The 115343-nt window shown below is 33.4% G+C and carries 105 protein-coding genes, 1 tRNA gene and 1 riboswitch (1 of these 107 running past the window's edge); of the genes, 47 read left to right on the forward strand and 59 right to left on the reverse strand.

Annotation, left to right across the window (positions count from 1 at the left end):
* The 8 genes from RM538_RS00005 to RM538_RS00040 form a co-directional block, all read left to right on the forward strand.
* The coding region (locus RM538_RS00005; RefSeq protein WP_311331333.1) for a DUF7507 domain-containing protein at positions 1-1540 on the forward strand (1540 nt) is incomplete at its 5' end.
* Between the two features lie 57 nt (positions 1541-1597).
* Positions 1598-2551, forward strand: a complete 954-nt coding sequence (locus tag RM538_RS00010) for a PorP/SprF family type IX secretion system membrane protein (protein WP_311331334.1) — start codon at positions 1598-1600, stop codon at positions 2549-2551.
* Positions 2552-2580: 29 nt separating this feature from the next.
* A complete protein-coding gene (locus RM538_RS00015) occupies positions 2581-4521 on the forward strand; it encodes an OmpA family protein (protein ID WP_311331335.1) in 1941 nt (646 codons plus the stop codon).
* Positions 4522-4620: 99 nt separating this feature from the next.
* Positions 4621-5139: an isopentenyl-diphosphate Delta-isomerase gene (gene idi, locus RM538_RS00020; RefSeq protein ID WP_311331336.1), complete on the forward strand. Its 519-nt coding sequence runs from the start codon at positions 4621-4623 to the stop codon at positions 5137-5139.
* On the forward strand, positions 5136-5543 hold the full coding sequence (locus tag RM538_RS00025) for a 6-pyruvoyl trahydropterin synthase family protein (protein ID WP_311331337.1): 408 nt from the start codon (positions 5136-5138) through the stop codon (positions 5541-5543). The genes idi and RM538_RS00025 overlap by 4 nt, the downstream gene beginning before the upstream one ends.
* A gap of 2 nt (positions 5544-5545) precedes the next feature.
* Positions 5546-6001 (forward strand): peroxiredoxin, encoded by a 456-nt coding sequence (locus RM538_RS00030; protein WP_311331338.1) that lies wholly within the window; start codon positions 5546-5548, stop codon positions 5999-6001.
* The gene (locus RM538_RS00035; RefSeq protein ID WP_311331339.1) at positions 5998-6972 is read left to right on the forward strand and encodes a type I phosphomannose isomerase catalytic subunit; all 975 of its coding nucleotides are present in this window, start codon (positions 5998-6000) and stop codon (positions 6970-6972) included. Before RM538_RS00030 ends, RM538_RS00035 begins: the two co-directional genes overlap by 4 nt.
* A gap of 30 nt (positions 6973-7002) precedes the next feature.
* Positions 7003-7272, forward strand: coding sequence for a hypothetical protein (locus RM538_RS00040; protein WP_311331340.1), 270 nt, complete (start codon positions 7003-7005; stop codon positions 7270-7272).
* Here RM538_RS00040 and RM538_RS00045 read toward each other — a convergent pair.
* From RM538_RS00045 to RM538_RS00055, 3 genes are all read right to left on the reverse strand, one after another.
* The gene (locus RM538_RS00045; RefSeq protein WP_311331341.1) at positions 7269-7979 is read right to left on the reverse strand and encodes a DUF4369 domain-containing protein; all 711 of its coding nucleotides are present in this window, start codon (positions 7977-7979) and stop codon (positions 7269-7271) included. The genes RM538_RS00040 and RM538_RS00045 overlap by 4 nt on opposite strands.
* A gap of 53 nt (positions 7980-8032) precedes the next feature.
* A complete protein-coding gene (locus RM538_RS00050; protein WP_311331342.1) occupies positions 8033-9367 on the reverse strand; it encodes a DUF819 family protein in 1335 nt (444 codons plus the stop codon).
* A 61-nt stretch (positions 9368-9428) separates the two neighbouring features.
* The gene (locus RM538_RS00055; protein ID WP_311331343.1) at positions 9429-10358 is read right to left on the reverse strand and encodes an alpha/beta hydrolase; all 930 of its coding nucleotides are present in this window, start codon (positions 10356-10358) and stop codon (positions 9429-9431) included.
* 125 nt (positions 10359-10483) lie between these two features.
* Between RM538_RS00055 and RM538_RS00060 the strand changes: the two genes are divergently transcribed.
* Positions 10484-11263, forward strand: coding sequence for a S1/P1 nuclease (locus RM538_RS00060; RefSeq protein ID WP_311331344.1), 780 nt, complete (start codon positions 10484-10486; stop codon positions 11261-11263).
* Position 11264: 1 nt separating this feature from the next.
* Here the strand turns inward: RM538_RS00060 and RM538_RS00065 are convergent, their stop codons facing one another.
* The 7 genes from RM538_RS00065 to RM538_RS00095 form a co-directional block, all read right to left on the reverse strand.
* Positions 11265-11552: a TIGR03643 family protein gene (locus RM538_RS00065; RefSeq protein ID WP_311331345.1), complete on the reverse strand. Its 288-nt coding sequence runs from the start codon at positions 11550-11552 to the stop codon at positions 11265-11267.
* Positions 11553-11572: 20 nt separating this feature from the next.
* Positions 11573-12184, reverse strand: coding sequence for an alpha-ketoglutarate-dependent dioxygenase AlkB family protein (locus tag RM538_RS00070; protein WP_311331346.1), 612 nt, complete (start codon positions 12182-12184; stop codon positions 11573-11575).
* Positions 12185-12186: 2 nt separating this feature from the next.
* Complete coding sequence (locus tag RM538_RS00075) at positions 12187-12537, reverse strand: DoxX family protein (protein ID WP_311331347.1); 351 nt, start codon at positions 12535-12537, stop codon at positions 12187-12189.
* Between the two features lie 88 nt (positions 12538-12625).
* On the reverse strand, positions 12626-18370 hold the full coding sequence (locus RM538_RS00080; protein WP_311331348.1) for a T9SS type A sorting domain-containing protein: 5745 nt from the start codon (positions 18368-18370) through the stop codon (positions 12626-12628).
* Positions 18371-18461: 91 nt separating this feature from the next.
* Entirely contained in the window at positions 18462-19100 is a 639-nt protein-coding gene (locus tag RM538_RS00085; protein ID WP_311331349.1) for a response regulator, read from the reverse strand.
* Entirely contained in the window at positions 19100-22075 is a 2976-nt protein-coding gene (locus RM538_RS00090; protein ID WP_311331350.1) for a sensor histidine kinase, read from the reverse strand. Before RM538_RS00090 ends, RM538_RS00085 begins: the two co-directional genes overlap by 1 nt.
* Positions 22076-22167: 92 nt before the next feature.
* The gene (locus RM538_RS00095) at positions 22168-28602 is read right to left on the reverse strand and encodes an HYR domain-containing protein (protein ID WP_311331351.1); all 6435 of its coding nucleotides are present in this window, start codon (positions 28600-28602) and stop codon (positions 22168-22170) included.
* A 145-nt stretch (positions 28603-28747) separates the two neighbouring features.
* Between RM538_RS00095 and RM538_RS00100 the strand changes: the two genes are divergently transcribed.
* Entirely contained in the window at positions 28748-29752 is a 1005-nt protein-coding gene (locus RM538_RS00100; RefSeq protein WP_311331352.1) for an SAM-dependent methyltransferase, read from the forward strand.
* Positions 29753-29760: 8 nt separating this feature from the next.
* Here the strand turns inward: RM538_RS00100 and RM538_RS00105 are convergent, their stop codons facing one another.
* A complete protein-coding gene (locus RM538_RS00105) occupies positions 29761-30294 on the reverse strand; it encodes a phage tail protein (protein WP_311331353.1) in 534 nt (177 codons plus the stop codon).
* Between the two features lie 18 nt (positions 30295-30312).
* Positions 30313-30873: a hypothetical protein gene (locus tag RM538_RS00110; RefSeq protein WP_311331354.1), complete on the reverse strand. Its 561-nt coding sequence runs from the start codon at positions 30871-30873 to the stop codon at positions 30313-30315.
* A 154-nt stretch (positions 30874-31027) separates the two neighbouring features.
* Here RM538_RS00110 and RM538_RS00115 point away from each other — a divergent pair, with 154 nt between their 5' ends.
* Entirely contained in the window at positions 31028-32056 is a 1029-nt protein-coding gene (locus RM538_RS00115) for an SAM-dependent methyltransferase (protein WP_311331355.1), read from the forward strand.
* A 61-nt stretch (positions 32057-32117) separates the two neighbouring features.
* Here the strand turns inward: RM538_RS00115 and htpG are convergent, their stop codons facing one another.
* Positions 32118-34010: a molecular chaperone HtpG gene (gene htpG, locus RM538_RS00120; RefSeq protein WP_311331356.1), complete on the reverse strand. Its 1893-nt coding sequence runs from the start codon at positions 34008-34010 to the stop codon at positions 32118-32120.
* A gap of 212 nt (positions 34011-34222) precedes the next feature.
* Between htpG and RM538_RS00125 the strand changes: the two genes are divergently transcribed.
* From RM538_RS00125 to RM538_RS00135, 3 genes are all read left to right on the forward strand, one after another.
* Positions 34223-34891 carry a TetR family transcriptional regulator C-terminal domain-containing protein gene (locus tag RM538_RS00125; RefSeq protein WP_311331357.1) on the forward strand — a complete coding sequence of 223 codons (669 nt, stop codon included), beginning with the start codon at positions 34223-34225 and terminating at the stop codon, positions 34889-34891.
* A gap of 13 nt (positions 34892-34904) precedes the next feature.
* Entirely contained in the window at positions 34905-36215 is a 1311-nt protein-coding gene (locus tag RM538_RS00130; RefSeq protein WP_311331358.1) for an ABC1 kinase family protein, read from the forward strand.
* A 252-nt stretch (positions 36216-36467) separates the two neighbouring features.
* The gene (locus RM538_RS00135; protein WP_311331359.1) at positions 36468-37472 is read left to right on the forward strand and encodes a 3-oxoacyl-ACP synthase III family protein; all 1005 of its coding nucleotides are present in this window, start codon (positions 36468-36470) and stop codon (positions 37470-37472) included.
* A 305-nt stretch (positions 37473-37777) separates the two neighbouring features.
* Here the strand turns inward: RM538_RS00135 and RM538_RS00140 are convergent, their stop codons facing one another.
* From RM538_RS00140 to RM538_RS00150, 3 genes are all read right to left on the reverse strand, one after another.
* Positions 37778-40318, reverse strand: coding sequence for a TonB-dependent receptor (locus RM538_RS00140; protein ID WP_311331360.1), 2541 nt, complete (start codon positions 40316-40318; stop codon positions 37778-37780).
* A 298-nt stretch (positions 40319-40616) separates the two neighbouring features.
* The gene (locus RM538_RS00145; protein WP_311331361.1) at positions 40617-41201 is read right to left on the reverse strand and encodes a tRNA (guanine-N1)-methyltransferase; all 585 of its coding nucleotides are present in this window, start codon (positions 41199-41201) and stop codon (positions 40617-40619) included.
* A gap of 94 nt (positions 41202-41295) precedes the next feature.
* Positions 41296-41529 carry a (4Fe-4S)-binding protein gene (locus RM538_RS00150; protein WP_311331362.1) on the reverse strand — a complete coding sequence of 78 codons (234 nt, stop codon included), beginning with the start codon at positions 41527-41529 and terminating at the stop codon, positions 41296-41298.
* A 202-nt stretch (positions 41530-41731) separates the two neighbouring features.
* Here RM538_RS00150 and RM538_RS00155 point away from each other — a divergent pair, with 202 nt between their 5' ends.
* Positions 41732-42541: a hypothetical protein gene (locus RM538_RS00155; RefSeq protein WP_311331363.1), complete on the forward strand. Its 810-nt coding sequence runs from the start codon at positions 41732-41734 to the stop codon at positions 42539-42541.
* Positions 42542-42593: 52 nt separating this feature from the next.
* On the opposite strand, the gene RM538_RS00160 is transcribed toward RM538_RS00155, so the two are convergent.
* Together RM538_RS00160 and uvrA are read right to left on the reverse strand one after the other, a co-directional pair.
* Positions 42594-43184, reverse strand: a complete 591-nt coding sequence (locus RM538_RS00160; protein WP_311331364.1) for a hypothetical protein — start codon at positions 43182-43184, stop codon at positions 42594-42596.
* Between the two features lie 111 nt (positions 43185-43295).
* Entirely contained in the window at positions 43296-46079 is a 2784-nt protein-coding gene (gene uvrA / locus RM538_RS00165; protein ID WP_311331365.1) for an excinuclease ABC subunit UvrA, read from the reverse strand.
* A gap of 254 nt (positions 46080-46333) precedes the next feature.
* On the opposite strand from uvrA, the gene RM538_RS00170 reads away from it, so the two are divergent.
* A complete protein-coding gene (locus tag RM538_RS00170; protein ID WP_311331366.1) occupies positions 46334-46921 on the forward strand; it encodes an RNA polymerase sigma factor in 588 nt (195 codons plus the stop codon).
* Between the two features lie 58 nt (positions 46922-46979).
* Positions 46980-47132, forward strand: coding sequence for a hypothetical protein (locus tag RM538_RS00175; protein WP_311331367.1), 153 nt, complete (start codon positions 46980-46982; stop codon positions 47130-47132).
* Between the two features lie 40 nt (positions 47133-47172).
* Here RM538_RS00175 and RM538_RS00180 read toward each other — a convergent pair whose 3' ends face one another.
* Positions 47173-48780 (reverse strand): ABC transporter substrate-binding protein, encoded by a 1608-nt coding sequence (locus RM538_RS00180; protein WP_311331368.1) that lies wholly within the window; start codon positions 48778-48780, stop codon positions 47173-47175.
* 129 nt (positions 48781-48909) lie between these two features.
* On the opposite strand from RM538_RS00180, the gene mtaB reads away from it, so the two are divergent.
* Positions 48910-50259 carry a tRNA (N(6)-L-threonylcarbamoyladenosine(37)-C(2))-methylthiotransferase MtaB gene (gene mtaB / locus RM538_RS00185; protein WP_311331369.1) on the forward strand — a complete coding sequence of 450 codons (1350 nt, stop codon included), beginning with the start codon at positions 48910-48912 and terminating at the stop codon, positions 50257-50259.
* On the opposite strand, the gene RM538_RS00190 is transcribed toward mtaB, so the two are convergent.
* Together RM538_RS00190 and RM538_RS00195 are read right to left on the reverse strand one after the other, a co-directional pair.
* A complete protein-coding gene (locus RM538_RS00190) occupies positions 50256-50555 on the reverse strand; it encodes a GNAT family N-acetyltransferase (RefSeq protein WP_311331370.1) in 300 nt (99 codons plus the stop codon). The two genes, mtaB and RM538_RS00190, sit on opposite strands and share 4 nt — an antisense overlap.
* 12 nt (positions 50556-50567) lie before the next feature.
* Complete coding sequence (locus RM538_RS00195) at positions 50568-51284, reverse strand: pirin family protein (protein WP_311331371.1); 717 nt, start codon at positions 51282-51284, stop codon at positions 50568-50570.
* Between the two features lie 92 nt (positions 51285-51376).
* Between RM538_RS00195 and RM538_RS00200 the strand changes: the two genes are divergently transcribed.
* Genes RM538_RS00200 through RM538_RS00210 form a run of 3 tightly spaced genes read left to right on the forward strand, consistent with a single transcriptional unit; the run spans position 51377 to position 53408 of the window.
* Positions 51377-52042 (forward strand): alpha/beta hydrolase, encoded by a 666-nt coding sequence (locus RM538_RS00200; RefSeq protein ID WP_311331372.1) that lies wholly within the window; start codon positions 51377-51379, stop codon positions 52040-52042.
* 58 nt (positions 52043-52100) lie between these two features.
* Entirely contained in the window at positions 52101-53033 is a 933-nt protein-coding gene (locus tag RM538_RS00205; RefSeq protein ID WP_311331373.1) for a lytic transglycosylase domain-containing protein, read from the forward strand.
* 3 nt (positions 53034-53036) lie between these two features.
* Complete coding sequence (locus RM538_RS00210) at positions 53037-53408, forward strand: sulfite exporter TauE/SafE family protein (RefSeq protein WP_311331374.1); 372 nt, start codon at positions 53037-53039, stop codon at positions 53406-53408.
* Here RM538_RS00210 and RM538_RS00215 read toward each other — a convergent pair whose 3' ends face one another.
* Together RM538_RS00215 and RM538_RS00220 are read right to left on the reverse strand one after the other, a co-directional pair.
* Complete coding sequence (locus RM538_RS00215; RefSeq protein ID WP_311331375.1) at positions 53409-53984, reverse strand: DUF2892 domain-containing protein; 576 nt, start codon at positions 53982-53984, stop codon at positions 53409-53411. It lies immediately after the preceding gene.
* 3 nt (positions 53985-53987) lie between these two features.
* Positions 53988-54872 carry a DUF6263 family protein gene (locus RM538_RS00220; RefSeq protein WP_311331376.1) on the reverse strand — a complete coding sequence of 295 codons (885 nt, stop codon included), beginning with the start codon at positions 54870-54872 and terminating at the stop codon, positions 53988-53990.
* A 171-nt stretch (positions 54873-55043) separates the two neighbouring features.
* On the opposite strand from RM538_RS00220, the gene rpmH reads away from it, so the two are divergent.
* The 3 genes from rpmH (at position 55044) to RM538_RS00235 (ending at position 58815) form a co-directional block, all read left to right on the forward strand.
* The gene (rpmH, locus tag RM538_RS00225) at positions 55044-55205 is read left to right on the forward strand and encodes a 50S ribosomal protein L34 (protein WP_311331377.1); all 162 of its coding nucleotides are present in this window, start codon (positions 55044-55046) and stop codon (positions 55203-55205) included.
* A gap of 100 nt (positions 55206-55305) precedes the next feature.
* Entirely contained in the window at positions 55306-58158 is a 2853-nt protein-coding gene (carB, locus tag RM538_RS00230; protein ID WP_311331378.1) for a carbamoyl-phosphate synthase large subunit, read from the forward strand.
* Between the two features lie 75 nt (positions 58159-58233).
* On the forward strand, positions 58234-58815 hold the full coding sequence (locus RM538_RS00235; protein WP_311331379.1) for a T9SS type A sorting domain-containing protein: 582 nt from the start codon (positions 58234-58236) through the stop codon (positions 58813-58815).
* A 67-nt stretch (positions 58816-58882) separates the two neighbouring features.
* Here RM538_RS00235 and RM538_RS00240 read toward each other — a convergent pair whose 3' ends face one another.
* The 6 genes from RM538_RS00240 to RM538_RS00265 are packed head-to-tail and all read right to left on the reverse strand — an operon-like array spanning position 58883 to position 63813.
* Entirely contained in the window at positions 58883-59248 is a 366-nt protein-coding gene (locus tag RM538_RS00240) for a VOC family protein (RefSeq protein ID WP_311331380.1), read from the reverse strand.
* Positions 59248-59484: a hypothetical protein gene (locus tag RM538_RS00245; RefSeq protein WP_311331381.1), complete on the reverse strand. Its 237-nt coding sequence runs from the start codon at positions 59482-59484 to the stop codon at positions 59248-59250. Before RM538_RS00245 ends, RM538_RS00240 begins: the two co-directional genes overlap by 1 nt.
* Entirely contained in the window at positions 59471-60799 is a 1329-nt protein-coding gene (locus RM538_RS00250; RefSeq protein ID WP_311331382.1) for a DNA recombination protein RmuC, read from the reverse strand. Before RM538_RS00250 ends, RM538_RS00245 begins: the two co-directional genes overlap by 14 nt.
* Before the next feature lie 58 nt (positions 60800-60857).
* Positions 60858-61652 (reverse strand): ABC transporter ATP-binding protein, encoded by a 795-nt coding sequence (locus RM538_RS00255; protein ID WP_311331383.1) that lies wholly within the window; start codon positions 61650-61652, stop codon positions 60858-60860.
* Positions 61652-62683, reverse strand: coding sequence for a FecCD family ABC transporter permease (locus tag RM538_RS00260; RefSeq protein WP_311331384.1), 1032 nt, complete (start codon positions 62681-62683; stop codon positions 61652-61654). The genes RM538_RS00255 and RM538_RS00260 overlap by 1 nt, the downstream gene beginning before the upstream one ends.
* Positions 62683-63813: an ABC transporter substrate-binding protein gene (locus RM538_RS00265; protein WP_311331385.1), complete on the reverse strand. Its 1131-nt coding sequence runs from the start codon at positions 63811-63813 to the stop codon at positions 62683-62685. Before RM538_RS00265 ends, RM538_RS00260 begins: the two co-directional genes overlap by 1 nt.
* Positions 63814-63859: 46 nt before the next feature.
* Positions 63860-64110, forward strand: a riboswitch (cobalamin riboswitch).
* A 115-nt stretch (positions 64111-64225) separates the two neighbouring features.
* On the opposite strand from RM538_RS00265, the gene RM538_RS00270 reads away from it, so the two are divergent.
* Positions 64226-66148 (forward strand): TonB-dependent receptor plug domain-containing protein, encoded by a 1923-nt coding sequence (locus tag RM538_RS00270; protein ID WP_311331386.1) that lies wholly within the window; start codon positions 64226-64228, stop codon positions 66146-66148.
* A gap of 36 nt (positions 66149-66184) precedes the next feature.
* Positions 66185-67042 carry a bile acid:sodium symporter family protein gene (locus tag RM538_RS00275; protein ID WP_311331387.1) on the forward strand — a complete coding sequence of 286 codons (858 nt, stop codon included), beginning with the start codon at positions 66185-66187 and terminating at the stop codon, positions 67040-67042.
* A gap of 60 nt (positions 67043-67102) precedes the next feature.
* On the opposite strand, the gene RM538_RS00280 is transcribed toward RM538_RS00275, so the two are convergent.
* Positions 67103-67819: a leucine-rich repeat domain-containing protein gene (locus tag RM538_RS00280; RefSeq protein WP_311331388.1), complete on the reverse strand. Its 717-nt coding sequence runs from the start codon at positions 67817-67819 to the stop codon at positions 67103-67105.
* A gap of 230 nt (positions 67820-68049) precedes the next feature.
* On the opposite strand from RM538_RS00280, the gene RM538_RS00285 reads away from it, so the two are divergent.
* From RM538_RS00285 to RM538_RS00320, 8 genes are all read left to right on the forward strand, one after another.
* Positions 68050-68463, forward strand: a complete 414-nt coding sequence (locus RM538_RS00285; protein ID WP_311331389.1) for a DUF2141 domain-containing protein — start codon at positions 68050-68052, stop codon at positions 68461-68463.
* Positions 68464-68530: 67 nt separating this feature from the next.
* On the forward strand, positions 68531-69160 hold the full coding sequence (locus RM538_RS00290; RefSeq protein ID WP_311331390.1) for a hypothetical protein: 630 nt from the start codon (positions 68531-68533) through the stop codon (positions 69158-69160).
* A complete protein-coding gene (locus tag RM538_RS00295) occupies positions 69160-70497 on the forward strand; it encodes a 2TM domain-containing protein (protein WP_311331391.1) in 1338 nt (445 codons plus the stop codon). Before RM538_RS00290 ends, RM538_RS00295 begins: the two co-directional genes overlap by 1 nt.
* 100 nt (positions 70498-70597) lie before the next feature.
* Entirely contained in the window at positions 70598-70891 is a 294-nt protein-coding gene (locus RM538_RS00300) for a 2TM domain-containing protein (RefSeq protein WP_311331392.1), read from the forward strand.
* Positions 70892-70908: 17 nt separating this feature from the next.
* Complete coding sequence (locus RM538_RS00305) at positions 70909-71229, forward strand: 2TM domain-containing protein (RefSeq protein WP_311331393.1); 321 nt, start codon at positions 70909-70911, stop codon at positions 71227-71229.
* Entirely contained in the window at positions 71220-71570 is a 351-nt protein-coding gene (locus RM538_RS00310) for a 2TM domain-containing protein (protein ID WP_311331394.1), read from the forward strand. Before RM538_RS00305 ends, RM538_RS00310 begins: the two co-directional genes overlap by 10 nt.
* A complete protein-coding gene (locus tag RM538_RS00315; RefSeq protein ID WP_311331395.1) occupies positions 71561-71920 on the forward strand; it encodes a 2TM domain-containing protein in 360 nt (119 codons plus the stop codon). The genes RM538_RS00310 and RM538_RS00315 overlap by 10 nt, the downstream gene beginning before the upstream one ends.
* A gap of 2 nt (positions 71921-71922) precedes the next feature.
* Positions 71923-72678 carry a LytR/AlgR family response regulator transcription factor gene (locus RM538_RS00320; RefSeq protein WP_311331396.1) on the forward strand — a complete coding sequence of 252 codons (756 nt, stop codon included), beginning with the start codon at positions 71923-71925 and terminating at the stop codon, positions 72676-72678.
* Between the two features lie 21 nt (positions 72679-72699).
* On the opposite strand, the gene RM538_RS00325 is transcribed toward RM538_RS00320, so the two are convergent.
* From RM538_RS00325 to hutI, 4 genes are read right to left on the reverse strand one after another with little or no spacing between them, the layout of a single operon-like run.
* Positions 72700-73494: an MBL fold metallo-hydrolase gene (locus RM538_RS00325; RefSeq protein WP_311331397.1), complete on the reverse strand. Its 795-nt coding sequence runs from the start codon at positions 73492-73494 to the stop codon at positions 72700-72702.
* 36 nt (positions 73495-73530) lie between these two features.
* Positions 73531-73989 (reverse strand): GNAT family N-acetyltransferase, encoded by a 459-nt coding sequence (locus tag RM538_RS00330; RefSeq protein WP_311331398.1) that lies wholly within the window; start codon positions 73987-73989, stop codon positions 73531-73533.
* Between the two features lie 9 nt (positions 73990-73998).
* Positions 73999-75006 (reverse strand): formimidoylglutamase, encoded by a 1008-nt coding sequence (locus tag RM538_RS00335; RefSeq protein ID WP_311331399.1) that lies wholly within the window; start codon positions 75004-75006, stop codon positions 73999-74001.
* On the reverse strand, positions 75003-76241 hold the full coding sequence (hutI, locus tag RM538_RS00340) for an imidazolonepropionase (RefSeq protein ID WP_311331400.1): 1239 nt from the start codon (positions 76239-76241) through the stop codon (positions 75003-75005). The genes RM538_RS00335 and hutI overlap by 4 nt, the downstream gene beginning before the upstream one ends.
* Before the next feature lie 94 nt (positions 76242-76335).
* Between hutI and RM538_RS00345 the strand changes: the two genes are divergently transcribed.
* From RM538_RS00345 to RM538_RS00360, 4 genes are all read left to right on the forward strand, one after another.
* Positions 76336-77502 (forward strand): trans-sulfuration enzyme family protein, encoded by a 1167-nt coding sequence (locus tag RM538_RS00345; protein ID WP_311331401.1) that lies wholly within the window; start codon positions 76336-76338, stop codon positions 77500-77502.
* Positions 77499-78215: a bacillithiol biosynthesis deacetylase BshB1 gene (gene bshB1, locus RM538_RS00350; protein ID WP_311331402.1), complete on the forward strand. Its 717-nt coding sequence runs from the start codon at positions 77499-77501 to the stop codon at positions 78213-78215. The genes RM538_RS00345 and bshB1 overlap by 4 nt, the downstream gene beginning before the upstream one ends.
* Positions 78216-78292: 77 nt before the next feature.
* Positions 78293-78368 (forward strand) — tRNA-His (locus tag RM538_RS00355).
* 51 nt (positions 78369-78419) lie between these two features.
* Entirely contained in the window at positions 78420-78701 is a 282-nt protein-coding gene (locus RM538_RS00360) for a hypothetical protein (protein ID WP_311331403.1), read from the forward strand.
* A gap of 91 nt (positions 78702-78792) precedes the next feature.
* On the opposite strand, the gene RM538_RS00365 is transcribed toward RM538_RS00360, so the two are convergent.
* From RM538_RS00365 to RM538_RS00380, 4 genes are read right to left on the reverse strand one after another with little or no spacing between them, the layout of a single operon-like run.
* Entirely contained in the window at positions 78793-80592 is a 1800-nt protein-coding gene (locus RM538_RS00365) for an acyl-CoA dehydrogenase FadE (RefSeq protein ID WP_311331404.1), read from the reverse strand.
* Positions 80593-80611: 19 nt separating this feature from the next.
* The gene (locus RM538_RS00370) at positions 80612-81802 is read right to left on the reverse strand and encodes an acetyl-CoA C-acyltransferase (protein WP_311331405.1); all 1191 of its coding nucleotides are present in this window, start codon (positions 81800-81802) and stop codon (positions 80612-80614) included.
* 26 nt (positions 81803-81828) lie between these two features.
* The gene (locus RM538_RS00375) at positions 81829-84237 is read right to left on the reverse strand and encodes a 3-hydroxyacyl-CoA dehydrogenase/enoyl-CoA hydratase family protein (protein ID WP_311331406.1); all 2409 of its coding nucleotides are present in this window, start codon (positions 84235-84237) and stop codon (positions 81829-81831) included.
* Positions 84238-84240: 3 nt separating this feature from the next.
* Positions 84241-84690, reverse strand: a complete 450-nt coding sequence (locus RM538_RS00380; RefSeq protein WP_311331407.1) for a MarR family winged helix-turn-helix transcriptional regulator — start codon at positions 84688-84690, stop codon at positions 84241-84243.
* 158 nt (positions 84691-84848) lie between these two features.
* Between RM538_RS00380 and RM538_RS00385 the strand changes: the two genes are divergently transcribed.
* Genes RM538_RS00385 through RM538_RS00400 form a run of 4 tightly spaced genes read left to right on the forward strand, consistent with a single transcriptional unit; the run spans position 84849 to position 89947 of the window.
* Complete coding sequence (locus RM538_RS00385; protein ID WP_311331408.1) at positions 84849-85520, forward strand: TetR/AcrR family transcriptional regulator; 672 nt, start codon at positions 84849-84851, stop codon at positions 85518-85520.
* 3 nt (positions 85521-85523) lie between these two features.
* Positions 85524-87182, forward strand: a complete 1659-nt coding sequence (locus RM538_RS00390; RefSeq protein WP_311331409.1) for a peptidase domain-containing ABC transporter — start codon at positions 85524-85526, stop codon at positions 87180-87182.
* A gap of 11 nt (positions 87183-87193) precedes the next feature.
* A complete protein-coding gene (locus tag RM538_RS00395; protein WP_311331410.1) occupies positions 87194-88546 on the forward strand; it encodes an HlyD family secretion protein in 1353 nt (450 codons plus the stop codon).
* A 3-nt stretch (positions 88547-88549) separates the two neighbouring features.
* The gene (locus tag RM538_RS00400) at positions 88550-89947 is read left to right on the forward strand and encodes a TolC family protein (RefSeq protein WP_311331411.1); all 1398 of its coding nucleotides are present in this window, start codon (positions 88550-88552) and stop codon (positions 89945-89947) included.
* A 4-nt stretch (positions 89948-89951) separates the two neighbouring features.
* On the opposite strand, the gene RM538_RS00405 is transcribed toward RM538_RS00400, so the two are convergent.
* Entirely contained in the window at positions 89952-90368 is a 417-nt protein-coding gene (locus RM538_RS00405) for a lipocalin family protein (RefSeq protein ID WP_311331412.1), read from the reverse strand.
* 159 nt (positions 90369-90527) lie between these two features.
* Here RM538_RS00405 and RM538_RS00410 point away from each other — a divergent pair, with 159 nt between their 5' ends.
* Genes RM538_RS00410 through RM538_RS00430 form a run of 5 tightly spaced genes read left to right on the forward strand, consistent with a single transcriptional unit; the run spans position 90528 to position 95346 of the window.
* Positions 90528-90815 carry a riboflavin synthase subunit beta gene (locus RM538_RS00410; RefSeq protein WP_311331413.1) on the forward strand — a complete coding sequence of 96 codons (288 nt, stop codon included), beginning with the start codon at positions 90528-90530 and terminating at the stop codon, positions 90813-90815.
* Positions 90815-92641 carry a DNA mismatch repair endonuclease MutL gene (gene mutL / locus RM538_RS00415; RefSeq protein ID WP_311331414.1) on the forward strand — a complete coding sequence of 609 codons (1827 nt, stop codon included), beginning with the start codon at positions 90815-90817 and terminating at the stop codon, positions 92639-92641. The genes RM538_RS00410 and mutL overlap by 1 nt, the downstream gene beginning before the upstream one ends.
* A 2-nt stretch (positions 92642-92643) precedes the next feature.
* Entirely contained in the window at positions 92644-93420 is a 777-nt protein-coding gene (locus RM538_RS00420) for a rhomboid family intramembrane serine protease (RefSeq protein WP_311331415.1), read from the forward strand.
* A 1-nt stretch (position 93421) separates the two neighbouring features.
* On the forward strand, positions 93422-94300 hold the full coding sequence (locus tag RM538_RS00425) for a rhomboid family intramembrane serine protease (RefSeq protein WP_311331416.1): 879 nt from the start codon (positions 93422-93424) through the stop codon (positions 94298-94300).
* Positions 94301-94329: 29 nt separating this feature from the next.
* Positions 94330-95346 (forward strand): endonuclease/exonuclease/phosphatase family protein, encoded by a 1017-nt coding sequence (locus RM538_RS00430; RefSeq protein ID WP_311331417.1) that lies wholly within the window; start codon positions 94330-94332, stop codon positions 95344-95346.
* A 1-nt stretch (position 95347) separates the two neighbouring features.
* Here RM538_RS00430 and RM538_RS00435 read toward each other — a convergent pair whose 3' ends face one another.
* The 20 genes from RM538_RS00435 to RM538_RS00530 all read right to left on the reverse strand — a co-directional run.
* Entirely contained in the window at positions 95348-95968 is a 621-nt protein-coding gene (locus RM538_RS00435; RefSeq protein ID WP_311331418.1) for a WbqC family protein, read from the reverse strand.
* Positions 95969-95970: 2 nt separating this feature from the next.
* Positions 95971-97554, reverse strand: coding sequence for a signal peptidase I (gene lepB / locus RM538_RS00440; protein ID WP_311331419.1), 1584 nt, complete (start codon positions 97552-97554; stop codon positions 95971-95973).
* A gap of 23 nt (positions 97555-97577) precedes the next feature.
* Positions 97578-98276 carry a 4-hydroxy-tetrahydrodipicolinate reductase gene (dapB, locus tag RM538_RS00445; RefSeq protein WP_311331420.1) on the reverse strand — a complete coding sequence of 233 codons (699 nt, stop codon included), beginning with the start codon at positions 98274-98276 and terminating at the stop codon, positions 97578-97580.
* Positions 98273-98866 (reverse strand): DUF5683 domain-containing protein, encoded by a 594-nt coding sequence (locus RM538_RS00450; protein WP_311331421.1) that lies wholly within the window; start codon positions 98864-98866, stop codon positions 98273-98275. Before RM538_RS00450 ends, dapB begins: the two co-directional genes overlap by 4 nt.
* Complete coding sequence (locus RM538_RS00455; RefSeq protein ID WP_311331422.1) at positions 98856-99755, reverse strand: ParB/RepB/Spo0J family partition protein; 900 nt, start codon at positions 99753-99755, stop codon at positions 98856-98858. Before RM538_RS00455 ends, RM538_RS00450 begins: the two co-directional genes overlap by 11 nt.
* 6 nt (positions 99756-99761) lie before the next feature.
* Positions 99762-100523: a ParA family protein gene (locus RM538_RS00460; protein ID WP_311331423.1), complete on the reverse strand. Its 762-nt coding sequence runs from the start codon at positions 100521-100523 to the stop codon at positions 99762-99764.
* A gap of 298 nt (positions 100524-100821) precedes the next feature.
* The gene (scpA, locus tag RM538_RS00465) at positions 100822-102951 is read right to left on the reverse strand and encodes a methylmalonyl-CoA mutase (RefSeq protein WP_311331424.1); all 2130 of its coding nucleotides are present in this window, start codon (positions 102949-102951) and stop codon (positions 100822-100824) included.
* Positions 102952-102955: 4 nt separating this feature from the next.
* Complete coding sequence (locus RM538_RS00470) at positions 102956-103555, reverse strand: hypothetical protein (RefSeq protein ID WP_311331425.1); 600 nt, start codon at positions 103553-103555, stop codon at positions 102956-102958.
* Positions 103545-104912 (reverse strand): methylmalonyl-CoA mutase subunit beta, encoded by a 1368-nt coding sequence (locus RM538_RS00475; RefSeq protein WP_311331426.1) that lies wholly within the window; start codon positions 104910-104912, stop codon positions 103545-103547. The genes RM538_RS00470 and RM538_RS00475 overlap by 11 nt, the downstream gene beginning before the upstream one ends.
* On the reverse strand, positions 104905-105240 hold the full coding sequence (locus tag RM538_RS00480; RefSeq protein WP_311331427.1) for an FtsB family cell division protein: 336 nt from the start codon (positions 105238-105240) through the stop codon (positions 104905-104907). Before RM538_RS00480 ends, RM538_RS00475 begins: the two co-directional genes overlap by 8 nt.
* 1 nt (position 105241) lies before the next feature.
* Positions 105242-105865, reverse strand: coding sequence for a uridine kinase (gene udk, locus RM538_RS00485; protein ID WP_311331428.1), 624 nt, complete (start codon positions 105863-105865; stop codon positions 105242-105244).
* Between the two features lie 78 nt (positions 105866-105943).
* Positions 105944-106399: a c-type cytochrome gene (locus tag RM538_RS00490; protein WP_311331429.1), complete on the reverse strand. Its 456-nt coding sequence runs from the start codon at positions 106397-106399 to the stop codon at positions 105944-105946.
* Between the two features lie 7 nt (positions 106400-106406).
* Positions 106407-107522, reverse strand: a complete 1116-nt coding sequence (locus tag RM538_RS00495) for a PQQ-dependent sugar dehydrogenase (RefSeq protein WP_311331430.1) — start codon at positions 107520-107522, stop codon at positions 106407-106409.
* Between the two features lie 220 nt (positions 107523-107742).
* Positions 107743-108303: a hypothetical protein gene (locus tag RM538_RS00500; RefSeq protein WP_311331431.1), complete on the reverse strand. Its 561-nt coding sequence runs from the start codon at positions 108301-108303 to the stop codon at positions 107743-107745.
* A 115-nt stretch (positions 108304-108418) separates the two neighbouring features.
* Positions 108419-108718: a type II toxin-antitoxin system RelE/ParE family toxin gene (locus tag RM538_RS00505; protein WP_311331432.1), complete on the reverse strand. Its 300-nt coding sequence runs from the start codon at positions 108716-108718 to the stop codon at positions 108419-108421.
* Entirely contained in the window at positions 108711-108959 is a 249-nt protein-coding gene (locus tag RM538_RS00510; protein ID WP_311331433.1) for a type II toxin-antitoxin system ParD family antitoxin, read from the reverse strand. Before RM538_RS00510 ends, RM538_RS00505 begins: the two co-directional genes overlap by 8 nt.
* Positions 108960-109203: 244 nt before the next feature.
* Entirely contained in the window at positions 109204-109638 is a 435-nt protein-coding gene (locus RM538_RS00515) for a hypothetical protein (protein WP_311331434.1), read from the reverse strand.
* A 162-nt stretch (positions 109639-109800) separates the two neighbouring features.
* On the reverse strand, positions 109801-110346 hold the full coding sequence (locus RM538_RS00520; protein ID WP_311331435.1) for a dihydrofolate reductase family protein: 546 nt from the start codon (positions 110344-110346) through the stop codon (positions 109801-109803).
* Between the two features lie 1139 nt (positions 110347-111485).
* Positions 111486-112787, reverse strand: coding sequence for an amidohydrolase family protein (locus RM538_RS00525; RefSeq protein ID WP_311331436.1), 1302 nt, complete (start codon positions 112785-112787; stop codon positions 111486-111488).
* Positions 112788-112792: 5 nt separating this feature from the next.
* Positions 112793-115343, reverse strand: partial view of an amidohydrolase family protein gene (locus tag RM538_RS00530; RefSeq protein WP_311331437.1) — the 3' portion only. 401 nt of this gene lie beyond the right edge of the window; only the last 2551 of its 2952 coding nucleotides appear in the window; its start codon lies beyond the right edge, outside the window — the gene reads right to left on this strand; it ends in the stop codon at positions 112793-112795.

The following is a 115343-nucleotide window of genomic DNA, read 5'->3' on the forward strand; positions in this document are numbered from 1 at the left end:
AGATCTGTCTGACGATAATAGTGAATTAGAAGACGACCCAACAGTTACAACATTATGTCAAAACTCTAGTCTTGCTTTAATTAAAACTGGAACTGTAAATGACGAAAACGGAGATGGTTGTAGTGATGTAAAAGAAACTATTACATATAACTTCACGGTTATTAATAATGGTAACACTACAATTACTAATATAGATATTGATGACATTCTAGTAAATGTACAAGGAGGACCAATAACATTAGCTCCTGGAACAACAGACGCTACAACGTTTACTGCAACTTATTTAATAACTCAAGCAGATATTAATACTGGTTCAGTAACCAATCAAGCAGAAGTAACAGGTTTAGATCCTAATGGCGGTATTGTTTCAGATTTATCTGATGATAATAGTGATGTGGAAGATGATCCTACCGTAACTGCACTATGTAACAATGCAATCATTGCTTTAATCAAAACAGGAACACCAACTGATGAAAATGGAAATGGTTGTGTAGACTTAGGAGAGACTATTGTTTATGACTTTGTTGTTACAAACCTTGGAAATGTTACACTAACTAATGTAATTGTTACAGATCCACTTGTAACAGTAGTGGGAGGTCCTGTAGATTTAGCTGCTGGAGATTCTGATACTGAAACATTTAGTGCAATCTACACAGTAACTCAAGATGATGTTAACGCTGGTAGTGTTACAAATCAAGCAACTGCTGAAGGTTTAGACCCACTAGGAAATATAGTGAGTGACCTATCTGATAACAACAGTAACTTTGAGGATGACTCAACAATAACTGTACTTTGTCAAATGCCAATGATTTCATTAGAGAAATCAGGTATATTCAATGATGAAAATGGAGATGGTAGTACACAAGTAGGTGAAACTATTTCATACTTCTTTACTGTAACTAATACAGGTACAGTAACAGTATTTAATATTACACTTGATGACCCATTACCAGGAATTGAGATTGAAGGTGGACCTATTGCAGTATTAGAGCCAGGTGAAGTTGATAGCACAACGTTTACGGCAACATATACAGTAACTGAAGCTGACATTGCTAACCAAGAGGTAGTAAATCAAGCAACAGCAACTGGTGAAGATAGTAACGGAAATGAAGTGAGTGATACTTCTGATGATCCAATTAATACAACAAACGCTGATCCAGATGGTGATGGTGATCCAGATGATCCAACAATAACTATTTTACCAGATGTATTAGGTCAACAGTTTGAAATCTATAATGGAGTAACACCAAATGGTGATGGAGCACACGATTACTTCCAGATTTTAGGAATAGAAGACTTCCCTGTGAATAACGTTAAGATTTATAACAGATGGGGTGTACTAGTCTTTGAAACTGATGGCTATGGTGGTGCAACAGGTGCAGAGAATGTATTTACTGGAAGATCTAATGGACGCTCTACGATTAGAGAAGAAAAAGAGTTGCCAACAGGAACATACTTCTATATATTAACTTTCCCTTCTGACCCAAGTCAGAATCCAGAGAAAGACAATTATACAGGATACTTATATTTAAATAGATAATAGAAAATTATAGATAAATCCCAAGAGGCTTGTCCTCTTGGGTTAAAATATACAACTATGAAGAACAGTTATTTTGCAATCATAATTTTGATGTTACTTGGAGGAGTTTTTACAAGTAATGCGCAACAGGATCCACAATATACTCAGTATATGTACAATACACAGGTGGTAAACCCTGCTTATGCTGGCTCACGTGACGCACTAAGCTTTGGAGCTTTATATCGTACACAATGGGTTGGTTTTGAAGGAGCCCCTAAAACAGGTACATTTACAGTAAATTCGCCAATAGGTGCATTAGAAAATATGGGTCTTGGTTTATCTATTGTTAGAGATGAGATTGGACCTGCAATAGAATCTAATGTAAACATAGATTACTCGTATACAATTAACACTTCAGATACTGGACAATTATCATTTGGTTTAAAAGCAGGTTTAGATTTACTAGATGTAGATTTTAACAAGTTAAACTTAAATCCAAATACTCCAGATCCTGGTTTTGAAAATAATGTAGATAATAGATTACAACCGCAGATTGGGGCTGGGGTGTACTATAACACAGAAAAGTTTTATTTAGGACTTTCTGTACCTAACTTCTTAACAACAAAGCACTTTGACGAGTCAACACTTGCAGATGGTAATTTTGACGGAGAAGTTAGTCCTGCAGAAAGGTTACACTACTTTTTAATTGCAGGTTATGTTTTTGATATTAGTGATAACTTAAAATTTAAGCCTGCAACTTTAGTAAAAGCTGTAAGTGGATCACCATTGCAATGGGATGTTTCTGCAAACTTCTTAATTAATGAAAAATTTACATTAGGAGCAGCCTATAGATGGAGTGCTGCAATGAGTGCACTAGTTGGTTTTCAAGCATCTGAAGGAATATTTATTGGTTTTGGATACGATTACCAAACTACAGATATAGAACAATATAGTGATGGATCTTATGAAATTATGCTTCGCTTTGATATCTTTAAGAAACCAGAGCGTGTATTAACACCAAGATTCTTCTAAAAACAATAACAAAATTAATTATTGGGGCAATGAATAAACAACTAAAAAATACATTTATCTTAACACTAGTGCTCCTATGTACTAGTGTTTCTTTTTCTCAAAAAAACCAAATTGAGAAAGCAAATAAAGAATTTGATAAGTACTCATATATAGATGCCAGAGAAACCTACCTTAAAGTGGTAGAGAATGGGTATGAGTCTGCAGAGATTTTAAAAAAATTAGGAGATACATACTATTGGAATAGTGATTATGATAACGCTGCAAAGTGGTATCAACAAGCTATAGCAAAGTTCCCTACAGAAATCGAATCTGAATATTATTACAGAGCAGCTCAATCACTTAAAAGTGTGAAGAAGTATGATGAGTCTGATAGACTTATGGAACTTTATTCTGCGATTGCTGGAGATAGTTTAGTTATTAAAAACTTTAAAAATGACCCTAATTATTTAGAAAGTATTGCATTTGAATCTAAAGGGTATATTGTTGAGAAAGTGTCTGTTAATACAGAATTTTCAGATTTTGGACCTTCCTATTTTGGTGATAAACTTGTTTTTGCCTCAGCAAGTAGAGCCACAGAAGGGCAAAAAGTCTATAGTTGGACAGACCAACCATTTTTAGATCTGTATACAGCAGATATGGATGCTGAAGGGAAACTATCAAATGTTGAACCTATAGGTGGTGAGGTAAATACTCCTTATCACGAGTCTTCTGCAGCATTTACAAAAGATGGGTCTACAGTTTACTTTACTAGAAACAATTATACAGACGGGAAAAAAGGAAAAGATAAAACAAAAACAGTTCGATTAAAGCTATATAAAGCTACTATTAGCGGTGAAAACTATTGGACAAATATTGTTGAGCTACCATTTAACAGTAAAAAACATTCTGTAGCTCACCCAGCATTAAGTAATGACGAAAAAAGATTATATTTTTCTTCAGACATGGAGGGAACTTTAGGGATGTCAGATTTATGGTATGTAGATATTACTGGAGAAAATAGTTACAGCGAACCAGTAAACTTAGGACCATCTATTAATACAGAAACTAGAGAATCCTTCCCTTTTATTAGTGAAGAAAATAATTTATACTATTCTACAGACGGAAGAGCTGGTTTAGGTGGTTTTGATATCTATGTAACCCCACTTGATGCAAATGGACTACCAGGAAAAATTACAAATCTTGGAGAACCAGCAAATAGTAACCAAGACGATTTTGGATTTATAATAAAAGAAGAAAAGAGAATAGGTTATTTATCCTCAAATAGAGATGGACAAAATGGAAGTATTGGAGATGATATATACAGAGTTCAAGAAAAATGTGAAATCACCATTGTTGGAGTTGTAACAGACGTTGACTCTGGAGCATTGCTGCCAGGTGCAGAAGTTTCTCTGCTTGATGCCAATAATAACGAGGTTGTTGAAAAAGTAATAGTTGGCGATGATGCTAGCTATAGCTTTACCGCAGCTTGTGAGTCACAATATTTAGTAAGAGGAACAAAAGAAGGTTATAGGCCTGAGGAAAAAGTAGTAGAAACTCCAGATGTAACAGGAACTATTGAAGTGCCTTTAGCACTTAAATGGCTTGACCCTTGTCCTCCTAATGATTTAGGTTGTAGATTAAACTTACAACCAATATACTTTGATTTTGACAGGTATAACATTAGACCTGATGCTGCAATAGAATTAGAGAAAATAGCTGCTGCAATGCGTCTATACCCAGAGTTAATTATCAAGATTGAATCTCATACAGATTCTAGAGGAAATGACGCCTATAACGAAGCACTTTCAGACAAACGCGCTAAGTCTACACTAGATTACCTAGTAAATAATAGAGGTATTGATAGAAGTAGATTTACTGAAGCTACAGGATATGGTGAATATCAATTAGTAAATCAATGCTCTAATGGAGTTGAGTGTACTGAAGAAGAGCACCAATTAAACAGAAGGTCCATGTTCTTAATAATGAACTAAGTTATCTACCATAAATACTTTTTTTAAAAGCACCCGATATGGGTGCTTTTTGTTTTTAATACCCTAGCTATTTCGTATTTTTGAGAAAAAGGAAATTGGATGAATAAAGAACTTGTAATTCTTGTTAATGAACAAGATGAACAAATTGGTCTCATGGAAAAAATAGAGGCGCATGAAAAAGCCTTATTGCATAGAGCTTTTTCAGTTTTTATATTTAATAATAAAAACGAATTAATGCTTCAACAGCGTGCCTTGCATAAATACCATTCGCCAGGGCTTTGGACTAATACATGTTGTAGTCATCAACGTGAAGGAGAAACAAATTTACAAGCAGGAAAAAGACGCTTACAAGAAGAGATGGGCTTTAAAACAGACCTTAAAGAAACAACATCTTTTATTTATAAAGCTCCTTTTGATAATGGTCTTACAGAACATGAATATGATCATATACTTGTAGGTGCTTATGAAGATGAGCCAGTAATAAATACAGATGAAGTTGCAGATTGGAAATGGATGCCATTAGAAGATGTGAAAAAGGATATTAAAAACCAACCTGAACTATATACAGAGTGGTTTAAAATAATTTTTGACAAGTTTTACAAACACTTAAAGACATGAGTTTAACAATTTATAGAAAAGCTCATTTTAACGCAGCACACAGACTGTTTCGTGAAGATTGGTCTAACGAGAAGAATCTTGAAGTTTTTGGAAAATGTAGCAATCCAAACTATCATGGACATAACTATGAGCTTGAAGTGGGTTTAACCGGAAGTATAGATAAAGAAACAGGGTATTTAATAGATTTAAAAATATTAAAAGATATTATTAAATCTGAAGTTGAAGATTCTTTCGATCATAAAAATTTGAATGTTGAAGTACCAGAATTTAAAAACTTAAACCCAACTGTAGAGAATATAGCAATTGTAATCTGGAATAAGCTACGTGCAAAACTAGATACTAAATACGCAATAACTATAAAGTTATATGAAACTCCTCGCAATTTTGTAGTTTATACCGGCTAATTATGAGTTTAACTATAGGAGATACAGTACCAGAATTTAAATTGAATGATCAATTTGGTAATACATTTAATAGTAAAGAATTCTCTGGGAAGCAACCCCTTGTAATTTACTTTTATCCTAAAAACTTTACACCCGGATGTACCAAAGAAGCTTGTAGCTTTAGGGATAAATATGAAGACTTTGAAAAGTTTAATGCAAAAGTAGTTGGTATAAGTAAAGACTCTGAAGCTTCACATAAAAAATTTGCAAATAAATATAAATTGCCATTTACTTTACTTGCAGATCCAAAGGGAGACGTGAAAAAGTTATTTGGTGTTAAAAATAATTTTCTTGGATTATTGCCAGGAAGAGTTACCTATGTTTTTGACGAAAACGGAAAACTAAGATATACTTTTGATTCTGTTAATGCTACACCACATATTGAAAAATCACTTAAATATCTTCAAAAATTAGTATGAGTTTTTCAGCATTATACCCTCTTAAATTTAAACCTATCCTTAAAGAAAAAGTTTGGGGTGGTTCAAAATTAAAAACACTTTACAACAAAGAGGGTGGTGAAACCTTAGGAGAAAGTTGGGAACTTTCTGGTGTAACAGGAAATATTTCAGAGGTAAATAACGGAAAATTAAAAGGAAAAAAATTAAATGAATTAATAGAACACTACACCGCAGATTTGCTTGGTAACAAAGTGTATAAAGCTTACGGCACTAATTTTCCTTTATTATTCAAGTTTATTGATGCAAAACAAGACCTTTCAGTTCAATTACATCCTAATGATACCTTAGCGAAAGAGCGCCACAATTCTTTTGGAAAAACTGAAATGTGGTATATCATGAACGCTGAAGAAAATTCTCGCCTTATTTTAGGATTCAATAGAGAGATGGATCAATCAACTTATGAAGAGTATCTTCAGAATAATAATATTATGGAAATATTACATTCAGAGAATGTAAAAAAAGGAGATAGTTTTTTTATAGCTCCTGGAACTGTTCATGCTATTGGTGCGGGAGTTGTTTTAGCTGAGATTCAACAAACAAGCGATATTACTTATAGAATTTATGACTGGGATAGACCAGGCACAGATGGGAATATGCGAGAATTACATACGCAAGAGGCAATAGCCGCTATAGATTACAATCAACCCGATGCAAAGTTAGCCTACCAACATATAACTAACGAAGCTGTTTTATTGAAAAAATCTGCTTATTTTGAAACAAACAGACTATCTCTCACAAAACAATTTAAGAGAGATTTGAGTATAATAGACTCTTTCGTAGTTTATATGTGCGTTGCTGGGAACGGAACTATTGAAGTTGATGATTTTTCAGAAACAATTTCTACTGGAGAAACAGTACTTATACCTGCAAACTTTAAAGAGCTAACAATAAAAACTCAAAATGCTACAGTATTAGAAGTTTATATTCCATAATTTTGCAACAAATTATAAACTAATATTGTTATGGCAAGTGTAAGAGAATTAAAAAAAGATATTAATTACGTTTTAGGAGATATTATTGAAGCTGTTTATATCTGGGAGCTTACAAACCCTAAGAAAGATGATAAAAAAGCAGAGGCTATTATTGATGATGCAATTAATGTTTTTGATGAGCTAATTACCAAAGTAAACACTAAAGATGTTGAAAATAAAAAGGAACACTTTAAAGCGGTTAATGCAGAACTCGAAACAAAAGGAAGAGCACTTATTGATAGAATAAATAAACTTTCTTAGTCTTCTAAGCTTTTACGATTTTTAATCAAGGACTCTAAATCTTTACCGTATTTAGAGTCTTTTATTTTTGGAGCTAAGCTGTTGTATATGGTGTCTAAGTATTTAATATTAATGTCTGGGGTTTCGTTAATAAGTAAGTAAGGAGATAGCTCAATATCTGGATTGTTTCTTGCAAAATTTATAGTTGCTAAATAAGAGCTTCTTTGTAATGCATTTTGTTGTTTTCGTAATGCATTTGCAGCGGAGTCTTTTCCATCTTTTCTTGCTATAAATTCATTTTCAATAAGCTCAAGGTTCCTATCTCTATAGCGTTGCATCAATTTGTTGTACTCTTTACTCTTATCTTGATTTAATGATCCCGTAATTTCTGCATCAATTGCAAAAGATTTTAAAGAAGTAGTAATATTAATTTCTGAAGGTTCAGCAAAAAATGGAATGCGCTCGTCTAATAAAGACCCATCTTTAAGTCGTAAATACAAGTAATACACTTCTGGACTAGTTATTTCATCTTTAAAAGTGAAAGTTGGATCACCGTTTATAGTAACACTATCTATTGAAAGTAATAGTGTGTCTTCAATTTTTTGTAGTAAAACAGTACCTTTTTTGAGTCCTTCTATATTACCAGTAAGTATCATTGTGTTTTCTGAAGAACTCTCACAACTACTTAAAATAATAGCAAATACTAATAATGAGACTAGGTATTTCATGTGTTTTATTTAGGCTGGCAAATATGATAAATTTTAAACTGTGAACAAAGTTTTTATCCTGCCGAAACTACTTGCATCATAAATGTACAAAGCACAGCACCCAAAGTACCAATTGCATACCCAAAAACAGCTAACAATACACCTACTGTTGCTAGTGATGGATGAAACGCAGACGCTACAATAGGAGCAGAAGCGGCCCCACCTACATTAGCTTGACTACCTACTGCCATAAAGAAGTAAGGGGCTCTTATTAATTTTGCAATTAATATAAGTAGTCCAGCATGGATACTCATCCATAAGAATCCAATAGCCAGTAAACCAGGGTTGTCAAAAATTTGTGTGATATCTATTTTCATTCCAATACTTGCGACTAAAATGTAAATAAAAATACTTCCAATCTTACTTGCTCCAGCACCTTCAAAGTTTTTAGCTTTTGTATATGATAATAAAATACCAATGATTGTAGTTATGGATACCATCCAGAAAAAGCTAGAAGACAAAAAGGTAAGCGAGTTTTTTGCAAGTCCTTTTTCCATTCCTCCAATTACTCCATCAAAAGCTGCACTAATATAACCAGCACCAAAATGTGCTAAACTTACTGTTCCAAAAGTTATCCCAGCTAATACCATATAATCTGTAAGAGTTGGATTTCGCTCCATTTTTTTGGAATAGGTAGAAACTTTTTCTTTTAAGGCCTCAATAGCAGAGGTGTCAGACTTCAGCCATTTGTCAATTTTTGTAGCTTTTCCAATTCCAATTAATAATATAGCCATCCATACATTGGCTACTACAATATCTACAAACACCATTTTCCCATATGATTGAGGATTATACTCATAAATTTCTAACATAGCAGCTTGATTTGCGCCTCCTCCAATCCAACTTCCTGAAAGTGTAGAAAGTCCTCTCCAAACAGCATCTGCACCTTCACCACCTACTGTTTCTGGAGAAATTAAACCAATTAACAAAACAGCAATGGGCCCCCCTAGAATAATTCCTACAGTTCCTGTAAAAAACATAATTAATGCTTTAGGCCCTAAATTAAAGACAGCCTTTAAGTCCATACTTAGGGTCATTAGTACTAATGCTGCGGGTAGTAAGTACCTACTTGCCATATAATAGAGACTTGTACTACCTTCGGTAACAGAGCCATCTTCGTTAATAGTTGTCCATTCTGGCGCTATAAGACCAATAGAAGTTAAAATAGCAGGTAAAAAATACGCTAAAAATAAAGCAGGAATTATTTTATAAAACTTATGCCAAAACCCATCTTTTTTAGACGAAGTATAAAATATAATAGCGAGTACCGCCATTAATACACCAAAAACAATGGTATCATTAGTTAAAAAAGGGGTGGTGTCTTTAAGTACTTGAGTAGTATCCTGCATAATAAACTATTTATTGCAAAATACAATTATTTAGTAAAAATTAAACAACTTAAGAAGCTGTTTAATTTTTAATAAAACTACTTATTGTTTCAATTAACTCAGGCATTACAGGTAAGTTTGGGTCTCCATACGATTTTTGATTTTCAAGATCATTTCCCTCAATTTTTTTGAATAGATGATTCATATTTTCAATAATCTTATATAAAGCATCTGGTTTTGCTTCTTTAAGTAAAGCTGCTTCTGTCTCTTTGGTTTGAAGGTCTTTAGTACCATTAATAATTAACACAGGGATATCTAACTTTTTAATTTCTTCAGCAGGGTTAAATTGCATCCATTGAAGCATAAATGGTTGTATTTGAGGCCCAAGAATAGACGCTAGCGCTGGATCGTAATTTGTAGTACTACCACGTTCTCTTAGCTCCTTAAAAGCAGTTGCTGCGCTTTTATCTAGTCCAGGTTGTTGTATTGCTATTTGTGTTATAATTACATCATCTATTGGTTGTCCTGTGCCTGCTAATGAGGTAAAGCTACTAGCTGAACCTTTTGCTATTAACATACCTATTAAAGAACCTTGGCTATGACCTACAACATGTATTTCTGAAAACTGTTCACTTCTTTTAAAGTAATTTATCACTTCTTCAGCATCAGTAATAAAATCATTAAACTGAATATTAGCCATATTTGGATCTCTATTTTTGAGCATTTTTACAGACCGTTTGTCATATCTAAAAACAGCTAGACCATTATTTACTAGCCCTTCAGCTAAAAATTTTAAAGAGTTATTTCTAGACATACTTGAATTTCCATTTCTGTCTGTGGGTCCTGAGCCTGCAATAATAATTACTAGTTTAGGGTTTTCTGTAGAAGGTAATAAGAGAGTACCGTCAATGTATTTTGAAACGCTTAATTCTTTTTCGGTATATTTTTTTTCTTGAGCTAACGCATTAGAAAAAACAAAAAGTACAAGTAATGGGAATAGGAACTTTTTCATTAGTATGGTTTAAAACTATTTTTGAAACGTTAAAGTAGTATTTTAAATTGTTGTAAGATACTATAACCAAATTTAATGCCAGTAAAACCTATGGAATAGTATCTTTGTAGTAAACTCTTAAAACAATGAAAAAGACCTATTTATTATTCTTTGCTTTTATATTAATTTCTAGTACTTCTTTAGCTATTGATGATTGGGGTAAAACTGGGCACAGAGTGACGGGAGAAATTGCTGAAAAGTATTTGTCAAAAAATGCCAAAAAAGCTATTGAATCTTTATTGAATGGAGAATCACTTGCTTTTGTTTCTACTTATGGAGATGAAATTAAAAGTGATGATGCTTATAGAAAATATGGACCCTGGCATTATGTAAACTTCCCGTTTGATAGTGCCTACGAAACACACCCTAAAAGTGATAGAGGCGATATCATAGTAGCAATTAATACCTGTATCAAAGTATTGAAAAGTAAAACTGAAAGTAATGAGAATAAAGCGTTTCATTTACGCCTATTAGTACACTTTATAGGTGATCTGCATCAACCATTACATATTGGTTTAGCTGAAGATAAAGGTGGAAATGATTTTCAAGTACGCTGGTTTAATGAGGGGACAAATTTACATACCGTTTGGGATACTAAGATGATAGAACATTACAATATGTCTTATAAAGAATTGGCTAGTAATACAAGAAAACTTTCAAAACAGGAGCTCTCTACTATTAAGTCTGGTTCTGTTTTAGATTGGATGAATGAAAGTAGAGCTATTTGTAAAGATGTTTATGAAAATACTGAAGTAGGAGAGAAGTTAGGCTATCGTTATATGCATGATTATTTTACAACAGTACGGTCACAGTTACAAAAAGGAGGCATCCGTCTTGCAACTATACTTAATGAAATTTTCGAGTAGATTACCTCTTTGAAATCTTATTGTGAGTAATATGCTTTTGTCTGGTAGATTTGAATGTTTTTGTGTTGCTATCGCGTAATTTACTGTGTTTTGTCTTTCTACCTTGTACTCTTTCACGCCACATTTTAAAACTTGAGGGCTTCATTTCTCTTCGCATGATTTCAATAGTCTCTTGCTCGCTTATTCCAAATTGAAAGGTAATAGCATCAAAAGGGGTACGGTCTTCCCAAGCCATTTCAATAATGCGGTCTAACTCTCTATCAGTAAATTTTTTAGTTTCATCTTTCATACTACAAAATTACAGATTTACTATTTTATTATTCTAAAAGTTAGGTTAATCCTTGGGTTTACTACTTTTCTGGTTTTGGGGATTTGATGCTTCCAGTAATGCTGTGTTGTCCCACTCATGATTAATAGACTGCCATGTGTAAGGGCAATTTTTTCTTTTAAGGCTTTATCTTTTTTGTGCTGTAATTTAAACTGTCTTGTTGCTCCAAAACTTACAGAAGCAATAATTGGATTTTTACCTAGTTCTTTTTCATCATCACTATGCCAACCATTGCTATCATTTCCATCGCGGTAAAGATTTAGTAATACGGTTGTAAAATTCACATCGATTACGGTTTCTATTTTGCTTTTAATTTTTATAAGCTCTTGAGTAAAAGGTTTAGGATGCATTGTAATGCCAGAATAGGAGTAGGGCTTTTTGTTTAATGCATATAAAGCAGTTAATCTTGGTTGCTTATAGGTCTTTCCAAAAACTGTTATAGTATCTTCTTGCCAATCTGTTTCATTTGAAAAATGTGAGTAGAAAGAATTGGCTTCTTTTTCTGAAAAAAAAGAATCATAATAATTTATAGCTGCATCTTTAAGTTGATAATTTTTTATTGAAGTTTCTATTTCTGAAGAAAATAAATCCATCTCTACACATATTGATACGCCCAATACATCAACCCAAACTGAAGCGGAATCCTAATAACCAAAACCCATTTAGGCAGTTTTAATGCTGCTTTTTCATTTTGAAGCATATAAATATGCACAGGAATAAACAGCAGTAACATTATTATGATACTCCATGCTGCTATAGCTTGAGTTTCTGGATTTAAAAGCATAAAACCAGCAATCATTTCTGCTATTCCAGAAAGAAGCACAATAGTATCATGTGCTGGGATATACGGCGGTAGGATACGCTTATATATTTTTGGAGTTCTAAAATGATTTGCGCCAGCTAACACAAATAATAAACCTAATAAATATTGATGCCATGGTAACATAGAACAAAGGTAACGTAATAAAACAAAAACCCCAGCATTAATAAATAACTGGGGTTAATAGAGATAGTGGTTAGTTAGCCCTCTTTGCTTATTCTATAATCAACTGTTTTGTTGTTATACCTTGTTTTCCTTTAATCACAATCAAGTAGGTTGCACTTTGCAGTAGCGATACATCGATGTTTCTTTCAGTACCCATATCCATAAGTTTGATAGTGTTTACTAATCGTCCCATAAGATCATAGATAGCTACTTCCTGTAATTCTAAATTATTAGGATTACTTAAAGTTACCATATCACTTGCAGGGTTAGGATATAAACTTAAACTAGTAAAGTTAGTATCCTCCACACCCAAGATAGGGTTAACAGTAAGCTCAAAGATATAATCTGTTTCATTGCCTAAATCATCCATAGCCGTTAAAGTAATATCGTACACTCCAACTCCTAATGGAGTACCCGGAGCTGGATCTTGTGCAATAACAATAGGTAATAAAGGATCACTACAGTTGTCTGATGCTGCTACACCTACTGTAAAGTCTTCTAAGGTATAAATACCATTAGGCTCTGGATCTCTAGAAGTATCTTCTGGAAGTGTTCCTTGGTCAAATACAGGACCAAGACTATCCTCAATAGTAAGTGTTGTTTCACAAGACGCTATATTACCATTTGCATCCACAGCAAATACAGTAACAGTTATCGTACTACCAACATCACTACAGTCTAAAGTACCCGCATTGGTAGCTAAACTATCAATAGTACAGTTGTCTAAAGGATTGGTTTGGTCTAATAGTATTAACGGATCTACCGTAGCCGTTCCATCAGGTCCTATAGTAATAGTCGCTGGCTGACATACTAAAGTAGGTGCAATAGTGTCTTCTACAGTTACTGTAGCAGTACATGTACTACTATTTCCATTGACATCAGTTACAGTAAGTACCACATCGTTAGCACCCACATTAGAACAGTCAAAAGTGTCAATATCTACAGTAAGTGTATCAATACCACAAGCATCACTACTTCCACCATCTACATCACTAGGCACAATACTAACCATCCCATTAGCATCAAGTTGAACGGTGATGTTTTGACAAATAGCTAGAGGAGCAGTTGTATCTTCTACCGTTACAACGGCAGTACAGGTGTTTACATTTCCATTGACATCAGTTACAGTAAGCACCACATTATTAGGTCCTACATTAGAACAATCAAAAGTATCAATGTCAATCGATAAGGTATCTATTGCACAGTTGTCTGTACTTCCACCATCTACATCACTAGCCATAATACTAGCAGCACCAAACTCATCTAAAGCAACTGTGATGTCTTGACATACCGCAGCAGGTAGTTCATCATCAGTAACAGTTACATTAAAGGTACACACCGTACTATTTCCACCAGCATCAGTAGCTGTAAAGGCAACAACCGTAGTTCCTACAGGGAAGCTAGTTCCACTTAGAGGGCCATCGGTTTGCGTAACAGTAACATTACAGTTATCAAGAGCTACCGCAGGTCCAAAGCTTACAGTTGCATCACACATTCCTGCATCTGCACTTACAGTAATATCTGCAGGACATGAAATTGTAGGAGGAGTATCATCAACTACCGTTACAATAGCTCCACAAACATTAGCATTTCCATTAGCATCGGTTACAGTTAGAGTTACATTGTTAGTTCCTATATCATCACAAGTAAAAGTATCTGGAAATACAAACAGGCTAGGAGCAGGGTCACAATTGTCTGTACTACCTCCATCAATTTCAGAAGGGTTTAAGACATACATTCCGTTTTCATCTAAAGAAACAGTAATGTCCATACATACAGGAGTAGGGGGTGTAGTGTCTACAACCTCAATAACTTGGTCACAACTAGAAGCGTTTCCGTTGGCATCTGTAGCCGTCCATGTTCTTGTAATAGTTGAATTACTTCCAACACCTGCTACTACAACATCAGTAAAGGTGATTACAGGAGCAGTATCACAATTGTCTGTTGCAGTTGCCATTCCTGTATTAGCTGGGCTAGGGTCATCGTCACATTCAATAGTAAGATCTGCTGGGCAGATAATTACTGGTGGAGTTGAATCTATAATGGTTACGGTTGCTAAACATGTAGATGTATTGCCATTTTCATCAGTTGTTGTTAGTGTAACAATGTTGGTTCCTATATCATCACAATTAAAATTATTTTGACTAATGTTAAAGGTTATATCACCACAATTATCGAAGGATTCATTATCTATATTTTCAGGAATAATACTAGCATTACCATTTTCATCTAATTGAACTGTAATATCTTGACATATAGATACTGGTGGTGTAGTGTCTACTACTTCTATGGTTTGAACACAAGAAGTTTGGTTTCCGCCAATATCAGTTGCAGTCCATGTTCTTAAAATTGTTTCGTTGCTTCCTATTCCTGGAACTACTACATCATTAAAAGATACTGTTGCACTACAATTATCGGTCGTGGTGGCAACACCTGTCGCTATTGGGCTGTTATCTTCATCACACTCAACCGTTACATCTGCTGGACAAATAATTTGCGGTGCTATACTGTCTTCTACAGTTACTATAGCTGTACAAGTTGCACTATTGCCATTTACATCATTAACAGTTAAGGTAACTGTGTTTTCTCCAAGATTTGAACAAGTGAAATTTTGAATATCAATACTTGTTGAATCTACAGCACAATTATCATAGCTACCGTCATTTATAGCTTCGGCTGTAATGGCTATTTGTCCCGTTGAATCTAATTGAACGGTAATATCTTTACAAACTGGTGTTGGGGGTAATACATCCTGTACGGTAACTAATGAAGTACATTCCGAAGTATTTCCATTATTATCTACTAGTACAAGAACTACATCTTGAAAACCAATATCATCACAATCAAACTGAGTTGGAAATATTTCCATTGATGCAATTCCGCAGGCATCAGTTGAACCACTATCAATATCACTAGCTGTAAAATTAACTACCCCGTTTTCATCTAGACTAAGAATCAAGTCACTTACGCAATTTGCTTGAGGAGCTATAGGATCTTCAACCGTTACTGTGGCAGTACATTGATTACTATTTCCGTTATTGTCTATTACTGTTAATATAACTGTATTAACTCCAACATCATCACAAGTAAAATTTTCTTTATCGATACTGTATGTTGCTATTCCACAATTATCAAAACTAGTATTATCAATATCTGAAGGATTTATTGTTGCTTCCCCATTGATGTCTAGTTGAACAATGATGTCAATACAATTAGTAGTTGGAAGGATTGGGTCTTCAATTGTTAGTTGGGCTGTACATTGATTTGAATTTCCATAAACATCTGTTACCACTAATGAAACCGTATTTGTCCCTACATTACTACAATCAAAAGTAAAAGATGCACTTGGAGCCATCCCAAAAGCAGCAATTTCATAACTAGCAATACTGCAGTTATCTGTACTTCCATTATCAAGATCAATACCGTTAACAGTAACCATACCATTACTATCCAATGCAACTGTACTATTTTTACAGGTAACTGAAGGAAGTTCTGTATCCTCAACCGTAATATCTTGAGAACAACTTACTGTATTTCCATTATCAGCGACATAAGTCCAATTTATCGTTGTGGTCCCAACTGGATAGGTATCTGAAGCATCTGTGGAGTTGTTATAGTCGTTTATAGCTTCAGCAGCTCCTGAAAATGGAGTACATAGGTAAAAATAATTACCACAATTTGGATCATTTAAGTTTATCTTTGTTCCTACATTTCTTCTTACCTTAAAAGTTAAATCGGTTCCATACGTATCTATCCACGAATTCCAAACGCTTGGAGTAATTGTAATTGGATATGTAGTGTCTACACACTCTGGTCTAATTCTAGTTTTATTAAGCAATAGATTTCCATCGGGTCCTTCAAACATAAAACGTTCACCTGTTTCATAAAAAGGACCGTTCACAACCACTTGAATTTCAATGCTCTGTGCAATATACTCAACCATTGGTAATGTTAAAAAAGTATTGTCAAGGCTTACATTAAGACCACTACCAATGGTATTAAATGTGACAGGAGAAGTACATCCATATACAACACTATCACAAAAAAGATCTATAGAAGGAGGAACTATGTTAACAAATGATTCACAGCTATTTGGTGAGGCCGACACCAAAATATCAGCACTACAAGTCATTGTTGGGTCATTTATATCTGTCACAGTTACTATTTGACTACAAGTAAAAATTGTATCATAGGTAGTAATTGTCCAAGTTACTTCTGTATCACCTATAGGAAATAATAATGGAGCATCGTTTGTTGCAGTATATGTTGTACAAGAAAATACATTAGGAGTAGGAAGTATTACGTTCGAGGCAGTACAAAGCCCGATATCACTAGTTACAGTAACATCTTGTGCGCACTCTACGGTGGAAGGAGTACATACCACTTTAAGTGTAATATTATTTGTGTTTTGCTGAGTCTCCCAAGCAATACTAGGGGGTAACGTTGGTAAGTTAATAAAACCAGGTGTAAGCCCCTGATGTTCAACAATTACAAACTGGTCTCCTGCAGCAGGTACAAATCCATTTAAAAGTGTAACATTAATTCTTGGGCGCTCAGAGCTAGGGAGTGAGCTATTAAATCTTACCTTATCATGGGTGTTAGTATTTAGTAATTCAATCTCTATAGAAGATCGAAACTCAAATTCTGAGCTCCCAGAAATGCCGTAGGAACCAATTGGATTATTGTTGTTTCTAGGTGCTATTATGTTTTGATTTTTAATTATTCCAAAGTGATTAAAACTATTTCCTCTTATAAAACCTTGATTGTATATAGTTGCGTTAACAGTACCATAGTTATCTATTATTCCATTATTATTATTATAAAGTGTACTAGTGCCATTAATACTAGATCCTGATTGATTAACTATTGTTCCTTCGTTATCTGGAGAATAACTATTGAAATTTATTGTAGAATTGCCTCTATTGTCTATAAAATTTTTATTAGTAACATAAGACGAGAAACCACTTGTATTATCAAAATTTAGCACTCCTGAAAAGTTTCTGAAGGATCCTTCATTTGTGAAAAAGTAAGAAATCTTATTGGTAAAAGTTCCTTTGTTATCTACTACACCTCCAGCTTGGTTGATGAAAGATTTTTGGTTAGAGATAGTATTAGGTGTATTGTTTAAAATTCTGTTGTAGTTTCTGAAAGTTCCTGCATTTACCAAATTTCCAAAATTTTGTACGTTTCCATAGTTGTTTAAACCTGATGTATTTGCTATAACAGCATAATTTCTATTGGTAAAATACCCATTTTGATTAATCGTAAAACCGTTTACTTGATTAAAATACAAAGTACCGTAGTTTACCATAAACCCATCACACCAACCTGAAAGTTGTGTTCTTTTCCAAAAAGTTATAAAAGAACCGTAGTTAGTAAACCTACCAAGTCTATGAACTTGGAGTGAACCTTGGGGATACAAGGCTGATGTTGTTGAAAATTTGGCTCTTTCCTCTACAACTAACTCTCCGTAAGCTTCTACAACGGTAACGCCTGGAGAGGTTAAATAATTTGGGTCTGGATCAGAAGGCGCAGCTGACTTAATTGTTAATGTAGCTCCAGATTTTAAAATAATGGTTCCTCTGTTAAATATATTATTACCATTATCAATTGTAATATCTTGTCCCTCAAAAATCACAGTATCACCAGCATTAACAGTTTCACCTGGATAAGATGGAAACCATCTTGCTTGGACACCCCACTCTCCATTACCACTATAGGTATAGGTGGTTTGCCCGTTGAATTCTATACTAACAAATAAACTTAGTAAGACTAGAAGTAATGCTTTTTTCATAAGAATATTATCTTAAGCTTAAATGTATTCTAATACAATTAATCTTGAAATACGTAGTACAGTACAAATTTTACGTAGGGGTACGTATAGTCTATAATGAGAGGATAAGCTCTTTGTTTTCGGTAGTCCAGACAGTAAGTGAGTCTGTATTAGGCGGTAGGTCTAATTTTGCAATAATATTGGCTCTATGTTTTTCTACAGTACGATGAGAAATGGAAAGTAATTCTCCAATCTCCTTAGACGTTTTTTCTTGTGCTATTAATCGTACGATTGTTCTTTCAGAAGGGGATAAAAATTTAATTTTTTTAAGTTCGGGAGATACTTTTGTAGAAAAAATATGATTAAATGTTTTACTGAAGTACGTTTCTCCTTTTTCAACAGCTTTAATACATTTATTAATTTCAGAAAAGGGTTCATCTTTTAATAAATACCCAGAAATATTTAATTTTTTTGCCTTCATCACAAAGGCTTTCTCTTTGTGAGATGTAAGAATGATAAATTTAGTTTTAGTATTAACTTCGGTAGCTTTTTTTATAACCTCGAAGCCAGATAGTATAGGCATTTCAATATCTAAAATCGCAATATCAGGCTTTTCTGTTATAATTTCCTCAAGGGCCGTAGCTCCATTTAATGCACCCTTTAGTGTTTTGTATCCATATTGCTCTAGTTCTTGAATAAGTCCTTTTAATAGCATTGGGTGGTCGTCTGCAACAAGAATAGTTTGGGACATCATTTTGTAGGTAGTATAGCTGTTATATTTGTTCCCTTTGTGGGTTTACTATTAATTTGTAATGTTCCACCTAAGATACGTATTCTTTCAGAAAGTGTTTTTAAACCTAAACTATTTTGACTGGTCTTGTTTGTAACATCAAAACCTGCACCATTATCTTTAATTGAAATCGCTATATGCTTGTTTTTATTTTTAATTATAACTTCAACAGATGTAGCTTTCGAGTGTTTAACTATATTATTTAAGCATTCTTGAATAAACCTGTATAGGTTTACTGTTTCTTTTTCGGTAAATATTTGATCTATATCTTCAATCTCAGTAGAAAATAAAATAGTAGTTTCTTCATCTATATCATACACTAATTGCTCTATACTAGTTGTAAGTCCTAGCTGTTTAAGAACTGCGGGGTATAAATCTCTGGAGATACTCCTTACTTCTTCTAATGCATTATTTGTAAGTAATGCAAGTTCCTCTTGGTCATAATTTTGTGCTTTCTTTTTTATTAACGTTAATTGCTGCCCAACACTATCATGTAAGTCTTTTGCTATTCTGGTTCTTTCTTTTTCTTGGGACTCTAATAAATTTTCAGAAAATGTCTCTTGTAATTGTTGTTTTAGCTTTGCTTGTTTAAGTAAATATGTAAGCATTGATATAATTAAGACTAAAATTAAGAGATAAAACCACCATGTTTTATAGAAAAAATTTTTAGAAATTATTGTTAGGTTGATGGACTCACCAATTTTTTTCCCTGAAAAGTTTAAAGCATCAATTTCTAATGTATACTTGCCTGGCGCAAAGTTTGGAAATCTTATCACTTGGGAAGAACCATTATTAATCCAATCTTCGTTATTAAGCTTATATCTATAGTTATGTTGCCTGTCTTCTGTATTGTTGGTTAAAGTAAACTCCAGCTCTAATTCTTTAAATTCTGCTGGCAGCACTATAGTTTTGTTTAACTTTTCTCTGTTATATATAGATACTACTTTATTCAGTTTTTTACTAAAACTTCTTGTCTTAAGTAGTACTAATTTTGATACATTTTTTTTAGGTTCTAATTCTTCAGGTCTAAAATAGTTTAGCCCACTAATTGTTCCTACTAAAAAACCATCTCCGGTATCTAAGGCACTATATCTATTGGTTTCGTTATGAGAAAGACCATCTTTTGTAGAATACCGTGTTTCTTCTTTGCTTTTAATATTATATGAAACAATGCCATTAAAAGTATTAATCCACCAAGTGTCACTTTTAAAAAGAATAGTGGCTATCCCAGCATTTAGTTTATCGCTATAAATTAAAGTAAAGTCATTGGTTTTTTTATTGTATTGAAATATTTTTCCACTTCTTGAACCAATTAAATAACCATACTCTGGATGGTGTTCTATTGCTAACATGTACGAATCATCAAATATGTTTTTCCCAAAAAACTGACTTTCTTGAGTATCAAAATTGTACGTTAAAACTCCTTTATCTGTAGCACCAACAAGAAAGTTGTTTTTTAACTCTATATCATGGATATATAAAGAATCTGTAGTGAGTATTTTAGTATGCTTCTTTGTTGTTTTGTTAAACCTCATAAGTGCATATCCACGGGTTCCATAAATTAATTCATTGTTGTTTAATTCAGCTAAGCAAGAAGGTGGGAAATGTCTATGTAAACTATTTTTATTCTCCTCTGTATCTATTTCTAATATATTGCTTCCAGCATTACTCCATAGTTTATTGTTTTCAAAAAAGATTGATCTGGAAGAGTTAGGTATTTCTTCAACACCATTAACATATATTTTATAGGGGAGTATTTCTTTTTTTTCTAAGTTTAGTGTGTACCACCCCTTATTTTCGGTAGCAACTAGGTAATTATCATCAAATTTTGAGATAGCTCGTATAGCAATTTCAGGCAAGAATGTTTCAATTTTAGTTGAAGATAATCCTATATGATGTAGTTCGTTTTTAGAGTTTCCAATAAAGATATCTCTAGAATTATTTTTTGTAATTAGTTCTAACGGGCTATTAATTTCAAAAATTTCTTCTGAAAAAATGGTTTCAATATTAGTTGTGTTTTTAAATTCAAAAAGACTTACATTTTTACCTTTTACAGTTGCAATAATTGGTTTGTCTGGCTTATTTTGAATTATCTTTAGATTATTACTTTCAAAAGAAGGGGTAAGTGTCCTTACAGGATCTAACGTTCTATTTTTTTTGTTTACAAAGTGTAATTTAGAATTGTTTCTAAATAAGAAAAAAGAAGTGTCATTTTTAGTAAAGACTTCATCTATAATTATTTTTTCTAAGAGTTTAGTTTTTTTGTTTTCAAGCCTAAAGGGAAGTTCATTAAGTATTTCTCCTTCCCAGCTTACAAATGTTACTGGAAAGTTATCATCACTTATTATAAAATATTCTTCAAAAGGTAAAAACTGGGTTGATTCTTCTATGAGATATTTTGAAGTGTTTTTCGTAAATGACACTAAAGGGTTTAGCTCTAAACCATCTGTAATTTTGTTAATGGTAATTAGCTTTTTTTCTTGTGTAAGTAAATAGTAAGCTTTATTGTAAAAAAAGATGTTTGAAAAATAAATATCCTTTGCTTCAAGTTCTCTAAATAATGGCTTAAATACTAAAGTGAAAGGGTTAAATAAAAAGATTTGGTCTCCTGCATGCACAAAGAAAAGACCGTCCTTTCTTTTTATTATTTGGAAGATAGAATTAAGCTCTTTTTTTGAGTTTTTTGGTATGGGTATAGAGTGAAACTTTTTTCCATTAAAACGTTGAATTACAGGTTCTTTTTTAGCTGAAATAATCTCCCTTAAATCATTGTCAATGCCACCAAGCCATAAAAACCCATCATCATCATACTCCATAGCCTTTATTCTGTCTATTTCTAAACCATCATTTTTGGTAAATATTTTATGAGTAAATGTAGATTGCGACTGGGCAATAAGTTTACATAGTAGAAAAATTATAAGAAAAGATTTTCTCAACTTTTTTTCTTGAAAGATAGGTAATTGATATAAAAATAAAAACCCTCTAGCATGATAACTAAAGGGCTTTTACAACTAAAATTTAAAAATTACTATTCTATAATCAACTGTTTTGTTGTTATACCTTGTTTTCCTTTAATCACAATCAAGTAGGTTGCACTTTGCAGTAGCGATACATCGATGTTTCTTTCAGTACCCATATCCATAAGTTTGATAGTGTTTACTAATCGTCCCATAAGATCATAGATAGCTACTTCCTGTAATTCTAAATTATTAGGATTACTTAAAGTTACCATATCACTTGCAGGGTTAGGATATAAACTTAAACTAGTAAAGTTAGTATCCTCCACACCCAAGATAGGGTTAACAGTAAGCTCAAAGATATAATCTGTTTCATTGCCTAAATCATCCATAGCCGTTAAAGTAATATCGTACACTCCAACTCCTAATGGAGTACCCGGAGCTGGATCTTGTGCAATAACAATAGGTAATAAAGGATCACTACAGTTGTCTGATGCTGCTACACCTACTGTAAAGTCTTCTAAGGTATAAATACCATTAGGCTCTGGATCTCTAGAAGTATCTTCTGGAAGTGTTCCTTGGTCAAATACAGGACCAAGACTATCCTCAATAGTAAGTGTTGTTTCACAAGACGCTATATTACCATTTGCATCCACAGCAAATACAGTAACAGTTATCGTACTACCAACATCACTACAGTCTAAAGTACCCGCATTGGTAGCTAAACTATCAATAGTACAGTTGTCTAAAGGATTGGTTTGGTCTAATAGTATTAACGGATCTACCGTAGCCGTTCCATCAGGTCCTATAGTAATAGTCGCTGGCTGACATACTAAAGTAGGTGCAATAGTGTCTTCTACAGTTACTGTAGCAGTACATGTACTACTATTTCCATTGACATCAGTTACAGTAAGTACCACATCGTTAGCACCCACATTAGAACAGTCAAAAGTGTCAATATCTACAGTAAGTGTATCAATACCACAAGCATCACTACTTCCACCATCTACATCACTAGGCACAATACTAACCATCCCATTAGCATCAAGTTGAACGGTGATGTTTTGACAAATAGCTAGAGGAGCAGTTGTATCTTCTACCGTTACAACGGCAGTACAGGTGTTTACATTTCCATTGACATCAGTTACAGTAAGCACCACATTATTAGGTCCTACATTAGAACAATCAAAAGTATCAATGTCAATCGATAAGGTATCTATTGCACAGTTGTCTGTACTTCCACCATCTACATCACTAGCCATAATACTAGCAGCACCAAACTCATCTAAAGCAACTGTGATGTCTTGACATACCGCAGCAGGTAGTTCATCATCAGTAACAGTTACATTAAAGGTACACACCGTACTATTTCCACCAGCATCAGTAGCTGTAAAGGCAACAACCGTAGTTCCTACAGGGAAGCTAGTTCCACTTAGAGGGCCATCGGTTTGCGTAACAGTAACATTACAGTTATCAAGAGCTACCGCAGGTCCAAAGCTTACAGTTGCATCACACATTCCTGCATCTGCACTTACAGTAATATCTGCAGGACATGAAATTGTAGGAGGAGTATCATCAACTACCGTTACAATAGCTCCACAAACATTAGCATTTCCATTAGCATCGGTTACAGTTAGAGTTACATTGTTAGTTCCTATATCATCACAAGTAAAAGTATCTGGAAATACAAACAGGCTAGGAGCAGGGTCACAATTGTCTGTACTACCTCCATCAATTTCAGAAGGGTTTAAGACATACATTCCGTTTTCATCTAAAGAAACAGTAATGTCCATACATACAGGAGTAGGGGGTGTAGTGTCTACAACCTCAATAACTTGGTCACAACTAGAAGCGTTTCCGTTGGCATCTGTAGCCGTCCATGTTCTTGTAATAGTTGAATTACTTCCAACACCTGCTACTACAACATCAGTAAAGGTGATTACAGGAGCAGTATCACAATTGTCTGTTGCAGTTGCCATTCCTGTATTAGCTGGGCTAGGGTCATCGTCACATTCAATAGTAAGATCTGCTGGGCAGATAATTACTGGTGGAGTTGAATCTACAACCTCAATAATTTGGTCACAGTTAGAAGCGTTTCCGTTAGCATCTGTAGCTGTCCATGTTCTTGTAATGGTTGAATTGTTTCCAATTCCTGGTGTTACAACATCATTAAATGTAATTAAAGGAGCAGCGTCACAGTTATCTATGGCTGTAGCCATTCCTGTATCTGCTGGGTCTGTACTCTCATCACACTCAACAGTAATATCTGCTGGGCAGGTAATTGCTGGTGGTGTTGTATCTACAACTTCAATTGTTTGTACACATGAAGTTGACATGTTTCCACATGTATCGGTTGCAGTCCATGTTCTTGTTATAGTTGAATTGTTTCCAGCGCCTGCTACTATAGTATCACTAAAAGTAACTGATGGATTATTATCACAGTTATCTGTAGCAGTCGCCATTCCTGTATCTGCTGGGTCAGTACTCTCATCACATTGAACAGTAACATCTGCTGGACATGTTATTACTGGTGCAGTATCATCTATAATTGTAAAGGTTTGCATACATTCTACCATATTACCGTCTTCATCTTGAATAAAGTATGTTCTTTGAACAATAAGTGGATCACCTGGACATGCAGAATTTCCTGGAATAATTGTTAAAGCAGACAATATTACATCACCACAAGACTCTACAATTATTGGTAAACTAAAATCTACTGATGGTAAGTCTGATCTACAAGAAAGGTTTTGATCTGTAATATTTGAACAATCTACTATAAGTTCACAACATACAGGATCAACAAAAATAGTATCTGTATCACTATTAGTACAGCCATTTGCATCTGTAAATGTGTACGTAACTGGAATATTACCGCCAGCTGGAGCTGAAGCAGTTGGGTCAAAACTAAATGTCATCCCATTTCCGTCATCTGTAACACCAGTACCACTATACACACCGCCTGTTGGCATTCCACCAGATAACCCTGTTACTACAGCGTCTTCTACACACACATCAGGGTCAGGAGCTGTAAAGGTTACTGTTGGTAACGCAAATACTTCTACATCATCATTAGCACTATTAGTACATCCGTTAGGGTCTGTATATGTATATGTAATTGTATGTGTTCCAATACCTGCAGCAGCAGGGTCAAAGCTATATGTCATTCCGTTTCCATCATCTGTAACACCTGTACCGCTATAAACTCCTCCTGTAGGTGTTCCTCCACCAAGACCAGCTTGTACTCCCGCATCTATACATAGGTCTGCAGGAGCTGTAAAGGTTACTGTTGGTAATGCAAATACTTCCACATTGTCATTAGCACTATTAGTACATCCATTAGAATTTGTAAATGTATATGTAATTGTATGTGTGCCAACACCTGCAGCGGCAGGGTCAAAACTATAGGTCATTCCATTTCCATCATCTGTTACTCCAGGTCCGCTATATACCCCACCAGTTGGTGTTCCTCCACCAAGACTAGTTTGTACTCCATCATCTATACAGAGATCTGCAAGAGCTGTAAATGTTACAACAGGTAATGCAAATACTTCTACATCGTCATTAGCACTATTAGTACATCCGTTAGGGTCTGTATATGTATATGTAATTGTATGTGTTCCAACACCAGCGGCAGCAGGGTCGAAGCTATAAGTCATTCCATTTCCATCATCTGTAACTCCAGGTCCGCTATATACCCCACCAGTTGGTGTTCCTCCACCAAGTCCAGCTTGTACTCCATCATTTACACAAAGATCCGCTAGTGCTGTAAAAGATACTGCTGGTAATGCAAAAACCTCCACATCATCATTAGCACTATTAGTACATCCGTTAGGGTCTGTATATGTATATGTAATTGTATGTGTTCCAACACCAGCAGCAGCAGGGTCGAAGCTATAGGTCATTCCATTTCCATCATCTGTAACTCCAGTTCCACTATATACCCCACCAGTTGGTGTTCCTCCACCGAGTCCAGCTTGTACTCCGTCATCTATACATAAATCTGCTAGTGCTGTAAAGCTTACTGTTGGTAATGCAAATACTTCTACATCATCTGTTGCAGATTCTCCTCCTTGTGTATACGTAAGTGTGTGTGTTCCAACACCTGCAGCAGCAGGGTCGAAGCTATAAGTCATTCCATTTCCGTCATCTGTTACGCCAGGTCCGCTATAAACACCACCTGTTGGTGTTGCACCACCAAGTCCAGTTTGTACTCCATCATCTATACATAAATCTGCTAGTGCTGTAAAAAGTACTGGAGGTTCCTGACAAAATTTAAAGTTATCAACAGCTATATATTGAAAAGAACCACCAATTGTAAGTTCAATTTCGTCAATATCGTCCATAGACCAATCAAAACCACCTTCTGTAGCAAAATCCCAAAGGTAGAATCCTTGTGTACTTCCAAAAGTAGTAGGAAAACCTGAAGATTTAGTTACTGAAAATACTTCTACACCATCCAAAAGACCTCTCACCTGTAAAGTTCCATTATCCGTTGGGTTGTCCCCATTGAGTATTGAGGAAACATAAATCTCCATACTAGACATTTTGACATCTTGCGTATCTGAAATTTCAATAATGTTTACATCACCGGTAGCTTGGCTTGTTAAGTTGTCTAAATATCTATCAGACCCACCTGCACCGGCGCCAATAAATTCATCTACACTAAAACCTGCTCCTTGAGTTGTCCATGGAACAATGTCTGTAGTCCAAGTAAAATCGCCATCTGCTAAACCTTCAAAAGTTTCTACATTACAAATGGATACAATAAAACGCTCTCCTTCTATAAAAGGATCTGGAGGCGTATTTCCATCTCCATCTTCGATGTTTGTCCCAGCATTTAAATCTAGCCTAAGACTTCCTTCTCCAGAAATACCATTAATAGCGACATTATAGGTGTTTCCTGTTCCAGTAATTCCTGAGATAGTTCCCATTGCTGTTCCAGCAATATCTAGAGAAAAATCGTCTACTGAAACATTAACTGCATTTTCATTAAATATTACTTCAAAATTAACAGAAGCTGAATTTGCTGGTGGATTTCCAATAAGGTTTATGCTTTGTACAATAGGTGGAGATGCAGTATTTACTTCTTCACAATGTTCAAAGTCATCTATAGCTAGATAAACAAAAGAGCCTCCTAATGTAATTCGTAATTCATCAATATTAGTCAAGCCGTCTGCTCCAAAATCATAAAAGAAAAACCCATTATTTGTAGAAAAATCTGTTGGGAAACCTGTATTTTTTTGAATAGTATATAAGGTGCTTCCAGAAAGTCTTCCCTCAAAAGTTATATCTCCATCATTTGTTGGATTAGGTAGTCCATTATTTCCAGATGATAAATACGCAAAAAGGCCTTCTACGTTAAATAATTCTGTACCAACTGTAGTAATTGAATATACTTTACCTATACCTTGGTCTGAGGTGTTAGATAGAAATTTGTCTGAAGGTCCGACACCTCCATTAGTAAACACTTCAACTTCTAAATCATTTGTTCCTGTTGCTGTTGTAAAGTCTATACCATTACTAGAAAATTGAACATCTCCAGCTGTAAAGGATTCAAAAGTTTCAGCAAAACATCTGGAAACAGTATGGTTTTGACCTGCCGTAAAAGCAGGCGGTCCTGAGTTTCCTAAATCATCTGCAATATCTGTACCTGCATTAAGGTCAATACTAATAGTTCCTTCTCCAGAAATACCATTAACTGTAACGGTAATTGAAGTGCCAGAACTAGCAGAAACAGAAGCTATTGTTCCAAAGGTTCCAACAGTATCTAATGAGAAATCATCGGTACTTACATTATTTGCATTTTCATTAAAAGTCACTAAAAAGTCAACGCTAGTTGCTGTACTGGCTGGCATACCCACTACTGCTATGCTTTGTACTTCTGGAGGATCTGTATTAAGTACTTCATCATCAAATTCAAAATCATCTATTGCAATATATCTAAATGCACCACCTATAATAAATTGAATATTATCAATATTAGTATTTGATTGGTCGCCAACACTAGGTAGATTTGTAAAGTCTACATTAAAAAAACCATTGTCTCCTGAGAAATCAGTTTCATATATAGGGTCTCCAGTATTGTACATTGCAGTATATTCTACAGTAGTTCCGGTTCTACCAATAATAGTAAGTGTTCCATCATCTGTTGGAAAACTTGCATCTCCAAGAGATGACAAATAAAAATCTACTGCCTGCATTGTGAAAAAAGTAGTTGGCCCTGCAGTTCTAGTAAATGTATAAGTTTTAGGACCGGCGGCAGCTATTTCAGCAAAATTGTCCATGTATTGGTCTGAGTCTCCTGAGCCAGCTCCACTTACACCTCCAAAATCATCTACTTGAAAATTTGCTGTATTACTGGTAAAGCTGAAGCCACCTTCTGAAAATGTTTGACTTCCTACAGTTTCAGTTTCAAAATCTTCTGTTGTTTGTGACTGAATTTCAGTAGTACTACCAAATAGCATTACGCTAAAAAATAGTATTAAAATGTAATTTTTTTTCATGTCAATTTATTTAATTGATTATCAATTTGGTTAGTTTTATTTTAATTGTTGTTATGTTAATTTCAATAATATATTATCATTACTTTATTTTAAATACGTGATTTTACGTACTTTACGTTCTTATTTCGTTTATTAATTTCCGCAAATGATAAAAACTTACTTGTCTTTTAAATCTCTTACGCAAGTATTACTGGAGACTTCATCTGAAGCAGAGGAGGTTACAGTAGCAAAATCATTAGCAGCGCTTTATGAAGAACTGTTGGCACAGTCATCATCAAAAGATCAATACGCAAGCACATTTCCTACTCATGTTGATGGCGGTATTGCACTTTCTTCTCAACATGCACTAGACTGCCTTCAAGATCCATTACGTACGGTTCGATTTATAAAAGCTACTTATCATGCAATACGTGACGCTCAATCTATTTTTAAAAACCAGCAAATAGAATTGGTATACGCAGGTTGCGGTCCTGGAGCACCTATAGTACTGCCACTACTTTCTATGTTTTCTCCAAAAGAGCTAGCTATTACTTTAGTTGATATTAACCAAAGTTCAATTACATCGGTTGAGGCATTAATTAAATTTCTTGATGCTACTGCCTATTTCAGAAAAAGTTATTTAGGCAATGCTATAGAATACAAGCATGATACATCACTTCCATTACATATTGTAGTGAGTGAAACTATGGATAAGGGATTAATCAAAGAGCCACAAGTTGCTATCACTCAAAATTTAGTGCCTCAATTAAATCCAAAGGGGATATTAATCCCAGAAGCTATAGACATATTTACAGAGCATACTTTTTATTCAAAAGAACCATATTTCGATATTTATAAGAACGTATTGGAGTTAGGCCCTACCTATAAAAGCAGCGATACGCAATATCTATTTTCTATTAATAAGAATATTGCTCCTTCTCCAAATTTTGAATTTATTTCAGAAAACATTGAAGTCCCAGAGGATTTTACTGAAACTCCAGATGTTTCAATTTTTGCTAAGATTATTATTTATAAGGATCTAGAGTTATTAAAATCTAAATCCTTAATTAGTAATCCTTATTGTGTACAATCTTTATATAATATTTCTTCTAAAACATACAGATTAAAACATACCACTATTGGTATCCCTAACTGGAAAATTTTAGAGTAACTTATTTTTTAGTTTCTTGAAGGGAAAGTTCCCTGTAAAGCTATAATATAATTTACTACCTGATAAGGTTGAATATTATTTATAGGAGTTGAGTTACCGCCTGCTACAGAAGCTGAATTAAGAATAATATCTGGTGTAGCAGTATTAAATCCGTTTCCTGGTTCAAAAGTTCTTCCATTGACCATTCCTGGTGTAGCAATTGAAGAGCCAGTAGTTGCTGCTCCTTGTGTAGCATTAGCTGAGCTTACACGTAATGGTATTTGTGGTAAGTTAGCGTTTATAAGAGTGTTTGTTTCAAATCCTGATTTTTGACCAAGTTGTCTATTTGATAAACCTGGGCCGTTTCCAGCATGCATAGGGACACGTCCTCTAAGATCTGGCAAGCCAAAGGTGGTTCTGCCATCACCTCCATAAATTGTTCCTAGAATTGAGAAAAGTGCTGTGTTTTGTGAAATAGCTAATAATTGACCGTCACATAGTGCCCAACTTCTTGGAGCAAAATTTCCGCCAAACATTACAATCATTCCTATAAATGGTTCCATAATAAATTAATTTTTTGATTAGTTAGTTGTGATATTAAAGTTAATTTGGGTTTCAAAAGACCCATTTTTCATTATTGGAAAAAGCTTTTTACCTAAAACATTATTTTTTTCCCAATGTTTTGATGTAATGTGTGCTTCATCATTTCCTAATAAAAGCTCTGAAGTTGTAACTCTACCTTCTTGAGTTATTTCAAAATGTATTCTTGGGTATTTACCTTCTTCTCTATCAGGGAAATCTGTCCAGAAAGTATATTCGCCTTTAGTATTAGTAGTAAATTTTCCTAAATGCCCGTATTGTTTAGATTTTGGCGAAAGATGCCAAATTTTAATTTGTGTATTTGCAAGTGGTGTTTTTCCGTCTTTGGAAAAAATTTTCCCCCAAACTTTTACAGATTTTGCAATAGCAAATGGTTTTCTAATATCATTGCTCTCTTCAAAATCTTTTTCAGTAAAAAGTAATTCAGTTGTGTTTTTTTCGGCGTTTGCAAAAGCTAAACTTGATGGGAGTAAAAATCCACCAGCTAATAATACTGAGGACTTGCCAAGGAAGTTTCTCCTTGAAGACTTGAAAGAATTCATAATTGTGGTTAATTAGTTGATATAAATATAGATAACTTTTTAGATTCTTTAAGTAGTTTGAATGTTAAAGTTGAATTTTAAAATAACTCTAGAACTTAAAATGTAACTTCAAGCACTATTTAAATTGTTAATTTAGCAACCAAATCGTGATCACATGCTAAACGAACTACAAAAACAATTAAATGATGTTTCCCAAGATCTTATAAAAGATAACTTATATCCTGGCGAAATTTTGGCATTGGTTAATAATTACAAAGAATTGCTTTTTGACTCGGTGTCTTTTAACGAGGGAGCCATAGAAGCACAAATGGATATCTCTACACATTCTGGTAGAGCCATAGCCCCTAAATGGGCTGGTATGTATATTAATGACTATCTAAGGACGTATCGTTTTTGCAAAGCAATTTTTAAAGCAACTAAAGATGTAATAGAAAAGGAAGGTAAAGCTCATATTTTGTATGCAGGTACTGGGCCTTTTGCTTCACTTGTGCTTCCGTTGACTTATTTTTTTACAAATGAACAGCTAAAATTTACTTTACTTGAAATACATGAACATAGCTATTCTAAACTCCAACAAGTAATTAAAAAATTTGAATTGGAAGGCTATGTGGAAGATATTGTATGTTGTGATGCAGCAGAATACACCATTGAAAAACCAAACAGTATAAATATATTATTATCTGAAACTATGATGAACGCCTTAAAAGATGAGCATCAAGTGGCTATTACTTATAATTTACTTAATCAACTTTCAGAAAAAACAATATTAATTCCTGAAAAAATTGAGTTAGCGCTTCTTGCAGTAAATGAAGATATCTATGACGCTAATAAAAAGAGCTTAGATGAACCTCAAGCTTATTTTGATAAGCTAGGTTCTTTATTTACTTTAAACAAAAAGACTGTTTTTGATAATAAAGACCACTTTAATAATGCCTTTCCAACTGTTACATTTAAAGAAGTAATTACAACTGTTCCGGAGGAAACTAACCAGAATTTTAATACGCTATCCATAGCTACAATAATTACAATTTATAAAGACATTGGCTTAGATATAGATGATAGTGCATTAACACAGCTTCAAAAATTAATTGATTTAAATCCCATGTTGCAAACGGTAACACAACTTAAATCAAATTATAAATGTGGTAGAAAACCTGGACTGCAGTTTAAAATAACTAACTAAAGAAAAAAGGTTACTTAATGTGTTATTAAGTAACCTTTGAAAAATTATAAAATGAGATGGTTTACTTTATCATCTCATAACTACGCTTAATAAAAGCAGTCATGTCTTCTCCTTTAAGAAGTCCTTTGCTTAGTTTAGCTAAATCTAAAGCTTGACTAGTAAGACGTTCTTTTTTCTTCTTTGTCTTTGTATTTAAAATTTCAACAACCAACTCGTGATTAGTGTTCACAATAAGGTTATACATATCTGGCATATTACCCATACCAAACATTCCACCGCCACCGCCAGTTTTTTGCATGTCCTTCATACGGCGCATGAATTCTGGTTCTGTGATTATAAATGGGTTTGAACTACTGTCCATAGCTTCTAGCTGAACTGTAAATTTTTCTGAAGGAATAGTTTCAGTTAAAAACGTTTTTAAAGTCTCTTGTTCTTCTTCCGAAAGTTTTGAAATTGTTGTGTCTTCTTTCTTTATAAGGTTATCAATGTGATCTCCATCTACACGAGCAAATGTTACCTTCTCTTTTTCAGATTCTAATTTCTGAATTAAATGTGCAATAATTGGAGAATCTAACAATAATACTTCATATCCTTTATCTTTTGCAGCCTGAATATAGCTATGTTGCTCCTCTTTATTTGATGCATATAACAACACTAACTTATCATCTTTATCTGTTTGTGTAGCTTTTACTTTTTCTTTTAGCTCTTCATACGTATAATACGTTCCATCTACTGTTGGGTATAGTGCAAATTTTTGTGCTTTTTCGAAGAATTTATCTTCTGTAAGCATTCCGTATTCAATAACAATCTTAATGTCATCCCATTTCTTTTCAAAGTCTTCTCTATTATCGTTAAAAAGACTTTTTAGTTTATCTGCTACTTTACGAGTGATGTAACTAGAGATCTTTTTTACAGCTCCATCTGCCTGAAGATAACTTCTTGAAACATTAAGTGGGATATCTGGAGAGTCTATTACACCTCGTAGCATAGTTAAAAACTCAGGTACAATACCCTCAACATTATCTGTAACAAATACTTGGTTTTGATAAAGCTGAATTTTATCCTTCTGGATACTCATATCATTAGTCATCTTAGGGAAGTACAAAATTCCTGTAAGATTAAAAGGATAATCTACGTTGAGGTGTATATTAAATAAAGGTTCCTCAAATTGCATAGGGTACAGCTCTCTATAAAAACTTGAGTAGTCTTTATCTTCTAGATCTGTAGGTTGCTTTGTCCAAGCCGGAGTTGGATTGTTAATAATATTGTCTACTTCTTGAGTAGGAGCAGGGTCATCTTCTTTTGCATCTTCTGGCTTTGGAAGTGTTTCAGTTTTAGTTCCAAATTTAATTGGAATAGGCATAAACTTATTATACTTCACAAGCAACTCATTAATTCTAGAGTCTTCTAGAAATTCAGTTTCATCTTCTGCAATGTGTAATATAATTTCAGTTCCTCTTTCGGTTTTATCAGTTTCTTCAAGCGTGTAATTAGGAGAACCATCACATGTCCAATGTGCTGCAGGTTCATCCTTGTAACTTTTAGTTATAATTTCAACTTTAGAAGCAACCATAAAAGCAGAGTAGAAACCAAGACCAAAATGACCAATAATACCTGCATCGTCTCCTTGCTTATCTTTATATTTTTCTATAAACTCTTCGGCTCCAGAAAAGGCAATTTGGTTGATGTATTTTTCAACTTCGTCTTTAGTCATCCCAATACCTTGATCGATAATATGGATTTTTTTGTTGTCCTTATCCACTTTTACCTCAATCATTGGATTGCCATATTCTACGCTGGCTTCACCAATATTGGTTAAATGTTTTAGCTTAAGAGTAGCATCTGTTGCATTAGAAATTAACTCTCTTAAAAATATTTCGTGGTCGCTGTATAAAAACTTTTTAATTAACGGAAAGATATTCTCTACCGATACATTAATAGTCCCTGTGCTCATTGTTATAATTTTTTAGTTATATGCGTTGTATAACAAAGAAAATACCAATACAGATTTTGTGACATGATGGCAGAAGTATTGACAGATTATGTCCGAATATTTAACAAAGTATTTTGTTTAACAAATAGAATAATAAATTAAACGTTTCGTATCTTTACACTAGAAATTAATGTTTATAAATATCACAATATCTGTGAATTAATATTGAAAATATGGCTGCTAAAAAAACAACATCAAAATCCAAAAAAATATCCAGAGAACAAGTAATTGAAGCATATATGACTACTGTTTTAGATGCTGAAACAACTCCTAAAAGTGTCTACAAGTTTTGTAAAGAAAATAATTTTACCGAAGATGAGTTTTACAGCTTTTTTGGATCGTTTGATGGATTGAAAGATAGTATTTGGACTACATTTTTTGATCATTCTATGAAACTAGCTCATAAAAATAAAGAGTATGAACACTTTAGTAATAAAGAGAAGATGCTCACTTTTTTCTATACTTTTTTTGAATTACTTACGGCAAACAGGAGTTATGTTTTATTTACGTTATCACAAGATAGAGATATGCTTAAAAATATGATGCAACTTAAGGGTTTGCGTAAGCATGTAAAGGAGTTTGCTGCAGGATTAATTGAAGAGCAAAATGATACAAAATCAATAAAAATTTTAAAACAACCGGTATCTGTATTTTCTGAAGGAGCTTGGTTGCAAACACTTTTTATTATGAAGTACTGGATGGAAGACAACTCTCCTTCTTTTGAGAAAACAGATATTGTTATTGAAAAATCTGTGAGAGCCATTTTTGATGTCTTTGAAACAACTCCACTAGAGAGTGTTTTAGATTTCGGGAAATTTTTGTGGAAAGAAAAAATGAATTAATTAGATAGAACTATTGAAAACATTAGACAGTATACCAACAGGTAAGATTAGTAGAGCATCAAAACTTGTAAAAACAGGTGTTAAAGTAGGAGGGAACTATTTGAAGTATTACGGAGAAAAATTTGTTAACTCTGAAACTACTAAAGATAAGCTTAATGAGAATAATGCAGAAGCTATTTATAGCAGTCTTAAAGACCTTAAAGGGTCAGCATTAAAAGTAGCACAAATGTTAAGCATGGAAAAAAACATTATGCCAAAAGCATATGTTGAAAAATTTTCCCTAGCACAGTTTCAAGTACCTCCATTATCTGCTCCATTAGTTAGAAAGACATTTAATAAATATTTTGGGAAGTATCCAGAGGACTTGTACGATAGTTTTGAAGCTAACTCTGTTGCAGCTGCTAGTATAGGACAAGTACATAAAGCAGAGAAGAATGAAAAAAAATTAGCGGTTAAAATTCAATATCCTGGTGTTGCCGAAAGTATAAGTAGTGACCTTGCATTGGTTAAACCAGTAGCTATGAAGATGTTTAATATTAAAGGTAAGGATAGCGACAAATATTTTAAAGAAGTAGAACAGAAGCTCCTTGAAGAAACTGATTATACCTTAGAAGTTAAGCAAAGTAAAGAAATTACAGAAGCTTGTAAACATATCCCTAACCTTAAGTTTCCTAAATACTATCCAGAATTAAGTAATAATCGTATTATAACTATGGATTGGATGCAAGGTGAACATCTATCTGAATTTACAACGAAAAATGCGAATAAAGTTAAGGCAAACAAAATAGGACAAGCGCTTTGGGACTTTTATATGTTTCAAATGCATGAGCTTAAAAGAGTACATGCAGACCCTCATCCAGGAAATTTTTTAGTTGATAACGATAGTAATCTTGTGGCAATAGACTTTGGATGCATTAAAGAAGTTCCTGAAGAGTTTTATGTTCCTTACTTTGAACTAGCTAAGCCAGAAAACATTAATAATCCAGAAGTGTTTTTGCAAAAACTATACGAACTAGAAATCCTAAAGCAAGAAGATACTCCAGAAGAAATTAAGTTCTTTTCAGAGTTATTCCACGAAATGTTGAGTCTTTTTACTAAGCCTTTTCATGGGGAAGAGTTTGATTTTAGTGATGCTATATTTTTCGGACAAATAGCAGATTTAAGTGATAAATATTCAAAAGATACTGAAATAAGAAAAATGAATGGTAATAGAGGCTCCAAACATTTTTTATACATCAACCGAACCTTTTTTGGATTGTATAATTTATTAAATGATTTAGGGGCAAAAGTTAAAGTGAACAATTATAAAACCATTGAATTTTAAAATATTAACAAAAGTTTGTTTAATTATTATGAAATATTATTAAACAATACTTTATCTTTATATAACGAAACGAGATAATTGCTATGAAAAAGTAATTGTTATCTATCGTTTTATTGGTTAGGTTGTTAGAAAGGAGAAGTATCACTTCTCCTTTCATTATTTAATATATTATGCATGCATAGCTAATCAATTCAAAAAAATTTATTTCTCTACACCTTATATGTATCTTGGCACACTTCAATTATAATAATTATGTACAAGTCTAAAATTACAGGAGTAGGTCATTATGTCCCTGAAAATGTTGTTACTAATCATGATTTATCAAAGTTAATGGATACTAATGATGCCTGGATTCAAGAACGAACTGGTATTAAAGAGAGACGTCATATTAAAAAAGGAGACGGAAATAGCACTTCTGTAATGGGTGTAAAAGCTTCTAAGATAGCATTAGAAAGAGCAAATCTCACTCCTAATGATATAGATATGATAGTTTTTGCAACTTTAAGTCCAGACATGTATTTCCCAGGTGGAGGCGTTCAAGTTCAAGAAATGTTAGGGATGCGAACGGTACCTGCTCTAGATGTAAGAAATCAATGTAGCGGTTTTGTATATAGTATTTCGGTTGCAGACCAATTTGTGAAAACGGGTATGTATAAAAATATTTTAGTAATTGGTGCCGAAAACCATAGTGGAGGTTTAGATTTTACAACGAGGGGCAGAGGAGTTTCAGTAATTTTTGGAGATGGAGCAGGAGCGGTTGTTGTATCAAGGTCTGATGATGAAAGCGGAATTTTATCTACGCATTTGCATAGCGAAGGAAAGCATAAAGATGAGTTAGCTTTAGATGGGCCAAGTACGGGTTATTGGGTCCCAGAAATAATAGAAGATAATCCACAAGAGAATATACCATATTATCCTTATATGAATGGACAGTTTGTTTTTAAACATGCTGTAGTTCGTTTTGCTGAGGTAATTAATGAAGGTCTAGAAGCAAATAACTTTACAGCGAATGATATTAATATGCTTATCCCTCACCAAGCTAATTTGAGAATTTCTCAATTTATTCAGAAAAAAATGAGGCTAAGTGATGACCAAGTATTTAATAATATCCAAAAATATGGAAATACTACAGCGGCCTCTATCCCTATTGCGCTATCTGAAGCATGGGAAGCTGGTAAAATAAAAGATGGAGATTTAGTAGTATTAGCTGCCTTTGGAAGTGGTTTTACTTGGGGTAGTGTTATTATAAAATGGTAAAAACCTGCATGTAGAAACACACAGGTTTTTGAAACTAAAACTCCTCAATATCATTAGTATTTCTACCTCTGAATAGTTGCAATATCTTTAGTTTTTATAAAATACAAAATACCCATTAAGGGGTATTTATTAAAAAACCCTAGCATTCATGCTAGGGTTTATAGTTTCTCGAAGTAAATTTTTAAAGGCTAATTCAAATAATTTATAATACGAGTTTTTTTAATGTTCTATATAATAGACAGCGTTTTGTTTAAAATGTTTCATCAGTATTTGCTGTTTAACATAAAAATAACGTTTAGTGTGTTTTAGAAAATTCCGCCACTTCCATCTTTTTCTCTGTCATCTCTATTCTTTCTAGATTTTGCTCTATACTTTCCGCCACCAAATCTGTATGATAAACTTACATTCCAGGTGTTACTTTCCCAGTTAAAAGCTCCTACTTGTGGAAATGGTCTTTGTCCATCAAAAGCAAACTCCATAGTGTCAAAAATGTCATTATAATTTACACTAAATGTCCCTCTACCTTCCCATAGGTTTACTCTAGCTCCTACATTAACAAAATACATGGGCTTCATTAAAAATTGAATTCCTTGGTTTTTGCCTCTATAAAAGCCAAATGCCGAAAGTGATAGTGTTTTGTTTACTTTAAAGTTATTAAACATTCTAAGATTCCAAGCAACGTTGTCTACTTCAACCTCCTCGGTAATAATATCTGCGGTTGTTGCATCTTGTCCTGTTACACCATCTGCTAAACGTTCTGTAATTCCTGTTTGTGTTTGACTAAATAAATCAAAGCTTCCATTTATACTCCAAAACTTAAAAGGACGATAGTTTGTAGATAGCTCTACTCCATAGGCAAATGTATTATCAAAATTATCATACGTTAGGATAATTCTATTTAAGTCTGTTCTATCTACAAATACAGCTCTGTTAATTTCGTCTTCAATAATTCTATAAAACACACCTCCTGTAATACTACCTTTCTCTAAATTTCGAGTATAGTTTGCTTCAAAAGAGTTAGTAAATTGTGGAGTTAAGCTAGTACTTCCAAAAGATGTAATGAGCGGTGTTGCCCATTCTCTAATTGGATTTACTTGCCCCAGACCTGGTCTATCTACACGTCTACTATAACTCACTTGGTATTGATCTTTCTCATTAGGAGTATAGGTGTAAAATGCAGATGGATATACCTGTATGTAATCATTACTAAAACTCTTAAAAACCGTATTATTAATAATACTTACTTGTACAGCGGGGTCGTTATTAATATTACTTGTATCATTAGTAACAATTCCATCTCCATAAGTTTCTTCTGTATTTGCTATTACATCTACTGTTTCTGCTCTAAGGCCAACCTGTAAACTCATCTTTTCCCAACTTTTTGAAATAGTTCCATATACTGAATAAATATCTCTTTCATAATTAAATAAGGTCTCTGGTCCAGTAATAGGAGGCCCCATTAAATCAAACGGATTTACTAATTGTTGCGAGGTTTCACGATTGATATCACTATTGAATAACCGTGCTTCTAATCCAAATTCTAATTTTACAGTTTCAGAAAGTGGATTTACATAATCTAAATTTGCAGTAATTCTATCTCTTTCGGTGTTAATTATATCTCTATAGTCATCACTAAAAGCAGCTCCCATAAACATAAATTTAGCATCTTCATCATTTTCAAAAATGTTGTAATCCACTTCTAACTCAATATTATGCCCTTCTTTTGCAAAATCTAATTTGTAATCAAAATTATACTGAGAAGAATTATTCTCTCGTGTGTTGAAAAAATCCTGAAACTGATTTAGTGTTTCATCTTCGTTGTATGTAATATCTGTTGAACCACTTGATCCACCTTCATAAATATTTTGATTTGTGAAAAATGAAATAGTATTTTTTTCATTTAAGTAAAAGTCAACCCCAACTTTAAAGAGATTAGATTGGTTTTTATCAAGAAAATTAAAAGCCTGTTCTGAGTTTTCATCTGGTCTAAAAATGTTCCCTAAGTTTTCATTTTTTGAAGTATTATGCCCCCAATTCCCATAAAAGTTAAACTTTCCGTTTCTATAGTTTGTGTTTACTGAAGCATTGAACTTAGGTTGTTCTTCGTATGTGATACCCGTACTTACATCTCCATTAAAACCTATAGTTACGTTTTTATGTAATATAATATTTATAATACCACTCATGCCTTCTGGATTGTATTTAGCCGAAGGATTAGTGATTAGCTCTATCTGTTTAATTGAGTTAGATGGTATTTGTCTTAATAGCTGAGCGACAGGTACATTAGTTAATTTACCATCTACCATTACTCTTACATTTTGATTTCCTCGTAATGCAATAGCTCCCGTTTGTTGATCTACACTTACTGAAGGTAGATTTATCATAATATCGCTAGCTGTTGGTCCTGCGGTAGTTAAATCTTTACCTATAGTAATAACTTTTCTATCTACTTTTTGTTGAATAGTAGTAGTTTCTGCAATAACGGTTACTTCGTCAAGTGCTGCAATGTTTTCTTCTAGAAAAACGTTGCCTAAATCAACATTTCTAGCTCCACGAGAAATTTCTATTTGGGTATTGTAAGTTACATATCCTATAAATTGAATACTAACTTGACTTTTTCCCTCTGGAATATCTTTTATTTCAAATTTTCCATTGTCGTCTGTGACACCTCCGGTAATAATTTCTCCACTTAGTGTCTTTACCGCTACTGTAACATAGGGTATGGGCTCGTTAAGATTTTTATCTATAACTGTTCCGGTAATTTTACCAATGTTTTCGGTGTTTTCTGGATTTGCGAAAAGTGTTGTACTAAAAAGTAGTGCAACGAAAAGAATAAACTGTTTCATTTTGAGATTGATTAGATTTTATTGTTAACATAATACCTTGTATAACATAATTGCTGATTAGACAGTTTCCAAGGATTTATAAGAGTATGACGTTTCAATCTATTTTATGTTACAACAAATTGAGAAAAACTTTAAAAAAAATAAACCCGAAGTCTAGAACTCCGGGTTTATAACTTTACTGCTATTATTAACACTAACCATCAACGTAAAAATTTTCACAGTAAAGTGAGAAATATTTCTATCCAATAGACGTAACAAAATAGAAATTGTTACAGCCTATTGAAACTTTAACGAAACGTTAAGCTTTTCTATTCTTATTAATTTCGTCTTGAAGTTTTCTGCGTACTTGTTGCATTTCTTCTAACTTCTTTTGTCTATGTAGTTCAAATTCAGATTCTAATTCGGTTAATTTAGCCTTAGATTCTTTAGTTATACTATTGCTAGCATTAAACCTATATATAAAATAAGCAAGTGTTATAAGTAATAGCCCAATAATAGACCAAAGAATAGTATTGTAGGTTGATTTTTGAGTTAGAATTCCTAAAAACTCAATACCATCTTCTTTCTCTTGAGAATTAGTAAGAGCCACTTTAGTTTCGTTTAATGTAGTAGTAAGTGAGGAAATCTCATCGTTTTGAGATGATATTGTGTTTTTTAATGTCGAAATTTCACTTTTATAAACAGCAATAGAGTCTAAGGTGTTTTTTTGGAGTGCGTTAAGCTTAAACTTTTTCACAACCTCATAATCTTGGTAATTGTTAGAGGTTTTTTTTATGGCTTCAAATTGACCATTTAAAGAGTTATCCTTCGTTTCTGTTTCTTGGGAATAGGATAGCGATACACTACAAAAAAGGAGCAGCGCTAATAGAATTAATTTCTTCATAGATCTTTCAGTATTAGGTTTGTTTGAGTTTGTTACTGCAAGAGTATAAAAAATTGTGATAGAGGCACAATTTTATAGAAAAATTAAAAGTTTTTTAACAAGCTTCTTTTTGTTGGTTTTTGCAAAAACTTAATGCTCCAGAGGGGCATTTTTTAATTTGACGAATAATTTTTTGCGATTCTGCAGCATCAAGATTTATCCATGGGATAACGGTAGTTCTAAAAACTTCTGAAAGTCCTTCTGCACATTTTTCTGCGTGAATACATTTTTTGGGTTGATAGGTGACAGTTATTTCTCCATTGGTATAACTGTTTTCATACGTTTTCATAAGCTGGGATTTGGGGGGCAAAAGCCTATTACAAGTATTAAATATAGTTAAAAGTAGTAAAAATATCGATAAAATGCATCTTATATTAAAAATTTAACATAATATTTGTGTTTGAGCTAAACTATTAAATTGATATATAGCCAATTAATTAGAAGAATTTGGTAGATTTATGATGGTATAATATTAAATATATAATAAAAAAATGGGCGAGTTACTTCCAATATTAGCAATGATTTTTATTGCTGTAATAATATACTTTGGCTTTGTACATAAAACCAAAAGAGAAAAAGAGCATGAGAACCATTTAAGAAAAAGATTAAGTGATGAATTTATAATAGATCCTGAATCTGGCGCTAAATTGAGTTTAGAACAAGCTGAATCTGGACATTGGATAAACCATAATAATGAATATTTAGAAAAATATGATAATCATCCAACTGAAGAAGAAAAAGAAGTTGAAAAGACATTAAATTATTTAAGAAGAAGTAAAGAGTATCGTAAACAAAAGCTAACTAGCATAGAGATAGAACTCCTTGAAAAAACAAAAATACTAAGTAAGTATGACGATTGGAGTTATTCTTCACCTTTTGAGATTCAATATTGCAAAGGCTATATTTTTCATCCAGCTGTTTTAATTACTGGACAGACTTATTATGACAATGATTATCATGAATCCCAAATAATGTTTTGGACAAGGTTAGATTTTTATTCTGGACACTACTACCTGAGAGAAAAGTCTACTTCAGAAAAATTTTTCGATTTAATTAGGAATGATGATGATTTAAAAATTGATAATTTTGAAGTTTTTACTTTTGAAAAAACACAAAATTTAATTTTGATTAATAACATATTAAAATTTTTCAAGAGCCAAAAAGATTTAGAAATTGAGTTTTATAAGGAAAATCTATTTATTAAAAATCGTAAATTAATAAATATGGAGGATTTAACACGAATTGAGAGTATTGTAAAAAGTCTTTCAAATAAATTTATACAAAAACGAAAACCCGCCTAAACCTTAGAAGGAGTGACGGGTTTTCAACTAACCAACCAAAAAAACTATAAAATTATCTTACTTTTCTTTCTCTTATTCTTTCACCACGATTCCAAATTGTGTAATCTGTTTCGTAGCTATTAAGTATATACCAATCATCGTGCCATAATTTTCTATTTAACCTATTAACATAGCCATGAGTATCTCTAATTTTCCCACCACGATTGTATGTAATCTGCATATTACCAACTTGCACTAATAGACCTCTATTATATTGTAAGTGAACCGAGCCAATTCGTTTTACTTTTCCGTTTCTTTTGTATGCAATAGGTGTGTTACCAACTCTGTAAACTATCCCAAAACGATCTTTTAAAACACGAGCCCTATAATTTCTTCTGAAATTAAAATCATTTCCATAATAAATTACATTATGGTTTCTTCTACCTACTTGATATGGATTAGACGCTTGTAGAAACGTAAAGTTTAATTCTCCACGTGTACTAACTGTGTATAAAACACCATCTTCTACAAAACGAATTTCTTGCGAATTGTAATAGCGATGCTTATTCCCTGGATTTTTAACTACATTTTGGTGGTTTTGAGCAATTGTCTGTGTAGCACTTCCAACTAGGAAGATCGCTACTAATAAAAACACTTTTTTCATAATAAATGTATTTAAGGGTTATGCAAAACAATGAGCGGTTTTGCGTTACGCTATTTGGTAGTAGTAAACCAAAGCATGTGCCAAAAATGTAACTAATTGATTGTTATTTGTTTATAGAGGTAATTTCTCTTTAAGATAAGAGGCTGTATAAGAAACTTTATTTTTACTCACCTCTTCTGGCGTTCCTTCTGTAATTACTTGTCCGCCTTCACTTCCTCCTTTAAGCCCAAGGTCAACAATGTAGTCTGCACACTTTACTAAATCAATGTTGTGCTCAACAACAATAATAGTATGTCCCTTGTCTAAGAGTGCATAGAATGAGGCAAGTAATTTTTTAATATCATGAAAATGAAGCCCAGTAGTAGGTTCGTCAAAAATAAATAAGGCTTTGTCTTTTGTATTTCCTTTTACCAAAAAGGAAGCTAGTTTAATACGTTGAGCTTCTCCACCAGATAGTGTTGAGGAACTTTGTCCCAATTGTACATAGCCTAGACCAACATCTTGTAAAGGTTTTAACTTAGCTACAATCTTGCTTTGATTCCCTTCTTTAAAAAAATCAATAGCATTATCAACCGTAAGGCGAAGAATATCATCAATGTTTTTATTATTGAAGGTAACCTCAAGAACTTCTTTCTTAAAGCGCTTACCATCACAGGTTTCACATTCTAAGTTTACGTCTGCCATAAACTGCATTTCAATAGTTACTTCTCCTTCTCCCTTACAGGTTTCGCATCGCCCACCATCTACATTAAAACTAAAGTGTTTTGCTTTATACCCTCTTATGTCACTTAGTTTTTGTTTAGCAAATAAGGCTCTAATATCATCATATGCTTTAATGTATGTAACAGGATTAGATCTACTAGAACGCCCAATAGGATTTTGATCTATAAATTCAATATTTTTTATACTACTGAAATTTCCCTCTAAACCTGTAAACTGACCTGGTTTTTCACCATACCCTCCAATTTCACGATGTAGTGCTGGATATAGTATTTTTTTTACAAGTGTGCTTTTCCCACTTCCTGATACTCCAGTAACAGCAGTAAATGCTCCTAAAGGAAACGAAACATCAATATTTTTGAGATTGTTGTGTCTAGCACCTTTAACTGTAATATGATTTTTACTAATTCTTCTTTTTACAGGGACTTCAATTTCTTTTGTTCCGTTTAGGTAATCTGCCGTTAGGGAGTTAGATTTTAAAATTTCAGAATAGACTCCTTGCGCTACCACTTCACCACCAAAGGTTCCTGCTTCAGGACCTATATCAATAATTTCATCAGCAGCTTTCATAATATCTTCATCATGTTCAACTACAATAACTGTATTTCCAAGATCACGTAGAGATTGTAAAACACCTATAAGTCTTTCGGTGTCTTTAGGGTGTAATCCAATACTAGGCTCGTCTAGTATATACATAGAACCAACTAAGCTACTTCCCAACGAAGTGGCTAAATTAATTCGTTGGGATTCTCCCCCTGAAAGCGTGTTACTCTTTCTATTAAGGGTGAGATAGCTTAAACCTACATCCATTAAAAAACGGAGTCTGTTGTTTATTTCTACTAGCAATCTTTTTGCAATAGTAGTATCGTATTTATTGAGTTCTAAATTTTTAAAAAAGTTAGAAACTTCTTGTAACGGAAGCTCAACTAGTTCTTGTATGCTTTTGCCTTGAATTTTTACATAGCCAGCTTCTGGGCGTAGTCTTTTTCCTTTGCAGGTGCTACATCTGGTTTTACCTCGATATCGAGATAACATAACACGATTTTGGATTTTATAACTTTTAGATTCTAAAAAGGAAAAGAAACTGTTTATACCTTCAAAGTAACTATTACCCTCCCAAACTAGGTTTTTTTGTTCATCAGAAAGTTCAAACCAAGGTTTGTGTATTGGGAAGTCAAATTTATAAGCATTGTTTACTAATTGGTCTCTATACCACCCCATACTTTCTCCACGCCATGGGAAAATAGCATTTTCATAAATAGATAGTGCTGTGTTTGGGATTACTAAATCTTCATCTATACCTATTACATCTCCATACCCTTCACAAGTTGGGCAAGCACCATAGGGATTATTAAAACTGAATAAATGCACATTAGGTTCAAGAAAAGTAATACCATCTGCTTCAAAGCGGTTGTTGAATTCCTTGATTTTAGAATCAGAAAGGCTTTCTATATACAATTCTCCTTTACCCTCAAAAAAAGCAATTTGAATTGCATCTGCCAATCTATTGTAAAAATCTTCGTCATTTTTAGTAATAACTCTATCTACAACAAGAAGAGTATCTTTTGAAAGATTTTTTAAATCTAACGAATCTATTCTTTCAACTTTATTACCAACTTTAACTCTGGCATATCCTTGTTGTGCTAATGCTTTTATTTTGTTTTCTAGTGTGCGTCCTTCTTCAAGATAAATAGGTGTTAGCAGTAATAACTTTTCATTTTCTGAAAAAGACTTAATAAAATTAAGTACATCTGTTACTGTGTCTTTTTTAACGATACTTCCAGAAGTAGGAGAGTAGGTTTTGCCAATACGGGTATATAAGAGTTTTAAATAATCGTAAATCTCTGTTGAAGTTCCCACCGTAGAGCGAGGATTGGTGGAATTTACTTTTTGCTCAATTGCAATAGCAGGGGCAATTCCTTTAATAGCATCTACTTTTGGTTTATTTAATCTTCCTAGAAATTGCCTTGCGTAGGATGAGAGGCTTTCTACATATCTTCTTTGCCCTTCAGCATAAAGTGTGTCAAACGCTAAACTAGATTTCCCGCTACCTGAAAGCCCTGTAATAACAACCAATTTGTTTCTTGGAATTGCAACCGAAACATCTTTTAGGTTATGCAATTTTGCACCCAAAATGTGTATATTTTTCTTTGTATTAAGGGTTTTGGTTTTCAATTTTTAGGGTAGCTATGCTATTAAATTTTGCAAAGATACTAACTCAAAATTGGCTTTGCACATATTGTGTAATTATATTTTTTTATAGAAAAAATTAACTTTTTTTTGCATTTGTAAAAGGAATGTTGTTATATTTACCCCTAACAACGAACACATTTTAAAATATTGCCTATAGCATACTACTACTTTTAAACACATAATTAAAACAACTTACCAGCCTTAGAATTAGTTGTTTATTTTTAAAAAGTAATAGTATGAAAAAAAGCACAACAAATGCAGATGCACCTCTAGTGCGTGCTTATATGGATGGCAATGAATCCGCCCTGTGTGAGTTAATTACACGACATAAGCAAAGAATTTACTCGTTTATTTATTCAAAAGTTTTTGATAGAGATCTCGCCGAAGATATCTTTCAAGATACTTTCATTAAAGTTATACGTACTCTTAAAAGAGGTGCATATAACGAAGAAGGAAAGTTTTTACCTTGGGTAATGCGCATTGCGCACAATCTTGTTATTGATTATTTCAGAAAAAATAACAGAATGCCCAAATTTGAAAACAAAGATGACTTTAATATCTTTTCTGTACTTTCTGATAATTCCTTAAATATTGAAAAAAGAATGATTAAGGGACAGGTAGAAAGTGATGTAAGAAGATTAATAGAAGAATTACCAGACGACCAGAAAGAAGTTCTTAAAATGCGCATGTATAAAGACATGAGCTTTAAAGAAATTAGTGAGCAAACGGGTGTGAGTATTAATACGGCGCTAGGTAGAATGCGTTATGCATTAATCAATTTACGTAAGGTAATTGAGAAGCACAATATAGTTTTAACAAATTAATACAATAAACTATACTATAGGACGTTATTAGGTAACATTAACCTCAAAATTTCGTTCTATGCCAAAATTATACTCTGAAACTCCACGTGCGGAACGCGTGGATGAAAACTTAGTTCCAAAAGAAGAAACAATAAAGTTTCTTCTGGATTATTCAAAGGCTTTAAGTGTTATAGATTATAATAAATTGAAGTTTGAAGCACTTCTAAACTAAACTTTGAGAAACCCTGAAAGACACCAATTTCAGGGTTTTTTTATTCTTCTTTTTTAGTTCTTTTTAGTACTAAGAAATTTTGCGGATTAATACCCAACCCACTCACTTTTTTATTTACAAAACGTACTGCTTTGTCATAAAATAAGGGCACTACAGGAGCATCACTCATTACAATACTATCCATTTTTGTGTATAGTATTTTGCGATTTTCAATGTTAGAAATATTTTGTGCAGCTATATATAAGCTATCAAAAACTTCATTTTTGTAATGCGTGTAGTTAGGTCCATTTGGTGTAAAATTTTGACTATAAAAAAGTGATAAGTAATTCTCAGCGTCTGGATAGTCTGCAATCCAACTTGCTCTAAAAATATCAAGTTCACCACTAGATTTCATTTGTCGTAATGTTGATGGAGGCATCACATCAATACTAATAGAAATACCTAGTTTTTCAAGCTCACGTTGGATGTATTCACATAAATCTAGATATTGACTATTAGTGCCAATTACCAAACTTGGGTTTAGATTTCCAGTTTCTCGCTTGTATTGAGCAATTAATTTTTTTGCCTTTTCTGGGTTATAATTATAACCTTCAATATCATTAAAACCTGCCAAGCCCTTCGGAATCATACCATTAACGGCAGGAATCCCCATGCCGTTTCGTAAATAAGTAACCATAGCTTTTCTGTCAAAGCCATAGTTTATGGCTTGCCTTAGTAACTTTGATTGAATTTCTGGTGTGTCAGAGCTCATAAAAACACCTAGATACTCTGTATTTAAATAGGGAGCGGTAATCAATTTTACGTTTTCTTGATACTTAGGCTGTAGTTGGCCAGTAGTTGTAATAATTTCATCTTTATAAGAATTATCAAGACCACTTATAAAATCAAGATTACCCTGTGCAAATTGTAAAAACTCACTTTGTTTATCTGGTAAAAAGGTTACAGAAACTGCCTCAAGATAGGGGAGTTGGGCTCCATTGCTATCTTTTTCAAAATATAATGGATTCTTCCTTAGAACTAATTTTACATTTTCTTCCCATAGTTTAAACTGAAAAGGGCCCGTACCAACAGGGTTTCTTCTAAACTCATTTCCGTAAAACGATACAGCTTCTTCTGGTACTACAGAGAAGTAACGCATTCCTAGCATACTAAGAAAAGGTGGAAATGGTTTTTTAAGTAGTATTTTAAATATTGAGTCATTTTCTGCTTTAAACATTTCTACATTTTGCAATGTCCAGCTACCTGGTGAAGCAACTTTAGGGTCTGTAAGTCTTCCAAAACTATACTCAAAATCGTATGCGGTAGCATTACGCGTGGCATCTTTCCCAAATACTTCATTTTCGTGAAAATAAACGTCATCACGAAGTGTAAAGTAAAAAGTACAAGTACTATCTATATATCTCCAAGACTTTGCAATATCTGGTTTAATGTTTAATGAGTCGTCTAACTGTACCAAACCATTAAATAATTGATTTGTTGGCCAAATAATTTGTGGATTTCTAGCAAAGGCAGGGTCTAGCGTTGATATATTACTATGCTCATTATATCTAAATACTAGGTGGTCATTATTCCTATCTTTTGTATCACTACAAGAAAAAAAGATTAGAATTAAAAAAAGTAAAAAGAGGTATTTATTGTATAATTTCATAAGTTTTATGAATACACGAATATAGCTTATATAAAATTTATCATAAAGCTAGATTTATGAAAATTCACCATTTTATAAAGTAGTTGCAATTCAATAAATATTTGTAGTTTTGCACCCCTTTTGTAAACTATGGAAACAACAAAAAAAGTCGCTTTTTATACTTTAGGATGTAAGCTAAATTTTAGTGAGACATCTACTATTGCACGCGGTTTTTCTTCTGAAGGTTTCCAAAAAGTTGACTTTTCTTCTCCAGCAGATATTTATATTATAAATACATGTAGTGTTACAGAAAATGCAGATAAGCGCTTTAAAACAATTGTAAAACAAGCACACAAGAGCAATCCAGAAGCCTTTGTTGCTGCCATTGGTTGCTATGCACAACTGAAGCCTAAGGAACTTGCTGATGTTAACGGCGTAGATTTAGTTTTAGGAGCTACAGAAAAGTTTAACATTACTAGTTACATCAATGATTTATTTAACCAGCCAGAAGCAACTCGTACTCAAGCTCAAATACACTCCTGTGAGATTGAAGATGCGGATTTTTATGTAGGAAGCTACTCTATTGGTGATAGAACGAGAGCATTTTTAAAAGTGCAAGATGGTTGTGATTATAAATGTACCTATTGTACTATTCCGCTTGCTAGAGGTATTTCTAGAAGTGATACACTAGAAAATGTTTTGAAAAATGCTTCAGAAATTTCAGCAAAAGGAATTAAAGAAATTGTACTTACTGGTGTTAATATAGGAGATTACGGTAAGGGAGAGTTTGGCAATAAAAAGCACGAACATACATTTTTTGATTTGTGTAAAGCTTTGGATAGTGTAGATGGGATTGAGCGTCTGCGAATTTCTTCTATAGAGCCTAACTTACTTAAAAATGAAACTATAGATTTTGTTGCTAACTCAAGGACTTTTGTGCCTCATTTTCATATTCCGTTACAAAGCGGCAGCAATGAGTTGTTAAAGTTGATGCGAAGACGCTATATGCGAGAACTCTATGTTGATAGAGTTACAAAAATAAAAGAAGTGATGCCCCACGCTTGTATCGGTGTGGATGTAATTGTTGGTTTTCCTGGAGAAACTGATGACCTCTTCTTAGAAACTTATCAATTTCTAACCGAGTTGGATATTTCATACTTACATGTTTTTACTTATTCTGAAAGAGATAATACCCCTGCAGCTGTTATGGATGGTGTTGTTGACAAAGGTGTAAGGCATAAGCGAAGTAAAATGCTAAGAGGGCTTTCTGTAAAGAAAAGAAGAGCCTTTTATGAAAGTCAGTTAGGTAGCTCTAGAACAGTCTTGTTTGAGAGTGAAAATAAAGAAGGTTACATTCATGGATTTACAGAAAATTATGTAAAAGTGAAATATCCTTGGAATCCAGCATTAGCAAATACACTTCATCAAGTTATACTCACTAAAATTGATGATGATGGATTAGTACGCTTTGAGTTTGAAAAGATTCCTGCTTATTGTTAGATACTTATTCCAACAGGTAATAAGTCTTTATATTTTCTACGATTCTTACGAAGAAATCCTTTAATAATAGGGTTTGTGGGTACAAGACTAATACCTCTATTTCTAACTTCTTCAAAAACAGCCTTTATAAAAATATCTCTAAACCCTTGATCTTCCATATCATCAGGCATCTCGTATTTAGTTAGAAAGATTTTTCTGTCTTGTAAGGCATACTCAATACGAGCCATATTATCGCCTACTTCAAGTTCAAATTGTCTTAAAAATTCGTTATCGGTAATTTCAACATCTTCTATCATAGGGATCTATTTTTAATTCATTGGTACTTCTATTACTAGAAGCTTTGTATTAGGTTCTGCACTAAACTCAATTTCTTCGGTTTCCCATATTCCTAGTGCATCACGATTGTTAAGTGTTTCATTATCAATAGAAACTGTGCCATTAATTACGAAAAAATAAGTTCCGTGGTTTTTATTATTTAATTGATAGCTACTGTCTTTTTTTGTGTCAAAGTTTCCTAGGCTAAAATAGGCTTGCTGATTAATCCACATATCACCTTCTGTAGCCTTCTCCTTAGGTTTTACAATAGTTGTAAGCTCATTAGTGACAAGTAATGGGTCAATTTCTTTTTGTTCATAGCGCGGTGAAACATTTTGCTCCTCTGGAAGTATCCATATTTGAAAAAGTTTTACAGCTTTAGTAGTACTAGCATTTACTTCACTATGCTCAACACCACTTCCTGCACTCATTATTTGTATATCCCCAGATTTAATAACTCCTTCATTACCCATTGAGTCTTTATGTTTTAACGCACCAGACTGAGGAATTGTTATAATTTCCATGTTTTGGTGTGGATGTTTACCAAAACCCATAGCTGGAGCAACGTAGTCGTCATTAAGAACTCTTAGCTTCCCAAATTGCATTCTGTTTGGGTCAAAATAATTTGCAAAACTAAATGAGTAATTTGCTTGTAACCAACCATAATCTGCTGTTCCTCTTGTGCTAGCTGGATGTAAAATCTTTTTCATTGTATATGCAATAGTGGCTTGAAAAGACTGTATATATTACGTAAATTTACGAATAATCTTTTGTGTTTACTAGTTTCTTCTTACACTAAATAATGAATCAAGAAAAAATACATGTCTATTTTGTGCCTGGACTTGCTGCTGGAAAAGAAATTTTCAAAAATATTAATTTACCAAAAGAACATTACAAAATTCATATTTTAGAATGGCTTATCCCTAATAAAAAGGAAAGTATTGAAGCCTATGCAAGTAGAATGGCTTCAAGAATAAAACACAATAATAGCGTGTTGATTGGCGTATCTTTTGGAGGAGTTATGGTACAAGAAATGAGCGCCTACCTTTCATTAAGAAGGCTCATTATTGTTTCAAGCGTAAAGTGTCGTAATGAATTGCCAGCAAGACTTAAGATTGCTAAAAAAACTAGGGCTTATAAATTAATTCCTACTAGCTTAGTTTTAAGCGCAGATGATTTAACTAAATACGCTATTGGTCCAAAATCAAAAAAAAGGCTATCTCTTTACAATACTTATTTACACGTACGAAATAAAAAGTACCTAGATTGGGCAATAGAGAATATGGTGTGTTGGAAACGTGAAAAACCTCTGGAAGATGTAATACACATTCATGGAGATAGTGATATAGTATTTCCTATTAAAAATATAAAGAATCCAATACTATTGGAAGGAGGTACTCATATTATGATTCTTAATAAAGGAAGTTGGGTTTCAGAAAAACTCATTGAAATTATTGAAAACAATTAGATAGCTTGGTTCTTTAATTACTGAAAGAAATACTATCTTTAAACAAAATTTTTTGAAAATGAAGATGATATCAAGACTTGGAATTGTTCTACTATTAGCTGTGACAGCTTACTTTGGAATTAATGCTGTTCAAGAAGCTCCTACTACAGATGAAACACTAGAAAAACGGATGGTAAATGACTATAATGTCTACGCATTACCATTACCAGACTCTATGACATTTGCTGGTGAAGAAGTTCCGCTTTCTAACCCAGATATTAGAGAACGAATGGATAGGGAGTTATTAGTTAACACATATTGGCAATCTAATATGCTTATAACTATAAAAAGAGCAAATAAGTACTTTCCAATTATAGAACCATTACTAGAACAATATGGTTTACCAGATGATTTTAAATACTTAGCTGTAGCAGAGAGTGGTCTAGATAATGTTAAGTCTCCAGCTGGAGCTGCTGGGTTTTGGCAGTTTTTGAAGAGTACAGGGAAAGAATATGGTTTAGAAATTAATGATTATGTTGATGAGCGCTATCACCTAGAAAAAGCTACAAAAGTTGCTGCAGAGTATTTATTAGCTTCTAAGAGTCGTTTTGGTAGTTGGACAGCAGCGGCGGCAGCATATAATGCTGGAAATGCTGGAGTTAATAGACAAATGGAGAGACAAGAAGTAGATGATTACTACGATTTACTTTTAAATTCTGAGACTAGTAGATATGTTTTTAGAATTCTTGCTTTTAAAGAAATTTTAAGTAATCCTAAGAAATATGGGTTTAACTACAGAGAAAAAGATTTATATACTGCAGTTCCTACTAACAAAGTTTTAGTTGATACTCCAGTTACAGATTTTCCAAAGTTTGCAAAGCGATATGGTATCAATTATAAAATTTTGAAGATTCACAATCCATGGTTAAGAGATACTTATCTTAAGAATGCATCTGGCAAAAAATACTATATAGAAATTCCTAAAGAAGGATATTACTCTTTTGGACAATAATTTATGACACTACAAACTATACTATCACTTGTTATAATTGGATTAGCTGCTGGAGTTTTAAGTGGTTTCATGGGAGTAGGAGGAGGAGTCGTGATGATTCCTTTAATGATGCTTTTTCTTGGTTTTGACCAACATACTGCGCAAGGTACAAGCTTAGCAGTTTTGGCAGTACCTGTTACTTTTTTAGCAGCATACACTTATCATACAACAGGGCATCCAATTAATTGGAAATTTGCTATTGTAATCGCAGTATTTTTTGTAGTTGGAGGTTATTTAGGATCAAAATTTGCTGTAAAGATTGATCAAAACATACTTAAAAAAATATTTGCAGTAGTGCTTGTAGTGGCTGCTATCAAATTATTTTTTGGGAAATAATTATCTTCGACTTCTTCTACCAGCTCGAGGGTTTTGTTGACCAAATTGTTGTCTAGGTTGTCCAGCCCGCTTCATTTGTTGCTTCATCATTTTTATTTGTTCATCCATCATATTGTGTTTATCAAGCTTTTTGGCTTCAGCAAGTAATGTCTCTGCTTCTCTTTTTCTGTTTTTAGTCATTGCAATTCCTGCAAGGTTTAATTTTGCCATTGCTAAGTCAGCATCCATATTAAGTCCAAGACTAATTGCTTTCTTAAAATATTTTTCGGCTTCGTTCATATTGGTTTGAGAAACCATTAAACCATTTAAGTAATTGTAATACCCCTGCTGCTTTTTCACAAGTGCTGCTTCTGGGTTAGGTATTTTATCCAACCATTTTTTTGCCCCAGGAAAATCCTGCTTTCTTAATCTTAGAAATGCAAGTAAAATCAATTCATTTTTAAAGTATAAGAAAACAAACACTAATGATAATAGTATATACATGATACCATTACCAATGTTTCCCTCTACAAATTGCCATATAGAAACTCCAAAAATAAGTGCGGCTAAAAAAAGTTTTATGTTTTTGTTGAACATGAATTATATTCTTTTGAATGTTATTGTTGAATTTATTGTAGTTGGAACTTCAACAGTACCCCATTGTTTTGTTTTTGTTACGCCTGTAGCAGTTTGCTCTATTGTTACATTTTTCATAAAGCCAGTTTCGGTATCACAGGTAGCAATAACATTTTGAGTTCCACTTAGAATCATTGTTACATCTTCATTAACTGTATTTAACTCTATAGGGCCGTCTCCAACCAATTTTATTTCTTCTGTTGAATATTCTTGTAACGAATAGGTAGTGCTGCCTTTAAGGTCTCCATTAAATGAAGTTTCCCACTTACTACCTTTTGAGACGGGTTCGTCAGAAAACAAATAAAGCATTTGTATCATACTCTCTTTCATACTCTCGTCTCCAAACTCTTTCTCAAGCCCTTTTTTAGCAATATTTTTGGTGAAATCGTCTTCAATTCCTGCTTTTTCTAACATAGAATCTATGATAGCATCGGTTCCTGTTAGAGTCTTGATATTTCCAGTCTTATAGACTACTATTTGCAAATCATTATTTAGAAGACCTTTAAAAATATTTGCTTCAATATCATCTTCTTCGGCTTCTCTATTAGTATCAATATCCATGAGGGTGCCGTATATACCAGATTCAGTTTTAAAAAGCAATGATTTAAAGTGAAAATTCATTACAAAGGTTGAATCTGTAACGCTTATAACTTCAAAAACATATTCACCTAGTATGGTATTTTTCATTTCATGGTCTGCGCCATCCATAGTTTGTATTATATCTTGTGTAGCTTCTTGCTCTATAGTATAGGAGTCACCAATACTCATATTATATTGTAGAATATTTTGCGCTTGTACTTGGAATGCAGCACAAAGAAAAAAAGTGAAAATTGTAAGAAATTTTTGCATTTGTAATGGTTAAATTATATAAGTTCGCAAAGGTAGCAAAAACAATCAAAAATATTTTACATTTTGCGTTTGGCAACGTAAAAAAAGATTGTATATTTGCACCCGACTTTTAGGAGCGTATTTCCTAAAAATTTAAGAAAAAGATTTTTCAGAAGATAAAGTACTATAAAAATGAGTAAGAGAACATTTCAGCCATCAAAGAGAAAGAGAAGAAACAAACATGGTTTTAGAGAGCGTATGGCTTCTGTAAACGGAAGAAAAGTTCTGGCTTCGCGTAGAGCGAAAGGCAGAAAGAAGTTATCTGTATCTTCTGAAACTCGTCACAAAAAATAATGTTGATAAGTCATAAATAAAAAGGTGTTGTTTTAAAAGCAACACCTTTTTTTTATACCCTAACCTATCGTAATTTTATACCTTAGAAAATTATACTTCTATGCCTAAAAACACTCAATTAAAATCTATCTTAATTATAGGGTCTGGTCCTATAATTATTGGACAAGCATGTGAATTTGACTATTCTGGATCTCAAGCACTTAGATCTCTTAGAGAGGATGGTATTGAAACCATCTTAATTAATTCTAACCCAGCTACTATAATGACAGACCCTTCAATGGCAGATCATGTGTATTTGTTGCCATTGAATACAAAGTCTATTATAAAAATCTTAAAAGAACACCCACAAATTGATGCAGTTTTACCTACAATGGGTGGTCAAACAGCATTAAATCTTTGTATTGAAGCTGATGAGAAAGGAATTTGGAAAGATTTTAATGTTGATATTATTGGTGTTGATATAGATGCTATTAATATTACTGAAGATAGAGAACAGTTTAGAAACCTTATGGAACAGATAGGTGTTCCTATGGCACCACAGGCTACTGCTACATCATACCTTAAAGGAAAAGAAATTGCTCAAGAGTTTGGTTTTCCGTTATGTATCCGAGCTTCCTACACTTTAGGAGGTGCTGGTGCAGCCATTGTATATAATGACGAAGATTTTGATAAAAATTTAGAACGAGGCCTAGAAATATCTCCTATTCATGAGGTGATGATTGATAAAGCAATGATGGGCTGGAAAGAATATGAGCTAGAATTATTGCGTGATAATAACGATAATGTTGTTATTATATGTACGATTGAGAATATGGATCCTATGGGGATTCATACGGGAGACTCTATAACGGTTGCGCCAGCAATGACATTGTCTGACCGAACTTTCCAAAAAATGCGAGATATGGCAATCCATATGATGCGAAGTATTGGAGATTTTGCTGGTGGCTGTAATGTGCAATTTGCTGTCAGTCCTGATGAAAAAGAAGAAATTATTGCTATCGAGATTAATCCACGTGTGTCACGTTCCTCGGCGTTAGCTAGTAAAGCAACTGGATATCCAATTGCAAAAATTGCTGCAAAGTTAGCGATAGGTTATAATTTAGATGAATTAAGTAACCAGATTACAAAATCTACTTCAGCACTATTTGAACCTACCTTAGACTATGTGATTGTAAAAATACCACGATGGAATTTTGACAAATTTGAAGGAAGTGATAGAACACTAGGGTTACAAATGAAAGCTGTTGGTGAAGTTATGGGAATAGGCCGTTCTTTTCAAGAGGCGTTGCATAAAGCTACACAGTCCCTAGAAATTAAGCGTAATGGATTAGGAGCAGATGGAAAAAGTTATACAGACTATGAACAAATCCTAGAGAAGTTACAGCATGCTAGTTGGGATCGTGTCTTTGTGATTTATGATGCAATACAAATGGGGATACCCCTAAGTCGTATTCATGAAATTACTAAGATAGATATGTGGTTCTTGCGTCAATATGAAGAGCTGTACATGTTAGAAAAAGAAATCTCAAACTTTACTCTAGATACTCTTCCAAGAGAATTATTGTTAGAGGCAAAACAAAAAGGATACGGGGATAGGCAAATAGCTCATATGCTTAAATGTTTAGAAAGCCAAGTCTATAAAAAGCGTGAAGAAATGAGTATCCAACGAGTATATAAGCTTGTGGATACCTGTGCTGCAGAGTTTAAGGCTCAGACACCATATTATTATTCAACTTTTGAAAGTGAAGTAGAAACCGCAGATGGAAAACGTTATGTAGAGAATGACAGTACTGTAACCGATAAGAAAAAAATTATTGTACTTGGTTCTGGTCCAAACAGAATTGGACAAGGAATAGAGTTTGATTACTGCTGCGTACATGGAGTGCTAGCTGCAAGTGAAGTGGGCTATGAAACTATAATGATTAACTGTAATCCAGAAACTGTTTCTACAGATTTTGATGTGGCAGATAAGCTTTACTTTGAGCCTGTTTTCTGGGAGCATATTTATGATATAATTCGTCATGAAAACCCAGAAGGAGTAATTGTACAGCTTGGAGGTCAAACAGCTTTAAAATTAGCCGAAAAGTTAGACAGATATGGAATTAAAGTAATGGGTACTAGCTATAAATCTCTTGACTTAGCTGAAGATAGAGGAAGCTTTTCTACCTTATTAAAGGAAAATAATATCCCATATCCAAGATTTGGAACTGCAGAAACAACAGACGAAGCATTACAACTTGCCGATGAGTTAGACTTTCCATTATTAATTAGACCTTCGTATGTACTTGGTGGACAGGGAATGAAGATTGTAATTAATAAAAAGGAATTAGAAGAACACGTTGTTGACTTACTTAGAAAAATCCCTAACAACAAATTACTTTTAGACCATTACCTAGATGGCGCTATTGAAGCAGAGGCAGATGCTATTTGTGATGGAGAAGATGTTTATATCATTGGTATAATGGAGCATATTGAGCCTTGTGGTATTCACTCTGGAGACTCAAACGCTACGCTTCCACCATTTAATTTGGGAGAGTTTGTTATGCAACAGATTAAAGACCACACTAAGAAAATTGCAAAAGCATTAAACACGGTTGGTTTAATAAATATCCAATTTGCAATTAAAGATGACATGGTATACATCATTGAAGCAAACCCAAGAGCCTCTAGAACGGTGCCTTTTATTGCAAAAGCCTATGGTGAGCCATATGTAAATTATGCAACAAAAGTAATGTTAGGTCATAGTAAGATAAAAGACTTCAATTTTAACCCTCAACTTGAAGGATATGCTATAAAACAGCCTGTATTTAGCTTTAATAAATTTCCTAATGTGAATAAACAATTAGGGCCAGAAATGAAGAGTACTGGAGAGAGCATATTGTTTATTGAAAGTCTTAAAGATGATGATTTTTACGATTTGTACGCAAGGCGAAAAATGTACTTAAGCAAGTAAATTTTATTTACAGTAGTTTTTATAAAACCATTATTCAATAATTTACGTTATATTGTTATAACTAAAATATTGATTATGAGAAAGATTACTTTACTTTTTATGGCAATTTTATCTGCCGCACAGCTTTCAGCACAAACCACTTTTGAACTTGATTGGGAACAAGGAGTGATGGGTGCAGCTGCAAGTTTTACTATTGAACAAGGAGATACTGTACTTTGGACTTGGTCTAATGGAGCACCGCATAGTGTTACTAGTTTAGCAGGTAGCGTAGAAGACTTTGATAGTAGTATTATAACTGGAGAAGGAACAGAATTTATGTACACTTTTACAGTACTTGGTGAAAACCCTTACCAATGTGATGTCCATCCTAATAATATGTTTGGTACTATTACTGTTGAAGAAATTTTATCTGTCCAAGATAAGTTTGAACAAAACATTAACTTTTATCCTAACCCAGTTGAAGACAAGTTAATTATTGAATCTTTATACAAGTTTGATACGTATGAAATTTTTAACCTACAAGGTAAAAAAGTAGGACAAGGACTTGGAGAAGGTACTTACACACATTTAGAAACTTCTTATTTAACTACTGGAATGTATTTTGTTAGGATTGTTGCAGATGATTTAACTGCTACTATTAAGATTAATAAGAAATAAGAAAGCTTATTAAAGACATTATTTAGTATTTAAAACTCATTAATAATCCCGCAAATGCGGGATTTTTTTATATATCCTGAACAAAGAAGATAGCATTGGTATTTAAGTCATAAAACCCAAATTCGTGAGTGCCCCAAGGAGTGTTTCTCCTTAATTTTTCTTTTACAATAGTGCCTCTTTTTACGAACTCTTCAAAAAAGGGTGTGATGTCATCAACAAAGAATTTCACAACCGATCCACCTAGTAATGGGTCTTTTTCAGTATCTGCATGCCATTGTAAATGAAGCTCTGTATCACCTCTTATAATACCAGCATACATAGTATCTCCAAATGAAAAGTCAAAACCAACATATTTGCTATACCACTCAATGTCACGTTTAATATCTTGAGATGGGAGTACGGTAATTACTTGTGATATTTTTGACCTAGTCATTATCTTTTATTCTTCTTAGGGTTATAATAAATTGCTAGATTGAAAAGAACACCTATAATTAAAATTATGATACCAAATGCAAGCGTCATAGATTTTTGATAGGATTTTTCAAAGTATTCTGTTTGAGAATTATAAATTAAGTAGATGCCTCCTACTACAAACCCTATTGATAAAATTAAATTTCTAAATATTAAAAAAGAATCAAATACTATTACTAACCATTTAATCAATTTCATTTTCTTGAGATCTATCTAATAGTTTTTGGTCAATATGTTTGCTTGCTTTAGCTCCTAATTTTTTAAGATTCTCTACTCTAGAAACTAGATTACCTCTTCCTTCTGAAAGCTTTTTCATAGCACCTGCATACGTATTTTTGGCTGTATCCATTTGAGAACCAACTTTTAATAAATCATCACTAAGTCTAACAAAGGAATCATATAGTCTACCTGCTTGTGTGGCAATTTCTAAGGCATTTTGTTGTTGTTTTTCATTAGTCCACATACTATCAATAGTTCGTAATGTAGCCAATAGGGTAGAAGGAGTCACTATAACAATGTTTTTCTCAAAAGCCCAGTTGTATAAGTTGGTGTCTTGGTTAATGGCAACCGCAAATGCAGGTTCAATAGGAACAAATAATAATACAAAATCAGGACTTTCTATCTTGTAAATATCTTGATAGTTTTTTTCACTTAACTGCTCAATATGTTTTCTTAATGAAGCAATATGCTGTTTTAAATAAGTGCTTCGCTGGTCTTCTTCCTCTTCATTTACATAACGCTCATAAGCAACCAAAGAGACTTTACTATCAATAATCATTTTTTTATTATCAGGAAGATGAAGTACCACATCTGGCAGTACTCGCTTTCCATCATCTGTAGTAAAACTGTTTTGTACAAAATATTCTCTGTCTTTTTCAAGACCAGATTTTTCTAACACACGTTCTAATACTAATTCACCCCAGTTTCCTTGTATTTTACTATCCCCTTTTAAGGCTTTGGTAAGGTTTGTAGCTTCCTTACTCATTTGTTCATTAAGTTCTTTTAAACCAATTATTTGTTGGCGAAGCATGGCATGCCTGTCTATACTTTCTTTATGGGTATCCTCAACTCGTTTTTCAAAAGTTTTTATTTTTTCTTGAAGAGGATTTAAAATAACTTCAAGACTCTCCTTGTTTTGTTTTGTAAACTTTGTAGACTTGTCTTCTAATATTTTATTAGCAAGAATTTCAAAGTCTTTAGTAAATTTTTCTTGTAGTTTTTCAATAGCGAGTTTTTCTTCTTTAACCTTGTTCTCTAAATGCTCAATAATATTTTTGCTCTTAGTGAGCTCTAGATTAATTTCTTCTTTTTCTAAACGAATACCTTCTTGAGCCTGTATTGCTTTATCATACGTTTCCTCAAGTTTTTCAATTTGTGATTTTGCATAATAAATACGCTCTTCTAATTTACTGGTTTCTGTTTTTTGTTTTAAACGCGCAAAGTAGTTTCCTAAAAAAGCTCCAACAAGAAGGCTAATAGCACCTAGTAGTAAAAAGATAAATAATTCACTCAATGTGTAATTTTTTTAAAGTCTGTATGTAAAGATACGCAGTTTGTTTTTTTTAAAGGGTTTATTCTTTGATAACAAATCGACCTGTTTTTGCATCAAAACCAATAATCTCTTCAGGGAAAAGAGAAGCAAATTTTTTTGCTTCAATGAGATTACAAGGACTCTCAAAATGACTTTTTTTGTTATGCAAGATTAGCATTTTGTCTGTTAACTGTATGGCAAGGTCAATTTCGTGCGTAGAAAAAATAATTGTTTTATTTTCTTCTTTGCAGAGCTTCTTTAAAAGTTTAAACAAATAGGCTTTGTGGTATAAATCCAAATGAGTAGTTGGTTCATCAAGAAATATAATGGGTGTATCTTGTGCTAATGCTCTTGCAATAGCTACCCGCTGCAATTGGCCATCACTTAACTCAAAGCAGTTTTTATGCGATAAGGTTTCTGTTTCTGTAAGTTGTAGTGCTTTTGCTATAGCTTCTTTATCTTTTTGAGCTAATGCGCCAATCCAATTAGTATAGGGCTGCCTACCAAGTGAAACAAATTCTAAAACGCTTAGGTTTTTTGATGCAGGAGCTTCAGTTAATACAACACTTATCTGCTGGGCTAAATCATGCGAATTATAACTTTCTAAAGCTAGCTGTTTAACTTCTATACGACCAGAAATTTTTGGTTGCATACCTAATAGTGTTCTTAGAAGAGTAGATTTCCCAGCACCATTTGGACCTACAATAGCTATAAGCTCTCCTTGCTTTGCTGAAAGGCTAATAGCTTGAGATATAATACTCTCATTTTTCTTTGTAAAGTACCCAATAGATAGTTCTTCAACACGTATAACGGTATGTCTTTCTTCTGAAGTCATTAAAACAATAGTTTACGTTTTCTAACTAATAACCAAATTACTACTGGTGCTCCAATAATTGAAGTTATGGCATTAATTGGTAAAGTATATTCAGAAAAAGGGAGTTGCGCAAGGGTATCGCATAATAATAATAACAAACTTCCAGAAAGGATTACAGCTGGCAGTAATATAAAATGATTAGAAGTTTTAAAAAACTGTCTAGTTAGGTGTGGTACTGCTAACCCTACAAAAGCAATTGGTCCAGCAAAAGCAGTAATACTACCTGCCAAAATACTGGTGGCAAAAATTACCAAAAGTGTTGTTTTTTTTATGTGTAGCCCCATGCTTTTCGCATAATTTTCTCCTAATAGTAATGCGTTTAGAGATTTACTAGTTCTAAGGCTAATAAGTAATCCAACACCAAAGCAAATACATAAAATTAAAATTCCTTGCCATGATTGATTTCCTAGACTTCCAAAACTCCAAAATACATATTGCTGTAATTGCTCTGCGTTACTAAAATAGGAGAGAACCGCAACTACTGCTGCAGTAACGCTTCCAAACATAAGCCCTATAATTAAAATAGCCATAGTGTCTTTTACTCTAAAGGTGATTGCTAAAACTGCTAAAAGCACTAAAAAACTTCCTAAAGCAGAAGCAATAACAAGACTCCATTCACTTAGCAAAACACTACTCATAAAACCTCCAAAAGCACCGGCACCTAAAATTAAAATTGCAACGCCTAAGCTTGCTCCGCTACTTAAGCCTAGAACAAAAGGACCTGCCAATGGGTTTCTAAACAACGTTTGCATTAATAATCCAGAAATAGCTAGTCCGCTGCCTGTAATAATTGCAGTTATAGCCTTAGGTAATCTATATTGAGTAACTATATAATTCCAAGTTTCTTTAGATGCGTTTTGGCCAAATAATGCCGAAAATACTTCGTCTATTGGAATGGTAACCGAACCTAAACTAATATTTATCATAAAAGCAAGGAAAACCAATACGGTAAGAATTATAAAATAACCACGATATGTTTGGGTAGCTTGCACTATTCTAAAGTACTGAAAAAATAGAGACTATGTCCTGGAAGTAAATCTGGATGCAAAATTTTAATAATGTCTTTTAAAACTATGTCAGGTCTATTTGGAGCTAATTCGTAATATAAAACACCGCCTGTTCCCCCTTTTTTGTTGGTAAAACTATATACATTTTTATTTTTAAAAGCGTCAAATTGAGTATAAACAGTATGTGTCTCCGCTAATTGCTCAAGACTTGTAAATTGTCCAGGACCAATCCAGTATTGTGCTTCTTTTCCTTTTTCTAAAACTGTTTCAAGGTTTGCAGAGATACTTCCTGTGCCACCACTATCACTCCAAAGATATCTTCCATTTGCGTCTGCTATAAACTGTGCCGCCCAACTACCTCCTTGTGGAAGGTACCAGACATCTTTATACATAGCTCCACTTAATACTGTAGGGGTTTTAGTGGCTTGTGCTGCAATCTTTTTTGCTGAAAGGTAATTGGCTTCAATAGTATTAAAAATGCTATCTGCTTCCTTCTGTTTGCCATATAATGCTCCAAAAAATTTAATCCATTCAGCCTTGCCCAGCGGATGAGTTTCGGTCCAATCTGCATTATATAAAACTGGAATGCCTGTTTTTTGTATTGTTGCAAATGTGGTATTGTTTCCATCTACTGCAAACCCAACAACAGCATCTGGAGAAAGATCAATTAAAACTTCAGTATTAATATCTTCATTTTTACCAAGCTCTTTAATATTTCCTGTATTAATAGCTTGTCTAGTTTTTTCTGAAGAAATATAATTTAAATTTGGAAAACCAATAAGACTGTTAGTTTCTCCTAGCATTTCTAATGAGGGGATGTGCGTGGTTGAGGTGACAACTATATTTTCAATAGGAGTTTCTACAATAGCATCAATACCATCTAATTTTTTTATGTCTGTACCTTTTTCGACTAGTGCATACGTATAAGTGTTGTCTGCTCCTGGCCACGGATTTGTAATATGTATAATAGTAAGATTATTGTTTTTCTCAACACTAAAACCTTCGGCATACTTAATAGTAGCAGGTAACGATCCAGTAACAGTAATTTCTTTTTTTTCTTGTTTACAAGCAGTTAGCAATGTAAAAATTAGAAAGGGTAGAATACATTTATGCATGCCCAAAAATAATAGTTTTAAATAGGTACAACTAATTAAAAAACTTATTTTCGCACCGAATTTTGGTTGGCGTTTACACGTCATTAAAAGGGAATTTGGTTAAAATCCAAAGCTGTTCCCGCAACTGTAAGTCGATACGAGAACTTCGTATTTTGTATTTCTTGAACCACTATCATACCTGCAAAGACAGGTATCTATTGTAAATAAAGTTGTGTAATGCAATCTGTTTTCATGGATTTATGATGGGAAGGTGTACAACAGACAAGCCAGGAGACCTGCCATAATTTATATTGTCAAACTTTCGGGATAAAGGTTTAGATTTAAATGGTTAGCCTACTACCTGAGGTGGTATTGTTTTATTCAATAAAATCTACTTTTTCTCATAAAAACTCTGTTAATAGCAGACTTAATTATGAAAAAATTATTAATTGGATGTTTATTTACATCCTTAGTTGCCTTTGGACAACAAACACAACAAGTAGAAGCATTAGATTCGGTATTTATTGATACCAAGGTTCCTATTGCTCGTAAAAACTCTGGTAAAGTAATTACCAAAATTTCTTCTCAACAACTGCAACAACAAGCAGGTAAAAGTGTAGCCAGCATTATTAATACAGTTTCTGGAATTGAAATAAACGGAAGCCGAAGCAATGATGGGCAAAATTTAAGTTATTTTGTGAGAGGAGGAAATAATAGGCAAGTTGTAATTATGGTAGATGGAGTTCAACTTAATGACCCCTCGCAAATTGCTAACGATTATGATTTACGTTTACTACCTGCTAGTACTATTGAAGAGATAGAAATTATAAAAGGAGCTTCAAGTGTATTGTATGGGAGTGGCGCTGCGACAGCTGTAATAAATATTACAACTAAAAAGGCTTCAATAAAGAAAATAGCAGCCAATTTCACTACCTCTTTAGCGAGTAATCAATCTAGTGAAGGCAAAGCGAATTACAAACTTGCTTCCGTAATAAATAATGTTGCGGTTAATGGAACACTAGAAAACTTTTTTTACAATGCTACTTTTGGTAACAGATATACAGATGGATTATCTGCAATAGCGGCTCCAGAAGGTGAGGAAGCTTTTGAAGCAGATGTCTTTAATAGATTTGATGGTAGAATTAATCTTGGCTATAAAATAAGTGAAGCTATTACTATAAGTCAGTTTTTTGCTTTTGATAAATTTAAAGCTGGGTTTGATGATTTTAGTTTTACCGATGCCGAAAATCTATCTATTACTGAACAATTAAAAACAGGAGGACACTTTGAATGGGAATTTGCAAAAGGAAAATATGTATTTAATGATAGCTATACTTGGATTGAACGAGAGATAAGCTCTTCGTTTCCTTCAAAATTTGATTCAAAATTGTATAGCTTAGATAACTATTTGAGTTATAACTTCTCAAAACAGTTTACAGCGTTAATTGGCCTTAATGTAAACCTGAGTAGTTTTAATTCGTTTACCATTCCTTTTGGAGAAAATAATTTTGTTCAAAATATAGATGAAGACACAGCAAACTTTGATATTATTGACCCTTATGTAAATGCTACTTACTTTTCAGATTTTGGATTAAATATAAATGCTGGAGCTAGAATAAACATACATAGCGAATATGACACAAATGTAGTTTACAATATAAACCCTTCTTATAACATAGGCTTTAATAGTAGTAATTTAAAGGCTCTTGGTTCTTATAGTACTGCATATATTACACCATCATTATTTCAGTTATACGACCCTCAATTTGGAAACGGAGAATTACAGCCTGAGGATAATGCAACTATAGAAGGTGGTCTTGAGTTTACTAAAAGTGACTTAAGGGTTAGTGCTGTTTATTTTACTAGAAACCAAAAGAATTTTGTGGACTTTGTAACAGTAGACCCCGACTTGTTTATTTTTAAATATCAAAATATTTCTGAAGAGTTTACCTCTAGCGGAATTGAAGTAGAAGTTTCAAAAACATTTTTTGAAAACCTGAATGTGAGTGCAAATTATACCAATACCCAAGCAGATGAGCGTTTTGCACTAAGAATTCCAGAGCATAAGGTAAACGCAAGTGCACAGTACGCATTTTCAAAAAGAACTAATTTTGGTTTACAATTTCAATATACGAGTGAGAGAGACGATAGTTTTTTTAATCCAGATACTTTTGAGAATGAAACAATTACTTTGGATAGCTTTAGTTTGTTAGATTTTAATTATTCTTTTCAAGCTACTAAAAATATACGCCTCTTTACTTCTATAACTAATATCTTTAATACAGAATACGAAGAATTATTTCGTTTTCAAACACGCGGTAGAAACTTTAGAGTTGGTCTTTCTTTAGATTTTTAAATATTAAAACTAGTATCTTTCACAAAAATTATTGTAATGGATTCTACTAGTACACTTATTTTAGGTATTGCACTTATTATAGTTATGTTGGGTATGGGGCTATCTCTTACCACAACAGATTTTAAACGAACTATCTTTTATCCAAAGGCAGTTTTTGTGGGCTTAGTAAATCAACTTATTTTTCTTCCGCTTATAGGTTTTTGTATTGTTTTAATGTTTCCATTAGAGCCTGAAATAGCTATTGGAGTTATGATCTTAGCCGCTTGTCCAGGTGGCCCTACGTCAAACTTAATTTCCCATTTAGCAAAAGGTGATTTAGCACTATCAGTAACGTTAACTGCTTTGAGTAGCTTAATTACAATTTTGACAATACCATTTATTGTAAATTTTGCTTTAGAGAATTTTTTAGACAGGAGTCAATTAATTGAGCTAGACACTTTACAAACAATTTTCCAGATATTTAGTATTGTAGTTTTACCTATTGGAATTGGAATGTTAGTACGTCGTTACAGACAGACTTTTGCAGAAAAAATGCAACGTCCAGTTAAAATTTTTTCGGCTATTGTTTTAGCTGTAATTATAATTGTCTTGGTTATTAAAGAAAGAGAAAACTTTGTCGCTTACTTTAAAGATGCTGGTTTAGCAACGTTAGTTTTAAATATAGCAACAATGCTAGTAGGATACTTTTCAGCAATTATTTTTAAAGTTAATAGAAAGCAAGCTATTTCTATCTCGGTTGAGAGTGGTATTCAAAATGGAACTTTAGCAATTACCATTGCTGTTGTTTTATTAGGGAATACAGCTTTTGCTATTGCTCCAGCAGTTTATAGCCTACTTATGTTTTTTACTGGAGGTGTAGTGATTTATTACGGTACAAGGACTATTAAAAAATAAAAATGGCTCTAATTGGGGTCAGAACCATTTTAGGGGTAATTAATTATAAACAACTAATAATTAATTTTCGTCATCATCACTTGTCTCTATTGCAATAATACTTTTTGCAGCGGGGACAGCTGTAGGTTTTTTGAATATTGATTCTTCTTCTTCGGCTTCAAATAATAAAATTGAGGCAAAACTTTCTGTATTTTTAATGTTGTTTTCTGCAATGACCAATTTTTTTAGGCTCTTGCTAATGGCTAATTCTGCAGGAAGTGTTCCTTCTAAGTTATTATCAAATATATTAAGTACTTGTAGTTTATCAAGTTGGCCAATTGTTCTTGGAACTTCACCATGAAATGCATTACTTGATAAATGAAGTTGTTCTAAGTTTACTAAGTTACCTATAGATGCTGGGATTGTTCCTTCTAAGTTGTTCCCGTTAACTGCAAATACTCTAAGGCTAGAAATATTACCAAGACTCTTAGGTAATGTACCGTGTAAATTATTAAACGAAAGCTCTAGCTTTTCTAAGAAAGCTAAGTCGCCAATTGAGTTTGGTATTTGACCTTCTAAATTGTTGAAAAGTAGTGAAATTGATGTTACGTGTCCATTAGTAACTGTAATTCCATGCCAAGTAGCAACATCTTCATTTATATCCCAAGTGCTATTCCATTTTTCACCATTAGTTGCCATGTATAAATCTACTAGTGCATTTTTTTCTTGTTGAGAAATTTCTGCAAGCATTGGAATTGACAATACAAGAGCAAAAAGTGTAACTATTAATTTTTTCATAATTAGGGGCGTTAAAGTATAAAGTTGGTAGTTTATGTAGTAAATTACGTACTTTTAACTATAAAAAGCAAAAATATTCGATGAAATACACTTCTTTATTTTGTTAGAGTATTCATTTAGCTAGATTTCTAATCACATTTCATCCTCTTTATTCTACAATTGAGTCATTAAGTATTTAAAGTGCTGTCTTGTTTCTTGACATTTGTTCCATAACATTAAAACAAATTATCATGCAAACAGTTCTTGTTTATTTAGCGTTACTTATTTCGGGTTTAGGGCTACAAGCTCAAAATGCTATTGACGTTTCTATTACTAATATTAAGAGTAATGAGGGCACATTAAAAGTTGGTTTATATAACTCTGAAGCAACATTTCTGGCTACAACTTTTATTTCAAAAAATTCAGCTATTGAGAATAACAGAGTTATTGTAACTTTTGAAGATGTCCCAGACGGCACTTATGCCATTTCAACCTTTCATGATGAAGATAATAATGGAAAATTGAATATGATGATGGGAATGATACCTTCAGAAGATTATGCATGTTCTAATGGTGCAAAAGGCTTTTTTGGGCCTCCAAAGTGGAAAGATGCTTCATTTGAGATAAATAATGATGAATCAAAATCTATTACTATTAAAATGTAGTGCCACTTTTCAGAAGAAAAATCTAATCAGTATAAAATATCTACTAACTTTATAAAAAATAAAACAAATGAAAAATCTAGTACTCTTACTACTAACTATAAGCTTATCTACAGTTACGTTTAGTCAATCTAAATATGAAAGTGGCATGAAGAAGGCTTTCGATTTATGGCAGAATGGTAAACCATGGGAAGCGGCTAATATGTTTGAACGTATTGCAAATGTTGAAACAGATAATTGGCTACCACCATTTTATGTAGCACAAATAAATGTAATTAATAGTTTTAATGAAAAAGATGAAGCGACCTTAACTGCTCAATTAAAAAAGGCGCAAGACTTTTTAAATGATGCCAAAGCACTTTCTAAAGATAATGCAGAGATATTAGTTATACAGGCACAAATATATACTGCATGGGTCATCTTTGATGGGCAACAATATGGTATGAAGTATGCAGGAAAAATAAGTGAATTGTACAGTAAAGCACAAATGTTAGAACCAGAAAACCCGAGAGCGGCTTTCGGAAAGATTGAGTGGGATATGGGAAGCGCTCGTTTTTTTGGACAATCTATCGAGCCTTATTGTGAAAAAATGAAAACAGCTTTGGCATTATTTGATACGTATGAGCCTCAAGGACAGTTTTATCCAAATACCGGCGGAGAATATGCAAAACAGGCATACGCACAAAACTGTAAAGAATAATGAAATCTTTTTTTAAGGAATTAGGTAAAGCTTTTTTTATAGGAGTACTTGTATTTCTAATACTAGGTATTATACTATACCTAACAGATAACTATAACATTGAATCTGGTAAAGAGCTTTTGTACAATTTTATTTATAACCAGATGTATGCCGTGTCTCTTTACATGGCAAATATGTATGTAATTAAATACTTTTTACATAAGTATGATGTAAACCTGTTTAAAATAAAAAATATTACTAAAGCTTTATTAGCTAGTATTGGAATTACATTGCTCACTCTATTTGTTATAAGCTTTGTTTTAATTGTACTTATTAAAGGATTTAGTGTTGAGGTTTTTGTAAATCAACTTGAATTTAAAAACTATAAAGTTTCCATATTGATTTCTGTAATAATTACAGTAATTTTTTATGTTTTCTTTTATTATAAATCCACTCAAGACAAGCGAGTAAAAGAGCAAAAAATAATTGCAGGTACAGCTTCTGCACAGTTTGATGCTTTAAAGAATCAACTAGATCCTCATTTTTTATTTAATAGCCTTAATGTTCTTACTAGTTTAATTGAAGAAAACCCTAAAGCCGCTACAAAGTTTACTACTTCACTTTCTAAAGTGTATAGATATGTTTTAGAACAAAAAAATAAAGAGTTAGTAACAGTAGAAGAGGAGCTAAAGTTCGCAAATTTATACATGTCTTTGCTTAAAATGCGGTTTGAAGACAGTATAGTTTTTACTACTCCAGAAGTCTTAAGTAATCCAGAAGCCAAGGTAGTACCATTATCGCTTCAGTTATTACTAGAAAATGCGGTAAAGCACAATCAAGTAACGCCTTCAAAAAAATTACATATTACCATTTTTGAAGAGGAAGATAATCTAGTTATAGAAAATAATGTGCAAGCAAAACAGGTTGTAAAAGAAAGCACAGGTGTAGGTTTAAGAAATATCAAGCAACGGTATTATTTACTTACAGATAGACCTGTTAAAATTTTTGAGGATAGAACTGTTTTTAAAATTGCTATTCCAATGCTTACAAAGGCTACAAGCACTTCAGTTAATACACAAGAGCAATATATTAATGATAAACGTATAGAACGAGCTAAGGAGCATGTTAATAAGCTTAAAGGCTTTTATGGTAACCTAGGGATGTATGTAATTTTTATTCCAATTTTTATTTGGCTTAACATAAAATCTAATGCTGGATTTCCTTGGGCAATATTTCCTATCGCAGGTTGGGGCTTTGGTGTACTAGCACATGCAGCAGAAACATTTAGTTGGAACCCTTTCTTCGGAAAAGATTGGGAAGAGCGTAAAATACGTCAATTTATGGACGAAGATAAATAGTAGTTACAATTCAACCTAAAAAACTAACAATTGAGTAATTCACTTTTTATAAACCTAGTAATCTCCCTTAATTTTATAGTGTAATTTAAAAATCAATACTATGGAAACAAATAGCAGAAGAAATGACTACAGGTTTGAAAAGGCTAAGGAAAAGGTAGAAAAAATAAAAGGTTTTTATCATCATTTAGCAATTTACTTACTTTTTGTGCCCTTTTTTATATGGCTTAATTATATAGGAAGTGACTTTCCTTGGGCAATTTTCCCAATATTTGGCTGGGGATTAGGAGTGTTAGGACATGCTGCCGAAACTTTTAGCTGGAACTTTATATTTGGAAAAGGATGGGAAGAGCGTAAGATTAAAGAGTATATGGATAGAGAAGAAGACTTATTTTAATTTTTTAGAAAAAAATCATGGAACGTAATTTTGATAAAGAAACAAAGTACCAAAAAGCCAAAGAGCGTGTAGCTGCCATAAAGAAGTTTTACACTAGCTTGTTTATGTATGTTATTTTCATTGGCTTCCTAGCAGCATTAAACTACTATACTAACCAATTGCGTTATGCCTGGTTTTTATGGGCTGCCTTTGGATGGGGAATTGGATTGTTTTTTCAAGCAGCAAAAGCTTTTCAATGGAATCCCTTCTTAGGGAAAAACTGGGAGGATAGAAAAATGAAAGAACTCTTAGATAAAGAAGATGAAACTTCAACAAACTCTAACACAAGATGGAGATAGACATGGATAAGCAGGATCATTTAAAATATAAAAAAGCTCAAAAAAAAGTAACAGAGATAAGAGGTTTTTACACTCACCTAGGCATTTATCTAGTAGTCAATTTACTATTACTTGCAGCTAATTTGGGTCTTTTTTCTAATAGTCCAATAAAACTTTGGATGCCGGGTTGGGCATATTTTACAACTCCATTTTTCTGGGGAATATGGTTAGTTTTTCACGGAATATCAGTATTCGGCCCTAAAATAAAAATAGGCTTTATTGAAAGATGGGAACAACGAAAAATCAATGAATTTATGGATAATGATGATACACTTTTTAATACTCCTAAAAGATGGAATTAGATAAAATGGAAGACTACAATGTAGCTAAGATAGAGAAAGCTAAAAAACGCATTAAAGACATTAAGGGGTTTTATTCTCATCTTGCTGTCTATTTGGTAATAAATTTAATTATCATACTTGTAATGTTTGATGTTAAAGATATGGTACGGGGATATCAAACAATGGACGACTTTAATACCTGGTTTACACTAAACACTTTTAGTACTGCAATTTTGTGGGGAATAGGACTATTTATACATTGGTTATACGTTTTTGGACCAAGTTTTAAACTATTTAAAAAGTGGGAAGAAAGAAAGATTAAAGAGTTTATAGAAAAAGAAGAAGAAACTAACCGAACAAAATTTAATTAATAATGAATGTACTCATTATAGAAGATGAAAAACCATCGGCACGTCGATTACAACGAATGCTAACAGCGTTAAATGTAACTGCCGAGACAATGCTACATAGTGTCGACGAATCTATAGAATGGTTTCAAAACAATCCACATCCCGATTTAATTTTTCTAGACATACAATTAAGCGATGGATTATCTTTTGAAATCTTTGATGAAGTTCCTATTAAAAGCGCCGTTATATTTACAACTGCCTTTGATGAGTATGCATTACAAGCTTTTAAACTTAATAGTATAGATTACCTCTTGAAACCTATTGATGATGATGAGCTTAAAGCTGCAGTCACAAAATTTAAGAACTTTAAACCCGAAGCAAAAAATGTGCAGATCAATTTTGACGACATAAAGAAATTATTGTCAAACCCAGTTGAAAGAGAATACAAAAAACGATTTACTACAAAAATTGGGCAGCATATTAAAATGATTGCTGTAGATGAAATAGAGTGTTTCTATTCTGAAAATAAAGGAACATATGCTCATACTGTAGATGGGAGAGATTATTTGCTTGACACTACCTTAGAGCAGCTAGAAAGTGAGCTTTCTCCTGAAACTTTTTTTAGAATAAGCCGAAAATTCTTTATAAACATCAACGCAATAAAAGATATTATCTCTTATACCAACTCAAGACTGCAACTAAAGCTAAATAGCTATAAAGAACAAGAAGTAATTGTAGCTAGAGAACGTGTTAAAGATTTTAAATTGTGGTTGGAGTAAATAAGTTACTCATTAATACAGTTAGTCTATACTAGGATACCAATCTAATTGTACCACTTCAATTTCTCCAGTAGCACCTTTTTTAATTAAAGATTTAAAATTATCTACATCACTTAATCCTTCAGTACCTCTGTAATGGTATGGATATACTTTCTTTGGTTTAAACTCTAATACGGCATCTGCTGCATTAGCAACAGGCATAGTGTAGGGTAAATTCATACAAACAAAAGCTCGGTCAATATTTTTTAACGCCCTCATTTCTGGAATATCTTCTGTATCTCCAGAAATATAAATACGTTCATTATTACTTTCTATTACGTACCCATTACCTCTTCCTTTGCTATGGAATTTTAGTGCTTCTTCTCTCAAGTTATACATAGGGATTGCTTCAATAGAAAGTTCAAAGTGTTCTTTAGTTTCTCCGTTATTGAGTACATCAATTTGCGTTTTAAGTGATTCGGGAAGTTTATCTGCTACTGCCTGTGGCACTATTATTTTAGTTTTTGATGTACGTACAGCTTCAATAGTTTCAGCATTAAGGTGATCTCCATGAATATCTGTTACCAAAATTAAATCTGGAGATTTAAACTCTTTAAATGCGGTACGTTCTCCAACAGGATCCACATAAATAACTTTTCCGTCTATTTCTAATACCATTGTGGCATGAGAGATAGGTGTTACTTTAAAGGTATTCTCAGTTGTATTTTCTTCCTTTTTGATTTCTTCGTCTTTCATAAAATCTGTATTGATATCAGATTTATTTTTACAACTTACTATTGTAATTATTGCTGCTACTACTAAGAGAAATTTTTTCATAATTCGTTATAATTTATTGTTTTAAGTAAGAACTTTTTAAACAAGTATAAGTTCCATTTTTATATTACTTCTGTCGTAAGGGCTATTTGGCTCTACAGAAATTTCAGTAAAACCATATTTACGGTAAATATAAATAGCATTTTCTAGTTTTGTGTTAGAATACAGAAAAAGCCTGTCAAATCCTTCTTTTTTGGCAAAATCAATACAATGCTGCATTAATTGTTGGCCTATTTTATTACCTCGTTGGTTAGGTAAGACAGCCATTTTTGTGAGCTCAAAGCTTGCTTGGCTCTCTTTCATTAGTGCTACTGTCCCCAAAACAATATCATTTTCTATTGCGAAAAAGATATGCCCTCCTTTAGAAATAATATACTTATCAGGCTTACTTAGCACTTCTCCGTCATAATCTTCTACATAAAAAAAGGTTTCTAACCATTCTATGTTGAGGTCATAGAAAGCTTGATTGTATTTTGGATGGTATGAAACTATTTCCATGAGCTTGTGTTAATCACTTATTACATCACTAACAAAGTAGGCGAGTGCTTTGCCTACATTATAATTCAGATCAGGGTTTTTATGTGGTACAGCTTCGCAAATATGCACGTAAGCAACATGTGGGTGTCTTACAAAAAAACGTAAAAATTGCCTCGCTTGTTTCATAGTAAACCCAGAGGGTGACATTGCACTACTTGGAAAATTTTCAATTGCATCTACATCTAGCTCAACTCCATATTTTTTTGGGAGTAAAAACTTATGTGCCATGCTAACGGCATTTTTAAAAGTTGGATTTTCACGTAGCTGGATATCTTCAAAAAAGAAAAAAGCAATCTTGTTTTTAAATTGCTCCATACGATTATATACTTCCTGAGATGTGTAAGTTTTATGAAGGCCAAATACAACATATTTATCAATATACCCTCGTTCCATAGCATAACTAAAACCATTGCCACTATGCCTATGTTCTAAAGGTCTAAAATCTGTATGAGCATCAAAATTTACAACGTTTATTGGACCTCCTGTGCCCTCCGAGGCTCCTTTAAGGTTACCAAATGCATTGTTATGTCCTCCACCTATAATAATTGGAATTTTTCCAGCAGAAATAATAGCACGTACTACTTGTGATACTTTAACATCAATTTCTTCAACTAGTTTTCCAATAACACTTCCAAAGTTTGCACCATCTTGTGCTAGTAAAGAAGCGGTACGCATTTGTTCACTACAATCAACTTCTCCTAGCACCAATAAGTTTTCTGCATTTGTGTAAGTGTTTGCTTGCATGTTGAGTAAACTTTTTAAGCATTGCTCCCAGGCTGCACTAGTTCCTTTTTTTCCATAATTAGCATGAACACCAACATCCTCTGGAATTCCAAATAACACATATTTAGCAGTCTTGTTTTCTAAGGTTTCTAGGGTCTCAACAGTTTGAACTTTTTCTCCAAATTTTATTTCACCTTCACGTTTATCTATTAGGTTTTCTAGCTGTCTTTTTGAATATAATTTTAGGTCTTTCATTTTCTTCTTTTTCCATTAACAAAAACCATATCAATAAGGTCACTCCCAAAGGCATACGGTATAAAACCATAGGAGGGGATTTCCTTAGTAACTATCAAAGAGGCAGATTTGCCTTTTGTAATACTTCCATGAGTTTCACTAAGTCCCATTGCATACGCTCCATTTATAGTTGCTGCATTAATAGCCTCTTCTGGTGTAAGTTTCATTTTTATACAAGCTGTTGCTACTACAAAATTCATATTACCACTTGGAGTAGAACCGGGATTATAGTCTGTAGCCAATGCTAATGGCAAACCAGCATCTATAATCTGTCTTCCAGGAGTGTAAGGAATACTCAAAAAGTAAGAGCAGGAGGGAAGCGCTACTGGCATTGTGTTGCTTCCTTTTAGTGCTTCGATATCTTTATTTTGAAGGACTTCCAAATGATCTACACTAAGGGCTTCTTGTTTTACACCTTCGGCAATACCACCAATGGCGTTAAACTGATTTACATGGATTTTACCTTGTAGGTTATATTTTTTTCCTTCAGAAAGTATTTTACGAGTATCTTCAACAGAGAAGTATCCATCTTCACAAAAAACATCAATGTAATCTGCTAGTTTTTCTGAAACAATTTTGGGTAGCATTTCAGTACAAATAAGTTCTACATATCCTTCTTTATTGTTTTTGAATTCTTGTGGTACTGCGTGAGCTCCTAAAAAACTAGTTTTTACTGCAACATCATATTCTTTTCCTAATTTTCTAGCAACACGAAGCATTTTAATTTCGGCTTCTGTGGTGAGTCCATATCCGCTTTTAATTTCGATAGCACCAGTACCCATTTGCATTACTTCTTCAAGACGTTTTGCTGCTTGAATATAGAGGCTATCCTCACTCGTAATTTGTAGCTTTTTGGCACTATTTAGAATACCACCACCGCTTGCCGCAATTTCTTGATACGTTTTTCCTTTAATCCTGTCTACAAATTCTTGCTCTCTATTACCTGCATAAACTAAGTGAGTATGACTATCACACCATGTAGGTAATACTGTTTTACCTGTACAATCTATAGTTTCATTTACTTCCAATTGCGGAAGGTTTTCCATAGTTCCGTAGTCTTCAATAACGGTATCATTAAGCAATATCCAAGCATTATTTAAAAGAGGAAGTGTTTCCATTTCTTTCCCTTTGACTAGGGTTACAGATGGCTCTCTAGCTTGTAATAATTGTGAAATATTAGTAAGTAGGGTTTTCATATAGTAAAGATAGAAAAGTTATACCTTTTTATGGGCAAGCAATTACAATATTACATCAATAAATAGTACCTTAGAGCAGATAAATTTTTTTGTTATGAAATCTAAAAAAATTGGCGTAAATACCATTTGCACCCACGTGGGAGAGGTTAAGGATACACAATTTCAAGGAGCAATATCACCTCTCTTTATGTCTAGTTCTTACCAATATGACGGCGTAGATGTAAAGCGGTATCCACGATACTTCAATACCCCTAACCAGGAAGCATTGTGCAAAAAAGTAGCTGCGCTAGAAAATGCTGAGGCTGGGCTTATTTTTGGTAGTGGTATGGCGGCTGTAAGTACTACAATGCTTGCCTTTTTACACAAGGGAGATCATGTTGTGCTTCAAAAAACATTATACGGAGGTACTTATAATTTTGTGGTAGAAGAGTTTCATAAATTTGGAATAGAATATACATTTACAAATGGTTTTTCTAGAAACGATTTTACATCTGCCATACAGGATAATACCAAGGTTATATTTATAGAAACGCCCTCAAACCCATTAATGCTAATTACAGACCTTGAAATGATTACTAGTATAGCAAAGGATAGAGGTTTAATTACCATGATTGATAATACGTTTGCATCACCCATTAATCAAAACCCTATTGATTTTGGAATAGATATATGCATTCATAGTGCTACAAAATATATGGGAGGGCATAGTGACATTTGTGCTGGAGCTGTAGCTGCAAGTCAAGAGCATATAGATACAATCTGGAATATTGCAAAAAATCTTGGAGGTAGTTTAAGTGATCATACAATCTGGTTACTAGAGCGTAGTATGAAAACTATGGCATTACGTGTTAAAGCTCAAAACAAAAATGCCAAGAAACTGGCAAAATGGTTAGATGCTCATGACTTAATCCAAAAAGTATACTACCCAGGATTAAAAAACCATCCAGATCATAATGTTGCAAAAAAACAAATGCGCGGATATACTGGTATGCTTTCTTTTGAGTTAATTGAAAGCATTAATGCAAATGATTTCATGAAGGCTCTAAAACTAATAAAGCAATCTATGAGTTTAGCTGGAGTGGAGTCTACAATATTATCTCCAGCCGAAACTTCTCATGCTTTATTATCTGCTGAAGAGAGAAAGAAACAAGGTATTAGTGATGGATTGTTACGTTTCTCAGTAGGGATAGAAGAACCCAAAGATTTAATTGAAGATATAGAACAAGCACTTGCTAGTGTAGTAAAGAAAGAATTGGTATGAAATTAGATATTTTAGCTATTGGTGCACATCCAGATGATGTTGAACTAGGTTGTGCAGCTACCATAGCCAAAGAAGTTGCAAATGGAAAAAAAGTTGGAATCTTAGATCTTACCCGAGGGGAATTAGGAACTAGAGGTACTGCAGAAATTAGAGATCAAGAAGCTACTAATGCCGCTACAATTTTAGGTGTTTCAGTAAGAGAAAATCTAGGCTTGGCTGATGGCTTTTTTGAAAACAATAAAGAAGCACAAATTGAAATTATTAAAGTGCTTAGAAAATACCGTCCAGATATTGTTTTGTGTAATGCAATAGATGATAGACACATTGACCATGGTAAAGGAAGTAAACTAGCTAGTGATGCATGTTTTTTGAGTGGTCTACAAAAAATAGAGACATCAATAGATGGGAATTCTCAACAACAATGGAGACCTGAGCATGTGTATCATTATATACAATGGAAAAATATAGAGCCAGATTTTGTGGTAGATGTTTCTGGATATTTGGACAAAAAATTAGAAGCTGTTTTAGCATACAAAAGTCAATTTCATAGTGCTGATTCTAAAGAACCTGAAACGCCAATTTCTAGTACCAACTTTAAAGATAGCTTAACTTATAGAGCTCAAGACCTAGGAAGATTAATAGGTGTTGAGCATGCCGAAGGCTTTACTGTTGAGCGTTATGTTGCAGTAGAAAGTTTGTATGATTTAATCTAAAAATCTTAAAGATTAGTATTGCGCAAAAGTAGGATTTAGAGTATATTTGCATCCGCTTTAAATTATAAAAGCAACATGGTGGTTGTAGCTCAGCTGGTTAGAGCGTCGGTTTGTGGTACCGAAAGTCGCCGGTTCGAACCCGGTCTTCCACCCATTTTAAAAGCCCTTCTTTTTGAAGGGTTTTTTTGTATCTTGTATTTACGCATGAAAAATCAATTAAAATACTTATTGATCTCAGTCTTCGGAATTTTACTGATACCACTTCTTGCTATGCAATTTACAGATGAGGTACAATGGAATCTATTAGACTTTATAGTAGCTACAGTAATGCTTTTAGTTATGGGAGCATTTATATTATTTTTCTCTAAGAAGATAACATCCAAAAGAAGACGTATTGTATTATTAATTGCTATAATCACTCTATTTATATTAGTGTGGGCTGAGCTAGCCGTTGGTATTTTTGGAAGTCCTATTGCAGGTAGTTAAAAACAGAAAACCGCTCTCGAAAGAACGGTTTTCTCAACTAACTAACCAAATTCCAAATTATGAAAGGAATTTACTTTAAATGTGTTTATCCTTAAAAAGGATATTTATTCTCTTCTGTTACCTTTTCAGCAATTTTAGTTCGTAATGCTACAACATTAGGCATGTTTTGATATTTTGTAAAACGTTTTAAGCCCATAAGCATCATTCTTTGTTCGTCGCCTTCAGCAAAACTTACAATACCTTCTTTAGCACTTCTAGTAATATTATCTACTGCATGGTATAAATTAAGCTGCGCCATTGCTACTTGATAGTCTGCGTTAGCGCCACCATTTTTATGTGTTTTTTCTGCGCGTAACACAGCACTTTCTGCCATATATATATCAATTAAGATATCTGCAGAAGCCATTAGTAATTGTTGATGTTGTTCTAAATCTGGACCAAATTTTTGAACGGCACTTCCTGCAACCATTAGGAATACTTTTTTCAATCTTTTTATGATATCTTTTTCTTCTGAAAGTGTTTCAGAAAAATCTGGAGTATCAAAAGATGGAATTCCAAGTAGTTCTTCACCAACAGCGGTTGCTGGTGCAAGTAAATCTACATGTCCTTTCATTGCTTTTTTTACAAGCATACCTACGGCTAGCATTCGGTTTATTTCATTTGTTCCTTCGTAGATACGTGAGATACGTGCATCACGCCAAGCAGCTTCCATTGGAGTATCTGCACTAAAGCCCATTCCTCCAAATATCTGGATTCCCTCGTCACTACAATTCTGGATATCTTCAGAAACAGCAACTTTTAGTATTGAACACTCTATTGCGTATTCTTCAACTCCTTTTAGCTCTGCTTCTTGATGCGTATTGCCTTCTGAAAGCCTTATGCTTATTCTATCTTCTATATTCTTTGCTGCTCTATAACTTGCACTTTCACCCACAAACATAGCAGTAGCCATTTCAGCAATTTTAGATTGTATTGCCCCAAATTTTGCAATAGGTGTTTTAAATTGAATACGCTCGTTAGCATACTTTGTGGCTTCGGTAATTACTCTACGTTGTGCATCTAGACAGGCTGCAGCCAATTTTATACGCCCTACATTTAATGCATTCATAGCAATTTTAAAACCAGCGCCTCTCTCTGAAAGCATATTCTCTACAGGAACTTTTGTATCACTAAAAAATACTTGACGAGTAGACGAGGAGTGAATTCCTAATTTTTGCTCCTCTTCTCCCATAGTGATACCATTACTTGGGTCGTTTTCTACAATAAATCCAGTAATATTTTTATCATCCTCTATTCTAGCAAAAACAATAAATACATTGCAGAAACCTGCATTAGAAATCCACATTTTTTGTCCAGAGATTTTGTAATGTGTACCATCTTCTGAAAGGACTGCTTTTGTTTTACCACTATTTGCATCACTACCTGCTCCAGGCTCTGTTAAACAGTATGCGCCAAACCATTCTCCTGTTGCTAATTTTGGCACGTATTTTTTCTTTTGCTCTTCGTTACCATATAATGTTATTGGCATTGTACCAATCCCAGTATGCGCTCCAAAGGCAGTAGCAATAGACCCTGTGGCTCCAGAGATATAATCACAAACTAACATCGTGGTTACAAAACCCATCCCTAAACCATTGTACTCTTCGGGAACTGCAATTCCTAGTAAACCAAGTTCACCAGCCTTACGCATTACTTCTTCAGTTAGCGCATAGTCTTTCTTTTCAAAACGTTCTTTGTGAGGCCAGATTTCTCTATCTACAAAATCTGTAACCGATTCTTTCATCATTTTTTGCTCTTCCGAAAAGTCTTCTGGAGTAAAAATGTCCATACAGTCTGTTTCTTTAACTAAAAACTGACCACCGCGGAGTATATCTTTATTTATTGTGTCCATTTTATATTTGGTTTTTTTATTAATTCAAAAATTCAAAAATTCCACATGCTCCTTGTCCAGTACCAACACACATTGTTACTGCTCCATACTTACCTTTCATCTCTCTTTTTCTCATCTCATCAAATAACTGAACTGAGAGTTTTGCTCCTGTACAACCTAGAGGGTGTCCTAGTGCTATAGCTCCCCCATTTACATTTACTATTTCTTGATTAAGCCCAAGTTCTCTAATTACTGCTAACGATTGTGAAGCAAAAGCCTCATTTAATTCAATTAATGATAAATCATCTTGTCTAAGTCCAGCTTGCTCTAGTGCTTTTGGAATTGCTTTTACTGGACCTATACCCATAATACGTGGCTCAACACCCGCCGCAGCGTAATTAACTAATCTTGCAACTGGTTCAAGGTTTAATTCTTTGACCATAGCTTCACTCATAACCATTACAAAAGCGGCTCCATCACTCATTTGTGAAGAATTACCAGCGGTTACGCTCCCTCCTTGTGCAAATACAGGACGTAACTTTGCTAATGCTTCTTTATTAGTTCCTTTTCTAGGTCCTTCATCTTTAGTTACTGTATAATTCTTTGTTGCTTTTTTTCCGTTATCATCAATGTATGTTTGCTCAACATTAATTGGAACAATTTGATCTTGAAAACGATCTTCAGATTGCGCTTTTAATGCCTTCATGTGAGAATTGTAGGCAAACTCGTCTTGGTCTTCTCTAGAAACCTTAAACTGATTTGCGACAGCTTCTGCTGTATTTCCCATTCCCCAGTAATATTCTTCATGACCTGCTTTTACAGTTTCGTAGTTTAGTTCGGGTTTAAAACCGGTCATAGGAACGCTACTCATGCTTTCAGATCCTCCAGCAATTATGCAATCTGCCATACCTGCTTGAATTTTTGCTGTAGCAATACCAATGGTTTCAATCCCTGAGGAGCAAAAACGATTTACAGTTACACCAGGTACGTCAACACTATTTAATCCAATAAGAGATATAAATCTCGCCATGTTAAGTCCTTGAGAACCTTCGGGCATTGCATTACCTACGATAACATCGTCAATTTTTTTAACATCAAGATTGGGTAATTCTTTCATCATATGCTGAATTACTTCAGCACCCAACTCATCGGCTCTTTTAAACCGAAATACTCCTCTTGGTGCTTTTCCAACAGCTGTTCTATATGCTTTTACTATATATGCTTGTTTCATTTTTCTGTTTTTTTTTTACTAATACCTTAATTACGTAATGGTTTCCCTTTTTTCAACATATGTTGAATACGCTCAAGCGTTTTCTTTTCAGTAGAAAGGCTCAAAAAAGCCTCTCTTTCTAGATCTAATAAGTACTGCTCAGAAACTTCTGTTGGCTCAGATAAGTCACCACCAGCCATTACATATGCTAGTTTATTTGCTATCTTTTTATCATGTTCACTTATGTAATTACTTGCTTCCATTGAGTCTGTTCCTACTAAAAACATACCCAATGCTTGTTTACCAAGAACTTTAATGTCTTTTCTCTTTACTGGCTTTGTGTATCCTTGATCTGCTAGCAATTTAGCATAGGCTTTTGCGGTAGCGATTTGTCTATCTTTATTTACTACAACAATATCTTTTCCTTTTTGGAGTATGCCTAAATCAAATGCCTCATATGCAGAAGTAGCTACTTTTGCCATCCCAATAGTTAAGAAATATTCTTGGAGTGTATTTAATTCTACGTCTCCTTTTTTGAAAGTGTCTTGGGCTCTCAAAGCCATTTCTTTAGAGCCTCCACCGCCAGGAATTACTCCAACACCAAATTCTACAAGGCCTATATATGTTTCTGCCGCCGCAACTACTTTATCGGCGTGCATTGATAATTCACATCCGCCTCCAAGAGCCATCCCATGTGGAGCAGCAATAGTTGGGATTGATGAGTAACGCATGCGCATCATAGTATCTTGGAAATACTTAATAGCCATATTAAGCTCATCATATTCTTGTTCTACAGCCATCATAAAGATCATTCCAATATTTGCACCTACAGAGAAATTAGTAGCTTGGTTTCCTACAACAAGACCTGCAAAATCTTTTTCTGCCAGATCAATAGCTTTGTTTAAACCAGCAAGAACATCACCTCCAATGGTGTTCATTTTAGATTGGAATTCTACATTAAGAATGCCATCACCTAAATCTTCAACAACAACTCCAGAGTTTTTAAATACTTCCTTAGACTTTCTAATATTGTCTAAAATAATAAAGGCGTCTTGTCCAGGTATTTTTTCTTGTGATTTTTTAGATATATCGTAGTAATAGGTAGCCCCATCTTTTACTGTATAGAATGAAGTGTTACCGGCATTAATCATTTCTTGTACCCAAGAAGCAGCTTCAATACTTTCATTTTTCATTATTTCTAATCCAGCTTCTACTCCTATAGCATCCCATATTTGGAAGGGGCCATGCTCCCAACCAAAACCTGCTTTCATTGCATCATCAATTTTGTATAAATCATCAGATATTTCAGGAATACGATGTGTTACGTATCCAAAAAGTGAAGCAAAACTTTTTCTATAGAAATCACCAGCTTTATCTTTTCCTTTTACAAGGACTTTAAACCTATCTGCTACATTGTCTATAGACTTTGTTAATTCTAAGGTAGCAAATTTTGCTTTTTTTCCATCACGATATTCTAAGCTATCTAAGTCTAAAGAAAGAATTTTAGACCTTCCATCATCTCCTTTTACTTTTTTATAAAACCCTTGACCTGTTTTACTTCCCAACCATTTATTATCCATCATGGTGTTAATAAAGCCTGGAAGCTTAAAGAGTTCATGACGTTCATCGTCTGGACAGTTTTCTGCTATACCATTCGCTACATGTACTAGGGTGTCTAGCCCTACTACGTCTACAGTTCTAAAAGTTGCAGATTTAGGACGACCAATTACTGGTCCTGTTAATTTATCTACTTCCTCTATAGTTAATCCCATTTCTTTAACAGTATGGAATAAGCTCATAATACTAAAGATTCCTATTCTATTTCCAATAAAAGCTGGCGTGTCTTTTGCTACAACCGATGTTTTACCTAGAAACTTTTCTCCGTAGTTATTTAAAAACTCTAAAACGGTAGTATCTGTTTTAGGTCCTGGAATAATTTCGAATAACTTTAAGTAACGTGCAGGATTAAAGAAGTGTGTTCCGCAGAAATGTTTTTGAAAATCTTCAGAACGACCTTCGCTCATAAATTTAATAGGAATACCAGAAGTGTTAGATGTAATTAGCGTTCCTGGAGTTCTATGTTTCTCTAGTTTTTCGAACACCTGTTGCTTTATGTCTAGTCTTTCAACTACAACCTCCATAATCCAATCTACATCTGCTACCTTGGCAATATCGTCTTCTAGGTTACCAGTTGTAATTCTATCTGCAAAATCTTTATGGTATAATGGAGCAGGTTTAGATTTTATTGAAGTAGCTAACGCATCGTTTACTAAACGATTACGTACTACTTTGTCCTCTAACGTAAGTCCTTTTGCTTTTTCGGCATCTGTAAGTTCTCTTGGAACGATGTCTAATAGTAAAACTTCTACACCAATATTTGCAAAATGACAAGCGATACCACTTCCCATGATACCCGAACCAATAATCGCAATTTTATTTATTGTTCTTTTTGACATGTTTTATGCTATTTTTTTTAAGTCGTAAATTTTTTTTGAATTAATTAATTCTAATATGTTGTTGGCTACCTTTTTAAAGGTTGCTAATTCTTCTGGAGAAATACTAGCTTTTACAGCTTCATCAAACTGTAATACTACATTTTTTGAAAATTCTCGCATCTCTTTTCCAAAAGGGGTAAGGTGTATTAAAACACCTCTACCATCCAGGGGATTAGGTTTTCTTTCTATAAGACCCTTTTCCTCCATTGTTTTTAACGTACGAGACAAACTTGTTGCTTCCATGCCCATTTTAGGGCCTAATGCAGTTGATGGAGTTCCTTCTTCTGGATCAATACTAATAAGTGCAAACCCTGTAGCCATTGTACTCCCTTTTTTACTCGCTTCTTCATTATACATTTTTGTAACACTCATCCATGTTGCGCGTAATATGTAATCTATTGTTTTTTCTTTCATAAATAGAATGGGTTAGTGTTTTCTGAAAATTTCAGAAGTCAAATATAAGAAAAAATACTATGCATGCATAATAAATTTAAAAGAGATTTCTTAAAATAATCACAATGCAAACAAAATTAATAGTAATACTATTATATTTGCATAAAGTTATATCAAATATGGATACTTTACTTAAGTCTATTAAAATTATTGTGAACGATAAAGTCTTTAAAAAAGACCCAGAGTCCTCTAAATTAGGTAAGAATATTATAGAGCAAAGTATTTTACTTATAGACGAAATTGGATTTGATGCTTTTACATTTAAAAAACTAGGAGTCAAGATTGGATCTAATGAGAGTTCTATTTATAGATATTTTGAAAACAAACATATGCTTCTATTGTATTTGGCCTCTTGGTATTGGAGTTGGATTGAGTATCAATTAGTATTCTCGACATCTAATATTGCCAATCCAAAAGAAAAGCTAGATAAAGCTATAGAAACAATTGCCCGAACTGTAGAAGTTGACTCTTCATTTACGCATGTTAATGAAGTTGCTTTACATAGAATTATTATTAATGAATACTCTAAATCTTATTTAACAAAAGAGGTTGATGATGAAAATAAAGAAGGTTTTTTTGCAATATATAAGCGACTAGTTATTCGTTTTAGTGATATGATACATTTAGTAAATAAAGAGTATCCTTATCCACTAAGTTTAGCTAGTACTTTAATAGAAGGTGTATTGCATCAACATTATCTTAAGGATCACTTCCCCTCAATTACAGATTGCGATAGTGTTTTACCAACTGCATATTTTAAACATTTAATATTTACCAATCTTAAAGGATAGAGCATGACTAAGAAAACATTTTCTTCTTGGCAAAGACTTGTTAATCTATTAAAACTTGATAAAAAAGATGTATTGCAAATTTTTTATTATGCAATTTTTGCTGGTATTGTAAGTTTGTCTTTACCTCTAGGAATTCAAGCAATTATTAATTTAATTCAAGGAGCACAAATAAGTACATCTTGGATTGTACTAGTAGTTTTGGTAACGATAGGGATTATTTTTGTTGGACTACTTCAGTTAATGCAATTTAGAATTATAGAAAATATTCAACAAAAGATTTTTACAAGAGCTTCTTTTGAATTTGCATATAGATTTCCAAAAATTAAAATGAGTGAGCTAAGAAATTATTATCCACCCGAGCTTGCGAATCGATTTTTTGATGTATTAACTATTCAAAAGGGGGTTTCAAAAATATTAGTTGATTTCCCAGCTGCTTTACTTCAAATAATCTTTGGATTAATCTTACTGTCTTTTTACCATCCTTTTTTCATAATTTATGGATTCTTACTAGTTGGGCTTATCTATATCTTGTTTAAATTTTCAGCTCAAAAAGGGTTGTTAACTAGCCTAGAAGAGTCTAAAAATAAGTACAAGGTCGCACATTGGATACAAGAAGTAGCAAGGTCTATTATAAGCTTTAAACTATCGGGTAAAACCAACCTTGCTATGAAAAAAAACGATGCTTTAGTTGCAGATTATTTAGATGCTAGAGAAAGTCATTTTAGAGTTCTGGTATTTCAGTTTATAAAAATGATTGGTTTTAAAGTTCTTGTTACTGCAGGACTTTTATTAATAGGTGGATTGTTGGTTTTAAATCAAGAAATGAATATTGGACAATTTGTTGCTGCTGAGATTATTATTTTATTGATTATTGGCTCTGTAGAAAAACTTATCACAGGTCTTGAAACCTTTTATGATGTTCTTACTTCTTTAGAAAAACTAGGCCAAGTTGTTGATAAAGAACTAGAGTCACAAGAAGGGCAAGATCCACTTTTGTTAAATGAAGATCTTACAATTGAACTTAATAAAGTAGACTACATTGCTCCAGTTGATAATAAAAAAATACTAGAAAATATTTCTTTGAAAATTCCTCCAAGGAGTAATACGTTAATTAAGGGTAGTAATGGTTCTGGTAAGACAACACTTTTGCGAATTATTGCTGGAATACTAGAGCCTACCTCAGGAACAATTTTTGCCAATGAAATCTCTTTACAAAACCTTCAAATAAACAAATATAGAGGGCTTATTGGGCAATCTCTTATGGATGAAACTCCCTTTGAAGGTACCATCCTTGAAAATATCACTTTTGGGGACGAATCTATTCCGTTAGAAGATGTGTATTGGGCTCTTGATAATATAGGTTTAACAGAATTTGTAAAAAACAAAGAAAAGGGGTTGCAGACTATTTTATATCCAGAAGGGAAGCAACTCTCATACTCATTAAGTAAAAAAATTGTACTAGCAAGAAGTATAGTAAGTAAACCAAAGTTATTAATCTTAAAAGAACCACTAGATCAATTAGATATTAAAGATCAAAATAAGATCATAGATTTTCTTACTAAAAAAGAAAATCCTTGGAGCTTAGTTGTTGTAAGCCAGAATACAAAATGGGAAGAAGTAATTACTAATAAGATTACCATTGAAAATGGTCGTATTATTTAATAAATAAGAAGATGCTTAATATTACTCATAATCAACTTAATAAAAAAGTTTCAATAGATAACTATAAATCTAGTAAGAAGGTCTTTCATAAAAGGCATTATAGACACTTTAATAATTTTCTAAAAATATTTGCTGTTATTGTTCTCATTTTTATGTTTTTACCTTGGACACAAAATATTTCAGGAAAAGGATATTTAACTACGTTACGTCCAGACCAACGACCACAAACAATACAATCTCCCATTCCTGGTAAAATTGAAAAATGGTATGTAAGCGAAGGAGATTTTGTTAAGAAAGGAGATACAATTCTTTTTATTTCTGAAGTAAAAAGTGAATATTTTGACCCAAACCTTGTATCAAGAACTGGACAGCAGATTGATGCTAAGACACGTTCCATCTTATCGTATGAAAATAAGGTTAAATCTTTAGAAAATCAGATAGGTGCATTATACAATGAAAAAAAATTAAAACTTGAACAAGCTAGAAATAAACTTTTACAATCTAAACTTAAAGTTAAGAGTGATAGTATAGATTTAAAAGCCGCTGAAACAAATTTGTCTATTGCCGAAAGACAATACAACCGTACTCTTACTCTTCAAAAGGAAGGACTAAAAGCAGTTACAGATGTAGAAGAAAAAAGTTTAAAACTGCAAGAAACTCAGGCTAAGTTAATTTCACAAGAAAACAAATTGTTAGCGACTAGAAACGACGTTGTCAACGCACAAGTAGAGATTAGTAGAATCCAAGCAGAGTATACAGACAAAATATCAAAAGCTCAGAGCGATAAATTTACAGCAGAGTCGAGTAGGTTTGATACAGAAGCACAGGTATCTAAGTTAGAAAATGATTTTACAAATTATGAGATAAGAAATAGTCTTCTTTACGTTCGAGCTCCCCAAGATGGATTTATTAATAAAGCTATTAAGAGCGGTGTAGGAGAAACATTTAAGGAAGGAGAACAACTAGTAAATATTATGCCTTCAAACTTTGATTTTGCAGTAGAAACTTATGTAGAGCCCATAGATTTGCCATTGTTGCATAAGGGGGAGAAGGTAAGGATACAGTTTGATGGTTGGCCGGCCATTATTTTTAGTGGATGGCCTAATTTATCATATGGAACTTACGGGGGGAAAGTAATTGCTATTGAAAACTTTATAAGCGATAATGGAAAGTATAGGGTCTTACTTGCCCCAGACCTTGATGACCACCCTTGGCCTAAAGATATTAGAGTTGGGTCTGGTGCAACTACACTAGCGTTACTGGAGGATGTTCCTATTTGGTTTGAATTATGGCGAAAACTTAATGGTTTTCCTCCAAATTATTACCAACCAGAAAACAATCAAGTAGATAACAAAAAAAAGTAATTAATGAAGAAGTTTATTTTTTATAGTTTTTTGTGGTTATCGTATGGACTTACAGCACAACCCGATACTATTGTACTTACTTTTAAAGAGTATTTGGGGTATGTAAAAAAACACCATCCTATTGTAAAGCAAGCTGAATTAACCCTAGAAATTGGTGAAGCAAATTTATTGAGAGCTAGAGGGGGATTTGACCCTAAAATTGAAGTAGATTATAGTCGTAAAAAGTTTAAGGAAAGAGAGTACTATGATTTATTGAATGCAACTTTTAAAATCCCAATCTGGTATGGAATTGAGTTTAAAGCAGATTTTGAAGAAAACACAGGGCTTTTTCTTAATCCACAAAATAATGTTCCTGTAGATGGCCTATATAGCGCTGGAGTCTCCCTTTCCTTAGCGCAAGGATTATTGGTTAATGATAGGATGGCTACCTTAAGGAAAGCTAAGTTTTTTAACCAACAATCAAAAGCAGATAGAGATTTATTGGTCAACAAAATATTATTTAAAGCCTCTCTGGCATATTTTGATTGGCTTAAAAGTTATAACGAAGTGAAAATATATGATTCTTTTCTGATGAATGCTAGAACTCGATTTAACGGGATAGCAAAAAGTGCAAGAGTTGGAGAACGTGCTGCTATAGATACAGTAGAAGCGAAAATAATTGTCCAGAATAGAGAGCTAAGTTTAGAACAAGCAAGACTTAGTTTGATAAAGAAAAAATTAGAACTCTCTAATTTTTTATGGATAGAAAACAATATTCCTTTAGAGTTAGAAGAAAAAGTTATTCCAGATGTTGAATTATTAATTGCTATTGATGCTGCATTGCAAATTGAAAATAAACCTCTTAGTGATTTTGATATCTCTACTCACCCTAAATTAAAATCCTTAGAAAATAAATTAGAGAATTTACAAGTAGATAAAAGATTAAAGGCAAATAAGTTATTACCAAAAGTAGATTTGGAATACAATTTTTTGAGTCAGACACCAGAAATCGCCAATAGCTTTAATACAGCAAATTACAAGGCTGGACTGCAAATATCATTTCCTTTATTTCTTAGAAAAGAACGAGGAGACTTAAAGTTGGCAAAGTTTAAAGTACAAGACGCTACTTTTGAGCTAACTAGCCAAGAACTAGAAATAAAAAATAAGATTACAGCTATATACAATGAAATAAACTCATATGATAACCAAATAAACCTCATACAAAATATAGTTCTAGATTATGAAAAACTAGTAGCTGCCGAAGAACGTAAACTAAGTTTTGGGGAAAGCTCTATATTTTTAATTAATTCTAGAGAGAAAAGTTTGATAGATGCCAAATTAAAAACTAATGAAATTATGAATAAAATGTTTGTGTCTAAGGCAAAGCTATTCAATAGTTTGATGGTAGATTTAATAGAGTAACTGCTTAGAAAAAGAGACCATTTTTACTAAACTTTTTACTACAACCTTCAATACATGCAAAGGGCTCTCTTGGAGAAGTAATTAAATCATTTCCCGAAAACCGAATGATGTCAATGTAAACTTCAGTAAAGTTATCACAATCGTAATTAAAAACTAGCTTTGTATTGTCTTCAATAGTATAAGTTCCTGTGGCACATTCTATTAATCTTTCAGAAGTAAAAGTTCCATCCTCATTTAATGTAAACCTATATCCATCTTGGACAGGTTCAAAATCACCACTTCCGTCTCCGGGGTCATTATATGCTTGAATGAGTTTCCAGTTTCCTACTAAATTTTCTTGGGTTACCTCAAGATTATCTTCAGATTCAGAACAACCTATTGTAAATGCTATGATACTAACTATTGCTACTAATTTTTTCATAATTTCAAGATACTAAAAAAACTGTAATGTTTGTATTAACAAAATGTTACAGGTGTGAAATTGGAACAGTCCTTGTAGTTTCAGAAGTAAGCACCCGTAAAAGTTGTTAATATATACAACAAACTGCGGTATTTTAAGTAACTTTGAAACACTAGAATTATGGGATTAATAAGCAAACGTAAAAATAAAAAATTTAGCTACAGCCCTCGTTATTACAAATCTGATAAAGAGGGGAGTCCTTTTGAAATTGAACACAAATTTGATAAGTATAGGACTACTGTTGGTAAACAAGGGTTAAAATCTAATTTTAAAACGGCGTGGCAAGAGTTACGTGAGTCTAAAAATAAGAGGGCCAATCGTACAATTCTTATCATTTTTGCTATTTTTTTACTCATCTTTCTTTTTATTATCGAATTTGATTTATCTATTTTCTTTCAAGGATTCTAATGACGGATATTATTCAGTTATTACCAGATCACGTTGCTAATCAAATTGCTGCCGGAGAGGTTGTACAACGTCCTGCTTCAGTAGTAAAAGAACTCCTTGAAAATGCTATAGACGCCAATGCTTCTGAAATTACACTAGTAATTAAGGATGCAGGTAAAACACTTATTCAAGTAACCGATAATGGTATAGGAATGAGTACTACTGATGCTCGATTATCTTTTGAGCGTCATGCTACTTCAAAAATTAAAGCTGCCGAAGATTTATTTAACCTAAACACGAAAGGATTTAGGGGCGAAGCCCTAGCTTCTATCGCTGCCATTGCTCATGTAGATTTAAAAACTAAAAGAGAACAAGACGAGATTGGTACTAAAATTGAAATAGAAGGCAGTACCGTTGTCTCTCAAGAAGCTACGGTAGTCCCTACGGGAACTACTATTGCCGTAAAAAATCTTTTTTATAATATTCCTGCAAGACGAAATTTTTTAAAGAGCAACCCTGTGGAAACCCGCCATATTATTGATGAGTTTCATAGGGTAGCTCTAGCACACCCAAGCGTAGCTTTTAAAATGCTTCATAACGGGGATGCTGTTTTTACCTTACCATCGCAAAATTACAGACAGCGCATTGTTGGAATTTTTGGAAATAAAGCAAATGAAAAATTAGTTCCTGTTGAAGAGTTTACAGAGATAGTAAAAGTCTCTGGTTTTGTGTTAAAACCAGAATTTGCTAGAAAGAGTAGGGGTGAGCAATTTTTCTTTGTGAACAATCGATTTATAAAAAGTGGGTATCTTAACCATGCTGTTAGTGCTGCTTTTGAAGGATTAATAAAAGAAGGTTTGCATCCTGGTTATTTTTTATACCTGGAGGTGAATCCACAATCCATAGACATTAATATTCACCCAACTAAAACTGAGATTAAGTTTGATGATGAACATGCTATTTATGCAATGCTCAGAGCTACTATTAAACATAGTCTTGGGCAGTTTAGTATTGCACCTGTATTAGATTTTAATAAAGATTCTGGGTTTGATACACCTTATGCGTATAGCAAAAAGAACCCAATTGCTCCCAAGATTGAAGTAGACCCATCATTTAATCCTTTTAAACCTGACACAGTCGTAAAACAGAAACATACTTCTTTAAAAAAGGAACATACGCCAGCGTGGGAGTCTTTATATACAGGATTAGAGAGTAAACCAGCAAATATTACTTTTGAAAGTGAAGAAGTAACCGGAGCTTTGTTTGATGAAACGCAAGTAACCAAAACATCATTAGCTACCTTTCAGATACAAAATAAATATATTATTAGTCCTATTAAGAGTGGGATGATGGTAATACATCAGCATCGTGCACACCAAAGAGTGTTGTATGAAGAATTATTAAAAAATATTACTGTTAAAGAAGCTGTGAGCCAGCAATTATTATTTCCTTTAGTATTGCAATTTTCACAACCAGATATAAAGTTATTATTGAAAGTTCAAGAGCAATTGGAGCATACTGGCTTCTTGTTTTCTACACAAAATGATAGTGAAATAGAAATTACTGGAGTCCCTATTAGTATTCAAGAAAGTCAAGTAAGTCCTATTTTTGAGCAATTATTAAGTGATATTAAAGAAGATGTGCCAGATACTAGTTTTAGTCAAAATGATATCCTTGCACAAAGTATGGCACAAAGCATGGCAGTAAAAACAGGAACAGTATTAACTACTGAAGAGCAAGAGCACCTTGTAAACCAATTATTTGCTTGTAAAGAGCCAAGTGTTTCACCAAAAAATAAACCGGTGCTTATGACTATGGAAGCATCAGATTTTGATAAAAAGTTTTAAATATGGGTAGGATAACCGAAACTATAAAAGTACTCATCATAATCAATGTTATTTTCTTTCTAGGAACTATGTTGCTTGATGGTGACTTGCTTTATAAATTATTTTCTTTATACTACTTTGAAAATCCAAATTTTCAATTTTGGCAGCCCATAACCCACATGTTTATGCATGGAGGGCTTTTTCATTTAATATTTAATATGTATGCTCTATGGGCATTTGGTTCTCCTCTAGAAATGCAATGGGGACGCAATAAGTTTTTGTTCTTCTACTTTTCAGCTGGACTTGGTGCTTTTTTAATACATACACTTGTAAATTATTATTATTTTAAGACAGGATTTGACGCCTTAACTGCTGCTGGTTACGCAGACGCTCAAATTTTTGAAATGATTAATGATGTTATTCGTCAAGCTACCAGCTCTGGTTCTGGAAACTATCAAGTTAACCTTCCAGAAGGTTTTCCAGTTTCAGATTTTAGTGGAATGGTAGACGCATATTATAGTAGAGCAGTAGGAGCTTCTGGAGCTGTATATGGTGTTTTAGTAGCTTTTGGGTTATTATATCCTAATGCAGAATTAATGTTACTTTTCTTCCCAGTACCAATAAAAGCTAAATATTTTATACCCGGATTATTATTATTGGATTTGTTTTCAGGCGTTACAGGGTTTTCACTATTTGGACAAAACATTGCTAACTGGGCGCATATAGGTGGAGCTATATTTGGTTTTATCATGGCATATTACTGGAAAAAGAATAGTATGAACAATACGCGTTGGAATTAATATGGCAGCAAACAGTTTAACATATCAATACAAAACAGCACCCGTTCATATAAAGTTGATTGTGCTTAATGCACTCATTTTTATTTTTGTTAGGCTTACAGGGTTCTTTTTTAACATTGATTTATTTACAATTACTAGTTGGTTTGTACTGCCTGATTCTTTTTCAGAGTTTATTTTACAACCTTGGGCTTTTATTAGCTATGCTTTTATTCACTATGATTTTTTCCACATCCTCTTCAATATGTTATGGTTGTATTGGTTTGGGAATTTTGTTTTAAACTTATTTGATAGCAAACGCTTTCTCACTATTTATCTTGTGGGTGCTATTGCTGGTGGGTTGTTATATGTTTTATCTTATAACCTATTCCCAGTTTTTGAAGGGAAAAATGCTTATTTGTTGGGTGCCTCTGGAGCAGTAACTGCTATTATGGTCTTTATAGCTACTTATACACCTAATACAGCGTTTAGAATTTTTACATTTACTATTAAATTGTGGCAAATTGCGGCCTTTTTATTTGTAATGGACTTAGTGCGTTTGCCTGCTTCTGGGAATGAAGGTGGTTTACTAGCACATATAGGAGGTGGAGTTTTTGGGTATTTTTATGCTCAGCAATTAGCGAAAGGAAATGATATTGGTGCTTGGTTTACTAACTTTATGGATTGGATTTCTGATTTGTTTACTCCCAGAAAAAAGAAGCCATTTAAAAAAGTACATAGAACACAAACAACACAACAAAAAACAAAACGTTCTACTACAAGTGAAACGAAAACAGATAACCAACGAAAAGTAGATGCTATCTTAGATAAGATAAGTAAAAGTGGTTATGAAAGCTTAACAAAAGCTGAGAAAGACTTTTTATTTAAAGCTGGAAAAGAATAAAATACTCGTATTTGAATAAGATAGGTTTTTTGGGGAAACTAATTTTTGGAGCAAATGTTATCTGTGCATTTTTGCTTGTACTTTCTTTTGTCCTTCCGTATGTTCCTCCTAAATCATTTCCTACAATCTCCCTTTTAAGTCTAGCAGTATCTCCTCTTATTTTACTCAATATTATATTTCTGCTTTATTGGTTGTTACGCAGAAAGAAAAAGCTATTAGTTTCTGGACTTATTTTAGTTATAGCTTACTTTCATTTTAATCCATTTTTAGAGTTTGGTTCTAGTGGTACTGTTGAGGATTATAACAACAGCCTAAAAGTACTTACTTATAATGTACGATTATTTAATGCTTATGAAAAAGAAGCAAAAGATGATGTATTACCCCAGCTTAGTTTGCTGCTAGAAGAGCAAGCGCCAGATGTTATATGTATACAGGAATATTACAAAAAAACACACCTTAATTTAGCAGCGTATCCTTATCAATATATTTATTATAAAGATGAGAATGCGAATATGGGGCACGCTATAGTATCAAAATACCCTTTTAGTGATAAAGGCTCATTGGACTTCCATAAGACATTTAATAATGGCTTATTTGTAGATGTTGTAAAAAATAATGACACAATAAGAGTATATAATATTCACTTGCAGTCTTTAGGGATTTCTCCTACAGTTACCTCTATACAAAAGGGTGATAAAGAGCGTTTACGAAAAAGACTAGCAAGAACTTTTGTAAAACAACAAGAGCAATTAGAGTTGATTGCTTCTCATAAAGAGAACACTAAACACCCAATTATTATTACAGGGGATTTTAATAACACACCTTTTTCTTACACGTATCATGCATTACAGAAGGATATGAATGACGCCTTTGTAGAACGCGGTAGTGGATTAGGCACTACTTTTAAGTTTGATGGTTATCCAATGCGGATTGATTATATGTTAAGCTCAAAATCATTGGATGTAATTAACTTTACTACAATAAAAGAATCATTTTCAGACCATTATCCACTTGTAGCTACTTTTGGTTGGCCTAGCAAAGAATAGATTAAAGTTTTAGAGACATACTTTCCAAATAACCCAACGTATTAGGCCCCTCATTAAATAATAAATCTAGAATAGAGAGGTTGTGTAAAAAACCATGACTTTCTTCAAATACTTGTGTATACTTAGGGACTTTAAAATTAATTTCTTTAGACTTTGCAAGATATCTATAGTCTTGTTGTTCTGGAGTAAAAAAATATTCGGTGGTGAAGTCTATAGGTGTTTCAATGCCAATTAACTCTGCAAGTAATTTATAAATTGAAATATTATGCTCTAATAAATGATTTACTGTTTCAGTAAAAAGTGGTGCTATATCATCTTCATAATATTCAAAAAATGGAGAAGTGCGATAGGCAGACTGTAATGACTTCCAATGGTGTGACTGCCATGGAAAATCATTTTCAACTTGTAAATCTTTCATTTTTTGTCGTATTCCATTTCCACTATGTTTTATGGGTACATTAAGCAAAAGTTTGCCATTACTATGCGCAATATAAGATCGTGTTCTAAAGGTTTGTTTTTGGTAAGTATCGTCAGTTTCAAAAACTACCTTCTTGGCCTGTACAATTGCAGCCATTTGTACTATACAAGGGAAATAGGTGGGATGAACTAAAATATCCATCATTTCTACTTTGCAGCTTTTTCTTTCCTCTTTTTTCTAAAAAAGTTAAAGGCAAACAGACCAATAAGTGCTATTATAAAATATTTAAAATAGGAAACGGGTTCACCGTTACCGCCAACAGTTGTAAAGAGACGCTCCCAACGTATTTTATTTTTAATTCCTTGCGCTTTTCCATCCCAACTCATAAAAACAAATACAGGTTTTCCTACTACATGATTAAATGGCACATAACCCCAAGTTCTTGCATCCTCACTATTATTTCTATTGTCTCCCATCATCCAGTAATAGTCCATTTTAAAGGTATATTCAGTAATGGGTTGTCCATTAAGTAATACTTGGGTGCCGGATTGTGATATTTTATTTTCTATACCAAGCTCACTTCCTTCATACACTTCAATAATTCTTTTATAAAAAGGGATACTTTCTGTAGTTATCGCTACTGTTTTTCCAGCTTCTGGAATATAAATAGGCCCAAAATGGTCATTATTAAAAGGATATCTTGCATCATTAGGGAAAGTACCACGAGACAATTGTCCCTTTGGCAGTGTAGTTTTTATAATAGTATCTAAATACGGATAGTTTTTAAATTTTTTAAATTCTTCATCCGTCATATGTGCCTGAAAAACCTGATAGCTTTGTTCTTTGTCAGCTATATATAAATCGCTGATATTGTATTGTTCTTTTGCATACGAAGGATTTAAAGGCCTAGACGTTCTAAATGCATAACCAAATTGTAACTTGGCTCTCTCTGGTAATTCATTTTGCTTACCATTAATATATACATATCCATCTCTTACCTCAAGAGAATCCCCTGGTAAACCTACACAGCGTTTTACATAATTAGATTTTTTATCAATGGGTTTATAGTAATATTTTCCATCCCCCCATTGCTGAAAAGCATTTACCGTATCAACAGGCCAGTTAAAAACTACTATTTCGTTACGCTTTATTTTTTGAAAACCGGGTAGCCTGAAATATGGGTACTGCGGTTTTGTTAAATATGATTTAGACTTTACAACTGGAATAGTGTCATGTACCATAGGTAGTGCTACCGAAGTCATAGGAGTTCGTGCTCCATAATGATACTTACTTACTAATAAAAAATCTCCAACTAGTAGTGTTTTTTCTAAAGAGGAAGTTGGTATGGTAAATGGCTGCATAAAATATGTATGCACTAGAGTTGCCGCTACTACTGCAAATAAAATGGAACTAACCCATTCTCCCGCTGAGGTTCTGGGTACTAGACTCCTGTCTTCAACATACGTAACATCTTGTGTGTAATTAATATAGTAAATATAAAGCCCAAATGTTAAAAGTACTAAAGCAGTATCTAACGCACTATTTTTTCCAAAACTGCGAATTGTTTCTACCCATACAACGGGAATCATAATGAGGTTAATGATTGGAATAAACAGTAAAATAGTCCACCACCATGGTCTATTTATTATTTTCATTAAAACAACTGCATTGTAAATTGGGACTGCTGCTTCCCAAGCTTGCCTTCCTGCCTTTTTGTATAACTTCCAAGTGCCTAAAAAGTGAACTACTTGTAGAATTGCAAAAAATAATAACCAACCTGTCCAACTCATCTTTACTAATCTTTTTCTATTTTTTAAATACCAAGAACATCTTGCATGGTATAAATTCCTTTTTTGTCTTGTAACCAAGAAGCCGCTAAGATAGCACCTTTTGCAAAACCATCTCTAGAATGTGCTTCATGTGTAAGGCGAATACAATCTATAGTAGAATCGTACATAATAGTGTGTGTTCCCTTTACATCTTTAATTCTTTTTGCGGTAATTTCTATTTCCTTTTCTGAAGGATTTTCTAAGGTCCAATTTTCTTTATTGCTGTGCTCCATAATACCTTCGGCTAATGAAATTGCAGTGCCGCTAGGCGCATCTTTTTTTTCTATATGATGAATTTCTTCCATACTCACCTCGTATTCATCCCAAGGTGCTAATAGTTTTGCAGCAAATTCATTCAGTTTAAAAAATAAGTTTACACCAACGCTGAAGTTTGACGCATAAATAAAACTTCCGTTACAGTTTTTACAAATTGTATTTATTTTCTTGTAGTGATCCAGCCAGCCGGTAGTGCCTGATACAACAGGAATACCTTCTTCAAAACATCTAGTAATATTTGCAACTGCTGTTTCTGGCACGGAAAATTCGATAGCGACATCAGCTTTATTCAAAGAACCTTCTTCTAAAGAACTTCCTTTCTTATAAACTATGGTATGACCTGCTTGTTTTGCTAGCTCTTCAATCTTTTTACCCATTTTACCGTAGCCAAGTAATGCTATTTTCATTCTAAATTAAATTTTAATGAAAGTCCGTAATTAGCCTGAACACGAATTGGGTCAATTTCAAAATTGGGAGAAATAGAAAGATCTTCACTAACATTAAACTGTCTTAAATGGGCATCAACATTAGCATCTACTATATTGACTAGGTAAAAAGCAAGGGCAACAATAATACTTACATCCTTATTTTTTTGAGCTGTTTCTTGGGCATTAATAAGTCTTTCATTAGAGATTATAGGTGTCTCACCATCGCCAAAGAATTCATCATCTGTAAAACCAGCCAACCTTCTTTTGTATGCATTTCTAAAGCGATCATAATCTTTATCATTTTGAATATGAAAATAAATTCCGGCAGCCATTCCTGCATAAATAATTGGAATTTTCCAGTAGCGTTTGTTATAGGCTTGCCCTAGTCCTGGTAATACAGCAGAATAAAAAGCTGCTCGGGAAGGGCGTAAAGGGTCATAAGGTTCTTTTGCAACTGTTTGGTCAACAACTAGCTCTTCGGTTTTTTTAACCGAAAGACTGTCTGTAGTTTGTGCTGCAATAAAACCAGAGAACAGAAGGCATAGTATAAATAGAATACTATTTTTCACTTTTAATTTGTTCTATAATCCTTAAGAAGTCTTCTTTGTCTTTAAAGTTAATAGCAATAGTCCCTTTTCCGCTATTTGTTAGCTTAACATTCACTTTGCTGTCTAAAATATCACTTAGCTGTTTTCTGCCTTTATTAGCAAAATTAGGAAGTGATTTTGGAGTGCTCTTGGGTGCATCATTAGGAGCCTTGTAATCACGTACTAAATTTTCTGTAGCACGTACCGAAAGCTTATCTGTTATTATTTTTTCATAAATATCTAGTTGATCCCCTGTGTTTTCAATATTTATTAATGCACGTCCATGTCCCATACTTATAAACCCATCTCGCATACCAGTTTGGATAATTGGATCTAGTTTAAGAAGGCGCAAATAGTTGGTTATAGTAGACCTGTTTTTACCTACACGTTCACTCAATGTTTCTTGTGTGATATCTATCTCTTCGATAAGACGTTGGTAAGACAACGCTATTTCTATTGGGTCAAGATCTTGTCTTTGAATATTTTCAACAAGAGCCATTTCTAGGGACTCTTGGTCATTTGCAATTCTAATATAAGCAGGAATCGTATCTAGCCCTACTAATTTTGAAGCTCTATAACGGCGTTCTCCACTTACAAGTTGATACGAGTTAAAACCAAGTTTTCTAACTGTAATTGGTTGTATAACGCCTAATTCTCTTATAGATGAAGCTAACTCTCGTAATGCTTCTTCATTAAAACTAGTTCTAGGTTGAAATGGGTTTACTTCAATTGTTTTTAATTCAAGCTCAACAATATTACCCACTACTTTATCTGCGTTCTTGTCTTCAGCAGATTTTATATCATTTTCTGGGTCTTTCAGTAATGCCGAAAGTCCTCTTCCAAGGGCTTGTTTTTTTGTAGCCTTCGCCATCTGTTACTAGTTTTTTTCAATTAATTCTTGTGCCAAACTTAAGTAATTGTTGGCACCTTTACTACCTGCATCGTAACTAATTATACTTTCACCATAACTAGGTGCTTCACTTAAACGTACATTTCGTTGAATGATTGTCTTAAAAACCATTTCGTCAAAGTGTTTTTTAACTTCGTCAACCACTTGGTTAGAAAGGCGTAATCTGGAGTCGTACATGGTTAATAATAACCCTTCGATATCTAGATTTTTATTATGAATTTTCTGAACACTTTTTACAGTATTTAAAAGTTTTCCAAGCCCTTCAAGCGCAAAGTATTCGCATTGTATAGGTATTATCACAGAGTCTGCCGCAGTAAGAGCATTTAGAGTTAGTAAACCAAGAGAAGGAGCACAATCTATTAAAATAAAATCATAATCTGCTTTTAAATCTTGAATTGCTTTTTTAAGCATGTACTCTCGTTTGTCTTTATCTACGAGCTCTATCTCTATAGCAACAAGGTCTATATGAGCAGGGATAAGATCAAGATTTGGTGAGTTTGATGAAATAATAGCATCCTTTGCTGCAATGGTATGTTCTAATAATTGGTAGGTTCCAGCTTCTACATTTTCAACATCAATTCCTAAACCAGAAGTGGCATTTGCTTGAGGATCGGCGTCAATTAATAATACTTTTTTTTCAAGTACACCTAGCGAAGCCGCTAGATTCACCGATGTAGTAGTTTTTCCTACACCTCCTTTTTGATTTGCTATTGCAATAATTTTACCCATTAATTGTGCTAAAAATAAAAACTAAAAGTACAACTTATTCTACCAATAGAAAATGAAAATTGTTAACAGATAGTGAACAATTTTGAGGAACAAGGGGAACTCATTTTTAAGCAATTAAGTATCATCATCTTATTATGAGATAGTTATAAGATAATTTGGGTTTTATTGAACATATTTGATGATGCGATTGTTTTTTGAACAAAGTGAAAATTCATACTTATAAATACAAGTGCCAAGGAATATTCAATTCAATTCAGAACATTAAGGTATAACTGGAAAACAATTTTTAAAGAAATAACTACGCAACAGAATCAATCAAAATCTGTAACATCTCAATAGCAGCATCACTAATTTTTGTTCCTGGCCCATAGACAGCTACTGCACCAGCATCAAACAAAAACTGATAATCTTGTGCCGGGATTACACCGCCTACAATTACCATTATATCCTCACGACCTAGTTTTTTCATTTCTTCGATTACTTGTGGGACTAAGGTTTTATGTCCAGCAGCTAAAGAAGATACACCAAGGATATGTACATCGTTTTCTATTGCTTGTTTTGCAGCTTCTTTAGGGGTTTGAAATAAAGGTCCAATATCTACATCAAATCCTACATCTGCATAGCCAGTTGCTACTACTTTGGCACCACGGTCATGACCATCTTGCCCCATTTTTGCAATCATAATACGAGGACGACGGCCTTCTAACTCAGCAAATTGGTCTGCCATAGCTCTGGCTTTTTCAAAACTTGGATCTTTCTTTATTTCTTTGCTATACACGCCGCTAAACGATTTTATTTGTGCTTTATATCTACCAAAAGCTACTTCTAACGCGTCACTAATTTCTCCAAGGGTCGCTCTAGATTTTGCAGCTTCAACAGCTAAAGCTAATAAATTTCCTTTACCTGTCTTAGCGCATGCTGTTAATGTTTCTAAATTCTGATTAACTTTTGCAGTATCTCTTTTGTCTTTTAAGACAGCCAATCGCTCTAACTGCGATTGCCTTACTTTTTGGTTATCTACATCAAGAATTTGTAGCGGACCCTCTTTTTCAAGTCTGTATTTATTAACTCCCACAATAATATCTTGACCGCTATCTATTCTTGCTTGCTTTCTAGCAGCTGCTTCTTCAATTCTAAGTTTTGGAATACCTGCTTCGATTGCTTTAGTCATTCCTCCTAACTCTTCAACTTCTTCAATTAGTTTCCAAGCTTTTTCTGCGATATCATTTGTAAGGCTTTCTACATAATAGCTTCCAGCCCAAGGATCAACTGTTTTTGTAATTTGTGTTTCTTCTTGTAAGTAGATTTGTGTATTTCTAGCAATCCTAGCCGAAAAATCTGTTGGTAAGGCTATCGCTTCATCTAAGGCATTAGTGTGTAGGGATTGGGTACCTCCAAAGGCTGCAGCAGCAGCTTCAATAGTAGTTCTTGCAACATTGTTAAATGGATCTTGTTCTGTAAGACTCCAACCACTAGTCTGGCAATGTGTTCTAAGTGCTAATGATTTTGGGTTTTTAGGATTAAATTGCTTCACTAGCTTAGCCCATAACATTCTAGCAGCACGCATTTTTGCAATTTCCATAAAATGATTCATACCAATAGCCCAGAAAAAGGAAAGCCTTGGTGCAAAGCTATCAATATCCATCCCAGCTTTTATTCCAGTTCTAATGTACTCTAAACCGTCAGCTAATGTATAAGCTAACTCTATATCACAAGTAGCACCCGCTTCTTGCATATGGTATCCAGAAATTGATATAGAGTTAAACTTTGGCATGTTTGCCGAAGTAAATTCAAAAATATCACTTATAATTTTCATAGAAGGAGTAGGTGGGTAGATGTAAGTGTTACGTACCATGAACTCCTTTAAAATATCATTTTGTATTGTTCCAGAAAGTGCTTCTAGCGTGACACCTTGTTCTTGAGCTGCTACTATGTAAAAAGCCATAATGGGTAACACGGCACCATTCATAGTCATTGAAACACTCATTTTATCCAATGGGATTTGGTCAAATAAAACTTTCATGTCCTCCACACTATCAATTGCCACTCCTGCTTTCCCAACATCACCTACCACACGTTCATGGTCACTATCATAGCCTCTATGGGTTGCCAAGTCAAATGCTACAGAAAGTCCCTTTTGTCCTGCTGCAAGATTACGTCTGTAAAAAGCGTTGCTCTCCTCGGCAGTTGAAAACCCAGCATATTGACGTATTGTCCAAGGTCTACGAACATACATAGTAGAGTAGGGCCCTCTTAAATTTGGCGCTATCCCAGCAACAAAGTCAAGATGTGAAAGCGAAGCTAAGTCTTGTTTTGTATACTCTTTTTTAACTACAATATCTTCGGCAGTTGTAACTGTTTTGGATGCATTAATAGCTTCCTTTGTAGTTTGATATAATGATATGTCTTGAACTTTTTTTCTAGGCATTATTTTACTCTTTTTCAGTTTCTTCTCCTAGGTGTGCATAGAATGTATCTAATGCTAAAAACAATGAAAAACTATTATCTTGATGTACTTTTCCAACATTTTTATAGTAGGAGGCTAGCATATTTTCTCTAGAAATACTCCCTTTTTGATACACTTTAGTGATTAATGCTTTTAACGGAAAGTCATCTATATCCTTAGTAATACATTTTAAGAAAGAAGACTCTAAGTTAGGGATGGTTTCTCCATCTCTAATAGTCCAAATTTCTGGATGCTTTTTTAACTCTCTTGCTAATTTTTTGGAATGCTCTGAAGCTACTAAATTATACGAAGCATTATTCCCAATTAAACTATTTACATATTTTGTAAACCCGTTGTGGTAGTAAGGTAAACTACCTTTTTCGTAACCTTGATTGTTGTAATAAGAAGCTACGTCTTCTTTAAAACTATAAAATGCTTCTTTAACCAATACAGTATCTATTTGTTTACAATATACTACCCTTGGTTGGTCTTGATATTTATGAGTTACTTTTTTTGATTGCTGTCCACAGGATGCTAGCAATACGGTACAAGTTAATACAATATAAAATAGTAGATTATTTTTCATTTTCAAGTCTTTCTTTTTCTAGGTTTTCAGATAGTCTTTTTTCTATAATTGGCTCTAAGAGCGTTTTTCTGGGTTTTGTTTTAACAAAAGGATAGAGCTCTAAATTCTCTTTCATTTTGTCTTCAAGGTTGGGTTGAAGATTTGTCCCTAATAACTTTAATTTTCCTTCGTCAAATAGACTTTGTTCTTTTTGAGCGCTTTCTTTTATTTTTTTCTGAATAGTTCCCTCTTTTAGTTGAGATAGAAAACCTCCATTTCTTTCAATATCTTTAAAAAGAGTCAATGCTTTTTCGGCTAATTCTTGGGTTAATGCTTCAATATAATAGCTGCCATCTGAAGCATTGCTAACGGTGTCAAAGTAGCTTTCAGCTTTCAATATTAATAATTGGTTTCTTGAAATACGCTCGCCAAATTTATTACTCTTGTGGTATATGGCATCATACGGTAAATTTGCTACTGTATCTGCACCACCCAGTACTGCACTCATACACTCTGTAGTAGTACGTAACATATTCACATTATAATCGTAAAGTGTTTTATTTCTTTTTGATGGAACAGCTAGTATATGGCAATTCACATTACATTTATACAAATCTGCAATAGTTGCATGTAGTAACCTGAGTGCACGTATTTTTGCGATTTCAAAGAAGTAGTTAGATCCTACTGAAACTGTAAACGTAAAATTTATTTCTTTGTTAGTTTCAGAAAAATGATTTAAATATTCGTTAGCATGTGCTATACCATACGCTAGTTGCTGGACGCAGTTTGCACCCGCATTTTGATACGTAGCTGTATTTACTCCAATACTGTTTATAACCGAACTATTTTGAACTAAATTCTCAAGAATTTGATGGTCCTTCTCTAGTGAGTGAAACCAATTTCCGTCTTTAGTTAGATTTCCAATTAAATCAATACCATAATAAATGGTTGCTTTTTTTTCTGAAAAAAAAGCAATGAGTTCGTTGTAAAACTCTTGAGATAAAAATGAAAATTTGCAATAAATGGCAACTTTATCAAAAGGGAAATTTTTGAAAACTGCAGGAATATCAAATAGTTCCTCTGCAATAATTATTATGGCTTCTGCACCTTTATCAATTGCATTTAGCGCTATCCCATTAACAATCACTTCGTCATCTACATAAATGCTTTGGGCTATGTTCCAATTACTGGGTTGACCGGGAATAGGGTTAAACGAATTCTCAAAATCATCTTGATGATAAAAAGGCTTTACATTTATTCCTTCTAAAGATTGCCAAACCAGCGTATCGTTATAGTCTGCCCCTTTAAGGTCAACTTGTATTTTTTGTTTCCATTGTTTTGCAGAAACGCTATCAAAATCTTTCCACAAATTATTCATTCTTATTCTTGTTTTTTAAGCTGTCTTCGTGTTCTATAATATAAATATCTTCGTTTTCTTTTTTGAGATAATACTTTTCTCTTGCAAATTTTTCTACCTCATTACTATCCTTCATTTTATTTATAAAGGCTTTATCTTTTTCAATTTCCTTTTTGTAATATTCTTTATTTTCTTCTAGTGCATTAATGTCATTATCTAGTTCTCTATGAATTAAATAAGAATTAGTATCAAAAAAAAGCATCCATACTATAAAAAGAATTATTATGATAGCATAGGTGCTTGCTAAAATTTTAAACCACTTTTTATTTTTAATTTCTGAAAACTTCATCTTATATCTCTCTAGAATTTGCTAGTTTTTCATTTACAATAGTGCGTATTACATCTACAGCAACTGTATTGTATCTATTAGTTGGAATAATAATATCTGCAAACTCCTTAGTAGGTTCTATAAATTGATTATGCATAGGCTTTAATGTAGTTTGATAGCGCGCTAAGACTTCGTCAAGATCCCTGCCTCGTTCAGCAATATCTCGCTTTAATCTGCGTATTAAACGCTCATCACTATCTGCATGCACAAAAATTTTAATATCAAACAGATCTCTAATTTCTGGATGGGTTAAAATTAAAATACCTTCTACTATTATTACCTTTCTTGGATGTGTTGTTTTTGTTTCTCCAGTTCTGTTGTGTTCTACAAAAGAATAAACGGGTTGCTCAATAGGTTTGTTGTTTCTAAGCTCTTCAAGATGAGAGACTAATAAATCAAAATCTATAGAATTAGGATGGTCAAAATTAATTTTAACACGTTCTTCGTAGCTTAAATGTGATGTGTCTTTATAATACGAGTCTTGAGAAATTACGCAGACCTCATCTGCTGGTAATTCTGCTACAATTTGATCTACAACAGTAGTTTTACCACATCCCGTTCCTCCTGCAATTCCTATTATGAGCATAGTTTGGAAATTTACACAAAGGTAGGAAATTAGTTAAGGAGTAGGAAAGGACTTTTTTAAGGTTTTTTAACGCTAAAATTATTTAGAGACTTTAGCAACTTCTTCTTCTGTAACCATTACTTTTTGGGTGTTTCCCCAGCTATTCATGCTATAGTTTAGCACATCTGCGATTTCTTTATCGCTTAGTCCCATAGGAGTCATAATCCCGTTATATGTTACTCCATTTACTTTGATTTCTCCTTTTTGTCCATACTTAACCGCATGGATGCTTTCGGTTCTTTTTTCGGTTAACCAATTTGATCCTGCAAGAGGAGGGAAGTTTCCAGGAACTCCTTTTCCAGTAGGTAAATGACATTGCACACAAAAATCTTTATAAACAACAGCACCGCGTTCTATGCTTTTTTCAAGTGGAGTTTGTTTAACAGAGGTGTTTACTGTGTTTTGCCCAATTTTTATGGTTTCTTTTTCTTCTTTTTTTGAATTGTTACACGCAAGTAGGGTTATTGCTACAAGTACTATGATGCTCTTTTTCATGTTTATTCTAATTTGGAACTATTTTTACAATACCTTGACCTTCAATTCCTATGTAAATATACCCATCAGGGCCTTGTTTTACATTACGAACCCTTCCAACATCTTCGGCTATTTTTTGACGGTCAATTACTTTATTTCCTTCTAGTTTTACTAGTTCAACATAGTTAAATTTTAAAGAGCCAACTAGTAAATGGTTTTTCCAGTCTGGATACTTATTTCCTGTTACAAAGGTCATTCCGCAGGGAGCAATAGAAGGTGTCCAGTAGTAAACAGGCTGCTCCATTCCTTCTTTTTTAGTGATTTCAGTAAACTTACTACCACTATAATTAATACCATACGAAATTACCGGCCATCCATAGTTAATTCCTTTTTTAACAATATTTATTTCATCACCGCCTTTTGGTCCGTGTTCATGAATCCAGATTTCACCTGTTTGTGGGTGTTTGTCCATTCCTTGTGGGTTTCTATTTCCGTAGGTGTAAATTGCTGTTTTAGCATCTTTAACATCCACAAAAGGGTTGTCCTCTGGAATACGACCATCATCATACAAACGATAAATTTTACCACCATCCCTGGTAATGTCTTGAGGATTTACATCACGAGCACCTCGCTCTCCAATAGAGAAATATAGATAACCGTCATTGTCAAACTCGATTCTAGAGCCAAAATGTTGACCTCTAGTTGTATTAGGAGTTGCTTTATACAATTGTTCAATATCTACAAGCGAATTATCTTGTAATTTGCATCTAATTAAAGCTGTATTCCCTCCAGACCCTTCGCCTTCACTAGAAGCGTATGTTATATAGAGCCAACCATTATTTTTATAGTCTGGGTGTACTTCAATATCAAGCAATCCACCTTGACCACGATTATATACCTCTGGAACATTGGCAATATTTGTTTTGGTTCCATTTTTAAAATGAATGAGCTCGCCGCTTTTTTCTGTAATAAGTATACTGCCATCTGGCAGCCATGTCATCCCCCAAGGATTGCTTAAATCTTCGACAACAGTTTCTATACTATAGTCTCTGGTTTCGGTATTGAGAGCGACATCCTTTTTCTTTTGTGGCGCATTACAAGAAAAGAGAAGCGTAATTAATGCAAGCAGATATAAAGATTTCATCGTACTGTTTTAATTTTAAAATTACAAAAAAGAGTAGGGAGTAGGAAGGCTTTTATAATGTTTTAACTAACTTTTATTCTATACGTGGTAATGTGCTTTAGGTTTAGAAGATGTGAGTTTAATTTAATATCATGTGCTTTGTAAAAGATAAGTTGTGTGTTTAAGCAACCAAATCACAGAAAAATACTAGAGTAATTTACAAAGTAATTGTTATCTGCTTTTATTCTTCCTTTTTTATAGTTGGAGTTAATTTTTTTAAAGGTCGTTTTAATTTTTGATACTTCTCAGGCATTTGAAGAAAAGGTTCAATTGTAAAACTAAATTTACTCTCACCGTTAAAAACCCAATAGTTTCCTTTTAAACTCCCGTCACTAGTTTTTGTGTTATGTTGTGGAATATGATTAATCGAAAATTGATTTTTATTTTCATTATACCAAATCCCTAAGTTTCTTAAATCTTCTTCTTTTGAATAACTTAGAATTAAATGCGGTTTAATTGTGTTTTTTATAGATGTATAGTCAAAACTCTTAACAGGAAAACTATCTAGCTCTTTAGACCAAGTTGTGTTTCCTTTTTTTAAATCAAGCAATTTATTCCATTGGTCTAAGACTAATAGGCTATCTTTTTCTGTTTGTATAATTGAAAATAGGTCTTCTTGAATAATTTCAATTTCTTTATTCTCAGGGTAAATTGTAATGGTCGTTTTATCAGCGGCAATTTTACCGTCTTCAATTCCAAAAAAGGAAGTTAGAGCAAAGAATATTATTTTTATTTGTTCCATCTGTCACTATATCAATTAAGTTTTTTACTGCTTGCAGTTAACAGTTAACAGTTAACAGTTAACAGTTAAGACTAAGAGTAACTGCATTGCTTATAGCCATTGTTGGGTGTAATTTTTATTCGGCCATCCTATTTTTCAAATCCATTCTTTCGTGTAATATTCTTATAAGTTCAATTCGATTATTTGATGTTTGCTGGTAAAATATTATATGTTTTCCAGATTTGAGTCCAAGTAGAGTTTCACTAATTTCGATATATTCTTTTCCTATATCCGGATTATCTCCAATTCCGTTACAAGCCATTTTAACTGTAGCATAATACTTGTCGGCTTGTTTTTCAGACCACTTTTCGAAAGTGTAGTCCCAAATGCTATTTAAGTCTTCAATGGCTTTTTGTCTTAATATAACTTTAGCCATTCTTTCTTTTATCAGCTTTTAGTCTTTTCAGATTTTCATCAAAATCAAAATCCTCAACTACCGGGCTATTCAATCCTTCCTGAATAGCATTCCGTAATGCGATTGCTTTACTTTCTTCGTTTTCCAAAAGTCGTAGTCCTGCTCTTATTACTTCACTAACGTTTTTATAACGTCCAGCTGAAACTTGAGTACTTACAAATTGGTCAAAATAGTTTCCGAGTGATATGGATGTATTCTTCATTTTTAAATTTTAATCAAATTTACCAAAAATTGGTAAAATTTCCAAAACCAGCTCATTTTTCAAATTCTACACAACTACGGTCTTGTGTATGATTTACTTCGTCAGTTCGAGGCATTTGCCTCTCGTGTCGTTGCGTGTTTTAGCAACTAATTCAGTAAAAAAAAACCGAATAGAAAGTCCGCTAGGGCTTACCTAAGTAGGCTAGGGCTAGCAATGAATTATACACGTTGTTACAACTGGCAATTTATTCAAGTGGAGATTCAGTTTTAGTTTGATTGTTTATAATAGGTTTTATCCTCATAATAATCCAATAACCAATTATTAATCCAATAAAGGAAAATATCAAATCATTCTTATCAAACACATTATTTCCACCTAAATTATGGATTTTCAATTCTTGTGTTGAGACATATATTCCCGTTAATACCAACGCAATTATGTAAATAAATTTTGATTTTAATTGATGTTTAACTTTCAGTTTATCGTTAATTATCAATCCAATTCCGGTTAAGGTTAGCGTTCCAATTATAGCTTCAAAAAAATTTGGTATTGAGAGTAATATTAATTTAAAAAATTCAGGTGATTCACTTTCCAAAATACTTGGTCTAATGTATTTTAAAAGAATAAAAATTGGAATTATTATTAGTTCAACACGAGCTAATTTCATTATATCCTTCATTTTTTCGTTCATCAAATTCTCTGCTTCTTGCTAACGGTCTTGTATATGAAAAGTAGCGGATTTTTAGTACTAACTCTTCTGTTTATAACTGGCTTCTAATTTATTTTGTTTAAGCGTCTAAATCGCTATTTTTTATATACGTTGTTGTAAGCTAGCTTTTTTTTAATTCGTATATTTTAATACTGTTATTCCGCATTCATAAGCTTTAGCATTTCTCAACTTCAATTCAGTTTTATAATTAGTTTTCTGAAATATTGGCATTCCGTTACCTAATATCGAAGGGTTAATGAAAAAATAATATTCATCAATCAAATTTTCTTTTATTAGAGATGAAACAAATTCTCCACCACCATAAGCTATGATGTCATTTCCTGTTGAGGATTTTAATTCTCGTATCTTATCTGCTAAATCTCCCTTTTCCAATAAGGTATTTTCCCATTCCGTGTTTTCAAGTGTTTTTGTAAAAACTATCTTCTTTGAACTATTAATTTTATTAGCACCTTCTAAATCTTTGTTAGATTTCCAATGTGTAATAAATCCTTCAGCAAGTTTTCGTCCTAATACAATAGTGTCAGTCGATTCTGTTATTTCTTTGACGAAGTTCTTTAGTTCTTCATCCCAATTCCAAATCATCCAGTCCATTTCTCCGTTTGGACCAGAAATGAATCCGTCAATTGAGAGTTGAATTTGAAGTTTTAATTTTCTCATTTTACTATTTTTATTTTGTGTACGATGCTTTTTTCAGCTTGCACACAACGGTTTTGTATAACGTTTGTGGCGGTTTTGCGGCTTCAGATTCGGAAGCTGGTTGCCAAAGGCAAGCAAGCAGCAGCGGAGCTGCGTGAGAATCAGAAGTTACGGCAAAGCCCTTTACTTATACGTTCCGATAAAGGTATGTTTTTTTTGTTGGATTTAATTTCAAGCTAGCATCAAGGCTAGCCATAAGGCGTTATGCGTTGTTGTACAACGTTTTTTTACGTTTTGTTTAATTCGCTTATCAACATCACATTGTGACCTCAACCCCTCGTTTCCATTACATTCCTCTCAATATCGAAATTTTTTAATGTTGACAACTGTGAATAACTCAAAAATGAGTGCCTTGGTTTATTGTGTATCTTTGTAACAAAGCCTTAACTCAAAAAGATTTTTTGCTGTTAAGTGTTCTTAAAGTTCTTTAGAATATTTATTGAAAATTATATCTCTGTAGAAGTATTAACTTAAAACTAAAACTATGAAGCAATAGGTGAAAACTCTCGACCTATCAACTGAGAGATTAATAAATACTCAATTTAAATGAGTAAAATTAGTAGAAGGCGCCCATGGTGGGAAGTCTATAAAAAACAGATAAAACTTGTCATTGAGGTGGCAGTAAGCTTTATCAAAACTATTTTATTATAGTCAAAACCCTCCTGACCAAAGTGGCAGGTAGTATTTTTTTAATCAGAGGAGTAATTTGTCAGAGAGTTGCTCCTCTAAATTTAAATACAGATTTGTTTTGACAAGACAAATATACTATACAAAAAGGTACCAATAATAATAAACCTTGTTAAAATTCTCATTGAGATGTTAATGACCAATAAAATATAGAACTTACTATGAACGATGATGAACTATCATTTGAAGCTATTCATAGAAAATTTATAGAACAAACTACTGACTAATCTGATAAAGTTAAGAATAAAATAAAACAGTGCTATTCTGAGTTAAAAGATTCTGTAGAACATCCTTTTCAATTCTATTTATTTTTGTTCTTCTTCACTCATCTTTTTATTATATGTTGTACAACACGTTATATAAACATATATTGTAGCGTTATCCTGTAACCATAACCGGATAACGCTATATATTTACTCTTTTATTGGCTCTCCATATTTACCCATATAACGTCTCCAGAGTTCGGTTTGGTGCGTTTCTAGTGAGATGTTTCTCCCGTCTATAAACGCATGGATTAATTGGTTACCTCGCATGTCTAGTGCATCTCCTTTGCTTACAAAAAGGGTTGCGCTTTTGCCTATGGCTAGGGTTCCATAATCTGCATCTATGCCTAAAATCTTGGCAGTATTTCCTGTTATTAATTGTAACGCTTTTTCTTTATCAAGTCCTTGCCCAACCACTTGTCCAGCATAAAAGGGTAAATTTCTAGTCTGAAAGTTAGAAGCATCTGCATTTTGTAATCCTACTAATAAACCGCCATCTACCAATAGCTTAGGTAATTTGTAATTAAAATCATAGTCTTCATCATCTTGAGATGGAGTACTGTGGGTGTGTTTTACTAATACAGGAACATTGTGTTGTTTTAAAAACGGGATTATTTTATTGGCTTGATATCCACCTACAATAACAACAGCTTGTACGCCACTTTCTTTAACAGTAGTAACAGCATCTATCATTTCTTTTTCACCATCGGCATAGATGTATAGTTTTTTACTACCATTAAAAAGCCCTTGCATTGCTTTAAAGCCTTCATTAGTAGTTGTGTTATTTGTAGTTGTATATGCTTTGCTATTTACTATATAGTTTTTAATGCTTTCTACCTGTTCGTTATAATTTTTGTTTGGTTGCCATGCGCGAGGCTCTCCTAACCACCACCTACCTCTACGGTAGCTGTTGGGCCAATTTAAATGAATGCCATCGTCAACTTTTACAGCGGCGTCTTCCCAATTCCAAGCATCAAATTGTACAATGCTGGAGCTACCAGAAATTCGACCTCCTTGAGGAGTAATTTGCCCTAATAATACTCCGTTAGGGCGCATAGACTCTACAACTTTACTTTCGGCATTATACGCAATTAAGCTACGTACACTTGGAATAAAATCTCCTAGCTCGTCTTGGTCATTAGTGGCACGAACCGAATTAATTTCTATAAGACCTAATGATTTTGCAGGTGCTATTATTCCCGGATATATATGTTTGCCAGATACATTAATTACTTTTCCTTTTGTAGCAGTTTGTGCGCCACCTATAGCTGTGATTTTTCCATCCTCAAAAACCAATGTGCAGTTTTCAATTACAGTTCCATCTCCTATGTGTGCTGTGGCTCCTTGTAGAGTGATTGCTTCAGTTTGTTTAGAAGCAGGGGTTTGCTGTGCAAGTAATTGTAAACTTATAAACAAGCAAAGCAGTAGTGGTATATTTTTATATAATTTCATAACAATTAGTGTATAGTTTCACATTCAAAATGAATATCTGAATTTCTTTTTGGCGCACGGGTTTTACCGCCACCATTTTTTTCTGAAAGCATTAGACTTGTAAGCTCATTTCGTTCTTTTTTGATAGCAGCTCTTTGCTGTTTGTCTTTTTCTAAATCAAAATAAAAAGCACCTTCAATCATAGTCTTTTCTGCTTTTGCATAAATAGACATGGGATGGTTATTCCACAGTACTAAATCTGCATCTTTTCCTTTCTTGATACTTCCTACGCGGTCGTCTATATGTAGTAATTTTGCAGGATTAATAGTTACTGTTTTCCAGGCTTCTTCTTCGCTCATTCCGCCATATTTTATTGTTTTTCCAGCTTCTTGATTTAAACGCCTAGACATTTCTCTATCATCACTATTAATCGCAACAGTTACACCTTGACTAGCCATAATAGCTGCGTTATATGGGATGGCATCGTTTACTTCATATTTGTATGCCCACCAATCACTAAAGGTAGAACCACCAACACCGTGTTTTGCCATTTTATCGGCTACTTTATAACCTTCTAAAATATGGGTAAAGGTGTTTACTTTAAAGTTAAAACGCTCTGCAACCTTCATCAACATATTAATCTCACTTTGTACATAAGAGTGACAACTTATAAATCTGTCACCGTTTAGTATTTCAACCAAAACTTCCATTTCTTCATCCCATCGGTAGTTGCCTGTTTTCTTTTGAGCTTCATACTCTTTGGCTCTATTAAAATAGTTTACATACAATTGCTCCACACCCATACGTGTTTGCGGAAAACGATTAAAACTCTGCCAGTTTGATTGTTTTACATTTTCACCTAGAGCAAACTTTATAAATTTAGGACTGTTGTCATAAATTAGTCCATCTGCATCTTCACTCCATTTAAGTTTTATTATTGCCGAACGTCCTCCAATTGGATTGGCAGAACCATGTAAAATTTGAATACTTGTAACACCTCCAGCAAGATTCCTGTAAATATTAATGTCTTCTGGATCTACTACATCCTCGATGGTTACTTCTGCCGAAGAGTTATGCCCAGCTTCGTTTATAGAGAGCGCTGCAATGTGCGAATGCTCGTCTATCACACCAGCTGTTAAGTGCTTTCCTGTAGCGTCTATAACCGTTGCTCCTCCTGCAGAAAGGTTACTTCCTATTCTTTCAATTTTACCATTTTTAACGAGTACATCGGTATTTTCTAGTACTCCTTGGTCTTCACTAGTCCAGACTGTAGCATTTTTAAACAAAATGTTTTGTTGTTTAGGTTTAGTAGCGTATCCGTATCCTACGTTAGGATAGGTAACAGGCATTACTTTTGGTGCCTCACTATCTTTTTTCTTTTTTTCTTCTGAAGAAAAATCACCTGTTTTCTTGGCTGTAAAGTTGGATTCTGTTCCGTTAGGTAATAATAACTTTCCTGAAATTACATCACTATCTGAAACTACGCGTCCAGTTGCTCTTAAGTTTTCAGTTTTATCTTCATCCGAAAATGAAATGATTACCCAATCCTCTTTATAATTTATTTTTGAAGGATATTTAATAGAATCTATTTTTATCTCAATTTTTGGGCTTCCTACCTTACCTGAAAGTTGCATCTCATAGTTTTTTCCTCCAGCTTGTAAGGTGTATTCCCCACGGATATCTTTTATATCCATTGAGTTAACTATATTTTTTTGTCCTTGTACCCAATTTTCATAAATCGTAGTGCCCTCTTCAAAGAGCTCATTAGAAGTGATTAAAAAATTGGCGTAACGTCCTTTTTGCAGAGTGCCTATTTCATTACTTTTTCCAAGCAATTGTGCTGGGATAGTTGTTAAAGCTGCAAGTGCTTTAGTTTTATCAAAACCATACTCAAAAGCCTTCTCTAATTTTTTCGAAAACTCTTCTGGCTTTTTTAAACTATGTGTGGTAAGTGCAAACGTAATCCCATTATCTGAAAGCATTTTAGGATTCATAGGAGCTTGGTTCCATTCTCTCATATCTTCAATGGAGAGATAACCGGCCATATACGGGTCGCTTACTTCAAAAGCAGCCGGAAAATTAATAGGTATAATATAACTTGCGTTTGTTTTCTTTATGCTCTCAATCGCTTCATACTCATCTCCACCACCAACAATTACGTAGTTAACGCCGTACTTATCTCCAATTTTATCTGCTCTTACATTATTTCCTTTATTTCCTGCTTCAAAAAAGGAAACTAAGTTTTTTGAGTCATTAAAGGCTTCGATTGAGCGGTCTTTTGTGGTAGCATTACCTTTTGCATACCAATCTGCATCCGAATAAAACTGACGAAGTAATGCGGTAGCTCCCATTAACGAAGTAGGGTAGGACTGCCTACTTGCTACACTTTTTGAAAAAGAAAAAAACTGTCCAGAGGCGTCTTCTATAATTCTATTTGCATCACCTTCATCATCATTAAGCGCAACAAGAACACCAGTCCCTCTAGCAATACCATCCATAATATGGCTGTTTACTACGCCAAAACCAAGGGTACGCATTTTGGCAGCAAGTTTACTATCATACTTAAATTTTGAAATT

The sequence above is a fragment of the Patiriisocius hiemis genome (assembly GCF_031846325.1).
In the GTDB taxonomy this organism is placed as follows: Bacteria; Bacteroidota; Bacteroidia; order Flavobacteriales; family Flavobacteriaceae; genus Patiriisocius_A; species Patiriisocius_A hiemis.

Bases quoted from the DNA above. Each gene is read 5' to 3' on its own strand.
- RM538_RS00135 (WP_311331359.1), top strand. From the start codon at position 36,468: ATGTACAAGTCTAAAATTACAGGAGTAGGTCATTATGTCCCTGAAAAT.
- RM538_RS00470 (WP_311331425.1), bottom strand. From the start codon at position 103,555: ATGAAAAATAATCTACTATTTTATATTGTATTAACTTGTACCGTATTG.
- RM538_RS00370 (WP_311331405.1), bottom strand. From the start codon at position 81,802: ATGAAACAAGCATATATAGTAAAAGCATATAGAACAGCTGTTGGAAAA.
- RM538_RS00145 (WP_311331361.1), bottom strand. From the start codon at position 41,201: ATGAAGAAATTAATTCTATTAGCGCTGCTCCTTTTTTGTAGTGTATCG.
- RM538_RS00435 (WP_311331418.1), bottom strand. From the start codon at position 95,968: ATGATGGATATTTTAGTTCATCCCACCTATTTCCCTTGTATAGTACAA.
- RM538_RS00150 (WP_311331362.1), bottom strand. From the start codon at position 41,529: ATGAAAACGTATGAAAACAGTTATACCAATGGAGAAATAACTGTCACC.
- RM538_RS00100 (WP_311331352.1), top strand. From the start codon at position 28,748: ATGATAAAAACTTACTTGTCTTTTAAATCTCTTACGCAAGTATTACTG.
- RM538_RS00045 (WP_311331341.1), bottom strand. From the start codon at position 7,979: ATGAAATACCTAGTCTCATTATTAGTATTTGCTATTATTTTAAGTAGT.
- RM538_RS00265 (WP_311331385.1), bottom strand. From the start codon at position 63,813: ATGCATAAATGTATTCTACCCTTTCTAATTTTTACATTGCTAACTGCT.
- RM538_RS00205 (WP_311331373.1), top strand. From the start codon at position 52,101: ATGAAGATGATATCAAGACTTGGAATTGTTCTACTATTAGCTGTGACA.
- RM538_RS00080 (WP_311331348.1), bottom strand. From the start codon at position 18,370: ATGAAAAAAGCATTACTTCTAGTCTTACTAAGTTTATTTGTTAGTATA.
- RM538_RS00060 (WP_311331344.1), top strand. From the start codon at position 10,484: ATGAAAAAGACCTATTTATTATTCTTTGCTTTTATATTAATTTCTAGT.
- RM538_RS00030 (WP_311331338.1), top strand. From the start codon at position 5,546: ATGAGTTTAACTATAGGAGATACAGTACCAGAATTTAAATTGAATGAT.
- RM538_RS00490 (WP_311331429.1), bottom strand. From the start codon at position 106,399: ATGAAAAAGAGCATCATAGTACTTGTAGCAATAACCCTACTTGCGTGT.
- RM538_RS00270 (WP_311331386.1), top strand. From the start codon at position 64,226: ATGAAAAAATTATTAATTGGATGTTTATTTACATCCTTAGTTGCCTTT.
- RM538_RS00330 (WP_311331398.1), bottom strand. From the start codon at position 73,989: ATGGAAATAGTTTCATACCATCCAAAATACAATCAAGCTTTCTATGAC.
- carB (WP_311331378.1), top strand. From the start codon at position 55,306: ATGCCTAAAAACACTCAATTAAAATCTATCTTAATTATAGGGTCTGGT.
- RM538_RS00405 (WP_311331412.1), bottom strand. From the start codon at position 90,368: ATGAAAAAATTAGTAGCAATAGTTAGTATCATAGCATTTACAATAGGT.
- RM538_RS00040 (WP_311331340.1), top strand. From the start codon at position 7,003: ATGGCAAGTGTAAGAGAATTAAAAAAAGATATTAATTACGTTTTAGGA.
- RM538_RS00245 (WP_311331381.1), bottom strand. From the start codon at position 59,484: ATGAAATTGATTAAATGGTTAGTAATAGTATTTGATTCTTTTTTAATA.
- RM538_RS00110 (WP_311331354.1), bottom strand. From the start codon at position 30,873: ATGAATTCTTTCAAGTCTTCAAGGAGAAACTTCCTTGGCAAGTCCTCA.
- RM538_RS00220 (WP_311331376.1), bottom strand. From the start codon at position 54,872: ATGCAAAAATTTCTTACAATTTTCACTTTTTTTCTTTGTGCTGCATTC.
- RM538_RS00310 (WP_311331394.1), top strand. From the start codon at position 71,220: ATGGAGATAGACATGGATAAGCAGGATCATTTAAAATATAAAAAAGCT.
- RM538_RS00215 (WP_311331375.1), bottom strand. From the start codon at position 53,984: ATGTTCAACAAAAACATAAAACTTTTTTTAGCCGCACTTATTTTTGGA.
- RM538_RS00235 (WP_311331379.1), top strand. From the start codon at position 58,234: ATGAGAAAGATTACTTTACTTTTTATGGCAATTTTATCTGCCGCACAG.
- RM538_RS00140 (WP_311331360.1), bottom strand. From the start codon at position 40,318: ATGAAACAGTTTATTCTTTTCGTTGCACTACTTTTTAGTACAACACTT.
- RM538_RS00280 (WP_311331388.1), bottom strand. From the start codon at position 67,819: ATGAAAAAATTAATAGTTACACTTTTTGCTCTTGTATTGTCAATTCCA.
- RM538_RS00315 (WP_311331395.1), top strand. From the start codon at position 71,561: ATGGAATTAGATAAAATGGAAGACTACAATGTAGCTAAGATAGAGAAA.
- RM538_RS00190 (WP_311331370.1), bottom strand. From the start codon at position 50,555: ATGATAGAAGATGTTGAAATTACCGATAACGAATTTTTAAGACAATTT.
- htpG (WP_311331356.1), bottom strand. From the start codon at position 34,010: ATGAGCACAGGGACTATTAATGTATCGGTAGAGAATATCTTTCCGTTA.
- dapB (WP_311331420.1), bottom strand. From the start codon at position 98,276: ATGAAAATAGCATTACTTGGCTACGGTAAAATGGGTAAAAAGATTGAA.
- RM538_RS00025 (WP_311331337.1), top strand. From the start codon at position 5,136: ATGAGTTTAACAATTTATAGAAAAGCTCATTTTAACGCAGCACACAGA.
- RM538_RS00295 (WP_311331391.1), top strand. From the start codon at position 69,160: ATGAAATCTTTTTTTAAGGAATTAGGTAAAGCTTTTTTTATAGGAGTA.
- RM538_RS00395 (WP_311331410.1), top strand. From the start codon at position 87,194: ATGCTTAATATTACTCATAATCAACTTAATAAAAAAGTTTCAATAGAT.
- RM538_RS00500 (WP_311331431.1), bottom strand. From the start codon at position 108,303: ATGGAACAAATAAAAATAATATTCTTTGCTCTAACTTCCTTTTTTGGA.
- RM538_RS00290 (WP_311331390.1), top strand. From the start codon at position 68,531: ATGAAAAATCTAGTACTCTTACTACTAACTATAAGCTTATCTACAGTT.
- RM538_RS00050 (WP_311331342.1), bottom strand. From the start codon at position 9,367: ATGCAGGATACTACTCAAGTACTTAAAGACACCACCCCTTTTTTAACT.
- RM538_RS00505 (WP_311331432.1), bottom strand. From the start codon at position 108,718: ATGGCTAAAGTTATATTAAGACAAAAAGCCATTGAAGACTTAAATAGC.
- RM538_RS00390 (WP_311331409.1), top strand. From the start codon at position 85,524: ATGACTAAGAAAACATTTTCTTCTTGGCAAAGACTTGTTAATCTATTA.
- RM538_RS00520 (WP_311331435.1), bottom strand. From the start codon at position 110,346: ATGAGAAAATTAAAACTTCAAATTCAACTCTCAATTGACGGATTCATT.
- RM538_RS00480 (WP_311331427.1), bottom strand. From the start codon at position 105,240: ATGAAGTTTTCAGAAATTAAAAATAAAAAGTGGTTTAAAATTTTAGCA.
- RM538_RS00155 (WP_311331363.1), top strand. From the start codon at position 41,732: ATGGGCGAGTTACTTCCAATATTAGCAATGATTTTTATTGCTGTAATA.
- RM538_RS00410 (WP_311331413.1), top strand. From the start codon at position 90,528: ATGGGATTAATAAGCAAACGTAAAAATAAAAAATTTAGCTACAGCCCT.
- RM538_RS00375 (WP_311331406.1), bottom strand. From the start codon at position 84,237: ATGTCAAAAAGAACAATAAATAAAATTGCGATTATTGGTTCGGGTATC.
- RM538_RS00525 (WP_311331436.1), bottom strand. From the start codon at position 112,787: ATGAAATTATATAAAAATATACCACTACTGCTTTGCTTGTTTATAAGT.
- RM538_RS00065 (WP_311331345.1), bottom strand. From the start codon at position 11,552: ATGAAAGATGAAACTAAAAAATTTACTGATAGAGAGTTAGACCGCATT.
- RM538_RS00015 (WP_311331335.1), top strand. From the start codon at position 2,581: ATGAATAAACAACTAAAAAATACATTTATCTTAACACTAGTGCTCCTA.
- RM538_RS00275 (WP_311331387.1), top strand. From the start codon at position 66,185: ATGGATTCTACTAGTACACTTATTTTAGGTATTGCACTTATTATAGTT.
- rpmH (WP_311331377.1), top strand. From the start codon at position 55,044: ATGAGTAAGAGAACATTTCAGCCATCAAAGAGAAAGAGAAGAAACAAA.
- RM538_RS00125 (WP_311331357.1), top strand. From the start codon at position 34,223: ATGGCTGCTAAAAAAACAACATCAAAATCCAAAAAAATATCCAGAGAA.
- RM538_RS00255 (WP_311331383.1), bottom strand. From the start codon at position 61,652: ATGACTTCAGAAGAAAGACATACCGTTATACGTGTTGAAGAACTATCT.
- RM538_RS00170 (WP_311331366.1), top strand. From the start codon at position 46,334: ATGAAAAAAAGCACAACAAATGCAGATGCACCTCTAGTGCGTGCTTAT.
- RM538_RS00175 (WP_311331367.1), top strand. From the start codon at position 46,980: ATGCCAAAATTATACTCTGAAACTCCACGTGCGGAACGCGTGGATGAA.
- mtaB (WP_311331369.1), top strand. From the start codon at position 48,910: ATGGAAACAACAAAAAAAGTCGCTTTTTATACTTTAGGATGTAAGCTA.
- RM538_RS00160 (WP_311331364.1), bottom strand. From the start codon at position 43,184: ATGAAAAAAGTGTTTTTATTAGTAGCGATCTTCCTAGTTGGAAGTGCT.
- RM538_RS00515 (WP_311331434.1), bottom strand. From the start codon at position 109,638: ATGAAGGATATAATGAAATTAGCTCGTGTTGAACTAATAATAATTCCA.
- RM538_RS00380 (WP_311331407.1), bottom strand. From the start codon at position 84,690: ATGAAAGAAAAAACAATAGATTACATATTACGCGCAACATGGATGAGT.
- scpA (WP_311331424.1), bottom strand. From the start codon at position 102,951: ATGCCTAGAAAAAAAGTTCAAGACATATCATTATATCAAACTACAAAG.
- RM538_RS00320 (WP_311331396.1), top strand. From the start codon at position 71,923: ATGAATGTACTCATTATAGAAGATGAAAAACCATCGGCACGTCGATTA.
- RM538_RS00300 (WP_311331392.1), top strand. From the start codon at position 70,598: ATGGAAACAAATAGCAGAAGAAATGACTACAGGTTTGAAAAGGCTAAG.
- RM538_RS00460 (WP_311331423.1), bottom strand. From the start codon at position 100,523: ATGGGTAAAATTATTGCAATAGCAAATCAAAAAGGAGGTGTAGGAAAA.
- RM538_RS00335 (WP_311331399.1), bottom strand. From the start codon at position 75,006: ATGAAAGACCTAAAATTATATTCAAAAAGACAGCTAGAAAACCTAATA.
- bshB1 (WP_311331402.1), top strand. From the start codon at position 77,499: ATGAAATTAGATATTTTAGCTATTGGTGCACATCCAGATGATGTTGAA.
- RM538_RS00095 (WP_311331351.1), bottom strand. From the start codon at position 28,602: ATGAAAAAAAATTACATTTTAATACTATTTTTTAGCGTAATGCTATTT.
- RM538_RS00195 (WP_311331371.1), bottom strand. From the start codon at position 51,284: ATGAAAAAGATTTTACATCCAGCTAGCACAAGAGGAACAGCAGATTAT.
- RM538_RS00325 (WP_311331397.1), bottom strand. From the start codon at position 73,494: ATGAAAAAATTTCTCTTAGTAGTAGCAGCAATAATTACAATAGTAAGT.
- RM538_RS00180 (WP_311331368.1), bottom strand. From the start codon at position 48,780: ATGAAATTATACAATAAATACCTCTTTTTACTTTTTTTAATTCTAATC.
- RM538_RS00035 (WP_311331339.1), top strand. From the start codon at position 5,998: ATGAGTTTTTCAGCATTATACCCTCTTAAATTTAAACCTATCCTTAAA.
- RM538_RS00385 (WP_311331408.1), top strand. From the start codon at position 84,849: ATGGATACTTTACTTAAGTCTATTAAAATTATTGTGAACGATAAAGTC.
- RM538_RS00285 (WP_311331389.1), top strand. From the start codon at position 68,050: ATGCAAACAGTTCTTGTTTATTTAGCGTTACTTATTTCGGGTTTAGGG.
- RM538_RS00105 (WP_311331353.1), bottom strand. From the start codon at position 30,294: ATGGAACCATTTATAGGAATGATTGTAATGTTTGGCGGAAATTTTGCT.
- idi (WP_311331336.1), top strand. From the start codon at position 4,621: ATGAATAAAGAACTTGTAATTCTTGTTAATGAACAAGATGAACAAATT.
- RM538_RS00510 (WP_311331433.1), bottom strand. From the start codon at position 108,959: ATGAAGAATACATCCATATCACTCGGAAACTATTTTGACCAATTTGTA.
- RM538_RS00075 (WP_311331347.1), bottom strand. From the start codon at position 12,537: ATGTTACCATGGCATCAATATTTATTAGGTTTATTATTTGTGTTAGCT.
- RM538_RS00055 (WP_311331343.1), bottom strand. From the start codon at position 10,358: ATGAAAAAGTTCCTATTCCCATTACTTGTACTTTTTGTTTTTTCTAAT.
- RM538_RS00495 (WP_311331430.1), bottom strand. From the start codon at position 107,522: ATGAAATCTTTATATCTGCTTGCATTAATTACGCTTCTCTTTTCTTGT.
- RM538_RS00240 (WP_311331380.1), bottom strand. From the start codon at position 59,248: ATGACTAGGTCAAAAATATCACAAGTAATTACCGTACTCCCATCTCAA.
- RM538_RS00010 (WP_311331334.1), top strand. From the start codon at position 1,598: ATGAAGAACAGTTATTTTGCAATCATAATTTTGATGTTACTTGGAGGA.
- udk (WP_311331428.1), bottom strand. From the start codon at position 105,865: ATGCTCATAATAGGAATTGCAGGAGGAACGGGATGTGGTAAAACTACT.
- RM538_RS00400 (WP_311331411.1), top strand. From the start codon at position 88,550: ATGAAGAAGTTTATTTTTTATAGTTTTTTGTGGTTATCGTATGGACTT.
- RM538_RS00360 (WP_311331403.1), top strand. From the start codon at position 78,420: ATGAAAAATCAATTAAAATACTTATTGATCTCAGTCTTCGGAATTTTA.
- RM538_RS00115 (WP_311331355.1), top strand. From the start codon at position 31,028: ATGCTAAACGAACTACAAAAACAATTAAATGATGTTTCCCAAGATCTT.
- lepB (WP_311331419.1), bottom strand. From the start codon at position 97,554: ATGAGTTGGACAGGTTGGTTATTATTTTTTGCAATTCTACAAGTAGTT.
- hutI (WP_311331400.1), bottom strand. From the start codon at position 76,241: ATGAAAACCCTACTTACTAATATTTCACAATTATTACAAGCTAGAGAG.
- RM538_RS00420 (WP_311331415.1), top strand. From the start codon at position 92,644: ATGGGTAGGATAACCGAAACTATAAAAGTACTCATCATAATCAATGTT.
- RM538_RS00425 (WP_311331416.1), top strand. From the start codon at position 93,422: ATGGCAGCAAACAGTTTAACATATCAATACAAAACAGCACCCGTTCAT.
- RM538_RS00200 (WP_311331372.1), top strand. From the start codon at position 51,377: ATGAATCAAGAAAAAATACATGTCTATTTTGTGCCTGGACTTGCTGCT.
- RM538_RS00455 (WP_311331422.1), bottom strand. From the start codon at position 99,755: ATGGCGAAGGCTACAAAAAAACAAGCCCTTGGAAGAGGACTTTCGGCA.
- mutL (WP_311331414.1), top strand. From the start codon at position 90,815: ATGACGGATATTATTCAGTTATTACCAGATCACGTTGCTAATCAAATT.
- RM538_RS00365 (WP_311331404.1), bottom strand. From the start codon at position 80,592: ATGGACACAATAAATAAAGATATACTCCGCGGTGGTCAGTTTTTAGTT.
- RM538_RS00475 (WP_311331426.1), bottom strand. From the start codon at position 104,912: ATGAATAATTTGTGGAAAGATTTTGATAGCGTTTCTGCAAAACAATGG.
- RM538_RS00345 (WP_311331401.1), top strand. From the start codon at position 76,336: ATGAAATCTAAAAAAATTGGCGTAAATACCATTTGCACCCACGTGGGA.
- RM538_RS00085 (WP_311331349.1), bottom strand. From the start codon at position 19,100: ATGTCCCAAACTATTCTTGTTGCAGACGACCACCCAATGCTATTAAAA.
- RM538_RS00210 (WP_311331374.1), top strand. From the start codon at position 53,037: ATGACACTACAAACTATACTATCACTTGTTATAATTGGATTAGCTGCT.
- RM538_RS00305 (WP_311331393.1), top strand. From the start codon at position 70,909: ATGGAACGTAATTTTGATAAAGAAACAAAGTACCAAAAAGCCAAAGAG.
- RM538_RS00070 (WP_311331346.1), bottom strand. From the start codon at position 12,184: ATGGATTTATTTTCTTCAGAAATAGAAACTTCAATAAAAAATTATCAA.